Raw genomic sequence first — 91,515 nt, 5'->3', positions numbered from 1 at the left:
CGCCCTACTCTTGCTGGCGGGGTGTGAAACCTTGCCGCCGATGACTGACCTAAGCCCAATCACAGTCACGGATGCGCGCCAAGCAACCGCTTGGGAATTACAGGGAAAACTGGCGATAAAAACCCCCGACGATAAGCTCAGCGCTAATATCTACTGGCGCCACAGTGAAGATCGCGACGAACTGACACTCACCACAATGCTAGGTACGACTGTGTTGACGCTTAACTCAACCCCGAACTCGGCCCATTTGCATATCGATGGCAAAGACTTTCGCGACGATAATGCCCAACGTTTACTCGAGCGTGTCAGCGGTTGGTCCATCCCCTTGGCCGATTTACCTTTGTGGATCACAGGCCAAGTTGGCCCCAATGATCAGGTCATCGTACGCGATAGCCAAGGCAAACCTAAACAGCTAACCAATACTCAAACCCCGCCACCTTGGCAGGTCGCATTTTTAAGTTGGCAATCCCAGAGCGGCGCCAGTGTGCCCCATCAATTAAAGCTTGAACGTGGTGATTTACAACTCAAACTACAACTGAATCAATGGCAAGCTCTTGGCAAGCCCGCGATCTTAGTCGGAGAACAACCTTAACATGCCCGCTGCAATTTCCCGCAATTGGCCTGCGCCAGCCAAGCTCAACTTGTTTTTACACATTAATGGCCGCCGCGCCGACGGTTACCACGAACTGCAAACCTTGTTTCAGTTTATCGATTGCTGCGACATGCTCGATTTTAAGGTCACTGAAACCCCTGAACTGATTTTGCACTCCAATATGTCGGGCGTTGTCGCTGACAGCGATAACTTAATTCTGCGAGCCGCAAAATCATTACAGCAAACCACGGGCTTTAACGGTGGCGCTGAGATCTGGCTGGATAAACGGCTACCCATGGGCGGCGGTTTAGGCGGCGGCTCGTCCGATGCTGCGACCACATTAGTGGCATTGAACAAGTTATGGCATACCCAATTATCGACCGAAGAATTGGCTAAAATCGGCCTTAAATTGGGTGCCGATATTCCTGTTTTTATTCATGGTTTCGCCGCTTTTGCCGAAGGTGTGGGTGAACGCTTACAAGCAGTAAATCCGAGTGAGCCTTGGTACTTAGTCATAGCACCCGATGCCCATGTTTCCACCGCCGACGTATTCCAAGATCCACTTTTACCGCGTGATACCCCGAAACTGGCCATAGATACCTTAATGAGCCAACCTTGGGCAAATGATTGTCAAAAACTAGTCGTTTCTAAATACCCTCAAGTTGCCAAGGCATTAGGCTGGCTGCTAGAATATGCGCCGTCGAGAATGACAGGAACAGGCGCATGCGTGTTCGGGGAATTCACACAACAGCAACAAGCTCTCGCAGCCTTGGCGAAATTACCGTCTGAAATGCAAGGATTTGTTGCACAAGGGATGAATCTTTCGCCGCTCATCACGCGACTCAGTCACCCTTAAACTACTTTCTTCTAGGGTAACCACTTAACGATAACGCCTCGGGTTCCTCCCGTCCCTATATCGTCGTTACTCTAGCCACTAAAATATAAAGCAAACGCCTGAGGTTCATACAGTGCCCGACATCAAGCTCTTTGCTGGGAACGCCACCCCCAGTCTCGCTAAAAAGATAGCCGATCGTCTATTTTGCAAACTCGGAGACGCAGTGGTTGGTCGTTTCAGCGATGGTGAAATCAGTGTCCAAATTAACGAAAATGTACGTGGTGCCGATGTGTTCATCATCCAATCCACTTGCGCGCCGACAAACGACAACCTGATGGAACTCATCGTGATGGTTGACGCGCTGCGCCGTGCATCTGCTGGCCGTATCACAGCCGTTATTCCTTACTTTGGTTATGCTCGTCAAGACCGTCGCGTTCGTAGCGCCCGTGTACCGATTACTGCAAAAGTCGTTGCCGATTTCCTGTCTAGCGTGGGTGTTGACCGCGTTCTGACCTGTGACCTGCACGCTGAGCAAATCCAAGGTTTCTTCGACGTTCCCGTTGATAACGTATTCGGTAGCCCAGTGCTGCTAGAAGATATGTTAGCGAAGAACTTAGATAATCCAGTCGTTGTTTCTCCAGACATCGGTGGTGTTGTTCGCGCTCGCGCAGTAGCAAAACTGTTGGATGATTCTGATTTAGCGATCATTGATAAACGTCGCCCACAAGCAAACGTTGCTCAAGTTATGCACATCATTGGTGATGTTCAAGGTCGTGACTGCATTATCGTTGACGATATGATCGACACAGGCGGCACTCTGTGTAAAGCGGCTGAAGCCTTAAAAGAACATGGTGCGAACCGCGTATTTGCTTACGCAACTCACCCAGTGTTCTCTGGCAAAGCGGCTGAAAATATCGCTAACTCAGTGATTGATGAAGTGATTGTGACTGACACTGTTCCTTTAAGCCCAGAAATGTTGAAAGTGGCTAAAGTGACTCAGTTAACTATGTCTGCGGTACTGGCCGAGGCAATTCGTCGCGTAAGCAACGAAGAGTCTATTTCTGCCATGTTCCGTCACTAATAGTTCTGTCACTTATCATAGTCACTGAACGTTCTGACTAATCTGAGTGGTTCCAATGCACAGTGTGCTGTTTTAACGAATCACTAAGCTTGCAGAGCTAATCACTCAGACATAAAAACGCACTCCTCGGAGTGCGTTTTTGTTAGTGTATTTTCTAAGCTAGCTTCTGCTCATTAGATTAGAGTTGGCTTTTAAATATTAGATTTTAAAATTACTGACCGCACGGAATAAGAATTCAGCCTGCGCTTTCAGCTCATCCGATGCCGACGCATTGGCATCTGCCGCATGGGAGGATTCTTCGGCGATATCGCGGATCACCACCACGTTCTTGTTCACTTCGGCCGCCACCATGCTTTGCTCTTCAATCGCCGCGGCAATTTGAGTACTCATGTCCATGATGTTACGCACATCGGTATTAATAAGCTTGAGTAACGCACCAGCACTAGCAGCCTGCTCCGCACTCTCAACGCCTTGTTTTTGGCTCGATTCCATCAATTGCACAATCGAGCGAGTACGCGTCTGTAAGGTCTGAATAATGTTCGCAATCTCTTGAGTTGACGATTGAGTCCGCATCGCTAAGTTACGCACTTCATCGGCAACCACGGCAAAACCACGGCCCTGCTCACCCGCACGCGCCGCTTCAATCGCCGCATTCAAGGCCAAGAGGTTGGTCTGCTCAGCAATACCGCGGATCACATCTAACACGCTACCGATTGTCTCGCTGTCACGTTCCAGCTCATTAACGACCGCAGCAGAGCTATTGAGCTGCTCAGCAAGTGACTGGATTTTATGAATCGTTTGCTCGACTTCTAATTGGCCACTTTGCGCATTATCGTGGGTCTGGCCAGCTTTTGATGCCGCTAACTCAGTTGTTTTAGCAATTTCGTCAATGGTTGCGCCCATTTCAGTGATCGCCGTTGCAACCATGTCAGTCTCATTGAGCTGTTGACCTACGCCTTCAGAGGCAAGCATGGCATTTTCGGATACGCGCTTACAGGAGGTGTTAATTGTCGCGACCGACTCAATCACTTGCTCAATCAGTTGCTGGAAGCTACTCACCATACTATTGAAGTGCTGTGCAATTTCGCCAAGTTCATCTTGCGTGGACGCATCGCATCTCAAAGTCAGATCTTTACTCACTTCGATGCGAGCAATGATCTGCGTGATACGCTCAACCGGCGCGATGATACTGCGGATAATCAGATAGGTGATGAAAGATAGCAGCAACGTGATAAAGATAAACACAGCAATACCTACATTAACGCTGCTGCTCTCAGCATCATCAATCGCCTTAAGCGCTAGGTTATGTAAGTCATTCGCGCTGCTTTCAATTTGTAGGTTGGCCGCGACAAGACGCGCCATAGTGCCATCTTTCTCGGTCAAACCGAGTTGCTGCTCTTTATTGGTTAAGCTTTTAAAATCTTTCTGATACTGAGTAATAAGCTCTGCAATTTTATTTTGAGTATCAGCATCTAAGCTCGAAGAACGCAGCTTGTCATTGAACTTGCCAATATTGGCATCGAAGGTTTCAACATAACTTAGCTCACGGCGCAGCATAAAATCTTTTTCATTACGTCTCAGTTGCAGCATAGCCACTTCGAGTTCGAGCTGATTATATTGCTTAAGCAGCGTTTCAACATTGTGCACCGCCGAACGCAATGTGCCGTACAACCCCGTTTTGGGTGTTAAGCCAATCTCCTGCTGTAGCTGCACCACTTCAGAGAAAGCAACTTGATACTGATTTAAATTACTGTCGAAACTTTCAAGCGATGCCTTGGACACGCCATATTCTTTAAAGACTTTCTCTAACTCGGGGACAATGCCGTCGATTGCCATGTGGCTTTGCTTATGTAGCTCTGCATATTTTAAATCCTTGCGAGCGAAGAAATCTTTTTCGTTTTTACGCAGAATTAAGACGTCACGCTCTAACTCAAGCACACTTTGAGCGGCATGGGAGAGCTCAGACTTAACCGAATTTGAATGGAGTTGTAATCCAAACATGGCAACTAATGCCGAAATAGACACAGCTGCACTGAGTAACAACTTTGAGCGGATAAACATAGAAAGTCCCCGAATAAATAATCTATCTTAAAAAGATAGCTGTAAATTAGGCCTTTAACAGCGCAAGTGTAGCAATACATGAAAAGTTCATATCCAATACCTAAGTAGCTTGTGAATTAAAGCTCACATATCGAAAGCACCTCATTATTTTTAGCTTAGTTCATCAAGATGATGCCGACATATTTTTCAAAGTAATGCGTGTTAATTTTGTTAAATATACCGTCTCAACGCCGATATAAACATCACCATACCAACTGGTATAAAATGAATAACTTCATCAGCTTAACTGTATATTTTCGGGCGGATTCTACTACAGATTACAAAAATGTTACGCTGGATAATGAATCTTAATAAAATATATTTTTTACAGTTCCAAACCTTTTGCTGCATTCAGTGCGTCAAAACTACAACACTTAATAATTATGGCAGGGAATGACAGTGACGGCAGGGATACTCCCACTCAATAGCGCAATGTCTGACTTTGAACTGGCCACCTTAGCCAGCCAAGGCAACAGAGCCGCATTTAAACTGCTGTATCAGAGCCATCACCAACGTATTTATGCCCTATCACTGCGCCTTTGCGGCCATAAAACTATGGCGGAAGAAATTACCCAAGAGTGTTTTATTTTAGTGTGGCAGAAGTTGCCGCAATTTCGAGGTGAGAGTCAGTTTTCGACTTGGTTACACAGCATTTGTGTCAATCAAGCCTTGAGCAGTATTCGTAAACAACAATCATTCTGGGCACGATTTATTCCGCTGGAAAATGAGACTGAACCTATGAGTTCAGATGAAAGTTATAGCGGATTAGATAAGTTGATTTTCAAACTGCCGCAGCGGGCACGCATGGTGTTCGTACTCTGCGCCATCGAAGGTTATCAACACGATGAAATCGCTGACTTACTTGGCATTGCCGTCGGCACTAGCAAGACCCAATACCACAGAGCTAAGCAACTACTACAGGAGATGCTGTAATGACATTAACGCCGCTTTCCCGTGAACAACAGCTTGAGCAACTGATCAATAGCGCTCCCAAAGAAATGTCGCCCACCCATGATCTGTGGCAAGGCATTGAAAAGCGTATGGACAAACCGCTGGTTTCCCAAACACGCCAATCCCAGAACGGCCGACAGTGGGCGATAGCAGCCTCTTTTATCATGCTAGTGGCATTGGGATATAGCCAATTGCCTTATTTCAATCAATTAACCACACAGCAGACAGAGCTTGCCCAAAACTCAGCTATGCCAGAGCAACAAGGGGATGCGGCCTTACAGTTACTGTTAACCCAAATCGCGGCATCGCACCAAGCGCAAGTGGATAACCTAGAGCAGACAACGAATGCGCTAGCTTGGCAGACCAGCAGTTTCAGCGCGCCCGTTGAGCAAGGTTTGACGGAACTAAGACGCGCGGCAACCCAGATTTACCAAGCTTTACAAGCAAATCCAACCGATAAACAACTTTGGCAACTCTGGCTTTGGGTGCAGCAACGTGAGCTCGACCTATTGCAACAGGGCCAAAAACTACCCATTAGAAACTCGACACAAGGAAACACCCTATGAGTAACCTCAATCTCACTAAAGCCAGTCTATTGGTTTCGACACTCTATTTAGGTTTGATGGGCAATGTGTTCGCAGCGCAAAGTGTTGATAAACAGCTTAATATTAGCAGCGACACCCAACTGCAGATCAAAGTCCAGCGCGGCGATGTGACGATTCAAACCTGGGATAAGAGTGAAGTCAGCGTCACAGGCACACTCGATGAATTGAGCGAAGGCTTTGTGTTTGAGCAACAGGGAAACAGTCTGAATATCGAAGACAAAATGCCCCGCCACTACAATGGCAGTAATGACAAAGGCACGCAGCTCACCATTAAAGTGCCAAAGACAGTAAAACTCAGTGCGGATACTATTTCAGCAAATCTGCAAGTCGCCGAAGCTCAAGGTGAACTCGATTTGAATACCGTCAGTGGCGATATCAAAGCTAACAACCTCAGTGGCAAACCTGAGTTGCACACAGTCTCAGGCGACATCATCACTCAAGCACTCGATGGTAAAGTGAAATTAGAGACAGTATCAGGCACGATTCAAGACACTGACAGTAAAGGAGAAATGAACTATCGCCTCGTAAGTGGTGACTTAAAAAGTCAAACTCAGGCCGAAAAAGTGATGGTTGAACAAGTTTCTGGCGAAGTGAATGCTAACTTTAGCCTCGCTAAGGAAATCCTACTCAGAACCGTCAGCGGTGACTCAAAAGTGTCACTGGCGAAAAACTTCAACAGAGCTAATTTAGAAAGTGTGAGTGGCGATATCATAGTGACTTTTGCCGATATGCCAGATGCCAGCTTTGACTTAGACGGCGGCCCAGGTGGCAAGATCAAAAATACCTTAACCCAAGATGAACCTAAAAAGCAGAAATACGTGCCACGCGCCGAGCTGTCATTCCAAACCGGTTCGGGTGCAGCCAGTGTAAAAATGAACACTATCAGCGGTGATTTGGTTTTAAAGAAGCAGTAATCAGTCAGATTTTATCGCACCAATAAAAATGCCGCCACGAGTCAAACTCGGGCGGCATTTCTGTAGATTCCTTGAGTTAAACTGATGCTATTTCTTCGGCGGTCAAATAACGCCATTCACCTAGCGCTAAGGCGGGATCTAATTCAATTTGGCCCACACTTTCACGGTGTAACCCTTGCACGTGGTTGCCCACAGCAGCAAACATACGTTTCACTTGATGGTACTTACCTTCAGTGATGGTGAGTCGCACTAATTGCGGCTCAATAATCTCCAGCAATGCAGGCTTAGTTAAGCCATCTTCACCGCGTAATTCAACGCCAGCGGCAAATATTGCAATCAAGCCGGCATCCACAGGATCGGCGAGTTGCACTAAATAGCGTTTACCGCATTCTTTCTTCGGTGAAGTGATTTTATGCGACCACAGGCCGTCGGTAGTGATCAGCACTAGCCCTGTGGTATCAGCATCTAAACGACCAGCAATGTGCAAGGTTTCAGGCTTGGGCACATCCACTAAGCTCAATACCGATGGATAGGTTTCATCAATCGTTGAACAAATGGTGTCGACCGGTTTGTTGAGCATTAAATAACGTACGCCCACTAAGGCAATAGGCTCGCCCTCGAGACAAACACGCATACCTTCAGTCACTTTAAAGCCCGAGTCTTTGACGACTATGCCATCGCAAGTGATGTCACCGCGATGCAGGGCTTTTTTCGCTAATGAGCGAGTCAGTGGGGTACTCTCACAGATAAATTTGTCTAAACGCACGTTAATACTCAACTTCAATAAAGAAAACTGCCATATTATGAGGCCGACCACTTCAAAGGGCAAAGAATTGCTGCTCAGCACGCGATGTGTTTCTATTTAGCCCTTACGCATTAACGACAGTCACCCTAGGGAAAGATGACATGACTGAATTCCAAAAGATGATCACTGGCCAAGAATATGATTGCCTTGCCAGCGAACTATTAAGTTTACGAGCTCAGCAGCAACGGCTGAATCGACAATTAAATCAAATAATTGACCAAGATACCCCAGAGTACAGCCAACTCTGCCAGCAGCTCATTCCCCATAAATCACCAGCCGCAACGATATCCACGCCGATTTTTATCAGTTATGGCGCCAACCTATCCCTTGCTGACAAAGTGTTTATCAATGTGAATGTCACCTTGCAGGATAATGCGCCTATTTCTATTGGTGAGCAGACTATGGTCGGCCCCAATGCACAGTTTTATACCTCGAGTCACCCACTCGATGCCGAGCTGCGTTGCTCAGGTATAGAAACCGCGAAAGCAATTAAGGTCGGTAAACGGGTATGGATTGGTGGCGGCGCTATCATAATGCCAGGCGTCACTATTGGTGACGACGCCATCATAGGCGCTGGCGCCGTAGTTACAAAAAATGTAGCCGCTAAAACCGTAGTCGCAGGTAATCCCGCGAAGCCGATCAGGCAGCTAATTTAATCGCGGGTAAAAAAGAGAAAGCTAAGTGCTCGCTTACCTGAAAAGGCTTGCATACGGTAACTTTGCCGCTAATGAGCTTAAGACTGTAACTGGTAACCTTTAGTTACATATGACTCAAGATAAATCCGCGATAAAAACTGTAATGACCTTGTTTAGATTCCTAGTAAGGCATTAACATAGTTCATTGCGCCTGAAGCAATCCCATTTTGCAAAAAATAACAGCCCCAATAATGGGCACAATAATAAACTCGAAGGAAACGACATGAGAAAAGTACTCATTGGGGGACTGTGTGCCTCACTTATCGCAGGCCTGACTGCCTGTAATGACAAGCCAGCCGACGTTAAAGCACCTGAAACCGCTAAAACAGCCACCGCAGTTGCTGTAACTCAAGTACTGGGTTCTGGTATTGAATTCGCTAATTTTGATAAAGCGGTTCGTCCACAGGACGATTTCTACAAATATGTTAACGGCACTTGGTTGAAAAACACTGAGATCCCAGCCGATCGCACTAGCATTGGCGCTTTCTACGATTTACGTGAAAAATCACGTGACGACGTAAAAGCCATTATCGAAGAAGTGGCAGCAACGCCCAATCTGGCCGTTGGCACAGACGAGCAAAAAGTGGCCGATTTATATCGTTCATTTATGGATACTGACACACTCAACAAACTGGGCGTGACACCAATCCAAGGTGAGTTCGATGCCATTAACGCCTTAAAAGATAAGAATGAATTAGTGAAGTACTTCGCCCACAGCCAAATCGCTGGCGCGGGTACGCCTATGGCATTTTATATCGATATCGATGCGAAAAACTCTAGCCGTTACGCGACTCATCTCTATCAATATGGCCTAAGCCTGCCAGAAAAAGACTACTATTTTAACGAGTCAGAACGTTTCGTTAATATCCGTAAAGCGTATGTCGCTCACATAGAAAAGATGTTTACTCTTGCGGGTCTTGCTAATCCTAAAGCCAGCGCTGAGTCTATCCTTGCCCTAGAAACAGCGATTGCCTCTAAGCATTGGGATGTGGTTGAAAACCGCGACAGCACGAAAACCTACAATCTATATCAAGTGAAAGATCTACCAACACTGGCACCGGATATCGATTGGACTGTCTACTTAACAGCGCTGGGCGCAGACAAGCAAACCGACATCATCATTAACCAGCCTAGCTATATCCAAGGTCTGAACGAGGTTTTAAAAACGACCGATTTAGCCACTTGGAAAACCTACATGCAATGGCAAGTACTGACGCATGCGGCGAACTATTTGAGTGAAGCGCTGGACAACGAAAACTTCGATTTCTTCTCTAAAACCTTAAACGGTCAAGAAGAGCAAGAACCGCGTTGGAAGCGTGGCGTAGCCTCTGTTAACGGCATGCTGGGTGAAGTTGTCGGCAAAGTGTACGTTAAACGTCACTTCACGCCTGAAGCCAAAGACCGCATGCAAGCACTGGTGGAAAATCTTCGTGGCGCTTACGGCGAGAGCATCAAAGATTTAACCTGGATGAGCGACAGCACTAAAGTGGCTGCGGCGGATAAGTTAGCAAAATTCAACCCGAAAATCGGTTACCCGAACAAGTGGGAAGATTACAGCAAGCTGAGCATCAAGGCTGACGACTTAATCGGTAACGCTATCCGTGCCAGCGAAGTTGAACATGCTAAGTCATTAGCCAAACTGGGCGCGCCAATCGACAAAGACGAATGGCACATGACCCCACAAACGGTTAATGCTTACTACAACCCAACCATGAACGAAATCGTCTTCCCTGCGGCAATTCTGCAACCGCCATTCTTCAATTTGGCGGCTGATGATGCAGTCAACTACGGTGGTATTGGTGCCGTTATCGGTCACGAAATGGGCCATGGTTTCGACGACCAAGGTGCTAAGTTCGATGGCGAAGGCAACATGCGTGACTGGTGGACTGAGCAAGACTTGAAAGAGTTCTCTGCCCGCGGCCAAGCGCTGATTGCACAATACGACGGTTACTTTGTGTTTGACGATTTGCACGTCAACGGTGGTTTAACGCTAGGTGAGAACATTGGTGACTTATCAGGTGTGACTATCGCATACCGCGCCTATAAGAAATCACTCAATGGTCAAGAAGCACCGGTCATCGATGGCTTAACGGGCGATCAACGTTTCTTCATCGGTTTCACTCAAATTTGGCGCGCGAAAGCCAAAGAAGAAGCGATGCGTAACCGCGTAGCGACCGATCCACACTCACCTGCTGAATTCCGTGCTCTGGGTGCTCTGTCTAACATGCCTGAGTTCTACACCACATATGATGTGAAACCCGGTGATGCGATGTATATCGCACCAGAAAAACGCGTAAAAATTTGGTAAGCCAGATTTAAATCGCCGCTCGGCTGCATAAGCTGAGCAACAACAATGGCGCTCACTGTCACAGGTGGCGCCATTTTTTTTGGCTAAACTCCTCAATCCCGAGTGATGAATGTGAACCCATGCGCAAGATGAACAAGTCTTAATGATTGATTCAGCTTTAATTAAGCAAAAGAAGCCTATGGTGGATGGGTGACCTGTACAACTCACCCATAAGGAAGTAGGCCGCATGACTAAGTTATTTCGTACCTTTTTTATTTTTCTACTCTTATTATCGAGCCGCGCTGGTGTAGCAAATTCTCTTGACGTCAGTGACACAAAAACAGAACGTGGTAATTACAGTGCAAGACAGGCACAAAGCCACGATCTACAAGGTCTATACGCACTCAGCAGTCAGACCTTTGATGCGCCTCGTCAAGCCTCGAATGACTTATCCGTTCTCCATCACCAAGCCTATGATGCTCAGGCTGAGCTGGCTCAGTTGCTTACCCGAATTGCCCATCATTCACAGACTCAAGTGATTATTCCTCCGGTGAAGAGTTATCAAAGAGCTGCCGATAAAGTGGCGACAAAATTTAACGGTGACGCCAGCCAAATTACCGACCTGGCAAGGGCAAGTATCGTGACTGACAGCATTCAAGATCTGATGCAGGCTTACCAAGCCTTGAACGAGCAGACCCAAGTGGTGAAACAAAAGAACCGCTTTGCCGAACCCAAAGCATCTGGCTATCGCGATCTCAACTTGCTGGTGCGTTTACCCCAATCGGGCATGATTGCCGAGGTGCAATTGCATTTGCAGGATATCGCCGATATCAAAAACGGCCCAGAGCACAAGGTATATGAAAAAGTGCAGAGGATTGAGGCCAATGCTCGTAAACAGCAAAGGTTACTCAGTGAGTTTGAACTCGCGCAGATTGCTAAATTACGCCAAGAATCACACAAGCTGTACCACAAAGCATGGCTTAACTATAAACGGGTCGATGAAGCCAGTTTATTAAGAGTCTCAGTCGCTTAACCCGCAATCGTTTCCACTGTTGCGCTGGTCTCCCGCAAAGGTGCCAGCGCTTTTTTTATATTTTACTGCGCCTGAAAAACCATATTAAAAATAAGCTGAAAAAAAGCACTCTCTCGCATCGAACGTCTTTTTAAGTCGATACCCAAGCAACCTGAAGATACGAGTTTCAGAGTGCCTAGGGTGCTTCAATTCAAGGCGCATCAATGACAGAATGTCGGCCACCTTTTGAATTGATGCAACACGGAAGTGAAGTGCCCTAGGCACTCCTTCCTGGCGAGCTTTAACGCACTTTATGCAGTGTTGACTATTTTTAACTTAGCCCGCTAGGTCTGCAAATAGCCGCCTTGCCTAAAGTGCGTTAAATTCTCGCTGAATCCTGCATCTTCAGGTTGTTTGGGTATATAATCCCGCGCCATAGCCCTATCAGCAGGAAACGCCATGCACGACATCATTGAGCAACTCCAAGAACGCAGCGAAACTGTTCCTGTACCACTCGAATTACCCACATTTGAGCAGCTCGTCGAAGTCGAAGAGCAAATCCTGATTTCATTGCCGCGGGAGCTAAAAGAATACCTGCTGTATGCCAGTGATGTGATTTACGGCACGATAGAGCCAGTAACTGCATCGGATCCCTACTCACACACCTATCTGCCTGAAGTCACTTGTTATGCTTGGTCTATCGGCATGCCAAGGGACATGATTGCCATTTGTCAGCAGGGCGATGCCTTTTACTGTATCGACCAAGATGGCCAAGTGCATTTCTGGAAAAACGGCGGCTTTACCGATATCTATTGGGAGTCGTTCTGGGAATGGGTTGAGGAAATCTGGCTAAAGATTAAATACTAATTTTACTTTCATTGCATTGAGAACACGATTATGTCTAAAAACATTGGCTTGAATGCCATCGAAATGAGCTACTTACGCCAATCATTGAGCTTAAGTGCGGCTCAAGTTGGCACGCTAACTAACCATAGCGAAGCCGATGTATTAGCCTGGGAAAGTGGCGAACAAGCGGCACCTGAGCTGGCGCAAAAGAAACTGCTCGATATTGATGACATCATTGAGATGCAAGTACTTAACACCTGCGATGGCATTGAAGAATTATTTAAAAAAGAACCTAAGCGTCATTTAGCTTTCGTGGTGTACCCCACTCAAGCCACTTACACTCAATACAACCCCGAATTTTTAAGTTCATTGCCTTTTACTGAGCTGTACAACACGGCAGCTTGGCGCATCAAGAAAGAGTGCAAACTGGTCCTAGAAGTCGACGTCAGCTTAGTCGCACTGGACGTGGAAGCCTATAAAGCCTTCCGTGAACCGACCAAAATGAGCGAAAGCCGTGAAAGCCGTGCTAAATGGGCCGCGACTCAGCTATAAGCGTGTAAATCCAGAAGCTTAGTACTCGCATTAACAGCAAGGGCAGATATCACTATCTGCCCTTTTTATATTCTCATAATGATTTTCAGATAATGGTGGGAATGCACCTGAATCATTCAAGGCTAAAATAATCAGCTACTCTGCCTGATTAACCCTTAGCAGCCACCACAGCATCCATCTTCTGCAAAGCCGATTGACGCGACGGCAGCGCAGACAACCTATCGCGATAAGCGGCGAGTTTAGGTGGAATGGCTTGTTCAAACAATGTGCCCCACATTAAGGTATGGGCCAATAAAATATCCGCCACCGAAACGTCATCACCGAGCAAAAAATCACTTTCAGGCAACATGGCTTCGGCCAATGCAGCCGCCTTATCAAACTCCCATACCGCACAAGGCATGATCTGCGGATGACGCTGCTCCTCCGGTAAAGCAAACTTATGCTTACCCAAAGTCCAAAGCGGCTGCTCAAGCTCAGTAATGATGAAGCTCACCCATTGATGGTGCAAACCCGATGCGTTACTCCCCGCGGGTGGCAACAACTTACCCCCGCCATACTTTTCTGCTAGATAAAGGCAAATCGCCGCAGATTCGGATAACACTAGCTCATCATCAGTTAGCACAGGCACTTTACCGCAGGGGTTTATCGCTAAAAATGCCGCGCTGCGATGCGCACCTTTGGTCATATCCACAAAGGAAAAATCCCAATCAACGCCCAACTCTTCCAACACCCAAGCAACTCGTAATGCGCGACTGCGCGGTGTGCCATATAAAGTGATCATTGCAACGTCCTTTTAGTCCGGTTAATTCGTGTCCTAACGAAGATACACTGAGTTTGCGTTAGTGCAAATCTGCCCATAAAAAACGGCGCTTAATGCGCCGTTTCGATTTCACTACACTTTGATATAAAGCACGTAGGCTTAATATTAGAAGTTCATAGTGAGTTTAGTGTAGATGTAGCGACCCATAGGGTTATGTACTGAAATAACATAGCCGTAAAGGTCGGTATCACCGTCACCGATCGCAAATGGTGGCTCTTCGTCAAATACGTTGTTTACACCCAATGTCAGTTTGAACATTTCATTGAAGCGATAAGTACCTGACATGTCGACTAAGATTTGAGCATCAACCATACGAGACTTGTTGCTTTCGAAGTCGAGGACGCCATCAAAATTGATATCTGGTGTATCTTCAAACTCGCCGATATAACTCAGATTAATGTTGGCGGCAAAGTTATCCATAGTCCAGTTAGTAGTAAGTAACCAGCGATGTTGAGGGAACTTGTACTCACCGGTGTAATCTAGGCCATCTTTTTCGAAACTATGTAAATAACTGTACTCAAGTCCAAATTTCAGATCACCATAGCTATCCAACTCAACGCCATAATGACTCGAAACATCCATCCCTTGCACATCTTGTGAGCTTAGGTTGATAAAGCTTGAATGGATGATACTGATTGGACCTAAAGTCTGACCCACCTGTGGAGCTAAACGCTCACATACAGTGCTGTTTTGATCATTACAATTTGCGGTATAGATATCGCCTAACGGCTGTTTATCGATTTTGTTATCTTGTGTAATGCTATAGATATCAAAACCAACATCGAATTTCTGGCTTGGCGCCCAAATCATACCGACGTTCCAAGTTTCGGATTCCTCAGCATCCAGCTCCGAGTTGCCTTCAAATTCAGTGTTGTAATCTAAAGCTTCACAATCAACACTATCAGCAGCGCAGCGGTAAGTATCAATGAAGAAACTACTTTCACGCGATGGACCAAGACCTATTTGTGCTAAAGAAGGTGCACGGAAACCCGTAGACCAAGAAGCACGCGCCGTTATCTCGTCAGTCACTCCCCATTGGAAGGCAACTTTAGGGTTAGTCGTTGAACCAAAATCACTATAGTGATCATAACGACCAGCAAGTTGTAGCTCGAAGTTATCCGTTACCGGAATAGATAATTCAACATAAGCTGCATATTGCTCACGTGATGCCGCCGCAGAGACTGCTTCAGTACCAAAAATCAATCCACGTTGGAACTGTTCATCGGGCACATCGCTGACATCTTCTTCACGATATTCAGCTCCAGCCGCCATCATAATATCGCGACCAGCAAGGGTAAATGCTTGACCTGAAATGTTAGCTGCATAGGAAGTCATGTTTGACAAACCTTGGCGCACTAAACTAGTGGTAATGTCATCAATGACATCTTGGGAGTTCATGGTGCCACCGAAAGGATTATAGCGACCCGCATCGATTTCACGTTGTAAATAATCGGTTCTGACCCAACCTTGGCTGCGATCCCCCGTTTGAGTGGACTCACTGCGACCTTTTTGCACCGAAGCTTCCCAGTCCCAATCTTTAACTACGCCACGCAAACCTGCGACTAAACGAAGAGTATCAGACTCGATATCCCAACGACGCGCACCCGCATCAACGGTGCGGAAGCGACCAATTTCAATATCTTTCCCCCAAGGGTTATTTGGGTGAGTTCCTGGTACGGTTAAGCCTGCATCCTCATCAAGAGGTGTTGGTGCACCGCCCGCTTCCGACGTGTTGTGCTGGGCAGCTAATTCAAGGAAAGCAGTTAAATCATCATTGAAATGATATTCGAATTGCCCAATAGCTCCCACTCGTTCTGCAGAAGGAATAACAAGGTTATATGGCCCATAATCAAATACACAGCTGCCGCTTGGCGTCGCCCGATCAGGTGGACAGGCTGGATCTATGGTTTTCACCCCATCAACATAAAAATAACCAGGAAAACCACGGGAAGAACGGAAATCCTCACCGCCATAAGGAGTCTGATCTGCACTGCCGAAACGGCCTAAATCAGTCGCAGCTAAGGTACCATTTTTAAAATAATCGAGAATAACGGAGGCACTGCCCTTATCAGACTTCATCCCCCAAACCATGTTCGCAGTGGTTTCATCGTAACCCGTACCTGAAGCATCACCGTAGCCGAGATTGACTTCAATACCCTCAATGTCTTTCTTCAGGATAATGTTGACCACACCGGCAATCGCATCAGAGCCATAAATAGCCGATGCACCGTCCTTGAGTATGTCGATACGTTCGATCGCTGAAACAGGGATATTATTGATATCAACGAAAGAATTAGTAATACCTTCAGCAAAAGCACTCGCAGCAACCCGACGACCGTTAATCAACACTAAGGTCGCATCAGGACCTAAACCACGCAAACTGATAGACGCGCCACCGTTGGCAGTTGAATCTTGGCTATTACCACGGGTAGAAAACGCACCAGCACCGTTCGCAGGCATACGTTCGAGCAATTGCTGTAGGTTATCGAATCCCATATTAGCAATATCGTCTTTGCTGATCGATTGGATCGGGGAAGGGCCTTCGATATCTGTACGTTTAATACGAGAACCCGTCACTTCAATACGTTCAACTTTTTCTGCGCCTTTATCGGCAGCATGGGCTATTGTTGGCGCAAATGCTAAAGCAATCGCGATGGCACAAGCACTGGGTAGAATCTGAGGTCTGTTCATACATATCCCTTGTTTTATCTATTTTATTAAAATTATATTAACCATTAGAAAACCATAAATTAACAATACACAAGGTAATGAGTTACAAACCAAAGTCAATGGGATCATAATGAAAGTTAAACTTTTGTTACATGTTGAGACAATATGCTTTCCTTCTGCGAGAATCAAAAAGGTCTAGGCACTAGAAAATTCAACTAACGAGACAAATCGTGGTACTTGAATATCAGAATTTAAGGAAGAAACATGGAAGACAAGATCATTCATCAAGCAGAGTTTGAGTCCAATCTAGGTTTGTATTGGTTGCTTTCAGGGGCCGCCTATTTCAGCCTCAGCATAGTCGGCATTCCCTTGTTATTGCTTTGGTTTCCAATCGGGCTGTGGGGAACTCGCCGCTATATTCGTAATATGAGTGCCGAGCTCACCAGTAATAAGTTGATTGTGCGCCGCGGAATATTAACTCGTACCGAAAATACAGTGCCTTTGGACAAAATTACCGATATGGCATTGATCCAAGGCCCAATTATGCGCCTATTTGGTCTGCATAAACTCACGGTAGAAACCGCAGGGCAATCGGGCGCAGGCGCCTTGATAAGCTTAGTCGGCATAGTTGATGCGCCTCAATTTAGAACCCGCGTATTAGAACAAAAAGAACGTCTTACTCAGCGCCCACATCCAGCGAGTCCATCTGTACAACCTGATGATGCGTTATTACAAAACGTAGTCGAGATGGTAGCAAGCCTAAAACGAATTGAAGCCTTGCTCAGCCAAAAATTAAATAGATAAATTGAATAAAACGACTTTCAGTTCAATCACTTTCCCTTTAATGTTGAGCCACTCACTTAGCGTTAGCACAGCTTTAGCATGAGCGCAGCCTTAACATAAGGGCTTGTTCGATTCCCCAGATTAATTTTCAACAGGTACTTTTAATAACGACATGACAGAATCCTCGACAACCTCCCCTTCATCCTCTTGGATAACACACCTGACGCTTGGCATTAAAGCTATGGGGCCCGGTGTGCTTATGGCCGCAGCGGCGATTGGCGCATCGCATTTAGTCGCCTCGACTCGAGCGGGCGCCGAATTTGGCTGGCAATTGGCTTGGGTCATTTTAGGGGTGAATTTACTTAAGTATCCCTTCTTTGCCGCTGGCGCACGCTACACCGCCGCCACTGGGGAGAGTTTACTGCACGGTTACCTCAAACAGGGCCGAGGTTATTTGCTGCTATTTACTGGACTGAATGTGATCGCCGCCTTCGCCAGCACTGCGGGTGTTTGCATGCTCACCGCCGCTATGTTGACCCAATTTATTCCGCTTCCCATCGATTGGTTAGCCCTGCTGGTATTGCTGAGTTCATTGGCTTTGCTGATCTTAGGCCATTATCAACTACTCGATAGACTCACTAAGATCATCATGTTCGCCCTAACCCTAACCACCTTAATTGCCGTGACCTTAGCTTGGGATCATGCTCAGCCATTAGCGAGCAATTTTGTTTCTCCCTCACCTTGGCAATGGGCCCATGTGGGATTTCTGGTCGCCATGATGGGCTGGATGCCGGCACCGATTGAAGTCAGCGCTTGGAATTCCCTCTGGTTGCTCGAAAAACAAAAAAGCCAGACGGTCACGAAAGCGCAGGCGCTGCTCGACTTTAACTTAGGCTACATCATCACCGCGATCCTCGCGATCGTGTTTCTGTCCTTGGGCGCCTTAGTGATGCACGGCAGTGGTGAGCACTTTTCCGATTCAGGCGCGCAATTTGCTAATCAATTGATCAACCTTTACAGCCAAGTCATGGGCGGCGAGAGTCGTTATCTTATTGGTGTTGTGGCTTTTCTCTGTATTTTTAGCACCACAGTAACCGTTATCGATGGCTACAGCCGCACCTTAGATATGGGCTGGCAATTACTCACCTCAAAGGCCAGTTCAGACAAACGCCTCACTGGGATCATGCTCGCCATCAGTGCCTTTGGCTTATTGCTGATCCTCTTCTTTAAAGGCGCACTGTTGCCGCTACTCGAGTTTGTGATGATTTTGGCCTTTATGACCACAGTCATTTTTGCTTGGTTAAACTACCGCTTAATGACCAGCAAACAGCTCCCCGAAGCCGATAGATATGGCACTAAGATGAAGCTACTCTCTTGGTTTGGCCTGAGTTATCTGCTGATTTTCGCGGCACTGTTTATCTATTGGTACAACGTCATTAAAGGTTGATTGCTAAGATGGCATGACAGCTATTTATGCCAAAGTCATAAATAGCATTCGCTACGCTGCGTTAAATTCCTGCTAAATTCTGCTTTTGAGGCGGTTTGGGTATATAATACCGCCTCTTAAACCAGACAGCGCAGCCGCGCCAAGAGATGACCATGATTAATAATGATATTTTGCGCCGTTTGCGCTTCGTGTTTGATTTCAACAATGCCAAAATGATTAAAATTTTTGCCAAAGCTGGAAGAGAAGTGCCAACAGAAGAGATCATTGCTCTGCTGCACAAAGAAGAGGAAGAAGGTTACAAAGCCTGTAATGACACCACTCTATGTCAGTTCCTAGACGGCCTTATCATCGAAAAGCGTGGCCTACGTGAAGGTGCAGAAATCCCAGCGCCAGTATCGCGTTTAAACAATAACTTAATCTTCAAAAAACTCAGAGTTGCCCTCGAAATGCGTGAAGAAGACATAGTTGCAGCCTTGGCTCTAGCCGAAGTGCAAATGTCAAAATCAGAACTGAGCGCGCTGTTCCGCAATCCGGATCATAAGAATTTTAAAGAGTGTGGCGATCAAATCCTGCGTAACTTTATTCGCGGCTTATCACTTAAGTATCGCGGTGAATAACGCAAAACATAAGTTTGTCACATCAAACGCAGCTTAGGCTGCGTTTTTTTATATCCAATTTAAGCTATACCTAAAGTTGCTTAGGCATAAGCAACAGCATAACAATTCCATCTGAAGTACCTCATAAATCCTGTTTAAAACAGCTGACTTTTTTACTGCTGCAAAAAAAACCACAAATACCTCGTTCCACGGACAACAAAGATCACATTTCATGATAACCTTACGTGACTTACAGCACGTATTGACCACTTAAACAATAACTCAAAAGGTTACCCATGGACGATAATAAACGCCCCCTCTATCTTCCGTTTGCAGGACCTGCCATTCTTGAAGCCCCGCTGATTAACAAGGGCAGTGCATTTTCTGAAGAAGAGCGTATTTTCTTTAACCTCGAAGGCTTAGTTCCCTATGCCATTGAAACGATTGAGGAGCAGGCTTCCCGCGCCTACGATCAATTTAGAAGTTTCAACAACGACTTAGACAAGCATATTTACCTACGTAATATCCAAGACACTAACGAGACCTTATTTTATCGTTTAGTACAAAATAACATCAGCGAGATGATGCCGATCATCTATACGCCGACGGTAGGTTTGGCTTGTGAACGTTTCTCGAAAAACTATCGCCGCAACCGTGGTTTGTTTATCTCTTATCCGAATAAAGATAGGATCGATGACATTCTCAATAACTCGACTCGCCAAAAAGTTAAAATCATCGTTGTTACCGACGGTGAACGTATTTTAGGCCTTGGCGATCAAGGTATTGGCGGCATGGGGATCCCTATCGGTAAGTTATCACTCTACACTAGCTGTGGTGGCATCAGTCCGGCTTATACTCTGCCTATCACTTTAGACGTAGGCACAGATAATCCGCAGTTGTTAGAAGATCCTATGTATATGGGCTGGCGCCATCCGCGCATCGGTGGCGAAGAATACGCCGAGTTTATCGAAGCCTTTATGCAAGCTGTACATGTGCGTTGGCCAGACACTTTGATCCAGTTCGAAGACTTTGCCCAAAAGAACGCCATGCCTATCTTAGAGCGTTATAAAGATCGCTATTGCTGCTTTAACGATGATATTCAAGGTACCGCTGCCGTTGCTGTCGGTTCATTGCTGGCCGCTTGTAAAGCTGCAGGTACTGAATTAAATCAACAACGTATTGCCTTCCTTGGTGCGGGTAGCGCGGGTTGCGGTATCGCCGAAGCTATCGTGGCGCAAATGGTGTCCGAAGGGATCAGCGACGAGCAAGCTCGCACTCAAGTGTGCATGGTTGACCGTTGGGGCTTATTGTTAGACAACATGCCTAACCTGTTGCCATTCCAGCAAAAATTGGCGCAGAAATGCACCAATATCCAAAACTGGAGTAATTTCAGCGACAATATTTCGCTATTGGATGTGGTTAACAACACTAAGCCGACCGTGCTGATTGGCGTGTCTGGCGTACCGGGTCTATTCACCGAAGAAATTATTCGCGCTATGCACAGCCATTGTGCCCGCCCGATTATTTTCCCACTGTCTAACCCAACCAGCCGTGTTGAAGCGACACCAAAAGACATTTTGCATTGGACTTCAGGTCAAGCATTAGTCGCTACGGGTAGCCCGTTCGAGCCAGTTGTGGTCGATGGTGAAACCTATGAGATTGCCCAGTGTAACAACAGCTTTATCTTCCCAGGTATTGGCTTAGGTGTTTTAGCCTCAGGTGCCCGACACGTTTCCGATGCCATGTTAATGGCATCAAGCCGCGCACTCGCGGAATGCTCACCACTGGCGATCGACGGTAGCGGCCCATTATTACCGAAACTGGAAGATATCCACGCGGTCAGTAAACACATCGCTTTCGCTGTGGGTAAAGTTGCAGTTGAACAAGGGTTAACGCTACCAATGAGCGATGAAATCTTACAACAGTCAATTGAAGGCAATTTCTGGAGTCCAGAATATCGCCGCTACAAACGCACTTCGTTCTAAGCATAGCGTTGCCGCGACTTGAGTCGTGGCAAAGCAGCTTTAGCTAAGCGTTTGTGCCAACAAAAAGCCCGTCACTGCAAAGTGACGGGCTTTTTGATTTTCAGACTCAGCGCTTATTTCAATAAAAACTAAGGCGCCATCACCTGTTTAAAGCTATTGAGCATAGAGCGATCGGTACGTGCCTTTTTCAATTTACGTAGACTTTCTTTGAGCGACTCATCGGCTAAACGGGTAAAGATACCGTTATATTCTTGCTCTTGGATCTCACCATCGGTATCGGCCTGCTCAGAAATCTCTTGGGCAACACGACTCAACTGCAACCAAGCATTCGCAATATAAAAACCATGGAATGCAGCTTGTTCCATGAGATTACGCGCGCTAGCTGGCAAGGATGCCCAAGCTTGGCTAAATTTGCCCTCTCTGTCTTCCAACAGTTCGGCGCACAGGCTTTGATATGCGGCTAATAATCCGTCAGGTAGTTTTGCCATTGGCAGCACTTTATTCGCGACATTGTAAGAAATCTGCTCGGCAGTTTCACGGTAAACAGCTGATAATTCACTCATAAAAAATCTCGATTAACATTCATTCAAAAAATAAACTTAAAACTGACCACTCACATATAAACCATAAACGCCGTTACCCGCTATCGGTGTGACAGTAATACCTTCATAGGGTTGAGTAAAATACCAACCCGCTAGCGCGCCAATTGCAGCACCCGCTAAAACATCCTCTAGGTAATGTTGATCGCTCGCCACTCGGGTATAGCCAACATACGATGCAGCGACATAGGCGGGTAAACCATATTGCCAGCCATAACGTTGCTGAATAAACGTCGCCGCCATAAAGCTATCTGAAGTATGACCTGATGGGAACGAATCGTCGCCACTACCGTCGGGTCTGTCTTTGCTCACACCATATTTTAGGCCTTCAACAATTAATCGACTCGATACTGCCGCCTGAATTAACTGCCAGCTGCCGTCGTAACCGTCTTCATAGAATAATGTCGCGCCCATTGCCGTTGCGGGGAGCAATAGATGCAATACATCGCCCGAGGTTTCTAAATCTGAGCCCGCCCAGCTCGCGCCGCTCATCATGAGTAGGGCAGCACAAAGTAATTTTTTCAAGGGTGATTCCTTTTTAGGATGATTTCCAAGGCGAAGTTTATACCTTGATAGCTAGCTGAATGCAAAATTGCTATGCATCTATATTCAAAATGAACAAACAAGTTATGCTAAGCTCATTATTAGCTATTGATTTCAATGCGAACAGGAAACCATTTTTGCTACGTCCACTTATATCTTTATCACTTACCTTTTGGCTGCTTTTACTGCCGCTCAGTCATGCTATGGCTGAAGAAAAGACTCAGGTTGATAAAATATTTGAAAGATTTGAAAGCGGTGAGACCATGACCCGCGAAGCAATTAAGAGTGATCTTGCGCTATTGAGTAAACTGATTGCAACCGATGATGTCGCCCGCAATGAAAAGCTGCAGCTACTGAAATGTTGGGATCAAAGTGCCGAAACGGATACTGACATAGCGCTGGCAGTTAAGAATACGAGTCAAACACTGACCAATATTCCGCCAACCGCCTCTCCGCATTTCATCACCGACCTCATGCTTTGTCATTCTTGGTTTTTGCAGTTAAATGGTGATGTAGATAGCGCGATGGAAGGTTATAACCTCAGCGTTAAGCGTGCCTATGAGCATGAAGATCTTAAACTCATTGCCGACTCACGTAGCCTTCGCGGCGCCCTGTATTCCTATATTGGCGATTTTTCTGCCGCATTAGACGACCTCATAACAGCGCAAGATCTCTACGAGTCACTGAATTTAACCGGCTGGGCTAACATCAATCTTGCCGATATGGCCACCAGCTTTAGACGTTATGGCGATCCCCAAAGTGCGATCCGTTATTACACTAAACTTAAAGCACTCTATTTAAAGAACAATAACAAAGAACAGGCAATGTATGTCACCTCAGAGATAGGCCTTGCCTTAGATGAACTGGGTGAACATCAACAGGCCATAGATAACTTCTTGCTAAGCTACCAATACTTTAAGGAACATCAGCTGGAAAAAGCGGCCGCCACTATGGCGACAAATATTGCATACAGCTTAATCAAACTTAATCGTCTTAACGAGGCGGAAAAATATTTAACTGAAGCCGCTGCTGTGATTAACGAAAAAGATCTCGCCGATTACAGCTTCATGAAACTCTTTATGGGCAATATCAAGTTTCAACAAGCACACTATGAAGAAGCGCTTACCGAGCTCGAACAAGGGGAAAAAGCCTTTCGTACTCTGCAAAATGATCGGGGACTCACCCAACTATTACAGCTAAAAAGTGACGTCTATGCGGCAATGAATAATTTACCTGCGGCCTATGGCGCATTGCTGGAATTTGTCGCCCTCACCAAAAAGATCGACGACAACTCCTTCTCACATCAAACCACAGAATTAAAAGTGAAGTTTGATACCAGTCGGATTGAATCTGAAAATCAACGTTTGATTGAAAACCAAAACCTTAAAGAACAAGAACTCGCGCTACTCGAGAAGAATAAATCATTACAACACATTATTTTATTATTGACGGGCTTTATCCTGACAATAGTGTCGATATTTGCGTATAAACAAGTACAGAGAAATCGCCAACTGCAGGTCATCGCCCTCACAGATTACCTCACCAAACTCCCTAATCGTCGGCATATTTATGCCCAAGCCGCGCAATATTTTCAGCAAGCCTTAAAACAACAAAGCCCTTTTTCGGTGATAATCTTTGATGCGGACCACTTCAAGAAAATTAACGATAACTTCGGCCATGAACTGGGCGATCGCGCCTTACTGACGATCGCAAGCGCAGGTAAAGCCCTAACGGGTAATAAAGATCTTATTGGCCGTATCGGTGGTGAAGAGTTTTTAATTCTCTTACCCAACACGGATGCTGAACGTGCTTGTGAACTTGCCCATCAGTTGCAAGCTCATATTAGCCGCCTAGGCGCAGAAGATTTACCCACTGAACTCAAATTGACCGTTAGCGCAGGAGTCGCAACCTTAGCGCCACAAACAAATACTGAAAATACCTATCAAGACAAAGACTTTGCCAGCCTACTGAAACGTGCCGACGACGCCCTTTATGAGGCTAAAAATGCGGGAAGGAATTGTGTTAAAGCTGCCAAAAATGAGGCTACGTGCGAGAATTAAACGCTTTTATGCCAAAACACTTGATGCTGTAAGGGCGGTGGCAAAGCGCCAAACCATGTCTGATATAAACGACTAAACTCCCCTGAGTCTTTCATTTTTTCAAGCTCTGTTTGCCAACTCGTGACCGTGGCCGCCGACGTCCCTTTAGAAAAGGCTAAATACAGATTAATCTCAGATACGACATACACTTGGCGTATATCTGCCTCACTTGCGCCCACTTCTTCAAGTATCTGCTTAACCGCAAGATCCGCTTGGCACCAGAAACGAATTCGAGAGAACAGTAATTGCTTAGCCGATTGCTGCGGAAAACTCGCCACCAGCAAGTTATCCACACTGGCTTGTTGTAACAGCTGCGCCCCAGCAGATTCTCGATAAACCCCCACAATATCTTTAGATTGAAGTTCGGCAAGTTGATCGAGTGCAATGGGATCTGCAGCCCTCGCATACAAAGCAATTTTGCTGGTTGCAATCGGGCCGATAAAATCGAAATGATCTTCACGCTCGTCATTAATAGACGTCGCAAAAAGTAAGACATTCGCCGAAGTATTGGCAATCGAATACGCCCGTGCCCAAGGTAACACATCAATTTTTTCACTCTGGCCCAGTCTCGATTGCAGGGTATTGACTAAGTCCACCGCAAAACCTTGGGGAACGCCATCTTGCTCGTAACTCATTGGAGGCCAAGCTTCGGTCACCAATTTCAACTTGTCAGGCACCGCAAAAACAAGATTAGGCATCAGGCCTAATAAGCTCATCGCAAGAAAACACGCCCTAAGGGGAAACGCACTCAGCATACGGATACCAAACGGGAAACATTAAACCTAATCATAGACTCAATCCCTGCTGCAAATAAACATATGCCCCAAAGAAAATAACCTCTCATTCACGATCACAGAGTAAACTCGTCCGTAACAAGTGAAAACTTGCTATCATATTGCCACCTAGCCAAGAGCCTCACTGCAATGAATCCATGTCGACTTTAGCCAATCAAATCCCCAACCAATCCTATGCCAGCACACTGTCGCGGCTCGCGCTGCAAATAAAAACGTGGGGAAAAGCACTCGGATTTGCACAAGTTGGTATTTGCGATACAGATTTAACGGCCGAAGAAGCCAAACTCCAAGCATGGCTAGACAAAGGGTTTCATGGCGAAATGGCATATATGGCCACCCACGGGATGATGCGCGCTCGCCCGCAAGAATTGCATCCGGGCACAGTGCGAGTGATATCCGTACGGATGGACTATTTACCACCCGAAGCAGGCTTTGCCACAAATCTCACCGATCCCAACTTAGGTTATATCTCCCGTTATGCAGGGGGCCGCGACTACCACAAGTTGATCCGCGCTCGGCTTAAAAAGCTGGGGGATCAAATCAGTACAGAGTTAGTTGCGCTCGGTTTCGATGCCGCCGATTTCCGTCCCTTCGTCGACTCAGCGCCCGTACTCGAGCGCCCATTAGCCGAAAAAGCCGGTATAGGTTGGACAGGTAAACACTCACTCATACTCAACCATGAGGCGGGTAGTTGGTTCTTTTTAGGTGAGCTACTGATCAATTTGCCTCTGCCTGTGGATATTCCAATCCAAGAAGGCTGTAACAGTTGCGTCGCCTGCATCACCTCCTGCCCAACAGGTGCAATCGTAGAACCTTATGTGGTCGATGGCAGACGCTGTATTTCCTATCTCACCATCGAGCTGCAAGGCGCTATTCCTGAAGAATTTAGGCCACTTATGGGCAATCGCATCTATGGCTGCGATGATTGTCAGCTCGTGTGCCCCATCAATCGCCAAGCGCCACTCACAGCCGAAACCGACTTCCATATTCGTCCCCAGTTAAAACAGCCCGACCTTCTCAGCCTTTTTGCTTGGAGCGAGGCCGAATTTCTAAAGCAAACCGAAGGCAGCGCCATTCGCCGAATTGGTCATAAACGCTGGCTACGTAATATCGCAGTCGCGCTGGGTAACGCCCCCGCAAGCCCAAGCATTATTGCCGCACTTAACGCCCGCAATGACAGTGACGATATCGATGAGATAGTGCGTGAACATATCGAATGGGCGCTCAATGCTCAGCAATCGCGCCTTGCCGACACCGCCGCAACTGAACAACAAAAAGCGCGACGCAAAACCCAACGCATGGTGCGTATTATCGAAAAGGGTTTACCGCGAGATGCTTAATTTTTCCCCAATAATTATCTATGTTATTGAATAGCTGAGAATCGCTATTAGCCCATCACTGCGATTAAACATTAATATTGAACATTACCAATCGACCTTCGCGTTTGCCTAATTTGCAAATGAAACAAGACAACGGATGCATCAGCATCCGTTGTCTTTTTACTCACTAAGCTCAGTTTAAAACTCTCACTCAAGCATAAATATTAGCCAAGGCGGCTGAGCCGCGCCGAGAAAAATTAGCAGTAAAGACTAGGTAATTGAGCAGTTTCCTACATGCTCAATTACCTAGTCTTTTAGGTGGCTGAAATAATAAATGCCAGCAACTGCTCATATCGTATGCCGTATCTATCCCCTTTAGCAGTCTCTAATATCTGCTCGAATACTGGTTCAGCCATCACTGTTGACTGATTGGTTACTTTTTTCATAACTGGCACTTTTTTAACTTTTAGCTTTCCATCCTCGTCTAATCCATCAGGCACTTCTATTATTTTTTGGCGTATAACCTCTTTTGATACAGACTTATACTCTTCTTCGCCTTTTTCATTAATTATTAACTCTAGATACTCTTCAATCACAGTTTCAAACTCTGGCTCGTCAACAATCTCTGTTAGCTCTATTGTTTCACCCTTATTGATTTGCTCTGTGACGTATTGATCATCCCAGCTATCATGGCAAAATAACGCGTAATGATGCGGGTCAAGCCCATGATCGTAAAAAACTTGTCCTACTTCTTGGGCATTAACTCCAAAATGTATTCTGGCGCCAGCCCCTTTTTCCTTAATAGACTCATTGAACTTGAACTTTCTAATCATTGTTTTTAGTTTTATAGCGACATCTTTTTCGGCTTGTTCTATCTCTAAAAATGATTTTAATCGTTCATCTGATGTACTAATCGCGTTTGTTCCCGCGTGAATTACAGACCAACGCCTGATACCTTGTCCGTTTGGTTGCGTGTTGTCTGTTGCTGGAGAAAATGCACGTGATTTTGCGATAACATCCCAATACCCGAGCAATGTTGCGTTAGCAATAAATGACACACGGTTATCGCCAGATACTGCGACAAATGCGCCGTTCGAGTCGTCTGAAGATAAACTCGCTATTACTGCACTACCGAGTTCAGCTGAGTTCAGACTAAATGCCCCATCACCTGGCAACACACCGCCAAAACCTGCTTTGCCTTTTTGATGCATCATTCCAAAACTATTCGTATAGAAACTATATCCATTAGCGTCTTGTGCAGAAAAATATGAGACTGGTTTTACGTTTACGCAAGAACCATTGCGTACATGAATTCCGATATTTTCATTTAATGACCCTTTCGGATTGATATCAATACCGCGATTACTTTCAACGACTGCTGTTGTCGTTTCAATAGCTCTAATTTGCAACCCTACTCGTTTCTGTATTGTTCCCGCCCCTGTCGCGGTGGGCCACATTATCATGCCCCATGAGTTCTCTAGAATCCCGTCTCCTTGATACTGAACTCTATCTTGATATGCTGCAACGTGATTATGGGTATTATCTCCGCGCAGAATCGTTGTAGCATCAAATGCTCCATATCCACCGTAATCTGAAGCGTTATCGATAATTGTTTTGTCAGAAAAAGCGTGGCAGTCTGTCGGCTCATTAACTAACTTGCGACTTACAGTTGTCGCATCTCTTAAACCTACAGTACTTGGCCAGTCACCGCCCGACTGACCAATTGGGTTGTCACCGATTATTACACCCCCGTAGTGAGCGGTAGATGTGATACCATTTGCTTTAACTTTACCGCTAAAATCAGCCCCAGTAAGCCTTGCAAGACCATCTATAACATTTTTTAGGTTTGTATCAGTTTCTGGATCAAAAACTATCCCACTAGTACTTAGTATATTAAGAAACTCAGCAATCACATGGTTAAACCAATCCGCACCTGGATAACTTGGACGATTAGCATCACCCGATTCAGTAAACCATCCAGCTAAACCAGTTAATGGCTTTGCTGCTGGGCGTTCTGTTGCTTGTGAACCATTGCGTAACGGATGCATGTTAACTCTCCTAATCTAAATTCATTTAAACGCCGTTTAAAGCGGTTTTGTTGATGCTAAAAATGCCTAAACGGCGTAATAAAACTCGTAAAATAATCCGCCCACTTTGTAACGCTGCAATGTGCATTCAAGCACTCGTGCATCAGACGTTAGCAGTGGGGTTAATACATCATCTAAACAGGTCATGTACGCACCTGGTATGCCGTAAACATTTACCCTTAAGATGTAGCGGTATTTCTGTTCCCACAGAGGGTAGGTGCATGAGCGCAAGCAGTGGTGCGGGAACGTCTCATCAACCTCGACTGTGAAGCCCAAATCGGTAGCTAATTTCTGGATGTTCCAAGCTTGCAGACCACCTTTGCGGTGATACTTCTCAACTACGGCATAACGACGATATTCAATATTGGATACAGGCTCTGCCACACACTCAGGTAGGCCCAAGTACTGTTCCCAGTCATCCAATAGCGCTAATGTGGTTTCAGGGCGCATCTCAAGCAGCAAGTTATCGGCGCTTTGCTCGGCGCGTTCTAGCCTTGGTGCATAGCCTTGGGTGTACTTATACAAATCAAGCGAGGTCGCTCGCTGCCATAACACCCCACGCGGCATTTGTGCTAATAATGCATTAGTCCACTGTGCTACGGAGTGCCCCATGTAATGGCTCCTAATGCATGCAGTTCGGTGGCTATTGCTGTGACATCAGCGCTTAAATCCAGCTCGTAATCGTTTATGCCCACAGTGGAACCAATCGCTGTTCGTACAGCACTTAATAACAGTGTTGAACCTGGGTTTAAGGTTTTAAAATAGCCTTTAATACTCGCGGTAACGCTATCGCGCAGGTCGGCATTATCTGGATTGATTGTGATTGCTAAATTGGTGGTTTTAAGCGTAAGCGGAATGTAAACCGCCTCGATACCACCTGGGCGGCCAACGTCAGCGCCTGTGGCTGGATCTTTATGGCGATAGATATAATCAGCCATTGCGACTTGGTCTAAATAGATGGGTAAAATATCTGGGCGTGAGTCAAATACAAAGGCATAACCAACAGTGGCTGGCCCTTGGTAATTGTCTACTGCCCACGCACGATCAACGCCTGCCACTTCACGGCACCAACCCACATAATCGTGTACAGCACCGCCCATTGGCGGATTGCGCTTACGGAACAATAAACGCTCAAGCACTTTAAGTGGAGCTTCAAGATCTGCACCACCCGTAATACCGCCAGATATACCATTGGGTTGAATGCCTGGCACAGTTGAAATAAGGGTTAGCGTTTCACCAGCTAACAAATTACCTGCAATGCCTGCGGCCTCTGCTTCAACTTGCACTACTACATTGCCACCGGAGGGCGCATTCGATAGCGTCACTCTATATAAGCGGCCATCTAAATGCGTCATCACAGTGTCAATTGGTAGCGCGGTATTACCTGCAAATGTCACAGGGCCGCTTGCGCTAGTTGCCAGTTTTTGAATGATCCCTTCATAGCGAGCGGTGTCGATAATCGTTTGATCTTCTGACTCAGATGAGGGGATTACCTGGCGCACTATCCAGCTTTGATAATCATATAAATCGCGTAGGCTACCGCTTACCGCAGAGTTAAGCGCTTGCTCGATACCAAACTTGGGCAGAATGGTATCTAACGAGGCTTCAATGTCGATTAAACCGCTTTCAATCAGTGTTCTAAGCGTGGGTACATTAAACGGCACTTTGTGTCTCCCATCGTTTTGATACAGTAAAAGAAATCACTGAGTTATCGGGTTTAGTGATCACAATATTTAAGGCTAGGGTTTGAAACTTGGGGATAGAACCTGTCACCACCACACTCTTTGCTGTCACGCCATAACCGTCATCACGCAGCATCCACGCTAACGCATCATCTGCGTATTTAACGGCTTTATTGCGCACTTCGGTGGTCATCTTTTCACGGTATAACAACCACAACTTGCTACCCCAAGGTTGAATCGAAAAGGTATCGCCAGGCCAGCCGCGTAGGTCGTCAGAATTATCAGGTAAGGTATCGGAATCATCAGCGCGGGCATCGGTAAACAGTGAGATCAAAACGAGGGTGGATATATCATTATTGATACCATCACCCTCGCTGTTATTGAACTCAATCAGCAAACCTGTATTTTTCATCATGTCGAACACGATGGCGCTCATAACTAACTCACTCTGGTGGTGTAGTCGGTCTGCTCTCAGCGTCTTGGTGGATGTGCCCAAGGTAACTAATACTGTTCGCGCTTAAATCAGAACCAGTGATAACACTGTCTGAAGTAATGCCGCTTACCGCATAAATACCGAGGTCTGTTGATATGCCACCAGTGACGTGTAGAGGACCTTGAATTAAAGACTCTGGTGAGATAATAGTGAATGAGTTGGAGGCATTGAAAATAACGTCGGTTGCTCCAATCGTGAAGCTGTTTTGTATTTCAAAAATAACATCAGTAGCAGTAAGAATAATCTTACCGTCTTTGGTTAAGCGGATTTTGTGACCTTCAAGATGGTATAGAAAAACATCGCCAAGTTCACCCTGTGGCCGTACTTTTTTATCTTCAACTGCAATAGCCACTAAGCCAGATAGCGAGCCACCCAGCGCCGCCACAATCGCCTCAGCGCCTTCTGGTGGATACGAACTCATACCGTAATTTTGGAAGCGTTCAATGTTATCTGCTGACTCATCAGCATGCATTTTCACTTGTAAGTTTTGACGCTGCAAATCTTCAACAATCCCCGTTACAACAGCGCGGGTTAACATACCCGTAATACGGCGGCGAAGAGGAGCAAGTAAGCGATCAATATAACGTTCAGTTACCATTTACCACCGCCTAACTTAGTATCTTTAACCACCTCAGCAGGGATATCCATCGTTTCGGGTCTTACCACGCTAATCACAGCTAGACGGCCCGCATCGTCTTCGCTAAACATCACTGATAAAACCAACATTTCTTCATCAAGCCCTAGTATTTGGTCAACAACAGGTACGAGGGTATTGATGTTCCACAGCTTGCCCGTTTGCGGAATGCGCCATCCAGTTACTGTGTATTCAGCCGTATTGGATTTACCTATGCTGCGTTGGCGTTCCCACTGGCCGCGCTTAGCCGCACCTTCTGCGGTAGTGATTTCTTCATTGACAATTATCAATGGGCGATAGCGGCTGATTTGAGGATCTTTAATATCAGCTTTGATACCCCCCACCGCAGAAATAGGAGCAGAATCCCAATTACCATGGGCCGCACCTGCGGCTTTAATGGTGAAATTACTGTAGCGCTGGCGCCAGCTAAAACGCCCCCGAGCCGCTTTTACGTTCTCGCCTAATATCAACGACACACCCGCTTTAACTTTACTAGCACGGGTGATCACTAAGTTGCCAAAAGTATCACTGGTTAGCAGCACGCCACGCTGTTTAGCCAGGCGCGATAACAACTCATGCGGCGTTTCGCCTTGCTCAATTTGAATACGTTGGAACGGTTCACCCACAGCGGTATTAACGATAACTTTAATGCCGAATGGCTTACACACTGCCTCAGCAATTTGCGAAATCGTTTGATTGTTAAACTGGCCGCTGGGGTAGTCGATAGAGCAATCAACTAGGTCGGCGGTTTTATCGCGACCACTCACGCTAATCGTTACCGTTGACTCGTCATAGCTTGGTACCCAATCATCAACGTAGCCGGTAATAATACGCTCACCGCCAATGTCTACAGTACAGGCTTGGCCCTGCGTTATGGGAATAACAAATTTGCGGTATTGCTCTTCATTATTTTGCCACCGCCACGTTAGCTCTAAATCAAACGCTCCTGACATCGCATCAAGCGAGCGTGTCACGCTGATCTTGGTCCAGCCTTCATAAATATTGCCACCCGCTTTTAATACAATTGCCTCACTCATTAGCTAATCACCTCAACAGTATCGGTAGGTAAAATAAAAGCGGGGTTAGCAAAGCCATTGCGTTGCACTATGCTGTCGCGGCGCTCGGTATTACCCGTTTGCTGCCATGCGACTAACGCAACCGGCACGCTTTCTTTAGCTTGATACAAGCTCACTTGCGGTAATAATTCAGCACGGGCACGAGTATCGGCCAACACGGCTTGGCGCAATACGCGCATCTGCCGCCATACCGCTGAACTGCCAGACTCAACCGCAGCTGCTGCATATAATGCCAGTTGATCCGCAACACCATAACCAAGGTCTTTTAATTGTTGCCCTGTTAATATTGCGTTGCGTTCGGCACCCGATAAGCTCTCAATGACTTGCGCTTCATCATTGAGTTTATTCACTATCTGGGCTTCACCTAGGGCGGCACATTGAGCCACTACAGCACTGTTTAATGTTAGGTTTTTAAAGGCTTCAGCATTGGCAAGGATCGCCGCATTTTTAGAAGGGTTAGCAAACTTAGGTACTGAGCCAGCCATACCGCCTTCACTTGATATATTGCGTGACAAACCACCCGTTGCCCCCAGCTCTGCACGCATACCGTCCCAACGGTTTTGTACATTGGCATAAACATCGAGGGCGCGGATCGGGTCTTTAACCACGCCTTTAATGTCTTCAAGCAAGCCCATAGCCTCACGCGCTAAATCACCAGGATAAGCAAGCAACTTACCTACGCTATCTTTGGTGCGCATTAAGCGATCCGTCCATTGGCGTAGGTCATCGGGGAGTGATGGTAAGCCGCGGGTCAGTTCATCTAAATCATCCAAAAATGTATCTACCATATCGCCCATACCATCAAGCGTGCTGATATCAAAATCGCTTGCAAACTTATCATTCACTGCGTCTTTGGTTTTATCCGCTTCGGCTTTAACTTGGTTAGCAGTATCAGATTTAGCATTGGGGAATAAATTTTCACCCACTTCAAATACTTCAAAGTTAATGGTCGCCGTGCCATCAACTCGATTAATTAACTTGTGGCTAACCTTGCCAACTTGAACTTTTTTAATCCCAAACCAAGGGTGAATTAGTTCGCCTGGGCCTTGTTTGTTTAATGCTTCAAGAATCGCTTTAAGCTGTTCAAAATAATCCGCGCCAACCACACGGCCACTTATGCGCTCTTGGGTTAATACCTTGCCGTTGTCTTCCGTGTAACCCAGTTCTTTTTTTGGGTACGCATGGGGTATCGCGCGGCGACCACTTTCGCCATCAGACTCTTCAAGTAAAAATTCAACGCCCCGAAACGAGGCGGTTAAACGGTCTTCAAATGCCATTTAAAACTCCTTTACGTGGGGTTAGTTAATGCCAGTATCTGAATCAACGGTGATGCCAGGAGGCGCTTTAGAGACAGTCAGCTTTGACCGCTCATCCGTTAAGTGCAGCTTAAGATCAATGCTACCTTCAAGCGCTCTGCTATAGCTGTTGATATCTGTTTGAGTTTTTGAATCAAAACTCGCGCTAGGTTTGGCGACATCTTTAATTTTTTCTTCACCAAAGATACTTGGAAAAACATCTGATAGTGTGGTGGCCTTAGCCCATTTACCAAAGTCTGTATCACCAATAATGGCATCAGCTATTGAATCAATTATCGGGTACATTACTAAAGCTGCGGCACCAGTTTTTGCAGCAGAGCCGACTTTGCTCCATTTGCTTTTATTGGCTTTATTATTGCCACCCATGGCATCAGTAATGTCAGCCCCCATAGCACCACCCATACCGCCCGCACCCATGTTGACTACATACACAGGCATCACGCCCATGTCAGCAATACCACCCGCACCACCTTTACCATCTTTACCTTTCCCGCCGAAAGCATTCTTCCCCCATGAATAAACATCGGCGGCTTTCTTGGCAGCAACGACAGTCCCAACAGCGACTGCAGCTACCGAAGCCCATTTAAGCCAGTTATCAATAGTATCTTGATCAATTCCATTAATAGCATCTGCTATTTCTTTGAATGGTCCAGCAGCGGCACTATTACCAGCTCTTTCGACTTCATTATTAATTCGCTGAAAACTAGACGCTAAATCCGTTGCCGCAATTTCAGCATCTTTTAATGTTGCGGAACCATCTCCGGTTATTACCATAAACTTATCGAAAACGTTCGCATCACCCGATTGTTTATAAGCTGCTATTAGTGGATTTAATGCCCGTTTAGCTTCATCCGTTAAATTGATTTGAGCAATATTTGTAGAAAGTCCTTTCGACTTAACAGTTATTTCTGTCATTAACTGACTAAGCGGGCGCATTTGTTCAACTCCGGATTTTAATTTTTCCGGATCAAACACATCAATATTTCCCAACTCTTTTAATTTTTTAACTCTATCTGGATTTGTTATATCTCGAATTATTGAAGTAAAAGCGGTAACTGCCTCTGCATCTGACCCTGAACCTTCTCTAATTACCTGTAGAGCAGCCCCCAACTCTGTAACCGCCTCTGTACCTTGTCTACCAGTTGCGGCATAAGCCGCAAAAATCTGGGGGCCATAATTAGCTAATGAAGCCAAGGTAAACGCACCGCTTTTACCTTGTTTATTTAAAGTATCAATCGACTTCATCGCATCTTCAGAAGAGGATATACCTAGTTTTTTCAGCTCAGTAAAAATACCACCAATATTCTGGCCTGATGCACCAGTGGCCTGAATAACCGCTGACATGTTTGGTAAGTTTTTAATCGCAAATTCAAGGTCGCCTGTCTTGGTAAGAATTTCCTCTACCGCACTCAGCGCTTCCTTTGGATCAATCCTAATACCTTTCTCGTTACTAACTTGACGAATTTGCTCATAAAGCTCTTTTGCTTTATCAGTTGTGATATCAGCTGAAATGGCTAGACGACTTAAACGCCTATCTATTGTGGCAAATTGATGAGCAGCAGCACCTGTAGCCATAGCAGCAACAGCACCCACATAGCGATTACCTAGGGTATCAATACCTCTGCCAGCAGCAGATACAGAACGTCTTACCATCATCATTGCCGTGTCATTCTTTTTGGCAAAGTCACTCATCGATGTGCCGTACTGACGCGCTTTAGCGGCAAGGTTGCCAGCAAGGTTTAATACAATATCGGTTTTAAGTTGCTGGCCCATGGATTAACTCTCTTAACTTTCGGTAGGTACGAACAAGGCGGCGCAAAGACATAGTAGAAGTGACGCTAAGCGGAATGCGAGAACTCATAGCAAGCTGCAAGTCCTCGCAAATATCGGCTAGCGCCTTAAGCTCGCCCCCGTGCCTCAAGCTCCTGCGCGATTAACTGGTCAAGTTCTGAGGCTTTAACTTGTAACAAAGTAAAGTCCTCTTGGTGCAGCTTGCGCAGTTCCTTAACATCAATAGGCCCTTGCACTTTGCCGATGTATTCCACTTGTCGCACCAGCAGCTGCAAGCCGTACATCACGTCAGACGTATAGGCAATGGCCTTACCGTCTTGCACAATCACTTTCTCCGCCGCGATTTGGGCATCAATATAATCACCCGATGTTAGCTCACGCAGCCCCACCTCAAGGTGGATGTTATCGCCCACTTTGAGGCCATGCTCTAGTTCAAACGTCATGACGGCCATTAGATACGTTCCACCTTATTACCTTGGAACGTGCCAGTAACATCGCCACTATCGGAGATAGTAAACGGGGCCTGCGGTGCGGCATCGGTCATCATATAGTCAACACCATTGTCGCCTTCCCATGTCAATGTCGCATTGGTCATTGCGTTAATGGCTAACACATCTACGTCTTCATCTGCGGCGATCACTACCGCAATGGTTGGCACTGTGTACTCATTTGACTGGCCCCACACGCGACCAGGGCCAACGTGTGGAGTACGGGTGTAACCGCCTGGGTTTAATGTAGATCCCTTTTTCGTTTTCAGCTGTTTACTGTTGGCACGAATAACCACTTCACCTAGGATTTGTCCCATGTGCTTATGCTCCTGTTAGAGTTTGAACTGCATCAACGCAGCAAAGATACGGAACTGGTTAACGATGTCAGGCTTGAACACACAGTTCAGGCGGTTCTTGTCGCTGCTATCACGGTACACTTCGAGCGTCTCTTTAAAACCGTCGAAGTCTTCCATCAAACCTTTTGGTACCCAGTCGTTATTAGCGAGTTCAAGCATGGCGTTACGCATGATCTTCGGTGTGACTACGGGCTGACCTGGATCAAGTCGCGCTAATACATCGTCACCAGCTAACTTGTGGCGCGGGAAGCGGTTAGTTACCATTACGCGCAGTGAATAACGCAAGTAGCCCAAGGTTGCTGGGGTGGTGATATCCAAGTAGCTTGGGTCAGGGTCGCCGTAGCTGTTCTCACGATACATTGACACTTCGCGCTCAATCGCCACTTCACCGCTTGGCGTCACCATATAAGTGGCAATGCCATCACCAAGTAAAAGGTTACGCTCGGTTGGGTCCCACTGGATTTCTTTAGCCGGTGGCAACAGGCTAGTCATCACCAGCGTTTGCAGTGGGCGCGCGGGATCAATACCCAGTGAGTAAGAGGCTTGGCCTGCGTAAGCCGCTGCCCATTCCCATGGCGAGTGGGGCGATTTATTGGTACCCATGCAAGTAAACAGGTAATCATTACGGGCTACACCAAACACACCAGACTCAGCAAAGGTGCCACGAAACGCGGTGTAAGCAATGCCTTCAATCATCTTGAGTGGGCCCCAACGATTCACTAGCTCATCGCGCAGCTTGTTCATGCTTTGGGTGTCGTTGTACGGCATCACGATATGGTTGTACCACTCGTTAGGCACAACGGCGATAACGTCATCCATATCCGGTGTACCGGCGCCGCCTGTCATGGCAACTAAGGTTAGGGTAACGCCCGTTGGCAGCTGCTCGCCATCGTAGTAATTGAAACGCACATCGATGTCGTTAGTGGTTTGGCCTTTCCATTTAGCCGTTAACTCTACCGTTTCCGTGGTGGCGGCCTTAAGCGCGGCGGTAACGGGCAGGTTAGTGTTAGCGTTGATCTTAGCAATCATTGCTGTCGCAATAGTTGCCCCAGTCGCGGCTTCATCCACGCCCACTTGCACCGACTCACCCGCGATTAATAAGGCAATCACACCCGCTTTGGCCGTAGTCGCAGCGATAGTGATCTCGCCTTTGGCCGCACTGCCTGCGCTTAAGTCAGCAACACCCAAGGCGTATACATCGGTATAGCCATTAGACTTGCGGAACTTCTTCAACGATTGCGCCAGCATTGAGCCTTTGCCATACAGCGCATCCATTTGGCTTTCGCTGTTGGTAATACGGTTTAAGGTCAGTGCTGTAGCAGTACCTGCGGCCAGCTGCTGACCGATCACTAATACTTTTTGCGCAAGTGCAGGCGTACCCGATAGCGCGTTAGAGTTGTCGATCTCGATATAAACGAGAGGGACCTTAATATCATTGGGGATGCTACCGAGTGACATGGTTATGCTCCTGCTTTCGCTTTGTTGGCTGTTGTTTTAACTTCGATTACATCGCCATCGTTTAGGCGACGCACCCAAAATGATGAACGCTCAACCTTTTCGCCGTTGGCCTTAAGGTATTCGCCGTTCGGCTTGCGCACGGGCACCGCAGCTTTAGCGGGTTTAATCTGGATCAACATGGCTATGTTCCTGTTGTTAATAAAATTATTTGTCGTTAGCACTGCAGGCGTTACTGCGGTAATTCCACTAAACCTTCAAGTGGTGGCGCACCGTCTGCTAATTCGGCCTTAATACCAAAGCGTTCAAAATTGTCGAGTGTGCTTAGGTCGAGCTCTTCATCTAAATACCATTGCTGAGTCCAGCTAACCGACCACACTGCAAGGCCAAGCTCGTCTACTTGCGCGCTATAAAGATTGTCACCGCGCACCGCTTCGGCCTTACTGTAAGCGGTTGGCATGGCACCACGGCGCAGCAATAACCCTGCTAACTTGCCCGCAATCACTTCGGCGCGTTCGTCCTTTTGGTAGCCGAACTGGTCAGTGGTAAATACGTAAGCGACAAAATTCACAGTACCTATGATGCGATTGCCAATGCTCTCGTACTGCGGCACACGCAGCGCAGCGACACGAACGCCGCCATCGCGATTCGCTATCCAGCGTTTGATATCCGCTGGCGTATCAAACTTGCCTATGTGGCGTTCGACGGTTTGCACCCGATCAAGCTGCTTATCTGTGCCTTCAAGCTCGGGCTTGAGATAGTTAACCACTTGCTGGCATGCCCATACTGTTGAGCCTACAACGCTAAACGCGGGTCTGGTTGTCATTGGATCAGTCCTTCCCAAAAGCTACCAAGCACGGCATACACTTCGTTTTGGTTGTCTGTGCTTAAGCCTAAAAATTCACGCTGCGGGATATTCATTAGCCGGCTAAAAGCACCGACTGATTGATACACCGGGAACGCCAACGCCTTGCCGAATGCTTGTGTAATAAGGCGCGTATGCGCATCCACTTGAACCGCACCGCTAAAGCCGTCTTGATGCACTGCGGCGTAAGGTAGTGGGGAACCAATGCGCACTTGATTTTTTTCCACCACGTACTGGATTGAATCGAGTAAATCTCCTCCTCCCTGTAGCAAGCTCTGATTACCGTGGCGAGTCTTGCCATACGCAGAATTCCACTCAGCCCAAGGCTTACCATCAGGAGATGATTTCTCATCGGCGATTCGTCTCCGAGTTTGGCTTTCAACAATGCCACCAAGGGCGTCTAACAATTCCGTTTTGTGCTTAGGATCTCCAAGGGTTTGCATGAGCTGCTGATAACGTTGCAGCTCATTAGTCCCTGTAACCTGCACGCTCAGCGACATTACAGAACGCCCCGTAAGCTATCGCGGGTGAAGATGCGCTCATTGCTTTGCACTAACTCCACTTTGCCCAGACTAGTTTCAGTGGGCTTATCGGTCACGGGCAAACCTAAGTCGCGTTTGCCTGAGCCGATTTCGCGCAATGTAGTGAGGGCATTTTTATAACGTTCTTCAAGTAAGTTCGTCGCCTGCTGGTCACGATCCGCTAACCAATAGAATGCGATAGTGATGGCGAGCTTATTCAACATGCTTGGCACAACGGCCAAGGGCAGCACGTAGCGCGTCATAAATGAGTTAATCTCATCATCCGCTTGCTCCAACGCTTGATTGATAAACGTATCGCTTAGCTCGCCTGTGGTGCGGTCAATCGCAAAGTTCCACAGCATCGACTCATCACGATCAATCAAGTCTTGCTTAGTTGCATACACTGCCATCACTGCCGCCTTTACTCTGCTATTACACTGGCTGGATCGATAAGGGTTTCAAGGTCAACGTCTTCCACAACCAAGTTCGGTTCACTGTGAACACGCTGAGCCTTTTCACGAGTGAGACACACAACCTGTTCTGCATCATGCTCAAGCGTAGATATATCGTTCTGGCCGACATGATCTCCATCAACCACGAGCACCAATGTTTCTGTGAGACGATGGAACTGCACACCCGAGCGCCAAAATCCAGCGTCCGATTTAGCGCGTACTGTAAAGGCGCCAAGGATGTGCAGAGCATTACCGTTAGCGCCATTAGTGACATCATTAGCTTTTGATACATCACCTTCATTTGAACCTTCCTGATTTGCTAGGTTGAGTTTGGCTTGTTCTTCCGCTTTGGCTTTAGCCTCAGCTTCGGCTTTAGCCTGTTCTTCTGCTTGCTGTTTCGCCTTGGCTTCTTCCTCAGCCTTGGCTAACGCGTCTGCTTCTGCCTTAGTTTTTGCTTCTGCATCAACTTTGGCCTTAGCTTCATCACCACTTACTGCCGCGTTCTGTTCGGTTTGCGGCGCATTGATGGCAGTACCCGTTGCCACTGTTGCTGCTGTTGAAGCGCCATCGGCCTTAACGGTTTTGGCTTTACCCACTTGGGCTTTGGTTGTTTGTCCACTCACGTTGAACTCCTTTTAAGCATGGCGGTGTCGCAACATCGCCATGCTTAATCACAATGGCTTACGCAGTAATTAAGGGGGAAACAACAATCTCAACATCGTTGTAATAGATGTTGGTATTGCCGCCATCCACAAGCATCATCGAGATCAACGCCTTCGCAGCGGCTTCATTGTCAGGCCCCACAACTAACTTAGTGGGACGAACACCGATTGGCGTGCCATCAACCTTTTTCATCTTCTGCAATTGTTTCTTTGCGGCTTCATAGTTAGCTTTCGTCAATGCTGCTTTAGAGCCAATCGCGAGTTGCGGGAAAGAGAAACCGACGTTACAACGGCCATCAACACCGGCTGCGTACTTGTTATTAAACCAAGTGTATTCTTCGTTCGGATTCATGTTTTTAAACACAAATGGGCGACGGTTCTGGAACACGATAGGCTTAAGCACTTTAGTGTCATCAATCAAGAACCAAGGCTCACCAACATCCGTTAAAGGATTACCGACTACGTTTGAAAAAGTGCTCGGCACTGTGGTCGCTAATGGATGATCAGTATCAAAGTAGTTCTGCCCATCAAAACACAGCGTCGTAAATCCAGCGGCCAGAATTGGATAACATAAGGTGTCAGGGAAGTAGGCCACTTGATCGCCGTAGTTCTGAGCAATCACGCCATAGTGACCGATTAGATCATCGTCTACGTTATCGCGAGATACTGAGATAGAGCTTTCAAAGGTTTTGTTTTCAATTGAATAGCCATGCTTACCCATGTCGGCCAGCTGACGTGCACCCGTCCACTCAACAATGCCAGGTAAATCTTTTAGCCAGCCGTAAAAGTTGGCGGCACCTGAGCTTGGTACTTCGGTAGCAATCATTGACCATTGCGGTTTTGCCGCAGATAAACCCTTGGTATAGGCCGCTGACATCGTGGCCTGTAGTGCTGTTAACACTTGTGCTTCAGTAGCCATTAGTTAGCTCCTACGTTCATTTGTTTTTTTGCCGCTAGGAAATCTTCTTTAGAGACGCCCATCTTGCGACACATTGCGATTTCATGTTCTTCAAGCACAGCCGCGCCATTAGTATCAACAGACAGCTTCTTTTGTGCGTTGGTGGCAATTGCTGGAGCGGTGCCCACAAACGTTTTGAACTGCTCAATGCCGCCTTCCGCGCGGCACATGCCAATAAACATATCTTTATTAGCCGGTGCGACCTTGCCCGCATCAATCGCGGTTTGTACCAGTGCATCAATCTCTTTATCTGCAATGGCGTTAAGTGCCGTCTCGGCTGTGGCAGCACGGTTAAGCGCAACTTGGTGCGTCTCAATCGGAATGAACTTGTTTAAGTCCGGCGCATTACTACGGTTAAGCGCAATCTGTTCAGCTTGCTTAATGGCATTAATAGCAACGGCGGCTTGTTCCGCGCTGGCATCTTCACCAAGGCCAAGCAGGTCAGTTAAAAGCTTTGGCAGCTTCATGGGGTCATCCTCTTTTCTGTTAAGGGCGGGTACATCTAAATTTGGGCTGTTAGTGAGTCCAGCGCTTGCTAGGCTGTAGACAATGCCTGTCGCTGGATCATGTGAAAAACCTGGTGAGTAGAAGGCATACTTCTTCTCATCAATCATTTCGCGGCCATCGCTATTCCATTCGACGTAACCCCAAATCTCACCAGCACGGTTTTCAAGCTTGGTAATCCAACCGTAAGCTGGGGCAGGCTCGCCATTGGGCGCTTTGAGATGGGTAGCGTGTTCAACGTCGAACGGACGTTTTTTGGTAAAGCTGGCGACAACAGCATCAGGATTAGGGTTCATCCATGAACGGCCATCAATCCCTGTAAAGTTTCCTGCGGGTATCATCGGCAGCCAAATGCCTGGCGCATTGGCTTCGAGTGCCATCATGTTGAAACAAAGCGCGGTTAGGGCAGTGACTGTCATGGGTGAGAACTCCGTTAAGAATTACATAGCAACCTCCTAAGCGTGGTTGGTATGGATAATCTGCAATTGATTAACAACGGAGTTCAGCATGCAAAAAAAAAGCAACTGACGATAAATAACGTCAATTGCTCAATATTGGGGTGGTGTGCAAATAAAAAAGGCGGGCACTACGGATTTACTATGGGGCGTTGAGCGTTTAAAGATTACCCTAAAAAATCAGGTTGGCAAGCGTGCAACGACAAGCCAACCCAAAACATCAAGTCAAACCATGTTTAAACCCTGTTTAAATCGCGTCAGGCTTGTTTAAATTTTTTTGCGAGTAACTTTGTAGCCAATCGCAAGTTAAGCGTCACCAGTGAGCGTTTGACGCATCCGCGCTTCTTTAATCGCTAGGTCATCTAGAAGCATATTTTCACGGCCTTTGCCTGGGTTATAGTTCCATCCTGGTTCTATGCCTTCTGGCAGAACTTCTACTTCGCCGGTGCGCTTATTTACCCACTGCTTATTTTTACTCGCGGGGGAAGTAGTGGACACTTTACCCGAGGCGATCAGCTTGTCGGCTTCATACTGTGTTACCTGCCTTATCCAACACTTGCAGCCCCAGCCGTTGGGCGTCATGTGCGTGTCCCACCAAGGGTCATCCGCTGGCAGTAAAGTATTATTCCACTTTACGTGCTCGATACGGTGTTGCTCACTTGGCCCCAGTTGATAAAGCAAATAAGGCAAGGTGCGCTTATTACGCTGAATGCGTTCCCACTGGCCTGCGCTTCTGGCGGTACGCATATTGGTTTTATAAATAGTCTTTATACGGCCTTCGCTACCCAGTTGCACCAGCTTTGATTGTTGTGTTAATGGATCCTCCATCGTCTGCACACCCCACCAACCCGACTTAACCAACAGCGGTTTAAGGATATCGCGGAACTGCTCGAACGTCTGGCCGCTGGCAATGGCATCTTCAACAATTTGTTTTACGTCAACCAGTAGATCCGCGTTCATCATCTTAGCGACAGTAAAAGCATTGGCTTGTTCTTCCTTCCATACATCACGAAAGTCAAAGCCTGGCTTAATGCCTTTGCGCTTGAACCATGCCAGTGCTTCTTTTGGTACCAGCGTATCAGCCATCTTGGTTATCCCCTAAGCCGCGTAGCTGAAACATGTACTGCGCCATCTGCGCAATAAACTGCTCCGCGCCGAGCTGCTCTTGCAGTGCAGGTAAACCTGCCGCGAACTGTTCATAGCTGGCTGACTTGTTAGCGAGCTCAATAATCGGGTTCATAAACTCTTCGGCCACTTGTACCCACTCACCAATAGCCTCGTTAGTTAGCACATCTATCTCAGCATCAGCTGTGTTCATTACGCGGTTAATGGCTATGCGCTGCGCATGCTGGCGATTAGTTGCAATTGGCATATCAAGCATACCGCCCGACTGTAGTGGCATGAGGGTTTCTTCACCTTCTTTCACTATGCTTAGGCCAAACTTATCCGATATGTCAGAGGTTAATACCTTTAGGCCACGGTCAACAAATGGCGTGATGCTTTCGACAAACATCTTTAAGTCTTCTGGCTCAGGCACCTTGATCCGCACTTTCGGATAACGTAACTGCACACCCCAGTTAAGGATGATGTATGGCTTGATCAAGTACTCATTGATTGACGACTCAAGTTGTCGCGCATCCCACTTGGCAATATCAATACGCACTTCGTTATGCACAGTTGCTTGCGATTGCGAGCTGCCGTTATCGGCGGTCATGGTTTGGCCGAGTACCGCTTTTGATACTTGCTCATCACACCAGCGCGCCATGTTCTCAAACAGCGTATTACCGCCATTACCCTTGGCCGTTTCAACCAGTTCAATTTTCATCGACTCGGGGATAACGGCGCCGGCATCACTGGCAATACGGCCTATGGCATTAATCAAGGTATCAATGTCATCTGTGCTGGCGTTCGCGCCGTACTTACCAATGCGCACGGGTATGCCGAACACCTCAGCGAACGCCCACCAATCGCGAATCGTGAACGACTTAAGCATGTACATCACAGCCACAAGCCGCGCTAGGCCATTACGCCAAACACTACCCGATTTAGATCGCGGGGTATGGATAATAAATTTATAGGGCTCAAGTGCCGCGCCCAATGGTGCATCTTCACTAATCAGTAATATCTGTTCAAAGGTAGTTTGGTCTTGGCGTAAGTAACGCGGGTCTACCCATTTGTAATCTTGCGGTTTCCACGGCGTGGACTGGGTATCCCATAAAATTTGCACCACAGCTAAGCCTTTGCCTAAGCCATCGAGCAAGTCGAAAAACAACTCGGGGATGGCATCATCGTCCATGATCTCCCGCACCCGCTCAGCCATCAGCACATCAATGGCATCATCACTGGCAGCTTCGACGGTTGGCGCTATTGCAGCCACGGCAAGTTTGCGCGTTCGCAGCTGCGCCGAGTAATGCAAGTCGCGCTCTTCAATTTCTTCGGCCAGTGTCATATAGGCTTCGGGGTCGTTACCGTCGATAACACTGCGCAGCACCGCCGCCAAACGGTGCGGCGTTAAGGTTGAGGCTACGGGGTTAGCGCGGGGGTTGCGCACCCCAGTGGTATAGGCACGGGCAATGTCTTCACTCATTACCTGTTTGTCTGCTTTAAAAGGCTTGCCCGTTGACGGGTCTAAAATGCTGCTCATAGTCTTATCCCTTTGCCGCGCAAGTCTTGCTGCGACGTATCGTCAAATCGGTTGTTATCGGCGGCTGTGCCAAAGAACTTGCGGTGTTGCTCATTTTGTTCGGCTTTAATGGTGTGCAGTTCATAACGGGTAATGTCAGCTTTTGATGCCAAGATCCCTAAGAAGATAGCGACCGCGCTATCGCCGTGGCGCTTGTTGCCATCACTGCCCGTGGTGCGGCTATCATCAATGCCTGGCACACCACGATAGATTTGGATCTGGCCTAAGTCGGTAATCACATCCTCATGCTTAGGCAGCATGATCTCATCATCTTCAAACAAGGCTTTAAAGCGCGGCATGTTCTCGCGATAAAACGCCACCGACAGCATCACCTCAACCACCTCAGCACCGTATTTATAACGGGCTTGTTCGGCTAGATACTGGCCGTTACCACGGGCATCGAGATAGATACCATCACGCCTTGGCAGGCGATCACAGATGTAATACAGCGCTTGCTCTTGCTGCTTAAACGGCACGTTTTTTAACTCAACTAAAAACGGCACAGTGCGCTTAGTGTTTTCTTCAACTGTGATAGGCGCGAACACGGTTAAGTCGCCACTGCGCGCAAAGTCTTCACCCAGTGCATGGCGTAGGTTTACAGGCAAATCTTTAAGCACAGGCTCAACGGATTGCTCTAACCACTCTTGCATCTCACCCTTTCGGGCATGTTCGCTGGCTTGGTTAAACAAGGTTGAGCCGGTAAAGCGCAGCACTGGCGCATCGAGTATCGCGGCGCGTTCACGCAGGCCACGGCTAATGTAAGCACCGCCGCCGTTCTTAGGTACACAGTAGTATTCTTCTTGGGCGTCTTCTTCGGTAGCAGTGGCTTTGATCAAGCCTGCTTTCCATTCATCCTCAGCCGCTTGACTCCACTCTTTACCGCGTACCTGACAGATGCGTTTGTATAGGCCATCGGCACAAGCATCATCAAGGGTGATGCGGTGCACTGAGTAATCTTTTTTACCCGCACGGGAATCATTAATCAGGGTATTGAATAGGTTATCAGTGCCGTTATGGGTTGAGATCAAGCGTATCTTTGCGCCCCACATGGTAAGCGCTACTGCAGCTTTAAGCACTTCAGCTAGCTTCTCGTGAAACGCGGCTTCATCTATCGTTACGTTACCTTGCATACCGCGCAGGTTTGACGGGTTAGACGACAAGGCTTGTATTTTAAAACCGGATGCAAAGTAAATGGCAAAGGTCAGGATCTCTTTACCGTCCTGACCATCGTCAATAAATAGCTCTTCTTGTATTTCACCCGCAGCTTTATTGAATACCTTGGCCCACATAGCCGCAGCATCAATAAACTCCCGCGCCATTTCCTTGTTGGAACCCACATAGAAATGATTGGTCCCACCTTGGCCGCGTGCCGCACTGGCAGACAGTGAGGCATCACATGCCTCAGCCCAAGTTAGCCCAGTTCGCCGCGACTTCTCGCCAATCTTTAATGGTGCTTCATCAGCTATCCAATCTTTTTGGTAGCCAAGCAATACAGCGGTAGGGTCAAAGCGACTGAGTACTGAGGCTTCATAGGCAGGATCAAAGGTACTGGCTGAACTGCCAAGTGCCAGCGCAACACCAGCAGCGGCACCTAATACCTTTTGCTTAATGCTCATTATGCGATCCCCAAGATTTCACGTTTGAATAGCTCAACCGCTTCTTTACTTAAGCCTGCTGCCTTGGCGACCTTCTCGGCTTTGTCTGCGGCTTCAACTGCAAAGGCACTGCGGATCTCTTTCTCAACTTTAATGCTCGACATCGCGGCCGCTTCAACACGTTGTATGACTAATGCCAACTGCCCTAGGGCTTTTGGGTCAATGGGTTTTGCATCTTCTTCATCGGATGCGTCCATCATTTTCATGCTGGTTTCAAAGGCCATAGTGCGCACAAACTCTTGCAGCAATTTACCCACGTCAGAGGTGGGTGCTTGGCCTAGTTTGGCGGTCCATACCTCGGCGACTTCGCGGCTTTGGCGAATACGTTCACCAATGGTTTCAAACTTTTTCGCAAAGCGGTTAAAGCCGGTGCGCGATAGCTTGGCATCTTCGGGCAAACCTGCTTCATCAATCATTTGATTAACGGCTTCAAGAATATCTTTTTGATGCATGGTGCCACTGCGCAGCAGTGCATGCAGTTGATCGCGGATTTCCTGTGGCAGTAAATTTACTTTCGACTTACGGCTACTCTTTGCATTGCTGAGATTAGACATACCGCCCCCTTATGCCCGTGGGCGCTTAACACCTGGCACAGTGGCTTGGCCTGTGGCGGCATCTTCGCCACGGCCAGTAAGACGGGCAATGTGGCACTCTTGCATGGTACGCAAAGTAATCAAACCTTGTTCTTCAAGCCATGCTAAATGGCTGCGTACTTGATCGCGGCTAATATTGTGGCCGTATGCTTCAAGGCACGAATCCACAATAGATTCGTTAGCCTCGTAACCTTGCATATCAAGCAGCGAACGCAGGATCACAAGGCGTTGGTCTTCGGTTAATAATGTTTTAAATGACATATGATCCCCTATTTATCATCCTTTAAACGCTGTTCTAATAGCAGTCTTGCTAAGTGTTCCACGGGCTGAATGTTCGCTCTGAGTTCTTTAATCTCACCGCGCGTGTTTGCCAGCTCAAGCATCAATTCTGTGATTTGCTTTTGAGTCGGCAAGCTATCGACATGTACCTTTAAGTCATCCACTTTCTTTTCAACCTTAGCGAGGTCTTCATGCTTAGCGTATGTCTTAGATAACAGTGCAAGAATGACTACGCCTGCGGTACTTAATGCTGCCCAAACCATCGGCCAGTAGGCTTTTAGCCAAATCTCCATTAGCGTTCCTTAGCCGTTTGACAATCAATGCAACGCACTGCATTAGGGTTAGCGGCTAAGCGAGGCAACGGGATTGGCTCACAGCAAGCAATACAAAAACGGCTACCGTGCTTATCAACTAATGGCGATTCAACGGGGTGATCTAACTGCCGGGCAATGGCGTTATCTCTAAACGCCTGCTCGACTGCTTGAGCGCGATCAAAAGGGTCAGTCATTAACGCACCTTTATAATGTTGGCAATGGCACCGACAACTTTCTGACCGCTACTTTTGGGGTGCGGTGCAAAGCCATCGAGGGTACGTAAGCCTAAGTAAGCCCACGCGGGGCTCGATAGCAGCGCAGCAACTGACACATCAATGCCCACGCCATAACCAAAGGCATGTAAACCTTCCATCAAAAAGCAATAGAGGATAGTTGCCCACATAGACTGACGAGCCATTAATGGCCGCGTGGTACGGATGTAAGGATCTTCGGCTTTGTCGCCACTGCGAATGGTCTCTTGGGTTTCGTGCTGCTCGGCTTGCTTATCGTTAAGCGCAAGCTCTTGGCGGCGGGTGATTTCCTTTTCCATTTCCACTTTAATGCGCTCAAGTTCCACCAAGCTTTCGGGCGGTAGTTTTTGCAGTTGGTTGGCAAGTTCCAGCTGTGCGCCCGCTTTGTTATCGCCAAACACACTGTCAACCGACTGCACCATATCGGCCACTTTGTTAGCTGTGTCGCTGCCACCGAACAAGGATGAAATACCACGGATAGCGGTAGGGCCAACTTCCATAGCAAGTTTGGCAGCGCCAAGTATTAGAGAGAGTGACATGCTCGTAAGCTCCTAAGTTTTGATAATTTGTCAGTGCCACTAGGCACAATGGTTTGGTCGAGATGAATGCGGATATCGCATTGAGAAACGCTATGCCAAGCATGTTCAAAAAATGCTTGCATAGTGCCGCAATGGCTAAAGAGCGGCGGCTGAGGTACAGGCTCGCTTGTGTGGTAAAAACGCAGTTCAGCATTAAGGCGCATCTCGCGCCCCTTAAATTTTGAGTAGTCCCAGTTCTTACCCATTACTGAAGCTCCCATGCCGCATTGGTCAGGCTGACTAAGCGGTTATGCCAGCCCTCAATAAATCGACCTTGGGTAATATTCTTTATGATGATACGGGCATAAAAACGCGCACGGCGCAGGCCGTAACGGGCACACAGGTATTCGGTATCGCAGCCATTAACAGCGGCGCGAGTCGCGGGGCCAACCTTGCCATCGGCTTTGGTGCCAGCGATTTCTTGCAGCATCAACAGCGCATTAGTCACGCCATGCTGCACGGCTGCATCGAAGGTATACAGCGCAACAGGGCCAGACCACTGCGCACAATAGGCAGGTTTCCAATAATGAGTGTGATAAATAGAAACTATTTTATCTAAGGTGAGCGCGGCAATATCAAGGCTTGGGAAAGCGCGTTTACTAATGCCGCCTTTGGTTTCCCCGCCCGCATCTTTAGGGTCGTTGACATAGCCAAGGTTAGGCTTGGGTGTACCGTCTTGATTGAGTGCGCCTTCTTCAATCAGTACAAAGCGCACCGCATGAATAAACTCAGGTGAGTATCCCGCAATTGAAAAAGCATAATGAGATAACGGAGAAGGTGAAAACATAAAAGCACAACCTGATTAAAATAGCCTAATCGGATTGTGCTTTTTATAGTGAAGGGGGATTAACTAACGAGAATTATTCACTTACTGAAACTGGTAAAAAATAACTATCATGCATAGTTGCATTTATTTTGCAAAAATCAAGGCTCTCTTGTTTCCCTGCCACAAGAAACCCATTAATACCATTATCGTCACCACCAACATATATCCAGTGTGTATGGCCGCTTCTATCATCTTTTATTTTAAACTCAATATCATAAGTCCAACCGTATTTTTCTGATCGGTATCCAAGCATACCAGCTTCTTTAATAGGCTTAGTTAGATCTAGTTCCTCATCACCCCAACTACCTGTTTTGTTTTTAGATTCATATCCAATAACGACATCGCTCTGATATGAAGCATTTACACTGTTCGCCTTCTTTACTGGAGGACAAAGCTGAGATAAAACTGAACCAGCATCTTTAATTATCTCTGAATGTTCAATGTCACGTTGATTAATTTCAAAGGAAAAATCATCATCTGAATTACTACATCCAAAAACAAATACTGTGGAAATTAAAAATAATAGCGGTATTTTCTTCATAACCCTGTCCCTTAAAACAATTCTGGTTGTCGGTTCTTCACTTCGCGTTTGCGCATCTTAGCAATAACCCGATAGATATGCTGCATACTCTTATCGTATTTGCGCGACAGCTCCTCAACGTTATCGCCTTTGAACTCATGCCAAATAGATAGGTTTTGGATCTCGGACTCTAACTGGCGACCACGGGGCAAGTACAATTGCACGCCGCCAAACTCACGACAAATACGATTCAGCAGGGCAATAGCAATTTTAGTATCAACATCGTGCGCACCTAACTCATGCTTGAACATGGCATAGATTTGCCGCATCGCTTCAGGCCAACGCTGCGATTCTTCATCTTCGGCAATACGCTCAACATCATCTAGGCTGATATTGTCGTAACCAAAAAAGTCGCCGTTCTCTTCGTTCGCGGCATTGGCTGTACGATTTGTTGATTGATTCATGCTGTCACCTTCTGCCAGATAGAAAAACACCCCGCATGGCGAGGTGTGTTAAGTATACGGCATGGGAGATCCCATCTTCATGGGATTAGGTTAGTACCCACTCATGCAATAAATCGTTTTGCTTATCTTCTGATAGACGACCATCAACATAAATTTCACGAGTAAACCCTGTTGAACTTACCAATTTTCTTAAGACATATCTAATGACTTCAAACCCGTGGCCGAGGATTTCTTGTTGAACCTCGAAGTAATCAGGTGAGCATCCGATATCTTTTACTGTTATAGAAACTCTTTTATTGTGAAGGGGCCCACCCAAAAACAAAAACTCAGCATTATTTATTCCCACAATAAAACTCCTCATAGTGTGCGGCTAACTTTTCATAGCCTGCGGGGCCTGTCAATTTATCATTGGGCGGAACGCGGCCACCACGGACGATAATCGCATCAGCCATACCGCGATAATGCCACTTCTTTAATGCCTCCAATACCACTACAGCCTGCATTGGCTTTAACCATTCTATGCGGTCAATGCCTTGGCCGTTGCCGGCTTTGGTCATGCGCTTAACGTAGGTGTTAAGCGCGACTTCTGTTCGACTGCGCACAAAGCCTTGGTCATACATGGTTAACCAAATGGCGCGAATTTTCGGCACCTCAGCCGCCCGCGCTTGTGCCTTCGGCTTGGGCTTAAAGCCGCGCAGTTTCATGGCATCCACCACCGCATTGAGCTGCGACTCACTCAAACCTTTGGCGCTACGTGCGCCGGTGATCTGCTCTAACAAATTGCGGTACATATCATCGTCAAGTTGCAGATCTCGTTTACCGATTTGCACCAGCTTAAGGGCGTTAGACATGGTTAACTCCTTAAGAAATTATCTGCGTTATTTCGATAATTTGCTGACCAGCCATCAGCTCCACTGCTGCTAAAAATTCATGTGGGGATGATTGCAAAAACATTGGCTCAAAATTAATTGAACGTACATTAATATTTCCTCCCCCATATTTAGCATCACGTGACATCTTTATTGCACTCGGCGACGCCTTCTTGAAATTAGCAATAACTTTACTTGCAGTGGCAGATTCAACCATAAACGCTCTTTGAATATGAGCTCGACGAATCACCCCATGCACCATTAAAACTGACTCTATAAAACGAAACATCGCAATTTTTTTGAGGTTATATGCTATTGATTTATCAGTAACTTGATTCGTAATTTTTACGCGTTCACGAACAAAGCCAAGTCTAATTAAAGCATTACGTAAACCTGTAACACTTATACCAAACTCTTTTGCTGCACCAGATATAGAGATGGATATGTTGTTATTCATATAAAGTTCAATAGCCTTGTTTAAATTGTCATCATTTTCAACAAAATCATCCACTTGAATATTTTTCTCATATAAAGATTTTTTTAATCTTTGACCAGAAATACGAGCTTTTGATGCCGCTGCTGAGATGGACATCCCATCAAGATAATACTGGATTCCTTCTTCAAGTTTTCCTTGAGACAACTTTGTTTTATCTACTGCAAGCCCTCTAATTTTTATGTGTTTTTTTAATGATTGAACTGAAATGTTATTCTGATTTGCAATTGAAACAATGGTTAAGCTTTTATCATCTTCGTAAAGCTGTATTGCACGCTCTAATCTGATAAAGAATTCTTTATTTATTTTACGCATTAATCCCCCTATGCCGCTTTACGACTTTCGTTACGTTGCATTCGTTCGCTGCGGTGCTCTGACTGACACGCTTTACAGTGACATTGCAGGCCATCCGCTTCGCGTGACGAGGTAGACCAAAACAGCGTATCTTGCGGCCAGAACTCTTGGCAGCGGGGGCACAACTTTAGTAAACCAAGTTCGTCGTCAACCAAAGCCGTACCGCGCTCCATCCTGCGAGCGATTAGCATAGGCTTCATCAATGGCGTGTATTCACCGAACATAGTCACTTACCCCTTTGGCTGCTCATCAGTGCTCGGCAACCACGCCGAACAGACAAGCAAGGCATACAGCGCCTTGCTTGTTTCGCTTATTCAACTGAATACAGGTTCGTTTTTTAGACATGCGGCTTTAGTAAGTTCTAAGCCTTCAAGCTTTTTAAACTGGCGGCACAGCACTGAGGCTTTAGAGAAGTAAGGGCAAAGCCAAATTATCTTGCCGTGTAGTTCTGGGTATTCTTTTTTAGCTAGACGCTTACCCCAAACCTTTTCAATTTGTGTAATCATTTTTTGTTTGTATTTAGCGATCGTTCTCTGGCTCCAAACATCAGGAATAATCTTAGGGGCATCTTCTGGTAAGTTTTTTATTTGGCACATCCAAGCGCCTTTGATTACGGTATCTATGTAAACGCTTAAACAGGTCGTTGCTTCATCCTTACGTTCACGCTGAACATGGATCTCATGGCCTTTATAGCCGAACTTAACATTGACAAAGCTACCCGCCATTTCGGTTTCAATCTGCTGCCATTGTTCCTTACTGATTAAGCTAACTGGCTTAGGTGTGCGTGGTTTAGCAACAGCACGTTTAACGGCTGGCTTAGTGGTTTTTGCTACTGTGCTTGTTGTGGCTTTATTCATCGTCCCATTCCTTTTCTTCGTTCTGTTTCACTACAATGCGTTTGGCCTTTACTGCGCTGCGTGTACGCCAGTCGTTACCAAACTCTTTTATTGCCCATGCCTCAGCCAGTTCTTTGGTTTTAAACCTGCCATAAGCCATGATGTTTTTAATGATGTCGTCATGGCGTTTGCTCATGCTCACCGCCAGTGCTTAACGCTTCACTCTTAGCTTTAACCTCAGCGCAAAGCGCCTCGTATTCTTCGCGCACGTTGGATGCTTCATTGCCCAGTACAAAGTTAAGGGCGGCGATATAACCATCCTCAAAGGTAGAATCAGGGAACGCCGTGCCGGTGCGTTCGCTTTCCATCACGGCTTCGGCCATTACGATTTCACGCTCTAATTCACCTTTGCTGTACTGTGCGGTGAACAGCCATTTAAGATCATTCATCATCGGTTTCACTCCTTCGCGTTTTGTCATACACGGTGACAATGTTGCGGTTAGTGATAAGAAAGTAGGCACACTCGCATTCCAATATTCGTTTGGGTTGCCAGCCTGAACGCTTCCTTATTCGCCGCAGCTGCTGTTTAGTGGGGCGGTGAGCGGTGGTTATTGCCTCAACCATTTGCCGCCAGTTGCGCCCCGTGCGTTGTCGCCAGCGGATTACCGCGTGGCGACTTACGTTTACTTCTCCGTAGCGGGTCAGTAGTAGATATTGCATAGCTACAACTTGGCGATATCGAGCGAGATTTGCTTATACACGCCATCGTCTTGGCGCTCATAAACGCGCAAATACGGCGTACTGCCCATCACTTGGATAGAGTCTGCTATCGCGTCCATCGCCTCACGCCAATCGGTGTCATCGATGTTTAACTGGCGTAGGCTTAGCACTTGGTTAACGTCGATATAACCTTGTTTATTTACCTTGAATGACAACTCCACCAAGGCTTTGATTTGGTCGCTTGAACCGATTGACCAACGCTGAATGCATTCATCAATCTTTACCTTGGCCGCTTGTATCCGTTCATCAAAAACACGGTGTTCGCCTATGCTGCGCTGGACTTTGTATTTGCCGTCGAATGACATCAACGAGACATTGCCCTTAGTGCCGCCAAACTTAACGCCAAACTCGCTGGCGCTGAGGTCGATAAAGTCGGCAACCGTTGCCATTGAGGTGGCTTTATATGTCGCCATGTGGCCTTGCATTTCTTTGGCGGCTTCAACGATTTTCAGCACGACTTCATCACGCAGTTTGTCGATATCTTTCACTTGGCTTTCTGGTACTGCATGGCCGAGTGCGTTTAAGCGAAAGCCCTGTGGGGCAGTTTGGTTAGTCATTTGTTTTCTCCACGATATTGAAAGAAAAGTTTTCACCATCTTGAACAACTTCTACCTGTTCAAAATCGAGTTCTTCCAAGTCATCAATCGCATAATCTAAGGTGGCGTAATTTTGTTTTGCCGCATCAACTTGGCTTTTGTAATTCGCTAATTGCTGCTTTAAAATTTCCATGTACTTCGCTTTGGATATCAATTTTTTATCTGTCATTTCAGTTCTCACTTCTTAAAAATTCTTCGGCCACACGCTGATTAACTCAGGTGAATATTGGTTTAGGGTTTGGCAAATCTGCTCGGGTAAATCCATGCCATCATCTACCCAGCGCACTAGGCAACCGCTGTAACTGGCAACACAGATTTGATTGACCATGCCGTACAACACTTCGGTAATGCGATGCGCTTTTGAACGCAGTTTGAACGGCGGTTTATCTACGTCGATCACCGGCGTTAAGTGCTGGCTGTTAATGCTGAGCACTGTGCAACCATGCAGCTTTAAACGACCAACGGCGGTAAGTGCTTGCGCTTGTTTTTCGAGTTGAGTTTTCATGTCACACCTCCTTCACTTCGCGGTAGATAAGCCCAGGTGCCAAGATGACTTCATCATCACGCATCTGGTCTAAACAGAACCCGCCACGGGTATTGGCAGCCACGCGATCAAACTCAAACTTTTTACCGTGGCGGTTAGTGATAATGCGGTTAGCTTCAATAGGCTTACCTTTGATCACTGCGATAATTGTCTCTTGGCTTTTGCTTGTTAATTCCATCACTCACCATCCTTTGTTGTGTCACGTAGTTTTCCACCACAAAATGGGCAGTAGTTAAACACCAAACCTTCCGCTAAATGTTCACCTTGCTTAATCTTCACAAGGGTTCCTTTTGAGGTGCCTTCGATAAAATTTACTATTGTGTGTTTGTAGATCCCCTTTGATTTTTTAGTAGGAAATACATCCGCAATTGCTGCTATGTGCTGACATAAACTGGCAGCGTAGCCACCTTCTTTTTCAGAGCACTTTTCCATATTCCCCACCTTGTTAACATCCAAAACAAACACCACCAAAAAGACTGAATATCCATTCAACTAGGTTGAATACGCTGTACCCGACACACCCAATGACAACAACCCAAAACAGTTGAACTACTAGCGCTAGCGTTTCCATACCTACCTCAATCGTTAGTTTCGAGTTCAGCAAATGCAGTGCGTAGCAATTGCTCAGTGATGCCCGTACCTTTGGCAAACATCGCCGCCAGCTTTAGGGTTTTACTCAGTAAGCGCAGCCCACCTGGACGCTCGCTAATTTGGATCATTAAACCCAGTTCAGCGCCTTCTGATACATTCCATGCTTTAGCAATGGCACGAACGTCAGCTTGCTTGGCTTTGTGGATGCCACGCTTTTTAGCAATGCGCGAGAACAGACGAGCAAAGTCTTCGTTACGGCGTCCACCAGTTAACTGGCTATACACTTTGTTGTTACCTACCAGTGCCATGCCGATGCCTGTTTCTTCTTGTAGGATGCGCAGCTCTTCAAGCGTGGGGTAATCAAGGTGATCCGCTTCATCAATAATGATTAAGCCTTCACTGCCTTTAAGGCGTTGGCGAATAACACGGGATAGCGAACCTTTACGGCGAGGGGCATCGTCCATGCCAAGCTCCATCGCTATCTCGTATAAGCATTCACTCAGGCTTGAACGGCTGGGGCTGGCAGTCACTTTCCACACGTTGTTATTAGTGCGTTTGTATTCGTCTAGTGTTTTGCTTTTACCTACCCCTGACGCGCCGTAAACCACCACAATAGATTCGGTTATTTGGGCATAGGTTAGGTCGTCCATAATCAACTTGGCGGTGGGCGTTAAAACAAAGCCAGGGTCCATATTTGGGTTAGCTTCACGTTGGTCACGCATCCGCAGCCACTTGGTTAACTTTTCAATAATCTTCACTGGATCGGCTTTGTATTGGCCGTTCAACACTTGGCTTAATGTGGACGGGGCGACACTGATCTCTTGCGCCACTTGGCCTGACGTCACGCTTTGGGCGTTAATCAACGTTGCTACGCGCATGATGATGTCTGTTTGTTTACTTTCGGCCTTCGCTAGGCTGTGTACGTTAGTCATATTCATTCCTTTTATTGCTGATTTAACTTGGGTTTAACGCTGGTTTCGAGAGTGTTTAAAGACGGTTTTTACTTTTCAGCTCACGCAAATAGGCAACGCTTTCGCTAAAGTTAGCGGCGCACTCGGCTTGGTGGTCTGAGTCGATATCATGGTCGTAAGCAATGGCGGCAGCGGTGTTACCCATTGACGTTGGGCGCACCATCATTACCACTTTGGTTTCGGGGATAACTTCTTCGGCAGCTGGGCGCATCATTGCGGCCAGTTCCAGTTGGTCTACGCTGATTTTTGCAGCTGCGGCCAGCTTGTTGTTTTTGGTAAACTGGGTGCGTTTACGCTTGGTTTCACGCGCTGATTGAGTATCACCAAAAGCATCTTTTTCAAGACATTGCGCAGTGCAAAGATGCACACCATTTAGGGCGTAGATCTCTAATGAGTCATGCAGCTTTAACGGGTCAAAACGAGCGACCAATTTTTGGCCGACATAGTTCATCATCGTCTCGTTGAAGTAGCGGTTCTTACGGCCTTTGATACTGCCGCCAGCATCGAGCACTATGGTGCCGTGCTTAGATACCCGTACCGCTTCGGCTTGCAGCATCATCAGTTGCAGCTGTGCCTTAGTCGCTTTGCGTATTTCAGCGTTTTGGTAGCTGACATCAAATGCCCGATCAAAGCTCATAAAGCCTTTACAGATTTCGGTATTGCGGTTTTCTTTGGCGTTGTACATTTCAACACCCTTAGCAATGGCTTTTAAAAAGTCCTCTGCCGCAATAGCTTTACTACCGTAGTTATCCGGCTTTGCCATTGGGTTAGCGCCTGTGTAGGCACCACGACATAGCGGGTGTTTATCTATGTATTCCTCAAGCCCACCCACACCGAACATACGTTCAACAGGTTTTGCTTGGCCGTGGCCTTTACCGAGGATCACACTTGACCAATGCAGCTTGATCCCAAGCATGGGGATGATGCCTAACGGGTCATCTTCTTTAACTTTAAAGCGGTAGCGGTTAGCCACGCCTCCGGTCATCCATTTGTTGGCCGCTGCGCGGGTGTTATCGATAGTGATTTCTTTTGGCACACCGTACTTTTCGCACACGTCCATAAGTGACAAACGAATGCTGTCGGTGTTTTCGCTGATATCACAACGCCAACCGATGATCTTACGACTGTAAATATCCTGCCAAAACCACGTTTTAGGACGCAGCACCTCACCGTTAAACCACTTAACGAATACGTTATGTAAGTAACCGTCACCGTTGATCCACTCAAGCGCATGTAAGCCTTCAACGCTGCGTTCTTGTGGTGGGTACAGTTGGTGCAAGGCATGCTCACCTTCACGCAGTAGCACTAATTGCTGTGCGGGTATTTCATGGGCGATACGGCGTGCAAGGCTTTTTAAACTGGGTAACACCCAATCTTTACCTTTACTGGTATCTTTTAGGCGCTCATAACACACTGTCATTGCGGGTTGTTCTAAGCACAGATAATCCGCTTTAAAGGCTTCCCATGCTTCGGGCGACACAAAAGCAAACTGGTTTTTCTTCTTCGCCTGTGAGGCTTCAAAGTGTTTAGGTAATAAGGCAGGTGCCCAGTCAGATTCATCTATCCCTTTGACCATGGCGCAATGACGACGCAGCGTGCTAAGTGCGACTTGGTACTCAGCACAAACGGAGTCATACGCATCCATTAACGCTATGCCATTACGCTTTAACGCAAACACAGCTTGCACAGTACGTAACGCAAATTGCGCTTTAGCCTGGGCGGCATGATTGGTTTTATTCCAACGGCCCCAAAGTGCATCGCGGCAATAGCTATCTGATTGTGCTTTCTTCTTCGGTAATTTCAGCAGTTGATCGCCAACTTTGATTTGGCCTTCACGCTTATATAAAGCGGTTTGGACAGGTAAAGGCAGGATACTAATAGGGTATTCAAAGGCCTTTGTTCCTTGTCGCTTGCTTCTTTCTATGCCATTGGATTCAGCTAAGCTCTCAACTAATTTGCGAATACCACGTTCTGTGGTCGGCAAACCAGAAAGCCCAACAATCTCGCTAATAACAAACCGTTCCATATGATTACCCCGCTTTCGGCAGTTCTGCGTAGCGGCTTGGCCATACTTCAGCCGGAGTCAAACCAATGGCATTGGCTATAATTCTTTCGCCTTTCGGCCATGGTCTCTCTAAAGCATTTGCAAGAGTTGTAGAAGCAAGTCCGTTTTCACGGCTTAGCGCACTCATGGAAATGCCCTTCTTCTTTAGTGCAGCAATAATGTCTGCTCGATGTAAATCTGTGCGTTCCATTCCCATCCCTCTCATTTTCTGTAATGATTGGTAGTTAGTTAACCATCTAAACTAACTAACTTAGTTAATCTAGGAACAGTATTGATCAACAATAGGAACAGGTCAATGTGTTTTTGTTCCTTTTTAAGAATTGATGTTCCTATATTTAAACTTTAAAAAGGCAGAAACAAACAATGACTTACGATGAAAAGGAACATGAAAACCTAAAAAGGAACTCAGATCCTTTTGAGGAACATGCAAAAGGATCTTCTTTTTCAGAAAGACTAGGGTCGGTATTAGGTAATAAAAGCGGACGTGCTTTCTCTAAAGAGATAGGAATTTCATACAGCACTTTGCATAACTATCTATCTGGTGTTAGCTCGCCAACGCTGGACAACCTGATAACTCTTGCTGATAAAACAGGGGTATCAATAGAATGGTTAGCGACGGGTAGAGGTGATGAGATCAGAGAGGTAAAAGCTTTATATAATGCAGGCTTAGATATAGAAGAGTTTGCATTGATACCCGGATATAGAATCCAAGTATCAGCGGGGCATGGTGCATTAAATCCTGATCAACTTCAACCAAGTAGATTTTTAGCATTCAGGCGTAAGTGGCTGAAGTTTAGAGGCTTCAACGAATCTGAGTTAGCCATAGTATGGGCGAAAGGCGATAGCATGGAGCCCACCATCCACAGCAACGATACGCTAGTGGTTCATCTTGGGCGTAACAATCCAGCAGATGGGCACATCTATATTTTTAGGGATGGTGACAACCTGTTTGTAAAGCGGTTCCAGAATATGCTTGGGACTTGGCGCTTGATAAGTGACAACAGTTTTTATCGTGACCTAGATGTTCCTAAACTGGAACAGCATCAGTTTGAAGTCGTTGGGCAGGTAGTTCATATAGCCAAAGATATCGGCGACTGATTTAAATGTTTAAACGGGTTTTAAACTGAGTTCTAACATAATCAGCTAGTGCTCAATCTACTAGGCTAAATCAGCATGTTTTAAAAGGAGTGCTCAAACCACTAGATTTTTAGATGGCAATAAAAAAGGGCGCTATTAGCGCCCTATGTCATTCCATTAGATCCCGTATCCGCTCAAGCAATAATGACTTCTTATATTCTAGTTCACCAAGCTCTTGGTACAGCGATGCTAACTCACCGCCAGCAACTGAGGCTTTAACCGTTGCATTAAAAGAACCCGCCATATCAAGCACACCATCCTTTCTCTTTAATGCCTGCTCATACCGCGCCACCGCAGTCCTGCTGGTCTTTACGCCTCTCTGTTGAAGCCAGTCAGCGATAGCAGTGCTATTGCCATAGGCCTCCTTTCTAATCATACTATCAAGCTGTTCTTTCAGTTCATCCGACAGATTCAAAACAAAGTTTCTAGCTCGCGACATCTCAACACCTCCTGTTCAATTAATCCCACTATATCCCACTTGGGCTTGATTGGGAAATCCCAGTTGTTCCGCGTTGATCCAATGTGATCCCTAGCCAATGTTTCTGTTCATCTCTCTAGTCCCTATACAGCGGCGACGCAGTTCGCGGGTAGCATCGACCATGTTTTTCAATGCAGGTTCGACTTCATCCCAAGTGCGGGTTTTTAGGCCACAATCTGGGTTGACCCACAGTTGACGCACGGGTACTTTCTGCGCGGCTTTCTCAATTAAGTGCACCATTGCCTCCACACTTGGGGTGTTTGGTGAATGAATGTCATATACACCGGGGCCAATTTCATTTGGATATTCAAAATCTTCAAAGGCGTTGAGTAACTCCATCCGCGAACGCGACGTCTCGATTGTGATCACATCAGCATCCATGGCAGCAATCGCGGCAATCGTGTCGTTAAACTCGCTGTAACACATGTGGGTGTGGATTTGAGTCTCATCAGTCACGCCAGCAGCGCTGAGTTTAAAGGCATTCACCGCCCAATCTAAATAGGTTTGCCACTCACTTTGTTTCAATGGCAAACCTTCACGGAAGGCAGGTTCATCAATTTGAATAATGCCAATCCCCGCATTTTGTAAATCGACCACTTCATCACGAATCGCCAGCGCCAGTTGTGTCGCAATCGCATCGCGGCTGATATCTTCACGGGCGAATGACCAATGCAGAATTGTCACAGGCCCCGTCAACATGCCTTTTACGGGCTTGTCGGTAAGACTCTGGGCAAACTCAGCCCACTCGACTGTCATAGCTTTTGGACGACTCACATCGCCGTAAATCAAGGGTGGCTTAACACAACGTGAGCCATAACTTTGTACCCAGCCATTTTTACTAAAACCAACGCCAGCTAACTGCTCGCCAAAGTATTCCACCATGTCGTTACGTTCGGCTTCACCGTGCACGAGTACGTCGATACCCAGTTTTAGTTGGCGTTCGATAGTATCGCGGGTCACTTGTTGTAACTGCTCAGTATACTGAGCATCACTTATCTCGCCCTTACGCCAGCGGCTGCGTAATCCTCGAATAGCGGGTGTTTGCGGGAACGAACCTATGGTCGTAGTGGGTAACAGGGGTAAACGGTATTTTTGCTGCTGCCCCCTTTGGCGTACGCTGAAATCACTGACACGCTCGTAATCCGCAGTGGTTAATGCCGCAACACGCTCAATCACTTGCTTATCCGCAGCCTGTGCTTTGGCTTGACGACGAGCGATACAAAAAGCACTGATTTTTTGTGCTTCATCCGAATTAGGCGCCAACAATAATTGGCGAATTTTGCTCAATTCCAACAGTTTCTGCTTAGCAAAGGCTAACTGCTTACGCAGCACAGGTAATAGTTTGACTTCAACATCTAAATCGACTGGGCTGTGCAGCAATGAACATGATGTGCCAATCCACAGACGATCGCCTAAATCACGCGCCACAGCGCCAATACGCTCGGCGATCAAATCGATATCCGCCGCCCACACGTTACGACCATTGACCACACCCGCCGACAAAACTTGCTCACTGCGCAACGCATTTGCAAAAACAGCCAGTTGTTCTGGCGCTGTAACTAAATCTAAGTGCAAACCGGCAACTGGCAAGGCAGATACGAGGGCTTGGTGATGCGCAATACCACCGTAATAACTTGCCAAGAGAACCTTGACGTTCGCAGTACTTAACGCTTGATAAGTCTCAGTCATCGCCGCTTGCCAATCTGTATCTAATTCTAATGCCAACACAGGCTCATCTAACTGTACCCATTCCACACCTTGGGCGGCGAAACGCGCCAAAATGTCAGCATAAGCAGTGAATAATTTTGGTAATAAACTCAGCTTATCAAACTCTTGACCAACGGTTTTAGCAAGGTATAAGTAACTGACTGGACCGAGTAGCACGGGTTTGGCTTTATAGCCTAGCGCTTGGGCTTCGCTGACTTCATCAAAAAACTGCTCGTAAGCAATCGAAAAATCTTGGTTTTGCGTCAGCTCTGGCACCAGATAGTGATAGTTAGTATTGAAATACTTGGTCATTTCAGAAGCTGGCGCATCTTGGCCCGTTGGCGCTCTGCCGCGGGCAACACGGAATAGAGTATCGAGATCGATAGCGCCTTCGCCGCGGTGGCGATCAGGGATGGCATTTAAGGTCGCACTCAAGGTTAATACTTGATCGTAAAAGGCAAAATCCCCCACGGGCACTTGCTCGATGCCCGCTGCGGTTTGCCACTGCCAATGGGTACGGCGCAGTTCGCTCGCCACTTCACGCAGTTCAGCTTGAGTGATCTCACCACGCCAGTATTTTTCTAAGGCAAATTTCAATTCACGACGACGCCCGATACGGGGAAACCCAAGACTATTTAATTGCATACCCTATCTTCCTTTATTTGAGATAAGCCAAATTCGGCACTTGCACCCACCAGATTGTTTTCTCTTGGCACTTTTCAGCATTTCCGCCTTGATAAATAACAATGGGCGTCTGGACGTCTAGAAGTTTATTGTGTTAGTCTCTATTCCAGCAACCGAATTGATTTCAAGCACAACATGAGCGAATTTCACCTGGAGTGAACATGATCGAACTAAGACATCTGCGAACCTTAATGGCCCTGAAGGAAAGTGGCAGTTTGGCGGGCGCAGCCAAAAAACGTTTTGTCACTCAATCCGCACTCTCCCACCAAATTAAGGAGTTGGAGCAAAGGATTAACTCGCCTATTTTTGTGCGTAAGAGTAAGCCGCTGTCATTCACCCAAGAAGGTGCACGCCTGCTTCATCTCGCGGAAGAGATTTTGCCTAAGGTGTTAGAAACCGAGACAGATCTTAAGAATGGCCTTGAAACCGAAACCAATCAGTTGCGGGTAGGCATTGAGTGCCACAGCTGTTTTCGCTGGTTAATGCCTGTGATGGAGCAATTTAGACAAGACTATCCCCAAGCGGAGTTAGATCTGTCGAGCCGTCACTTGTTCGACTCGCTCAATGCCTTGGAAATGGGTGAACTGGATATAGTGCTGACCTCAGATCCTGTACCTGGGCATTCACTCGCTTATCAGCATTTGTTTGATTTTGAAGTGAAGTTAGTGGTTGCTAAAGATCATCCTCTAGCAAAAGAAGCCTATGTCACCCCTAAGCAATTAGCGCATTTACCGATCATCAGCTATCCCGTACCACTGACGCGTTTAGACATCTATCGCCACTTTTTAGAGCCCGCAGGCATAGAAGCGGGTGAGCAAAAAACCTGTGATTTAACCATGATGTTACTGCAACGCATCGCCTGTAAAGACGGTATAGCCGCGCTGCCAAATTGGTCGATAAATGAAGGGCATGGCCTAAGCCTTACCACAGTGAAGCTTGGGCAAGAAGGCTTGAAACGCCCTTTGTTTGGCGCCTATCGCCGCCATAGCGCCAACTCAGCCTTGATCCAAAATTGGTTACAACTGGTGGCGAGTGAAGGTTTATCTCGCCAGCAGAAGACAAATTAATGCGGGTAAAATTGAGTAAAAAAGCCTGCGGATGCAGGCTTTTTGTTGAATCTAATGATTATTTCATAGGATAAAACAGCAATTTATTGCATCGAAATATTACAGCGGATTCATCAACAAACCACGCATAGACAATACGCGTCGCAAGATTAAACCAGGGGAATTAGAATTGCGGGTCTGACGCAAATTATGGGCAATCATAAACTCTTGGCGTAAGTCCTGATCTAAATCTAACGCTTCGAATGATTCTATGGTCAAAGTCTGCTGTTGATTATCAATCAATGACTTAATCACGCTTAAAGGGAATGATTGTTCGGCATTAGCATTTAAATAGGCAAATGCCGTGAGCGCGATAATTTGGCCGAACACACTGAACAGGGCCAAGGTTTGCACTTCATCAGCATCAACCTCGACGCCTTCCATCTCCGCTAAACTATCCACCGCATCAGTTGCAATATCTTCAGTCAACTTCCAATAACCTTGGACTAACTTTTTATAGGGCTGCGGTAGCTCATCGAGGCGTTCTTGCAGATAAAACGTAAAGGCATAGCGATAGATATTCACTTGACCTAAGCGGACCAAAGCTTCTTTCAACGAGCGAGTCTTAGGGTTAATCACCCCAGATGCCTGCGCGGAATTGCTGCGCATTAGCATGTGCGCCGCCAATGCGGGGTCACTCGAGATGATGTCGATCACGTTACGAATGTCGCCTTCAGCGAGGATCGCTTTTTTGAGTGGAATTAAAATCCCTCGGCGGCCAATCACTTGCTCTTCATTCGCTATGATAGCTCTAACTTGAGTAAAAACCTGTTGCTCAAGATCTGTCATAAGACACTTTGCACCTGTTTATTAGCAATAAGATGATTCGGTTACTCTTCACATCATACCCAAAATTTAAAGAATTTCAGCCACAAACAGCAGAGTAAAACATAAATTATTCCTGTTTAGTTATTGCTGCCCGCTAACCACTAAAGATAACGACAATTTAGTCACTCTACTGAAACGATATTCAAGACTATACCTATTTTAAGATTTATTCTTTGAACTCAGCGTAAAAAATAAAAAGCCAGACTGAGTCTGGCTTTATCGAAATTGAGCGAATCAATGCCTAGAAGCGATAACCAAGGGTTAAACGAATATCGCGACCACGGCCAGAGTAATAACTATCCCCCCAAAGGCCACCGTAATAGCCTGCGCTGACATAGTCTTTATCAAATAGGTTATCGATACGCAGGCTGGCAAGCCAAGCATCACGATTATAATTCAAGGCTAAATTACCGAGCACGTAACTGGCCAGCTTATCGCCTTCGTTACCGTTATCGCCTTCGATAAAGCGGTTACCAGTATAAATTGCTTCGGCAAAGACCTGGAAATGCTCGGCAAAATCCATGCTGACATAACCGCGCCCCGTGTGTTTTGCCACCCAAGACAACTCCTTGCCATCATTGATACCGTCAGTAAATTCAGCATCGATATAGTTATACTCTAACCCGAGTTGCATTGCTTGAGTCACCTGCCAATCCCAATCGGCACTCGCGCCATAACGACGAGAAGCGTCGGCATTAACGTTCGCACCTTGGAAACTGCCAAGTTCAGGTTTTTCCGCACTTGGGTCGAAGACAATTTCATCTTCCAAATCGAGACGGTATAGGCTTACTCGTAAAGTTTGGCTCGCAAGAGTCCAATCCCAACCCGCTTCGTAGGAGCGGCCCGTCTGCGGCTTTAAGCCAAACACATTTTTAGAGGTATAAGCTTGCTCATCCACTTTCGCAAAACGGAAGTTTTCATCGCCACGTAGATAGAATCTGTGCTCTGTACTAGGACGGTAGTTCAGGCCAAACTCGAATGCTGTCGCATCTTCATCTAAATCCATGCCATTAGGATAGACATTACCATCGACTAACTCGTCGGTCACCCGCGCATAACGACCACCCACAACATAACTTAGGGTATGGCTTAATGGCACAGTGGCTTGTAGATAGGCGCTTTGCATTTGTTGTACATTACTACGCGCCATAGTGTCAAAATCAGCCTTACCACGGCTGATGTCTAAACCTGTGACTAGGTTTAGCTCACCTTGACGCGTACTGTAGTTCGCTAACGCTTTAGGGCTAAACATCAACAGTGAGCGCGTGTTATGGCTGTTCGCCCCCCAATTAAAAGAAGACACTAAGGTATCGCTATAATCTAAATCCGCTGCTAAAGCCCAATTTTGATTAAGCTGATGCTGATAACCCGTGCGCGCCGCAGTGGTCATCTCATGGACATATTCGCTGCTCTTGAAAGATTGGCGTGGGTCTTTATTGAACTGTTCTTCTGTCAATGAGCCAGGATTTTCACGGTCATCGTCGTAATAGCTGGTTTCAATAAAGAACGAATCTGTGGCCGTTTTATATTGAATGCGACCTAAAATCGACCCTGTTTCATTGGCATTATGCTTGCGGTAGTTGTCACCTTGGTTATAGCTACCAGTGAAAAAGTAACGCCAATCCTTGTTGATCGCGCCAGACACATCACCGCGACCTTCATAGGTATCAAAGCTGCCGCCGGATAACTGCACGCTACCACCAGTATTTTCAGGAGATTTAGTGACAATATTGATCACGCCGCCTACCGCTTGATCGCCATAGAGCACACCCGCACTACCCGATAAAATTTCGATGCGCTCGACTTGGTTAAGCGGTATGGCATTAAGACTAGGAGCAGCGATATCGATATTATTGAGGCGACGACCATCAAGTAAAATCAGCGTGTTATTAACGGCAGTGCTGGCGCTAAAGCCACGCATCGCAAAACTAGTACCGATGTTATTATCCGAAATTTGAATACCGCTTTGACCGCGTAAAACGTCAGTCACGCTAGTGGCACCGCTCATTTCAATCGCCGCAGCGTCAATCACATTCACATTCGCGGCAATATTTAACGGGGTATTGTCAGAGCGGCCGATCACGACAAGATGCTCGTCGACTTTCGCTGTGCTGGTATCGTCTGCCGCCATAGCGGGCGCGATAACGGAAAAACTGCAAAAGCTACCGATCAGCAGCGCGATTTTTGTTGGATTTGTTCCCATTTTACCTTTAACTCCTGCAAGGAAAACGGGGCATTAGCGCCACGATACTGTTCATTCAGTAAAAGATACTGACAGTGACTATCGCATTTTGAGATCTGCCCACCGAAATCTCAAAAACACCTTTAGGGCCGGTCTCCGGACTTAGGCTATGTTAATCCCTTAAAAATTGGATTAACGCGAGACTGACCTTTTACATTCTGACTATCGGGTTCGGTCTTGAACTCACCAATCAAACGCGGTCTTCTCTCACCTTTTACCGTTGCGGGGGCAGTGCCAGAATTCCACTGGCTTCCCGATTATCTCGCGGCTTTCGCACGCAAGCACCTCAGAAGGTTGACTAAAAATTTGATTCATAGGGTACAGCCATCAATAAAGACTGCTATCGCCCCTTAAGGCTCAGCACATTATAGAGCCTGAGCGCGCGCATTATAGACGTCTATACGGATGAAAGTCCATCAAACTCAAGCGAGCGTCTACAGCCTACTTCAAGGAGAATGGGACTAAAGTGGAAATAAAATCTTGGCTATTATCCGCCTGCAGCGGCGGTTTATCGGCAGAAAAAACGGCACCTCGCATCGACTTATGCAACAGATACAAATCTTTATTGCCACTAACAACCGTATAGTAGCCAATTTCCCCTTGAGGAGTTGAAGCATAGGCTTTGGGATTCAGTGGCGTCACACCGTGCATATTGGGCATGGCTGTACAGCCTAGAATCGCATGAAATCCAGCGTGTCCATCGACTTCGGTGTCACCGAGCTTCTGGTACACCACTTCGCCGTCACAGGTCGATTTATAGGTCTCGGCCATCGCATCTAAGAAGCGCTCAGGGCTAATACTCTCGGCCATATCCTTAAAACCCTGCACGCAAAATAGCGCACTCCACTGGGTTAATGCTTCCTGCTCTGGCACAAACTCTGCCATAAACATGCCTGCTTGCTCCTCATGATAAGCCTGTTTCCAGCCCGCAGGCAGATTGAACCCTAATTGCTGACCAAATACGGGCAATACATGGGTATGAGCAGCGCCGCTTTCGCTCCGGGGCATATCTAATGTGGCTTGAACAGGCTCTGAGCCAATTAAGCTGCAGAGTAACAACACACTGGCACCTTGAAATAATCCAATAGGTGAACACAATGCTAATTTCATACTTATCATCCTTGTATCGCACTTATAACTAATACTAATTAATACGACATCATGAAATTGAACAGAAAACACCCAGCATTCTAGCGAATAACCCAGATTGAAAACAGTCAAAAGCCTAGATTAACTGCCACTTTAAAAGAAATAATCACTGTCACGGCGTAAATAACAGAGAAATACTCCGTTTATCTGCGCCGTGATGGTAAAAGAGGTGAATGCTATTCGCTAAACAACCACATTTTTACTTCAGGTTTAGGCCTTTCCTGACTCAGAATCGCCTGCCGTTGCTCTGGCGTTTCGCATTGGGCAACAGGGGCAAAATCCAGCGGCTTAATCACCAACGAATCGGCTGGCTGCAGCGGAGATTTGGCGAGCATCTCGTTATTCATCGACCAAGAGACCCATTCCTCCTTTTCACTGATCCCGACATAACCCTCACCCGCCCTCGCTAACCAAGTTAATCGCGGGATGCGTTCTATGAGCTTCTCGACATTTTCTAGGTTAGCCCTATAGCCTACTGGCACGACTTTGCCGTCAGGACGGGTGAATACAAATGATACTGAACTTATGGTGATTTTGCTTCCCTTCTGCCAATATCGATTGAGGATCTCTTGGGCATAGTGAAAACCATATAGATAGGCGTAGTCACTGTCATCGACGAGGATTTGCGGTACGGCATTGTCACGCAGCAACAGAAATCCCGTGCCGACACTGACAATACTGTTCACGCCTTTAATATCTGTTTGTTTGAGCCAATCGATACCGCAGTTCGTTTCATTGCCCCAAAAGTGCGCTTCTCCCGCTGGACTTAAGATTGCAAAAGCACAGCTATTTGACGTAATACTCACGACATCCTGAAGTGCACTACGAATCGGATAAATATCGCTACTTTACCCCCATGCCGTCTTTGTCTTAAGTGCCGTAAAACTTCGTCCTTCGGCAAAGATATCGCCAGTTTATTCTGCAAATGCAGCCTATTGCCCCCTTCGGGACCGTAACCCCAAGTGTGCACTTTTCCACTGGCATTGAGCGCTATTATGGTTTGATGGTTTACATAGAGCTTGAAAATCTGTCATGCGACTATCTAATGATTAACCGAATTAATCACTCCATTCGGTTAATTCATGCTGGAGAGGATCACCTGCGTGGCATCAAAACAGGCAAAACATGGTTCGCCGACAGCCAACGCCTGCATTTGGGTAAGTGGCATCACTGAATAGATGACATCTTTGCCATCAATATCTATGGTTAATTCGGCCTTATCACCAAGTTCAGTCACGCTCAGCAAACGACCACTGAGGCAATTTTGCCCATCCACTTCGCAGGCATGAGTCATAGCCAGTACTGCGGGGGCTTTAAACAGTAACAATACGGATTTATCTAAGGCTAACTGCAAGCGCTCGCGGCTCGAATGGGTCACTGAAATCTGAATCTGTTGCCCGCCCGCTAAGGTCACGCTGATTTCGTCATTTAATCCAAATGAATCAATGCCATTGATACGAGCCGTTAACTGATTGCGGGCGCTAGTATTGAGGGAGAAATGCGCCATCACATCTAATAAACTGTGCATGTCGACGGACTCATCGAGCAAGGCGGCCAAGGCCATTTCTTGTACTTGGGAGGTGATGGAATACACCTTAAGCAAACGCTCGCCAAATTCGGTGAGTTTAGCGCCACCACCACCTTTGCCGCCTTTTTCGCTGCACACTACGGGTTCGGGCATGGCGGTGTTCATCTCATTGATCGCGTCCCACGCCGCTTTATAACTGATCCCCGCAAGCTTGGCGCCTTGGCTTATCGAGCCTGTGCTGGCGACCTGCTCGAGCAGGCTTATCCGCCTAGGATTGGCGAAGGGCTTATCCCCGAGGGAAAGCGTAAGTAATGCATGTAAATCCATCGTTTATCCCGCACCCAAGTCTGACTTGAGCCCTATTGTCCTCCATCACCTTGAGGATACCAATAAGATTGCCGAGATATTTCAGCGGATTAATGCCATTAATCCACAAGAAACCGCACACAGATCACTAATTGATTGCTTAGGGCTTGAATGATCGTTATATAGATTGGTATATAACGATTACTTTTTATCACGGAGGAACACAATGAAATCCATTCACCTTAAGCAATTACTGCGTTTTACCACAGCTTCATTATTCACAATGGTACTGACATCTAGCCCAATTTTTGCGGCAGACAATGAGCAAGTGACTGTTTTTGCAGCGGCATCGCTCACCAATGCACTTAACGAAATCGGCCAGCAATATGAAAAAGAACACAATACTAAGGTGATATTCTCCTTCGCCTCTTCCTCAACACTGGCAAAACAAGTGGCCAATGGTGCACCCGCCGATCTGTTTATCTCGGCCAATCAAAAGTGGATGGATTATCTGGTCGATGCTAAAGCGGTCGATGTTAACAGCCGAAAAACCTTGTTAAAAAATACCTTAGTCTTGATTGCCGAGAAAAATAGCCCCATCACAGAGGTGGTGCTCAATGGCGATTGGGATATCAAAACCGTATTAAAAGGCAGCCGTATGGCAGTTGGCGATCCTGATCATGTGCCCGCAGGACAATATGCCAAGCAAGCCCTCGAAAATCTCAAGCTGTGGCAAGCTGCTGAGCCATTACTCGCCCGCGCTAACAATGTCCGCGCCGCCCTCGCCTTAGTTGAACAGGGCGAAGCGCCGCTAGGCATAGTGTATTCAACCGATGCGAAAGTCGCCCAGAAGATCAAAATCGTGGCCACCTTCCCAGAGACGAGCTACAGCCCAATTGAATACCCTATCGCCTTAGTCAAACAAGAATCGACGGCAAGCGCCAAAGCGTTCAATGAGTATCTGCAAGGCCCAAGCGCAAAAAATGTGTTTGAAAAATATGGCTTTGGAGTGAATTAGGGTGCTGAGTGGTTCTCTACTAAGCGGCTCTCTTTTAAGCGACTATGAAATTGCCGCACTGCTGCTCAGCTTAAAGGTGTCATCCGTTGCCGTTATCGCCAGTTTACCCTTGGGCATTTTATGCGCTTGGGTGCTGGCCAGAGTCGAGTTTCCTGGCAAGGCTATATTCGACAGTGTGCTCCATCTACCACTGGTGTTACCGCCCGTTGTAGTGGGTTACCTCCTGCTGATTAGCATGGGCCGCCAAGGTTTTATCGGCCAGTGGCTATTTAATTGGTTTGGCATCAGTTTTAGCTTTAGTTGGCGCGGTGCGGCCCTCGCGGCGGCGATAGTGTCATTCCCTCTGATGGTCAGAGCCATACGCCAATCCTTTGAAACCGTTGATATTCGACTCGAGCAGGCCGCACGCACTTTAGGTAGCAGTCGATGGCGGGTATTTCTCACCATCACACTGCCGCTCACCTCTCCAGGGATAGTGTCGGGGATGATTATCGCCTTTGCCCGCAGCCTAGGGGAATTTGGCTCGACCATTACCTTCGTCTCCAATATCCCCGGTGAAACCCGTACGATTCCGCTCGCCATGTACTCTTTTATTGAAACCCCTGGGGCTGAATATCAGGCCATGCGCCTGTGCATTATCTCGATAGTGATCGCACTCGCGTCTTTACTCGCTTCCCAATGGCTGAGTAAAAAAGCCCTGCAGAGGACAGCAAGCGTATGCTAAGGATTAATATTGAAAAACGACTCGGACAACTGCAACTGAAAGTCGATACCCAATTGCCATTGCAAGGCGTGACCGCCGTTTTTGGCCGCTCGGGTGCGGGTAAAACCTCGCTCGTGAACCTGCTCGGCGGGCTTTCGACCCCAGATAGCGGTGAAATCCGCCTCGGTGACAAACTGCTTTATCAGCAAGGCAAAGTAAACCTTCCCCCAGAAAAGCGCCATATTGGCTATGTATTTCAAGAGGCACGGCTGTTTCCACACTATAGCGTGAAGGGCAATCTCAACTACGGTGTGCATAAAGCCAACCCAGTGTTATTCGATAAAATTGTGCAGTTACTGGGAATTGAAAAACTGCTCAGTCGCTATCCCAGCACACTATCGGGCGGAGAAAAACAACGGGTTGCCATTGGCCGTGCTCTGCTAACATCGCCCGATATGCTGTTGATGGATGAACCGCTGGCGTCACTCGACTTACCCCGTAAACGCGAGTTACTGCCCTACCTGCAAACCTTATCGCAGGAACTAAAACTGCCGATAGTGTATGTGAGCCACAGCTTAGATGAGATCTTACAACTGGCGGATTATATGCTGGTGCTGCATCAGGGAAAATTGATCGCCCAAGGGGCCTTAAGTGAAGTGTGGAATAGCGAGCAAATGCGCCCTTGGGTGCCATTGCAGGAACTCAGCTCACTCCTCAGTGCTAAGGTTGCCGACAGACATCCCGACTACCCCATGACGCGACTCGTGATGGATGATGGTAACCATCTATGGGTAAACGGTTATCTGGCTGAAACGACAAAAAAACTCAAAGTGCGTATTCAGGCAAACCATGTCTCGGTTTGCACTGAGGTCCCCAAAGGATCGAGTATCCGTAACCTATTGAAGGGAGAAATTAAAGAGTTATACCCCAGCGATAATGGCGAGCAAATCCAATTAAAAATCGCCCTAGGCCGCGATGAACTTTGGGCCAACATCACCCCTTGGGCCTGCGATGAACTGCAACTCACCCATGGCAAAGCGATTTATGCACAAATCAAAGGCGTGACCATGACACAAATGGATATCGCCGAATCCCACTAAATCGACCTACTGCCAAATTTCAGGTACAAAAAAACCGACGCTAGGTCGGTTTAGTTCCTTCAGCAGAAGGATTTGGTACCAGTGGCCAGACTCGAACTGGCACGCTTTTAAGGGCGCGGGATTTTGAATCCCGTGTGTCTACCGATTTCACCACACTGGCATATCAAATATGCACTTAGAAGCAATCAAAACAACTGCCTGTCTCTAAGTGCTGGGAATTATACCTTTGCCCATGACAATGGCAAGTCTTTTGCCGCGACTTTAATACAAATTGCATTTAACCGCTCAAAAATCATGCTCTTGGGGTTATTCTGCGCCATGGGATAACAAAAAGGCGGTATATTCTTTATCACTTTTTTGGATATGGTTAACCAACCAAGCCTTCAAGAAAGTCATTAATTCGTCGGCAACATCTTCCCCTTTTACAACCCGCTTTTGAAAATCAAGTACTTGCCCGACTAACTTGCCGTGCTTTTCCTTATGACTGTCGGTTTGTGGGTAGCCAAAACGGGCAAAGAGCTCTTCTTCATAGGCAAAGTGATTGGCGGTGTAATCCACCAGCCCTTGCACGATACGTTTGATGGCTTCGAGTCCATACTCTTCGTTTAATGTGCGATGCAGTTCATTGATCAGCGACACTAATCGTTGATGTTGACGATTGATCTCTGGCATTCCTATGTCTAACTCAGGCCCCCATTTCACAAAAAGTTTATTTTGCGCCTGAGTCGAATTAAAGAATGCCGCATTCACATGGAATCGGTGCAGCAAGGAGCCGATTTCCTGCGACATGTTATACACTTTCAAACTCGATAAGTTAGTGTTGTTGGTGTGGGACGCATTACTCAGGGCGAGCTCTGCCATCACAGTGATATTTTTATTAATTTCTTCAGCAACTGTGTGTTGTTGCCCCGATGCCGTGGCGATTTGATGGGACATATCGGTAATGGTCTCTACCTGCGTGACGATTTGTCCGAGCGCGCTGTGGGCTTGATTCACCATCTCAGCAGTTTCGTCGGCAATGACCACGTTTTTCAACATGACTTCAACGCCATGTTGTGCACCTTTTTGTAATGCGGCGATTTGTTGTTGGATCTCAACCGTGGCTTCGGATGTCCGTTTCGCAAGATTACGCACTTCATCGGCGACAACGGCAAAGCCGCGACCATGCTCACCGGCTCTCGCACTTTCAATGGCGGCGTTTAAGGCGAGTAAGTTGGTTTGCTCAGCCACCTGCGAAATCGTTTCGATAATGCTACTGATATTGTTGCTGTCGGCGGCCAAGTGTTCAATTACAGTTCGAGTGTCATGGATCTGTGCTGACATAGCGCCAATTTTAGTCACTATGCCATTCATGATTTGGTCGCCATGCTTGGCAGAACTTTGGGCAATATCGGCAGCCTTGGCCGCACTCACGGCATTTTGCGATACTGCTTGCACGCTTGATACCATTTGCGTCATCGCACTGGCGGCCAGTTCCGTTTGATGCTCTTGCTCTAACACCCCTTGTTTTGCCTGTTCACTGATGACCTTGATATCCGAGGCCACTTTTTTCATCCCTTCGCAGGTATCAGACAAAGATAAAATCGTGCGGCTGACATCCTCGCCCATGCGGTTGATGCTATGCACGACCTTAATGAACACGCCCGCATCTTTCTCTTCTAATTGATAGCTTAAATCTCCCTCGCCTAAATGATGGGCGGCACGTTCAAGCTGTCTTAAATTGCGAATTAATTTATTGATGTTGAACATTAAAATGCCGGCGAGCGCGCTTAAACACAGGATGGCGACAAAGTGCCCTGTGATCACTAAACAATAGAGTGGATAAATCAGCAACAGCAGTGGCGCAAAGATAGAATTATATCCCATTGAATCCTTGCGACTTTTATTAGAATCCATTTTTTACTCCTTTAAAAAACTGATATCACAGCATTCATCTAAAAAAACAAGAACAAATAAATAGCATGGTGCGATAACAAAATATCGATCTGGTTAAGTAGATTAATCCTAGACGCTAACTGAAGAACAAACAAAGCTAAATTATTTGAACTCATCCCAGTTAAACATCGACAGGAATATGACCAAGATCACAGAGTTAACTAAGGGTTATGACTTTGTATTCCTATGTCGATTCTTTATTGATCGAGATCAGTATTTTAGCTATCGAATACCGCTAATTTGGACAGGACTTCACAGGAAAGAGGATTTCAGTCATGGCATTTTGGTTAGATCTAATGTTTGGTAACCCCATAGGCTTACTTTCAATGATCGTTATCTTTAGCACAATAGGGATAGTGTCTTATATCACTTGGATGTTCATTGTGAAGTCGGCACCGAAACAATAGTTTTTGCTCCAGTTGTTCTTCATGTTCTTGTATAAATGCAAAATCTAGGGGGTTTTTATCACCCCCATTTTTTGTTGTCTCGCTTTTCAGAATACTGCAACTCATCTAAAGCCAGCACTCATCCGAGCGAGACAAAACACACCTATGCAGCGTGTTTTCTGTTTTGTACTAGACCATTTAAAAATTGCGGACGCGCTTTAATCAACGACTGCATCTCTTCTTGGCTCGGCTCACCCGCAGGCAAACGCAGCACATCGCGGTTGAGATACATGCGGGCTTTCATGGCAATCTTATAATCGGCTGTCGGTCCCTGAATCGCATAATGGCGCTCGTTACCGAGTTTTTCTAAGATGCAGGCATTCAATAAACTTTTCACTGCGGTTTCATTTTGCGGCAGAGTCAAAATTGTGGCGCCCTGAAGAAAGAACTCTCTGACTAACGCTCGCTCTGCGGGATCAAGCAGGTTCACTTTAGCTTCAATCGTCTCAATAACGCGCTTATCACTTAAATGACGAATTGATTCATCTAAGCCTAAGTTAATCAACTGGCTCAAAAAATAGGCGATAGATATGATTAGGCCTAAGCCAACAAACTGTGCATGTTCCGGCACAAATTTATCGAGCGCCAGCACTGCCAACACGTTCGGGGGAATAAGGAGTAAGACAGTACAACTCACCATTAGCCACAGCATGACCCTGAACATCATTTTCTTTGGACTAACAAACTTAACTGAATCCAGCTTGAGTTTAAACATAGTGCTATCCCAGTGACAAAAAATTGAACTTATCGGCTAACAAGCAAATTTAATGCCATAAATGAAGAGATATTTCGTTGATTTTATTCGCAAGAAAATGCACTTTCTGGATCTGTAGGTCTATGCTTATAAGCATCTCAAGCCGCTATTGCATAAAGAAAATTTAAGATGCTGACATTCTTTAGCCAACTTATCAAAAGTCCCATAGGCAGGCACCTTACCTTGTCTATTGTACTTTTTAGCTCTGTTATCACCTTAATCACCACTGCCTATCAGTTGATCAGTGATTATCGCAATGACGTTGTGCGCATCGACAGAGTGTTTTCCAATATGGAAAAGGTGAACTTAGATGTGCTCGCCGCCAGTATTTGGGTGATTGACGAGCGGCTCATTAACACTCAGCTCAATGGCTTAATTCAGTTGCCCGATATTAACTACATTTCGATTAAAGATGACAGCGGCCAAGCGTGGAATGCGGGCGTGCAAAAGCAAGAACACTCCTTAGATAAAACCTTTCCTTTAGTTTATAAATCCCCGACCGAGAGTATTAATGTCGGCACACTCGAGATACAAGTCGATGTCGATGCCATCTATCAGCGCTTGTATGATAAAGCCATTATCATTTTGCTCTCTAACGGAATAAAAACCTTCTTAGTTGCTGGATTTATTCTATTTTTAGTATGGTTCAATATCACCAAACACTTAGATAAACTCAGCCAATACTGTAAAAATATCGACCTCGATCAAGAATACGAGCCACTGCAATTTGCCCGCCAAGAAAAAATTGATGAGTTCAAACAAGTCGCCGACTCCATCAACAGCATGCAAGTGCAACTGAGAAGCTCCTTTGGCGCCTTAAAGAAATCTAAGACTGAACTGCAAACGGCCCTGGAAGACAGAGAGCGGCTACTCAAACTCGAACGTAGTTATAAAGAAGAACTCGCCAGACAAGTTAAAGAAAGAACCATAGAATTAGAGCAATCCCTTAGTGCGCTAAAACGGGCGCAGCAGGTGTTGGTTGAGCAAGAAAAAATGGCGGCCTTGGGTGGACTGGTGTCAGGGGTTGCCCACGAGATAAACACGCCGATTGGCATTTGTTTGACGGCGGCGAGTGCGCAGCTCAGCCATATTGAAGAACTGATCGACCTGATCCACAGCGATCAAGCCACCTTAGATGAAATCAATGAGATCCTTAATGAGTATCAAGAAAGCTGTGAACTCATTGTCCGCAATATCACCAAAGCCAGTAGTTTGATCCAAAAATTCAAAACGATCGCCATCGATCGCAGTCATGAAGAACACCAACCTTGTAACTTAAGTCAGCAACTCCACGAGATTTTAGAGTCGACATTAATTATGCATCCGCATGTCAACGCCGTCACTGAAATCAGCGTAGAGCCCACACTCAATATTCAAACCAATATCAGCTTATTGAATCAGATCGTCAGCAATATTCTGTCGAACGCCTTTACCCATGCTTTCCAAGGACGTGAAGATAATCTCATCCACATCAGCGCCACAGTGGACGAAGAGTCGATTCTAATTAGCATTCAAAATAATGGCTTAGAAATTCCAGCCGATGTCGCTGAACACATGTTCGAGCCATTTTTCACTACGAATCGTAATAAAGGCGGCACGGGCTTAGGATTATCAGCGGCCTTTAATGCCGCGACGCTGTTGAAAGGCACTATGAGTTATCGCGCAGACTCAAAACTTGGCGGCCCGCAATTTGATATCAAATTTCCGTACACTCAATGTGAGCCTACGGTCCTCAATGGCCAACAAGATTTTTATATCTAGATATAACGCAGTGGAATGACACAATATTGCAGTGATACTCACCGCTCATACGAGCGGTGAAATCATCAGTAGAAAAACGTTAACCCTTTAAAGCGTTTCTTGAGCCTGCAGCGCTAAGCGCGCTAATACTCGGCTTGCCGCCACAAAACCAAATGTCCCTGTGACCATAGTGACAGCGCCAAAACCTGACGCACAATCCATTCTCATGCTGCCATCGGCCGCCGCTTTAGTACCACAAACAGAGCCATCGGCTTGCGGATAAACTAACTGCTCACTGGAAAAAACCGCATCTATCGCAAATCGGCGTTGCACGTTTTTAGAGAAGTTATATTCGCGGCGCAAAATATTGCGCACTTTGGCTAACAAAGGATCTTGGTACGTTTTAGCGAGATCGGTTAACTGAATTTGAGTCGGATCTGTCTGCCCACCCGCACCGCCTACCGTAACAATCTTGATTTTTTGACGTTTACACCAGGCAATTAACGCGGCCTTTTGCTTAACGGCATCAATACAGTCAATAACATAATCAATATTGCCGCCCTCTTTAGCCCCGAGCAAATACTCGCCTAGATTATCCAATGTAATAAAATCTTCAATTTCATTCACTTGGCAATCAGGATTAATTTCACGAATCCGCTGCGCCATCACAGCGACTTTAGAACTGCCAATAGTGGAACTGAGCGCGTGAATTTGACGGTTAGTGTTAGTGACACAGATATCGTCTAAATCCATCAAGCTTATCTGTCCGATGCCGCTTCGCGCTAAGGCCTCTGCCGCCCAAGTACCTACGCCACCAATACCAATCACCACCACGTGGGATGTGGCAAATTTAGCCAGAGCCTTTTGTCCATACAAACGGCCAATTCCGCCAAATCGATTTAGATAGGCCTCAGTCATAAATACTTACCTTATATTACCCAATAACAGCAGGAGCGCTTGCCCTAGCATCGAATGGATGCCAACAGGGGGCAGCTTAGTAGCAACACCAGAAATGTGCGGTGGATTCTAAACGATCTGGACATAAATCGAAATCAGATCCGCAGACACATAACGCCAGATGCAAAGAGATACGATTGCCAAGCAAGCGTAATAAATGCAAAGACTCATAATGCATGACCGAACAACTCGGTAATCAACATAATGAAAACCTGTATTTCACTTGTAAAACAATATGTTAAATAAACCACTCTTTATATAAAACTTGATCCAGATCACACTTTATTGCTGACAGTCTGTGCAGACTTTGCCACACAAAAGCTCAACAGCATGCATAGATACTTAAGTTATCCATGCATATAACAGCGATAAGCACAGGAAAATGAAGATGAAAAAGACTCTGCTGACTACGGCTATTATTTCTAGCCTCACACTCTATTCATTCACAGCACTCGCCGATGGCCCTGAATTCTATGGTCATGCTGATCTTGCTATTACCAACTCAGACACAGGTTACGCAACTCAGAACCAAAAGGACGGCACTGTCCTTGAAAACAACTTCTCATGGTTAGGCGTAAAAGGTTCTGAAGCTGTAAGCCCCTATTTTGACATCATTTATCAAATGGAATTTGGCGTCGAAAACTTTGATAACTCAAACAAGACGTTCAACGCCCGTAATACTTTCCTTGGTATCAGAAGTGCGGCTGGTACTGCCTTAGTGGGCCGTAACGACACAGTATTTAAAGCAGCAGAAGGTAGCTTCGATCTTTTCGGTAATACCAATGCTGATATCGACTTGTTAGTTGCAGGCCAAACACGCTCCGCCGATGGCATTTCTTACTATTCACCTAAAATTGCCGATCTGGTGACGCTTAATGCCACCTATCTGATGAGCGATAACTATGATCAAGTGGATAGCAATGGCGACGAGGTGTACAGCAAAGATCACATGTATGCTCTGAGCGCCACCTTAGGGGATAAAGCCTTTAAAGCACAAAACTACTACGTCGCTGCCGCCTATAGTGATGGTATTGATAATGTCGAAGCCTACCGTGGTGTGGCCCAAGCTAAATTCGGTGATGTTATCTTAGGTGCCTTATATCAACACAGCGAACATGTGGATGATAAGTTTGCCAACCTCTCAGGTGATACTTACTTCGTCAACGCGGCTTACTTAATTGGCGACTTGAAATTGAAGATGATGTACGGCAAAGATGACTCAGGTTTAGGTAAATACGTTAGCCGTTATGTCGGTGACCAAAACAACAGCGGTTTGGAACAGGTTCGCGATGTTGACCTGCAACAGTTCAGTGTGGGTGCGGATTACCGTCTGAGCACTAAGACTATGGTCTATGGTCACTACACGCGCTTCGATGGTGATCTTATGTTGGCCGATGTGAAGCAAGACCTTAATGACAACATCTTTACTGTTGGTTTACGCGTTGATTTTTAAATAGATTAATAAACTAACCACAAGGTTATTTCTTGATAAAAAAGCGGCTTCGGCCGCTTTTTCTGCTTAGATATCGTCCCCAAACACATATCCATAGCCGATATGACAGACTTGCTACAGTATTAGTATATGCTACAGTTACCCTCGCCGACCCACTGTCTAAGGCAATCCGCCTTACCTACCACTTAAGTAGTAAGTGAAAAATACAGTTTTGCACCTTTCAGGTAAATTTGCAGTCAAGGTATAAGGAAATATCCTAGAAATAGCCCGAATATGGACAAGGAGAGCCAAAAACATGATCTGCACCACAGCCTGCGAGTCGTAAAACTGTAAAAATCGGCTGCAACTTTGTTACCGACTCAGGTGACAAATGCGTTAAACCACACAAAAACCATGAAAAATGGAAAAGAACTTAGGTTCGAGGGAGCACAAAACATGAAAAAGACATTCATCTCTGCATCAGTTGCATCAGTATTGGCATTGGCTTCATTCGGTGCGCTAGCCGAAGGCCCAAGCTTCTATGGTCGTTTAGAGCTTGCTTTAACCCATACTGACACTGGTGCTACCCTACAAGGCGGAACTAACGGCTTAAATGCAAACTATGCCGATGAAAACAATGCTGGCACTTATTTAGAAAACAACTTTTCTCTGTTAGGTGTAAAGGGTTCAGAAAAGATTGCTGATGGCTTTGAAGCTATCTATCAAATGGAATTCCAAGTTGAAAATACATCAACAACTGGTGATGTATTTAAAGCGCGTAATACTTATTTAGGTTTAAAAACTAACGCAGGTACTGTGTTAGTGGGTCGTAACGACACAGTATTCAAACAAGCTGAAGGCGGTGTGGATATTTTCGGTAACACCAACGCCGATATCGACCGTTTAATTAGCGCTCAAACTCGTAGCGCTGACGGTGTTTGGTATTACTCACCAAAAATCGCTGGCTTAGTGACGCTAAATGCTAACTACCAATTTGATGATAACGACACAACGGCTAAGACTTCTGAAAGCTTATATGCATTAAGCGCGACTTTAGGCGATAAAGCGTTTAAAGATCAAAACTACTATGCCGCAGTAGCCTATAACAAAGGTATTGCTGGTGTTGATGCGTACCGTTTAGTTGGTCAAGCAAAATTCGGTCAATTCAAAGTCGGTGGTTTATTCCAACAATCTGAAGATGTTGTGAATAGCGATATCGATGGCAATACTTACTTCGTGAACGTTTCTTATGATCTGAACGGCGTAAACCTGAAAGCTGAATACGGTGTTGACGAAGCAGGCTTTGGTAATTACTACAAAAACGTAAACACCATAGGTAAAGATGCTAACGGTAAAGCTATTATTGCTAAAGGCACTGATATCAACGTACAGAACTTCAACGTAGGTGCTGACTACCGTTTAGCTAAATCAACTATGGTATACGGCCAATACGCTATGTACCGCGGTGACCATGTTGTTGCTGGTAACAAAGTTGATCTACAAGATGACAACGTATTCTCTGTAGGCGTACGTTACGACTTCTAATCTCTTAACCCAGAGATAATTAAAAACCTACTGTAGCGATACAGTAGGTTTTTTTATGTCTCTAATCGAATAAAAGGTCGAGACTCAGGCGATAAAAACAAAAAAGCCACCCAAGTAAACTCAGGTGGCTTTCATTTATATCTTTAATGCTTCAAAACCTTGAGTCCATCAAGGCATTAGATGCTCGGTAATGGCTCGCCGCCGTCACCTAATTCAACACTATCGACACGTTGTAAGCCTCTAGGCAACTTAGCGCCACGACGACCACGTTCACCACGATAATGCTCAAGATCGCTAGGCTTAAGTGTGAGCTTACGCTTACCCGCCCACAAGGTGACTGGCGTGTCACTCGGCACTAATTGTAAGTGCGTCATCAGCTCTTCACGATTCTTGGCTCTTTCCGTAGGAATGCCGATAATCTTGTTACCTTTTCCCTTAGATAATTGCGGTAGGGCTTCTAGCGAGAACAACAACATTCGACCTTCGTTCGTGATCGCTAAGAGCGACATTTCCTTAGTGCGATCAATCAACTTAGGCGTTAATGACTTAGCGTTTGTCGGCAAACTCAGCAAGGCCTTACCCGCCTTATTACGCGACACCATATCATTGTACGAGCAAATAAAACCGTAACCCGCGTCAGTTGCCAGCAGGTAACACTGGTCTTCCTCACCCATCAATACATGCTGCATGGTTTCGCCAGGCGCCATATTGAAGCGAGTCGTAATAGGCTCACCTTGGCTACGGGCCGATGGCAAAGTATGACTGTCGGTCGCAAATGCCCGCCCAGACGAATCAATAAACACCGCCGCCTGATTACTGCGCCCGATGGCGCTGCACAAGTATTGGTCGCCAGACTTATAGGAGAGCGATAACGGATCGATATCGTGGCCCTTAGCACAACGCACCCAGCCTTTTTCAGACAAGACCACTGTCACAGCCTCAGTAGGCGTTAACTCTTGTTCAGTTAAGGCGCGAGACTCGTTGCGCAGCACTATTGGAGAGCGACGATCATCACCGTAGGTTTCGGCATCTTGAATTAATTCTCTCTTGATCAAGGTCTTCAAGCGACGCTCTGAGCCCAATAACTGCTCGAGTTTCTCGCGCTCGGCTTCAAGCTCATTCTGCTCGGCCGTGATCTTAAATTCTTCTAACTTAGCTAAATGACGTAACTTTAACTCGAGGATCGATTCAGCTTGTTTATCACTGAGTGAGAAACGGGCCATTAACTCGGCTTTAGGCTCATCGTGAAAACGAATAATCTCAATCACTTCATCAATGTTGAGGAAAGCGATCATCAAAGCTTCGAGTATGTGTAACCGCGACACGACTTTATCTAAACGGTATTCCAAACGACGTTTAACCGTATCAACGCGGAACTCTAACCACTCAGTTAATAAGGTTTTTAGCCCTTTAACCCGTGGACGGCCATCAAGACCCAACACGTTTAAGTTAACTCTAAAGCTCTTTTCTAAATCCGTGGTAGCAAACAAATGCGCCATTAACTGATCGCAATCGACACGATTTGAGCGCGGCACGACCACCAGCCGCACTGGGTTTTCATGATCCGACTCATCGCGTAAATCGGCCACCATAGGCAATTTCTTCGCCTGCATTTGACCGGCAATTTGCTCTAAAATTTTCCCGCTACTGGCTTGATGCGGCAGCGCAGTAATGATTATTTCACCACCATCGACTGTGTAAACCGCGCGCGCTCTTAATGACCCACGGCCCGATTCATAAATCTTTGCAATATCGGCAGACGGGGTAATGATCTCGGCTTCGGTCGGATAATCAGGCCCAGGTACAAAGGCCATCAATTGCTCGAGTTCAAGCTTAGGATCATCAAGCAATGCCACGCAAGCGGAGACTAATTCCCTGACGTTATGCGGCGGAATATCCGTCGCCATGCCCACGGCAATACCGGTAATGCCATTGAGTAAAATATGCGGTAAACGTGCCGGCAGTACTTTGGGCTCTTTTAACGTGCCATCAAAGTTAGCGCCCCACTCTACCGTGCCTTGCCCCAGCTCGCTGAGCAGCACTTCGGAGAATTTAGATAAACGCGCTTCGGTGTAACGCATGGCCGCAAATGACTTAGGATCATCGGGCGCCCCCCAGTTACCTTGACCATCGACTAACGGATAGCGATAGGAGAATGGCTGCGCCATCAATACCATAGCCTCATAACAGGCGCTATCGCCGTGGGGATGGTATTTACCTAATACGTCACCGACCGTACGTGCCGACTTTTTATGCTTAGATTGAGCCGATAAACCTAACTCACTCATCGCATAGATAATTCGACGCTGTACCGGTTTAAGCCCATCACCAATGTGTGGCAGGGCTCGGTCCATAATGACGTACATGGAATAGTTCAGATAAGCCTCTTCGGTAAAGCGCCGTAATGGCATTTGCTCTACCCCATCGAGACTTAACTTGATAGCGTCACTCATTTTCTTCTAGTTCCTGTGGTTCTTCAGTACTATCGCCCTTGTAGAACAAGCGATACACGTTACCTTTTAAATCATCTGAGATGTACATAGCTCCGTCGGCTGCCGATAACAGCGCAAAGGGACGAGCGACGGGAAATTCACCGTCAAGGAAACTGACAACCGTTTCACGACTCACCACTTTTTGATCTTCAATCTTAAGCATAACCACTTGGTAACCGACTTTACTCGAACGATTCCACGAGCCATTTTCGGCGACAAACAACTGATTATGGTAAATATTTGGAAACTGACTGCCACGATAAAAGGCGAGCCCCGTGGGTGCAACATGGGCTGGCAGTTCATATACTGGCAGCGTAATTTTTAGATTTTTTGGCTTTTCATAGGCAGGCTCAACCACAGTACTGGCATGTAAGTAAGGGAAGCCATAATGACTCCCTATCACATCAACGCGGTTAATCTCATCGGGTGGTAGGTTATCTCCCATCCAATCACGGCCTTGATCGGCAAACCATAATTTTCCGTCTATTGGTGACCAATCAAATCCACTCGCATCACGCACACCGGCCGCAATCTGCTCACTCGCGCCAGTATCGATATTGATGGCTATGATACTGCTGTAAGGCACTGGCGCTTCACAGACGTTACAAGGTGCACCAATAGACACGTATAAGCGGCCATCTGGGCCAAAATTAATTGACCGAGAACTTTTCTTCTCAGAGTAAGGCAAGTCACTGTAGATTTCTTTGGGTCGACTCGGGCGGCGCAACCTTTGCTCAATATCAACAAAGCGCACGATCTGATTTTCAGTGGCGACATATAAGTCGCCATTGTGAAATGCAATCGCATCAGGTGATTCAAGCCCTTTGGCTATCACGTAGCGCTTATCGACACGACCATCTTGATTGCTATCGACCAAGGCATGAATAGTGCCGCTCTTATGGGAGCCAACAAATAAAGTGCCATTCGCGCCCATCGCCATTTGCTTAGCATCGCCAATATCCGAGGCATACAGCGATAAGCCAAACCCCTTAGCGACGGTAATCATGATCGATTGGGACCCCGCAAAGGCGCTATTGCAGAACAATAACGTTACACTCGCTAGGAGCGTAAAACCGGCAGAAAACACCTTTAAGCAATTATAATTATTAGTTTTAATACACAACATTGTAATTTTCTTTATGCCTATGTTTTATTGTTATCGGCAATATAGTGCACAACATTAAAGTAAAGCCATGTCACCCTTATCTTCAAGCCAGTTTTTACGGTCCGGCGAACGCTTCTTAGCGAGCAACATATCCATCAAAGCATCAGTCTCTTCAATATCATCTATGGTCAACTGTACTAAACGACGGGTGTTCGGATCCATCGTTGTTTCACGAAGTTGTAAAGGATTCATCTCACCCAAGCCTTTAAAGCGGGTGACTTGTACCTTACCCTTTTTATTCTCAGCGGCAATGCGATCTAAAATCCCCGCTCTTTCGGCCTCATCTAAGGCGTAATACACCTCTTTGCCGATATCGATACGGAACAACGGCGGCATGGCAATATACACATGGCCCTGTTCAACTAAGATACGGTAATGCTTCAAAAAAAGCGCGCATAACAAGGTAGCAATGTGCAGTCCGTCCGAGTCGGCATCCGCAAGGATACAAATCTTGCCATAACGTAATTCAGAGATATCACTGCTATCGGGATCGCAACCAATTGCGACCGAAATATCATGGACTTCCTGCGAAGCTAATACTTGGGAAGCATCAACTTCCCAAGTGTTTAAGATTTTCCCACGCAGCGGCATGATGGCTTGAAACTCACGATCGCGAGCCTGTTTAGCGCTACCGCCAGCAGAATCCCCTTCCACGAGGAATAACTCTCCGCGCATTGGATCTTGGCCACTACAGTCCGTTAGCTTACCCGGCAGTGCAGGCCCTGAAGTCACCTTTTTACGGGCAACTTTTTTGGCGGCCTTTAACCGACTCTGGGCATTATTAATGCACATTTCGGCTAACGATTCAGCGAGTTCGGTATTTGAGTTCAACCAGAGTGAAAAAGCATCACGCACTACGCCAGACACAAACGCGGCGCATTGACGGCTCGAAAGCTTTTCCTTAGTTTGGCCAGCAAACTGCGGTTCTTGCATCTTCACCGACAAAATAAATGCGGCGCGATCCCAAATGTCTTCGGGTGAAAGTTTAATGCCGCGGGGAATTAAGTTTCTGAACTCACAAAATTCGCGCATTGACTCCAATAAGCCTTGGCGGAAACCATTCACATGGGTGCCACCGAGCGGAGTCGGAATTAAGTTAACATAACTTTCGCCAATGGATTCGCCGCCTTCTGGCAGCCAAGTAATTGCCCAATCAGCGGCTTCTAGCTGGCCCTTAAAACAGCCGACAAACGGCTCATCTGGCAACCTTAAATTGTCGCCAATCGCTGCCTTCAAATAATCGGTTAGGCCGCTTTCATAGAACCATTCATGGACTTCATTTGTCTGTTTGTTGGTGAATTTAATCCGTAAGCCTGGGCACAGTACCGCTTTAGCCCGCAGCAGATAAATCAGTTTTGAATTAGAAAAGTTAGCCGAATCAAAATAGCTGGCGTCGGGCCAAAAATGCACTCGTGTTCCGGTATTGCGACGACCACAAGTTCCCGTTGGGCGTAACTCTTCAACCTTAAAGCCATTTTCAAATGCAATATCATACACTTGGCCATCACGGCGAACTGTCACTTCAACACGGCGCGACAGCGCGTTAACGACTGAAATCCCCACACCATGCAAACCGCCAGAGAACTGGTAGTTTTTATTCGAAAATTTACCGCCGGCATGCAATTTGGTCAGGATTAACTCGACCCCAGGAATGCCTTCTTCAGGGTGGATATCCACCGGCATACCACGGCCATCATCGGTGACTTCGAGGGAGTTATCTGTATGTAGAACAACTTCAATTTTGGTCGCGTGGCCCGCTAATGCTTCATCGACACTGTTGTCTATGACCTCTTGGCCCAAATGGTTCGGTCTGGAGGTGTCGGTATACATACCTGGACGGCGTTTAACAGGATCGAGTCCGTTGAGAACTTCAATGGCGTCAGAGGTGTATTGATTCGTCATAGGGCACGCTATAGGTTGTTATATCCGGCCATGTTGCGGCTCGGCATGTCTGTTTGTCAAGGTAAGTGTAAAAATTGGCTTACAGTTTGCAGATGCGATTCGTAGCCAACAAAACTGTGATCGCCTCCCGCTTCAATTCGCAATTGGCAGTGATGGTACTTATTGACCGCTTCGCGATAATCCAGCACTTCATCACCCGTCTGCAATAATACCAAAAAACGATCCGGATTGCGGATAACAGCTGTATTAAATTCAGCAACTTCCCGCTTATGCTCGGGCATGACAAGATAATGCTGTTCGGTATAGGGATTAAATTGCGGCCCCATAAACTCATCAAACAATTCAAAGGGTTTTACCGCTGGATTGACTAACACAGCTTTGCCGCCATAGGTTTCGGCTAAATAGCTGGCAAAATATCCGCCTAACGATGAGCCTATGTAAGCTAATGGCTCTTTGGCATCGATAGCCGCCTCAACATAAGTGGTTAACAGCACCATGGCAGCCTTGGGTGTATTGGGCAATTGCGGCTGATGAAAGGTCACACTCGGGTGATGCTGCGCCATGTACTTAGCCGTCATCACAGCTTTATCTGAAAAGGGTGAGCTATTAAATCCGTGAATATAAAGCAGCATATTTCCTCAGGCTGCGGTTATTCGCGTTAATAACCGCTAGAGTTGTTGTCGGGGGAAAAATGGTTACCCGGTACGCGATACACTTTAGTGTTGATGCTACCATCGGCTTTCAACTCCAGCAAACGATAACCCGGTTGGACGCTATCCAAGGCAAAATAAGGCGATAACGGCTTAAATTGAATACAAGTGGAAGGTGTCGCCATTAGCTGCATGCTGCCATGGGGGCCATTATGATGGGTATCGATACATTGATGCACATGGCCCCAGAGCAATCCTTTGACCTGCGGATACTTTGCCACTCGCGCGATAAACTCAGCGCCATTGTCCATGCAATGCTGATCCAGCCAAGTACAATTCACAACGATGGGATTGTGGTGCATCACCAATAAAGTGTGGCATTCGGGATGTGCGGCAATGGCTTCATCAATTAATTCAAACTGAGTCTCGGCCATATTGCCGCCGGGCTTTCCCCGCACGGTTGAATCCAACATGAGGATTTGCCAGTTTCCCGCCAGAATACGCTGCTGCCCAAAAATCTGTTCACCCTGCATGTGCAGATACATGATCCGCGGATCATCATGATTTCCAGGAAGATAATGGCAAGGTAAACCAACAGGCGTGACGGCTTTCACGAATTGCTGATAGGACTCAGCCGAGTAGTCTTGACTTAAGTCACCCGTGGCAAGCATCAAATGAGCGGGATAGTCCACAGCTCTAATTGTATTTAATACGGCATCAAAACTCTTGCCAGTATTGACTCCTAATAGCTGAGCTTCAGGATCAGCAAAAAGATGCGGATCTGTGACTTGCACGATACGCACGCTTTCCCCTTCAGCTATGGAGTAAGAGACAGCCTCTTTCAGCACATTGAATACCCAATTCTAAGACTGGCACACGACACTATGGTGGTAACCAATCTTTAATAACTCTTCCAGGAATGCATTCACCTGGTACTTTTCATCACTTTGATACATACGGACATTGGGATAATCATACACTGGGCGTAATTGGTAAATCTGTTGACCAGTTAACACTTCTGCTAATTTAGCATCGTGATAAATTCTCACTAACACCTTGGGAGTATTGACAAACTCCTTGATTGCGATGGGACGAGATATCTCAACTAATTGAGTATATTTGGTATTTTCTAAAATTCGTACTACTAATATACCAAACTCACCTTCGAGTCGCCATGACTCACCGATAGCTATCTCTAACGGTAACCATTTCAACATGTAACCATAATTTCGCCCGCACAGTGCTAGAAAATCACTGACGTTAGGTTTATAGCGCTGTTTTAGACTCGAAGTAGCCAAATTCATCCCAACTTAAACCAGTTGTTGATAGTTTAATTGTAACCATTGTAATCCAATGACGGTCGACGCATTATCGATCTCGCCCGCAACCACACTATTATAAGCTTGCTCGCGGCTCATGACATGCAATCGAATATCTTCGTGCTCTTCTGCTAATCCATGCAATCCACGGGCGTCGTTCGAATCAACATCGGCCCAATAGAAATAGAAACGTTCTGTGCTGCCACCAGGGCTGGCAAGATAACTATTCACGCAGTGCATTTGCTTAGCAACTAAGCCTGTTTCTTCCATTAATTCGCGGTGCGCAACGTCCAGAGGCGTTTCTTCGGGCGCAATCATACCCGCGACCAACTCGAGAAGCCAAGGAGATTTAGTGGTTGCTAATGCAGGAAAACGCACCTGTTCGATGAGTACCACTTTATCTTGTCTGGCATCATAGGGCAGAACGACCACGGCATGACCCCGTTCAAACACTTCGCGAGTGACAGGTTTGCTCCAGCCGCCAGCAAATAATTTATGTTTGAAAGTGTATTCGTCCATTGAGAAAAATCCTTGGTATAGGGATTTTTTTTCTAAGATCTCAATATCCGTTTGCGAAAAAACAGGGGGTTTCATACTCTATCCTTAAAAGTTGAATTTGCGCTTATAATCAAGGCAATTTGAGCACATTTTTAAAATAAAATCTGTTACACTTCGAATTTGACTTGAAAGTGTCAGAGTTCTTAGACTCTAGGTCATTAAGTTTTAGCTGTATCGGGAAGCGTCGGGAAGCGCAAACCGCCTTGGTAAAGGCATTACTTAGTCTAAACGAAGTTAAAATATTCCTCCGTGGGGGGATTTTGTCTAATAAGGACAGCAAATGAAATTTAAGATCCATAATTTATGCGCAGCATTAACACTTGCGGCTTCCGCTTCAGCGGTGCAAGCAGATGATTTGTTGCAAATTTATCAACAAGCACTGACCAGCGACCCGCTCGTATTGCAAGCCCAAGCCCAGCGTAATGGTTTGTTTGAACAAATTGAACAAAACCGTGCACCGCTGTTGCCAACCATTAGTGCAAACGTCGGTTACGACAAAGCTTGGAATGATCCGAAGGATGATTCAAGCGGTCTAGTAGGTAGCCTGAAATTAAATCAAGTTATCTATGATCATAGTGCTTGGGTCGGTTTAAGCCTTGCTGAGAAAGCCGCTTCTCAAGCTGATTCTGCCTATGCTTCAGCATTACAAAACCTGATTACTCGTATCACTACAGCCTATTTCAACGTATTAACGGCGAAAGACAACTACGAGTTCCAAGGTGCAGAAAAACGCGCGATCGAACGTCAACTTGAACAAACTAAACAACGTTTTGCTGTGGGTTTAACCGCAATTACCGATGTGCATGAAGCCCAAGCTCAATATGACTTAGCCTCAGCCACTGAAATTTTAGCTGAAAACACACTCGCTAATAGCTATGAAGCCTTACGTGAAATCACTGGCATCGATCACAAGACGATTAATGTGCTAGATACCAACCGTTTCTCGGCCGTTACGCCAGCGCCAACATCTTCAAACGAATGGTTAAAGATTGCTGAAACCAATAGCGTCGATTTGATGACTCAACGTATCGGTAAAGATATCGCTCAAGAAACCATTAAGCTTTATCAAGCAGGCCACATGCCTTCTTTAAGTTTGAATGCAGGTTACAACAAAGGTCTTGAGCAAAAAACCGGAAATATCAATGAGCCTGACTTTGATAACGTCAGTGTCGGTGTCAACTTAAGTATTCCGATTTTCGAAGGCTTTAAAGTGAGCTCACAAGTTAATCAAGCGCAATTTCAATATGTTGAAGCGAGTGAAAAACTTGAGCAAGTTTACCGCGGTGTAGTGAAAAACGTCCGTAATAACTACAACAACGTAGGCGCTTCTATCAGCTCAATCAAAGCCTATGAGCAATCGGTTATTTCATCAGAAAGTGCACTGAAAGCCACTCAAGCGGGTTTCGAAGTCGGTACGCGTACTATCGTTGACGTATTGAACCGTACTCGTGACTTGTACGACTCAAAACGTAAGCTATCAGATGCACGTTATAGCTACATCAACTCGGTCATTGCCTTGAAGCAAGCAGCGGGCACATTGAATGAAGATGACGTGATTGCCATCAACAATGGCTTAATTGCAGAGTAATCTCACTCTCGGTTCTCAGCTATATAAAGTTGTCAGATAAAAAAACCGCCGATAGGCGG

Annotated in this window: 94 protein-coding genes, 1 tRNA gene, 1 other RNA gene, 1 pseudogene and 1 riboswitch; of the genes and pseudogenes, 27 read left to right on the top strand and 70 right to left on the bottom strand. The window is 46.5% G+C overall.

Annotation, left to right across the window (positions count from 1 at the left end):
• From lolB to BM607_RS09625, 3 genes are all read left to right on the top strand, one after another.
• Nucleotides 1–592 (top strand): lipoprotein insertase outer membrane protein LolB (lolB, locus tag BM607_RS09635; RefSeq protein ID WP_249269577.1); only part of this gene is annotated, 592 nt, incomplete at its 5' end.
• Between the two features lies 1 nt (nt 593).
• Nucleotides 594–1,448, top strand: a complete 855-nt coding sequence (gene ispE, locus BM607_RS09630; protein WP_006080256.1) for a 4-(cytidine 5'-diphospho)-2-C-methyl-D-erythritol kinase — start codon at nt 594–596, stop codon at nt 1,446–1,448.
• Between the two features lie 112 nt (nt 1,449–1,560).
• Complete coding sequence (locus BM607_RS09625) at nt 1,561–2,508, top strand: ribose-phosphate pyrophosphokinase (protein WP_006080255.1); 948 nt, start codon at nt 1,561–1,563, stop codon at nt 2,506–2,508.
• Between the two features lie 198 nt (nt 2,509–2,706).
• On the opposite strand, the gene BM607_RS09620 is transcribed toward BM607_RS09625, so the two are convergent.
• Nucleotides 2,707–4,569 carry a methyl-accepting chemotaxis protein gene (locus BM607_RS09620; RefSeq protein ID WP_014615394.1) on the bottom strand — a complete coding sequence of 621 codons (1,863 nt, stop codon included), beginning with the start codon at nt 4,567–4,569 and terminating at the stop codon, nt 2,707–2,709.
• Between the two features lie 438 nt (nt 4,570–5,007).
• Between BM607_RS09620 and BM607_RS09615 the strand changes: the two genes are divergently transcribed.
• Genes BM607_RS09615 through BM607_RS09605 form a run of 3 tightly spaced genes read left to right on the top strand, consistent with a single transcriptional unit; the run spans nt 5,008 to nt 7,078 of the window.
• On the top strand, nt 5,008–5,541 hold the full coding sequence (locus tag BM607_RS09615) for an RNA polymerase sigma factor (protein ID WP_071938775.1): 534 nt from the start codon (nt 5,008–5,010) through the stop codon (nt 5,539–5,541).
• A complete protein-coding gene (locus BM607_RS09610) occupies nt 5,541–6,125 on the top strand; it encodes an anti-sigma factor (RefSeq protein ID WP_071938558.1) in 585 nt (194 codons plus the stop codon). Before BM607_RS09615 ends, BM607_RS09610 begins: the two co-directional genes overlap by 1 nt.
• A complete protein-coding gene (locus tag BM607_RS09605; protein ID WP_071938559.1) occupies nt 6,122–7,078 on the top strand; it encodes a DUF4097 family beta strand repeat-containing protein in 957 nt (318 codons plus the stop codon). The genes BM607_RS09610 and BM607_RS09605 overlap by 4 nt, the downstream gene beginning before the upstream one ends.
• Before the next feature lie 76 nt (nt 7,079–7,154).
• Here BM607_RS09605 and rsuA read toward each other — a convergent pair whose 3' ends face one another.
• Complete coding sequence (gene rsuA, locus BM607_RS09600) at nt 7,155–7,907, bottom strand: 16S rRNA pseudouridine(516) synthase RsuA (protein ID WP_071938776.1); 753 nt, start codon at nt 7,905–7,907, stop codon at nt 7,155–7,157.
• 77 nt (nt 7,908–7,984) lie between these two features.
• Between rsuA and BM607_RS09595 the strand changes: the two genes are divergently transcribed.
• The 5 genes from BM607_RS09595 to BM607_RS09570 all read left to right on the top strand — a co-directional run bounded on the left by BM607_RS09595 (nt 7,985) and on the right by BM607_RS09570 (nt 13,275).
• Nucleotides 7,985–8,539 carry a sugar O-acetyltransferase gene (locus BM607_RS09595; RefSeq protein ID WP_071938560.1) on the top strand — a complete coding sequence of 185 codons (555 nt, stop codon included), beginning with the start codon at nt 7,985–7,987 and terminating at the stop codon, nt 8,537–8,539.
• A 262-nt stretch (nt 8,540–8,801) separates the two neighbouring features.
• Nucleotides 8,802–10,886: a M13-type metalloendopeptidase gene (locus tag BM607_RS09590; protein ID WP_071938561.1), complete on the top strand. Its 2,085-nt coding sequence runs from the start codon at nt 8,802–8,804 to the stop codon at nt 10,884–10,886.
• A gap of 226 nt (nt 10,887–11,112) precedes the next feature.
• Nucleotides 11,113–11,898 carry a RelA/SpoT domain-containing protein gene (locus BM607_RS09585; protein ID WP_071938562.1) on the top strand — a complete coding sequence of 262 codons (786 nt, stop codon included), beginning with the start codon at nt 11,113–11,115 and terminating at the stop codon, nt 11,896–11,898.
• A gap of 438 nt (nt 11,899–12,336) precedes the next feature.
• Nucleotides 12,337–12,744, top strand: a complete 408-nt coding sequence (locus BM607_RS09575; protein ID WP_011845817.1) for an SMI1/KNR4 family protein — start codon at nt 12,337–12,339, stop codon at nt 12,742–12,744.
• A 30-nt stretch (nt 12,745–12,774) separates the two neighbouring features.
• Nucleotides 12,775–13,275 (top strand): DUF4447 family protein, encoded by a 501-nt coding sequence (locus BM607_RS09570; RefSeq protein ID WP_006084089.1) that lies wholly within the window; start codon nt 12,775–12,777, stop codon nt 13,273–13,275.
• A gap of 148 nt (nt 13,276–13,423) precedes the next feature.
• Here the strand turns inward: BM607_RS09570 and BM607_RS09565 are convergent, their stop codons facing one another.
• A complete protein-coding gene (locus BM607_RS09565; protein ID WP_006084090.1) occupies nt 13,424–14,056 on the bottom strand; it encodes a glutathione S-transferase family protein in 633 nt (210 codons plus the stop codon).
• 144 nt (nt 14,057–14,200) lie between these two features.
• Nucleotides 14,201–16,786: a TonB-dependent receptor gene (locus tag BM607_RS09560; protein ID WP_006084091.1), complete on the bottom strand. Its 2,586-nt coding sequence runs from the start codon at nt 16,784–16,786 to the stop codon at nt 14,201–14,203.
• A 243-nt stretch (nt 16,787–17,029) separates the two neighbouring features.
• On the opposite strand from BM607_RS09560, the gene BM607_RS09555 reads away from it, so the two are divergent.
• The 4 genes from BM607_RS09555 (at nt 17,030) to BM607_RS09540 (ending at nt 21,576) form a co-directional block, all read left to right on the top strand.
• Entirely contained in the window at nt 17,030–17,569 is a 540-nt protein-coding gene (locus tag BM607_RS09555) for a PH domain-containing protein (RefSeq protein WP_006084092.1), read from the top strand.
• 151 nt (nt 17,570–17,720) lie between these two features.
• A complete protein-coding gene (locus BM607_RS09550; protein ID WP_071938563.1) occupies nt 17,721–18,995 on the top strand; it encodes an Nramp family divalent metal transporter in 1,275 nt (424 codons plus the stop codon).
• A 152-nt stretch (nt 18,996–19,147) separates the two neighbouring features.
• Nucleotides 19,148–19,612 (top strand): DUF1456 family protein, encoded by a 465-nt coding sequence (locus BM607_RS09545; protein WP_006080239.1) that lies wholly within the window; start codon nt 19,148–19,150, stop codon nt 19,610–19,612.
• 275 nt (nt 19,613–19,887) lie between these two features.
• Nucleotides 19,888–21,576 (top strand): NAD-dependent malic enzyme, encoded by a 1,689-nt coding sequence (locus BM607_RS09540; RefSeq protein WP_011845811.1) that lies wholly within the window; start codon nt 19,888–19,890, stop codon nt 21,574–21,576.
• A gap of 128 nt (nt 21,577–21,704) precedes the next feature.
• Here the strand turns inward: BM607_RS09540 and BM607_RS09535 are convergent, their stop codons facing one another.
• Complete coding sequence (locus tag BM607_RS09535; RefSeq protein ID WP_006084096.1) at nt 21,705–22,139, bottom strand: DUF3069 domain-containing protein; 435 nt, start codon at nt 22,137–22,139, stop codon at nt 21,705–21,707.
• A 36-nt stretch (nt 22,140–22,175) separates the two neighbouring features.
• A complete protein-coding gene (locus BM607_RS09530) occupies nt 22,176–22,700 on the bottom strand; it encodes a phosphatase PAP2 family protein (protein ID WP_011845810.1) in 525 nt (174 codons plus the stop codon).
• Between the two features lie 155 nt (nt 22,701–22,855).
• Here BM607_RS09530 and BM607_RS09525 point away from each other — a divergent pair, with 155 nt between their 5' ends.
• Nucleotides 22,856–24,778, top strand: coding sequence for a GGDEF domain-containing protein (locus BM607_RS09525; protein ID WP_071938777.1), 1,923 nt, complete (start codon nt 22,856–22,858; stop codon nt 24,776–24,778).
• On the opposite strand, the gene BM607_RS09520 is transcribed toward BM607_RS09525, so the two are convergent.
• Nucleotides 24,775–25,572 carry a transporter substrate-binding domain-containing protein gene (locus tag BM607_RS09520; RefSeq protein WP_071938564.1) on the bottom strand — a complete coding sequence of 266 codons (798 nt, stop codon included), beginning with the start codon at nt 25,570–25,572 and terminating at the stop codon, nt 24,775–24,777. The two genes, BM607_RS09525 and BM607_RS09520, sit on opposite strands and share 4 nt — an antisense overlap.
• 176 nt (nt 25,573–25,748) lie before the next feature.
• On the opposite strand from BM607_RS09520, the gene queG reads away from it, so the two are divergent.
• Nucleotides 25,749–26,951, top strand: a complete 1,203-nt coding sequence (queG, locus tag BM607_RS09515; protein ID WP_071938565.1) for a tRNA epoxyqueuosine(34) reductase QueG — start codon at nt 25,749–25,751, stop codon at nt 26,949–26,951.
• Between the two features lie 293 nt (nt 26,952–27,244).
• Here the strand turns inward: queG and BM607_RS21995 are convergent, their stop codons facing one another.
• From BM607_RS21995 to BM607_RS09280, 45 genes are all read right to left on the bottom strand, one after another.
• Entirely contained in the window at nt 27,245–28,978 is a 1,734-nt protein-coding gene (locus BM607_RS21995) for a tail fiber domain-containing protein (RefSeq protein WP_212669158.1), read from the bottom strand.
• A 66-nt stretch (nt 28,979–29,044) separates the two neighbouring features.
• A complete protein-coding gene (locus BM607_RS09505) occupies nt 29,045–29,629 on the bottom strand; it encodes a YmfQ family protein (RefSeq protein ID WP_071938566.1) in 585 nt (194 codons plus the stop codon).
• A complete protein-coding gene (locus tag BM607_RS09500) occupies nt 29,614–30,681 on the bottom strand; it encodes a baseplate J/gp47 family protein (RefSeq protein WP_071938567.1) in 1,068 nt (355 codons plus the stop codon). The genes BM607_RS09505 and BM607_RS09500 overlap by 16 nt, the downstream gene beginning before the upstream one ends.
• A complete protein-coding gene (locus BM607_RS09495; protein ID WP_071938568.1) occupies nt 30,671–31,135 on the bottom strand; it encodes a phage GP46 family protein in 465 nt (154 codons plus the stop codon). Before BM607_RS09495 ends, BM607_RS09500 begins: the two co-directional genes overlap by 11 nt.
• A 7-nt stretch (nt 31,136–31,142) precedes the next feature.
• Complete coding sequence (locus tag BM607_RS09490; RefSeq protein WP_071938569.1) at nt 31,143–31,790, bottom strand: phage baseplate assembly protein V; 648 nt, start codon at nt 31,788–31,790, stop codon at nt 31,143–31,145.
• Complete coding sequence (locus BM607_RS09485; RefSeq protein ID WP_071938570.1) at nt 31,784–32,863, bottom strand: phage baseplate assembly protein; 1,080 nt, start codon at nt 32,861–32,863, stop codon at nt 31,784–31,786. Before BM607_RS09485 ends, BM607_RS09490 begins: the two co-directional genes overlap by 7 nt.
• Nucleotides 32,863–34,179: a DNA circularization N-terminal domain-containing protein gene (locus tag BM607_RS09480; protein WP_071938571.1), complete on the bottom strand. Its 1,317-nt coding sequence runs from the start codon at nt 34,177–34,179 to the stop codon at nt 32,863–32,865. The genes BM607_RS09485 and BM607_RS09480 overlap by 1 nt, the downstream gene beginning before the upstream one ends.
• Before the next feature lie 21 nt (nt 34,180–34,200).
• Entirely contained in the window at nt 34,201–35,991 is a 1,791-nt protein-coding gene (locus BM607_RS09475) for a hypothetical protein (RefSeq protein ID WP_071938572.1), read from the bottom strand.
• A 125-nt stretch (nt 35,992–36,116) separates the two neighbouring features.
• Nucleotides 36,117–36,461 carry a phage tail assembly protein gene (locus BM607_RS09470; protein WP_071938573.1) on the bottom strand — a complete coding sequence of 115 codons (345 nt, stop codon included), beginning with the start codon at nt 36,459–36,461 and terminating at the stop codon, nt 36,117–36,119.
• Complete coding sequence (locus BM607_RS09465) at nt 36,461–36,814, bottom strand: phage tail tube protein (RefSeq protein WP_071938574.1); 354 nt, start codon at nt 36,812–36,814, stop codon at nt 36,461–36,463. The genes BM607_RS09470 and BM607_RS09465 overlap by 1 nt, the downstream gene beginning before the upstream one ends.
• A gap of 15 nt (nt 36,815–36,829) precedes the next feature.
• A complete protein-coding gene (locus BM607_RS09460; protein WP_071938575.1) occupies nt 36,830–38,311 on the bottom strand; it encodes a phage tail sheath subtilisin-like domain-containing protein in 1,482 nt (493 codons plus the stop codon).
• Nucleotides 38,312–38,313: 2 nt separating this feature from the next.
• Nucleotides 38,314–38,490 carry a DUF2635 domain-containing protein gene (locus BM607_RS09455; protein WP_071938576.1) on the bottom strand — a complete coding sequence of 59 codons (177 nt, stop codon included), beginning with the start codon at nt 38,488–38,490 and terminating at the stop codon, nt 38,314–38,316.
• 50 nt (nt 38,491–38,540) lie between these two features.
• A complete protein-coding gene (locus tag BM607_RS09450) occupies nt 38,541–39,134 on the bottom strand; it encodes a hypothetical protein (protein WP_071938577.1) in 594 nt (197 codons plus the stop codon).
• Nucleotides 39,131–39,673 (bottom strand): phage virion morphogenesis protein, encoded by a 543-nt coding sequence (locus tag BM607_RS09445; RefSeq protein WP_071938578.1) that lies wholly within the window; start codon nt 39,671–39,673, stop codon nt 39,131–39,133. Before BM607_RS09445 ends, BM607_RS09450 begins: the two co-directional genes overlap by 4 nt.
• The gene (locus BM607_RS09440) at nt 39,673–40,104 is read right to left on the bottom strand and encodes a DUF1320 domain-containing protein (RefSeq protein ID WP_071938579.1); all 432 of its coding nucleotides are present in this window, start codon (nt 40,102–40,104) and stop codon (nt 39,673–39,675) included. The genes BM607_RS09445 and BM607_RS09440 overlap by 1 nt, the downstream gene beginning before the upstream one ends.
• Before the next feature lie 11 nt (nt 40,105–40,115).
• A complete protein-coding gene (locus tag BM607_RS21990; RefSeq protein ID WP_083548574.1) occupies nt 40,116–40,769 on the bottom strand; it encodes a hypothetical protein in 654 nt (217 codons plus the stop codon).
• Nucleotides 40,770–40,827: 58 nt separating this feature from the next.
• On the bottom strand, nt 40,828–41,727 hold the full coding sequence (locus tag BM607_RS09430; RefSeq protein WP_071938580.1) for a Mu-like prophage major head subunit gpT family protein: 900 nt from the start codon (nt 41,725–41,727) through the stop codon (nt 40,828–40,830).
• Nucleotides 41,727–42,689, bottom strand: a complete 963-nt coding sequence (locus tag BM607_RS09425) for a phage protease (protein WP_071938581.1) — start codon at nt 42,687–42,689, stop codon at nt 41,727–41,729. The genes BM607_RS09430 and BM607_RS09425 overlap by 1 nt, the downstream gene beginning before the upstream one ends.
• Before the next feature lie 342 nt (nt 42,690–43,031).
• Nucleotides 43,032–43,811 carry a phage minor head protein gene (locus tag BM607_RS09420; protein ID WP_071938582.1) on the bottom strand — a complete coding sequence of 260 codons (780 nt, stop codon included), beginning with the start codon at nt 43,809–43,811 and terminating at the stop codon, nt 43,032–43,034.
• The gene (locus BM607_RS09415) at nt 43,804–45,369 is read right to left on the bottom strand and encodes a DUF935 domain-containing protein (protein WP_071938583.1); all 1,566 of its coding nucleotides are present in this window, start codon (nt 45,367–45,369) and stop codon (nt 43,804–43,806) included. The genes BM607_RS09420 and BM607_RS09415 overlap by 8 nt, the downstream gene beginning before the upstream one ends.
• Nucleotides 45,366–47,024, bottom strand: a complete 1,659-nt coding sequence (locus tag BM607_RS09410; protein WP_170927463.1) for a terminase family protein — start codon at nt 47,022–47,024, stop codon at nt 45,366–45,368. The genes BM607_RS09415 and BM607_RS09410 overlap by 4 nt, the downstream gene beginning before the upstream one ends.
• The gene (locus tag BM607_RS09405) at nt 47,024–47,617 is read right to left on the bottom strand and encodes a DUF3486 family protein (protein ID WP_071938584.1); all 594 of its coding nucleotides are present in this window, start codon (nt 47,615–47,617) and stop codon (nt 47,024–47,026) included. Before BM607_RS09405 ends, BM607_RS09410 begins: the two co-directional genes overlap by 1 nt.
• A gap of 9 nt (nt 47,618–47,626) precedes the next feature.
• A complete protein-coding gene (locus BM607_RS09400) occupies nt 47,627–47,917 on the bottom strand; it encodes a hypothetical protein (protein WP_071938585.1) in 291 nt (96 codons plus the stop codon).
• Between the two features lie 8 nt (nt 47,918–47,925).
• Nucleotides 47,926–48,228, bottom strand: a complete 303-nt coding sequence (locus BM607_RS09395) for a DUF2730 family protein (RefSeq protein ID WP_071938586.1) — start codon at nt 48,226–48,228, stop codon at nt 47,926–47,928.
• On the bottom strand, nt 48,228–48,443 hold the full coding sequence (locus tag BM607_RS09390; RefSeq protein WP_071938587.1) for a TraR/DksA family transcriptional regulator: 216 nt from the start codon (nt 48,441–48,443) through the stop codon (nt 48,228–48,230). Before BM607_RS09390 ends, BM607_RS09395 begins: the two co-directional genes overlap by 1 nt.
• Nucleotides 48,443–49,039: a hypothetical protein gene (locus BM607_RS09385; RefSeq protein ID WP_071938588.1), complete on the bottom strand. Its 597-nt coding sequence runs from the start codon at nt 49,037–49,039 to the stop codon at nt 48,443–48,445. The genes BM607_RS09390 and BM607_RS09385 overlap by 1 nt, the downstream gene beginning before the upstream one ends.
• A 244-nt stretch (nt 49,040–49,283) precedes the next feature.
• Nucleotides 49,284–49,865: an N-acetylmuramidase gene (locus BM607_RS09375; RefSeq protein ID WP_071938590.1), complete on the bottom strand. Its 582-nt coding sequence runs from the start codon at nt 49,863–49,865 to the stop codon at nt 49,284–49,286.
• Between the two features lie 73 nt (nt 49,866–49,938).
• Nucleotides 49,939–50,445 carry a hypothetical protein gene (locus BM607_RS09370; protein ID WP_071938591.1) on the bottom strand — a complete coding sequence of 169 codons (507 nt, stop codon included), beginning with the start codon at nt 50,443–50,445 and terminating at the stop codon, nt 49,939–49,941.
• A gap of 11 nt (nt 50,446–50,456) precedes the next feature.
• The gene (locus BM607_RS09365; RefSeq protein WP_071938592.1) at nt 50,457–50,888 is read right to left on the bottom strand and encodes a Mor transcription activator family protein; all 432 of its coding nucleotides are present in this window, start codon (nt 50,886–50,888) and stop codon (nt 50,457–50,459) included.
• Between the two features lie 85 nt (nt 50,889–50,973).
• Nucleotides 50,974–51,234 (bottom strand): hypothetical protein, encoded by a 261-nt coding sequence (locus BM607_RS09360; protein WP_071938593.1) that lies wholly within the window; start codon nt 51,232–51,234, stop codon nt 50,974–50,976.
• A complete protein-coding gene (locus tag BM607_RS09355; RefSeq protein WP_071938594.1) occupies nt 51,221–51,739 on the bottom strand; it encodes a regulatory protein GemA in 519 nt (172 codons plus the stop codon). Before BM607_RS09355 ends, BM607_RS09360 begins: the two co-directional genes overlap by 14 nt.
• A gap of 10 nt (nt 51,740–51,749) precedes the next feature.
• A complete protein-coding gene (locus BM607_RS09350; protein WP_071938595.1) occupies nt 51,750–52,565 on the bottom strand; it encodes a hypothetical protein in 816 nt (271 codons plus the stop codon).
• 8 nt (nt 52,566–52,573) lie between these two features.
• Nucleotides 52,574–52,828: a hypothetical protein gene (locus BM607_RS09345; protein ID WP_071938596.1), complete on the bottom strand. Its 255-nt coding sequence runs from the start codon at nt 52,826–52,828 to the stop codon at nt 52,574–52,576.
• A 12-nt stretch (nt 52,829–52,840) separates the two neighbouring features.
• An RNA gene (locus tag BM607_RS09340) (hammerhead ribozyme type II) lies at nt 52,841–52,916 on the bottom strand.
• A gap of 2 nt (nt 52,917–52,918) precedes the next feature.
• Nucleotides 52,919–53,461, bottom strand: coding sequence for a hypothetical protein (locus BM607_RS09335; RefSeq protein WP_249269576.1), 543 nt, complete (start codon nt 53,459–53,461; stop codon nt 52,919–52,921).
• A complete protein-coding gene (locus BM607_RS09330; protein ID WP_071938597.1) occupies nt 53,454–53,636 on the bottom strand; it encodes a hypothetical protein in 183 nt (60 codons plus the stop codon). The genes BM607_RS09335 and BM607_RS09330 overlap by 8 nt, the downstream gene beginning before the upstream one ends.
• The gene (locus BM607_RS09325) at nt 53,620–53,892 is read right to left on the bottom strand and encodes a hypothetical protein (protein ID WP_071938598.1); all 273 of its coding nucleotides are present in this window, start codon (nt 53,890–53,892) and stop codon (nt 53,620–53,622) included. The genes BM607_RS09330 and BM607_RS09325 overlap by 17 nt, the downstream gene beginning before the upstream one ends.
• A gap of 270 nt (nt 53,893–54,162) precedes the next feature.
• A complete protein-coding gene (locus BM607_RS09315) occupies nt 54,163–54,777 on the bottom strand; it encodes a DUF3164 family protein (protein WP_071938600.1) in 615 nt (204 codons plus the stop codon).
• On the bottom strand, nt 54,770–54,985 hold the full coding sequence (locus tag BM607_RS09310) for a hypothetical protein (RefSeq protein ID WP_140393424.1): 216 nt from the start codon (nt 54,983–54,985) through the stop codon (nt 54,770–54,772). Before BM607_RS09310 ends, BM607_RS09315 begins: the two co-directional genes overlap by 8 nt.
• Before the next feature lie 15 nt (nt 54,986–55,000).
• Complete coding sequence (locus BM607_RS09305) at nt 55,001–55,321, bottom strand: hypothetical protein (protein ID WP_071938602.1); 321 nt, start codon at nt 55,319–55,321, stop codon at nt 55,001–55,003.
• 1 nt (nt 55,322) lies between these two features.
• Nucleotides 55,323–55,538 (bottom strand): hypothetical protein, encoded by a 216-nt coding sequence (locus BM607_RS09300; protein WP_071938603.1) that lies wholly within the window; start codon nt 55,536–55,538, stop codon nt 55,323–55,325.
• Complete coding sequence (locus BM607_RS09295; protein WP_071938604.1) at nt 55,538–55,792, bottom strand: hypothetical protein; 255 nt, start codon at nt 55,790–55,792, stop codon at nt 55,538–55,540. The genes BM607_RS09300 and BM607_RS09295 overlap by 1 nt, the downstream gene beginning before the upstream one ends.
• A 146-nt stretch (nt 55,793–55,938) precedes the next feature.
• On the bottom strand, nt 55,939–56,883 hold the full coding sequence (locus BM607_RS09290) for an AAA family ATPase (RefSeq protein ID WP_071938605.1): 945 nt from the start codon (nt 56,881–56,883) through the stop codon (nt 55,939–55,941).
• Between the two features lie 55 nt (nt 56,884–56,938).
• Nucleotides 56,939–58,948 (bottom strand): transposase domain-containing protein, encoded by a 2,010-nt coding sequence (locus tag BM607_RS09285; protein WP_071938606.1) that lies wholly within the window; start codon nt 58,946–58,948, stop codon nt 56,939–56,941.
• A gap of 4 nt (nt 58,949–58,952) precedes the next feature.
• A complete protein-coding gene (locus BM607_RS09280) occupies nt 58,953–59,177 on the bottom strand; it encodes a helix-turn-helix transcriptional regulator (protein ID WP_071938781.1) in 225 nt (74 codons plus the stop codon).
• Nucleotides 59,178–59,350: 173 nt separating this feature from the next.
• Here BM607_RS09280 and BM607_RS09275 point away from each other — a divergent pair, with 173 nt between their 5' ends.
• Nucleotides 59,351–60,085, top strand: coding sequence for a helix-turn-helix transcriptional regulator (locus BM607_RS09275; protein ID WP_071938607.1), 735 nt, complete (start codon nt 59,351–59,353; stop codon nt 60,083–60,085).
• Nucleotides 60,086–60,233: 148 nt separating this feature from the next.
• Here the strand turns inward: BM607_RS09275 and BM607_RS09270 are convergent, their stop codons facing one another.
• The gene (locus BM607_RS09270) at nt 60,234–60,563 is read right to left on the bottom strand and encodes a phage protein Gp27 family protein (protein ID WP_071938608.1); all 330 of its coding nucleotides are present in this window, start codon (nt 60,561–60,563) and stop codon (nt 60,234–60,236) included.
• Between the two features lie 90 nt (nt 60,564–60,653).
• Nucleotides 60,654–62,954 (bottom strand): 5-methyltetrahydropteroyltriglutamate--homocysteine S-methyltransferase, encoded by a 2,301-nt coding sequence (gene metE, locus BM607_RS09265; protein ID WP_071938609.1) that lies wholly within the window; start codon nt 62,952–62,954, stop codon nt 60,654–60,656.
• A gap of 200 nt (nt 62,955–63,154) precedes the next feature.
• Between metE and BM607_RS09260 the strand changes: the two genes are divergently transcribed.
• The gene (locus BM607_RS09260) at nt 63,155–64,060 is read left to right on the top strand and encodes a LysR family transcriptional regulator (RefSeq protein WP_006080231.1); all 906 of its coding nucleotides are present in this window, start codon (nt 63,155–63,157) and stop codon (nt 64,058–64,060) included.
• 99 nt (nt 64,061–64,159) lie between these two features.
• Here BM607_RS09260 and BM607_RS09255 read toward each other — a convergent pair whose 3' ends face one another.
• The 5 genes and pseudogenes from BM607_RS09255 to BM607_RS09235 all read right to left on the bottom strand — a co-directional run bounded on the left by BM607_RS09255 (nt 64,160) and on the right by BM607_RS09235 (nt 70,173).
• Nucleotides 64,160–64,888 (bottom strand): HDOD domain-containing protein, encoded by a 729-nt coding sequence (locus tag BM607_RS09255; RefSeq protein ID WP_006080230.1) that lies wholly within the window; start codon nt 64,886–64,888, stop codon nt 64,160–64,162.
• Nucleotides 64,889–65,168: 280 nt separating this feature from the next.
• Entirely contained in the window at nt 65,169–67,130 is a 1,962-nt protein-coding gene (locus BM607_RS09250; protein ID WP_071938610.1) for a TonB-dependent receptor, read from the bottom strand.
• A 108-nt stretch (nt 67,131–67,238) separates the two neighbouring features.
• Nucleotides 67,239–67,473: riboswitch (cobalamin riboswitch) on the bottom strand.
• Nucleotides 67,474–67,610: 137 nt separating this feature from the next.
• Entirely contained in the window at nt 67,611–68,279 is a 669-nt protein-coding gene (locus BM607_RS09245; protein WP_006080228.1) for a hypothetical protein, read from the bottom strand.
• A 215-nt stretch (nt 68,280–68,494) separates the two neighbouring features.
• A pseudogene (locus BM607_RS09240) lies at nt 68,495–69,345 on the bottom strand (hypothetical protein); the annotation flags it as partial.
• A 48-nt stretch (nt 69,346–69,393) separates the two neighbouring features.
• Nucleotides 69,394–70,173, bottom strand: coding sequence for a TOBE domain-containing protein (locus BM607_RS09235; RefSeq protein ID WP_071938611.1), 780 nt, complete (start codon nt 70,171–70,173; stop codon nt 69,394–69,396).
• Nucleotides 70,174–70,378: 205 nt separating this feature from the next.
• Between BM607_RS09235 and modA the strand changes: the two genes are divergently transcribed.
• The 3 genes from modA to modC are packed head-to-tail and all read left to right on the top strand — an operon-like array spanning nt 70,379 to nt 72,973.
• Complete coding sequence (gene modA, locus BM607_RS09230) at nt 70,379–71,170, top strand: molybdate ABC transporter substrate-binding protein (RefSeq protein WP_071938612.1); 792 nt, start codon at nt 70,379–70,381, stop codon at nt 71,168–71,170.
• A 1-nt stretch (nt 71,171) separates the two neighbouring features.
• Entirely contained in the window at nt 71,172–71,894 is a 723-nt protein-coding gene (modB, locus tag BM607_RS09225; protein WP_071938613.1) for a molybdate ABC transporter permease subunit, read from the top strand.
• Nucleotides 71,888–72,973, top strand: a complete 1,086-nt coding sequence (gene modC / locus BM607_RS09220; RefSeq protein ID WP_071938614.1) for a molybdenum ABC transporter ATP-binding protein ModC — start codon at nt 71,888–71,890, stop codon at nt 72,971–72,973. The genes modB and modC overlap by 7 nt, the downstream gene beginning before the upstream one ends.
• 73 nt (nt 72,974–73,046) lie before the next feature.
• Here modC and BM607_RS09215 read toward each other — a convergent pair.
• A tRNA-Leu gene (locus BM607_RS09215) sits at nt 73,047–73,133 on the bottom strand.
• 146 nt (nt 73,134–73,279) lie between these two features.
• On the bottom strand, nt 73,280–74,869 hold the full coding sequence (locus BM607_RS09210) for a bacteriohemerythrin (RefSeq protein WP_071938615.1): 1,590 nt from the start codon (nt 74,867–74,869) through the stop codon (nt 73,280–73,282).
• A gap of 314 nt (nt 74,870–75,183) precedes the next feature.
• Between BM607_RS09210 and BM607_RS09205 the strand changes: the two genes are divergently transcribed.
• The gene (locus tag BM607_RS09205) at nt 75,184–75,315 is read left to right on the top strand and encodes a DUF3149 domain-containing protein (protein ID WP_006083014.1); all 132 of its coding nucleotides are present in this window, start codon (nt 75,184–75,186) and stop codon (nt 75,313–75,315) included.
• Nucleotides 75,316–75,457: 142 nt separating this feature from the next.
• Here the strand turns inward: BM607_RS09205 and BM607_RS09200 are convergent, their stop codons facing one another.
• The gene (locus BM607_RS09200; RefSeq protein ID WP_006083015.1) at nt 75,458–76,069 is read right to left on the bottom strand and encodes a superinfection exclusion B family protein; all 612 of its coding nucleotides are present in this window, start codon (nt 76,067–76,069) and stop codon (nt 75,458–75,460) included.
• A gap of 168 nt (nt 76,070–76,237) precedes the next feature.
• On the opposite strand from BM607_RS09200, the gene BM607_RS09195 reads away from it, so the two are divergent.
• On the top strand, nt 76,238–77,869 hold the full coding sequence (locus BM607_RS09195) for an ATP-binding protein (protein ID WP_071938616.1): 1,632 nt from the start codon (nt 76,238–76,240) through the stop codon (nt 77,867–77,869).
• Between the two features lie 87 nt (nt 77,870–77,956).
• Here BM607_RS09195 and tcdA read toward each other — a convergent pair whose 3' ends face one another.
• On the bottom strand, nt 77,957–78,766 hold the full coding sequence (gene tcdA / locus BM607_RS09190; RefSeq protein ID WP_006083017.1) for a tRNA cyclic N6-threonylcarbamoyladenosine(37) synthase TcdA: 810 nt from the start codon (nt 78,764–78,766) through the stop codon (nt 77,957–77,959).
• Between the two features lie 427 nt (nt 78,767–79,193).
• On the opposite strand from tcdA, the gene BM607_RS09185 reads away from it, so the two are divergent.
• Together BM607_RS09185 and BM607_RS09180 are read left to right on the top strand one after the other, a co-directional pair.
• Nucleotides 79,194–80,258: a porin gene (locus tag BM607_RS09185; protein WP_071938617.1), complete on the top strand. Its 1,065-nt coding sequence runs from the start codon at nt 79,194–79,196 to the stop codon at nt 80,256–80,258.
• Between the two features lie 435 nt (nt 80,259–80,693).
• Entirely contained in the window at nt 80,694–81,782 is a 1,089-nt protein-coding gene (locus BM607_RS09180; RefSeq protein ID WP_071938618.1) for a porin, read from the top strand.
• Between the two features lie 176 nt (nt 81,783–81,958).
• On the opposite strand, the gene parC is transcribed toward BM607_RS09180, so the two are convergent.
• From parC to nudF, 7 genes are read right to left on the bottom strand one after another with little or no spacing between them, the layout of a single operon-like run.
• Nucleotides 81,959–84,235, bottom strand: coding sequence for a DNA topoisomerase IV subunit A (gene parC / locus BM607_RS09175; protein ID WP_071938619.1), 2,277 nt, complete (start codon nt 84,233–84,235; stop codon nt 81,959–81,961).
• Nucleotides 84,228–85,400, bottom strand: a complete 1,173-nt coding sequence (locus tag BM607_RS09170) for a PQQ-dependent sugar dehydrogenase (protein ID WP_006086041.1) — start codon at nt 85,398–85,400, stop codon at nt 84,228–84,230. The genes parC and BM607_RS09170 overlap by 8 nt, the downstream gene beginning before the upstream one ends.
• A gap of 54 nt (nt 85,401–85,454) precedes the next feature.
• Nucleotides 85,455–87,341 carry a DNA topoisomerase IV subunit B gene (parE, locus tag BM607_RS09165; RefSeq protein ID WP_006083022.1) on the bottom strand — a complete coding sequence of 629 codons (1,887 nt, stop codon included), beginning with the start codon at nt 87,339–87,341 and terminating at the stop codon, nt 85,455–85,457.
• Nucleotides 87,342–87,397: 56 nt separating this feature from the next.
• Nucleotides 87,398–87,973, bottom strand: a complete 576-nt coding sequence (locus tag BM607_RS09160) for a YqiA/YcfP family alpha/beta fold hydrolase (RefSeq protein WP_071938620.1) — start codon at nt 87,971–87,973, stop codon at nt 87,398–87,400.
• A 26-nt stretch (nt 87,974–87,999) separates the two neighbouring features.
• Nucleotides 88,000–88,839, bottom strand: a complete 840-nt coding sequence (gene cpdA, locus BM607_RS09155; RefSeq protein ID WP_006083024.1) for a 3',5'-cyclic-AMP phosphodiesterase — start codon at nt 88,837–88,839, stop codon at nt 88,000–88,002.
• A 15-nt stretch (nt 88,840–88,854) separates the two neighbouring features.
• Nucleotides 88,855–89,295 (bottom strand): DUF1249 domain-containing protein, encoded by a 441-nt coding sequence (locus BM607_RS09150; protein WP_006083025.1) that lies wholly within the window; start codon nt 89,293–89,295, stop codon nt 88,855–88,857.
• Between the two features lie 6 nt (nt 89,296–89,301).
• Complete coding sequence (nudF, locus tag BM607_RS09145; protein WP_071938621.1) at nt 89,302–89,904, bottom strand: ADP-ribose diphosphatase; 603 nt, start codon at nt 89,902–89,904, stop codon at nt 89,302–89,304.
• 244 nt (nt 89,905–90,148) lie between these two features.
• Between nudF and tolC the strand changes: the two genes are divergently transcribed.
• Nucleotides 90,149–91,456 carry an outer membrane channel protein TolC gene (gene tolC / locus BM607_RS09140; RefSeq protein ID WP_006086047.1) on the top strand — a complete coding sequence of 436 codons (1,308 nt, stop codon included), beginning with the start codon at nt 90,149–90,151 and terminating at the stop codon, nt 91,454–91,456.
• Nucleotides 91,457–91,515: the final 59 nt, after the last annotated feature.

Origin of the sequence: Shewanella sp. SACH (assembly GCF_001887095.2) — a bacterium.
GTDB lineage: Bacteria > Pseudomonadota > Gammaproteobacteria > Enterobacterales > Shewanellaceae > Shewanella > Shewanella baltica.
The sequence above is the reverse complement of the archived record's forward strand: the minus strand, read 5'-3'. Positions and strand labels throughout refer to the sequence as shown.

Coding starts and splice junctions, on each gene's coding strand:
- BM607_RS09575 (WP_011845817.1), top strand. CDS start 12,337: ATGCACGACATCATTGAGCAACTCCAAGAACGCAGCGAAACTGTTCCT.
- BM607_RS09185 (WP_071938617.1), top strand. CDS start 79,194: ATGAAAAAGACTCTGCTGACTACGGCTATTATTTCTAGCCTCACACTC.
- BM607_RS09295 (WP_071938604.1), bottom strand. CDS start 55,792: ATGGAAAAGTGCTCTGAAAAAGAAGGTGGCTACGCTGCCAGTTTATGT.
- BM607_RS09620 (WP_014615394.1), bottom strand. CDS start 4,569: ATGTTTATCCGCTCAAAGTTGTTACTCAGTGCAGCTGTGTCTATTTCG.
- parC (WP_071938619.1), bottom strand. CDS start 84,235: ATGAGTGACGCTATCAAGTTAAGTCTCGATGGGGTAGAGCAAATGCCA.
- BM607_RS09480 (WP_071938571.1), bottom strand. CDS start 34,179: ATGGCATTTGAAGACCGTTTAACCGCCTCGTTTCGGGGCGTTGAATTT.
- BM607_RS09455 (WP_071938576.1), bottom strand. CDS start 38,490: ATGTTGATCCAGATTAAACCCGCTAAAGCTGCGGTGCCCGTGCGCAAG.
- BM607_RS09315 (WP_071938600.1), bottom strand. CDS start 54,777: ATGACTAACCAAACTGCCCCACAGGGCTTTCGCTTAAACGCACTCGGC.
- BM607_RS09325 (WP_071938598.1), bottom strand. CDS start 53,892: ATGATGAATGATCTTAAATGGCTGTTCACCGCACAGTACAGCAAAGGT.
- BM607_RS09595 (WP_071938560.1), top strand. CDS start 7,985: ATGACTGAATTCCAAAAGATGATCACTGGCCAAGAATATGATTGCCTT.
- BM607_RS09425 (WP_071938581.1), bottom strand. CDS start 42,689: ATGACAGTCACTGCCCTAACCGCGCTTTGTTTCAACATGATGGCACTC.
- BM607_RS09550 (WP_071938563.1), top strand. CDS start 17,721: ATGACAGAATCCTCGACAACCTCCCCTTCATCCTCTTGGATAACACAC.
- BM607_RS09415 (WP_071938583.1), bottom strand. CDS start 45,369: ATGAGCAGCATTTTAGACCCGTCAACGGGCAAGCCTTTTAAAGCAGAC.
- BM607_RS09375 (WP_071938590.1), bottom strand. CDS start 49,865: ATGTTTTCACCTTCTCCGTTATCTCATTATGCTTTTTCAATTGCGGGA.
- nudF (WP_071938621.1), bottom strand. CDS start 89,904: ATGAAACCCCCTGTTTTTTCGCAAACGGATATTGAGATCTTAGAAAAA.
- tcdA (WP_006083017.1), bottom strand. CDS start 78,766: ATGACTGAGGCCTATCTAAATCGATTTGGCGGAATTGGCCGTTTGTAT.
- modA (WP_071938612.1), top strand. CDS start 70,379: ATGAAATCCATTCACCTTAAGCAATTACTGCGTTTTACCACAGCTTCA.
- BM607_RS09205 (WP_006083014.1), top strand. CDS start 75,184: ATGGCATTTTGGTTAGATCTAATGTTTGGTAACCCCATAGGCTTACTT.
- BM607_RS09430 (WP_071938580.1), bottom strand. CDS start 41,727: ATGGCTACTGAAGCACAAGTGTTAACAGCACTACAGGCCACGATGTCA.
- BM607_RS09465 (WP_071938574.1), bottom strand. CDS start 36,814: ATGGGACAAATCCTAGGTGAAGTGGTTATTCGTGCCAACAGTAAACAG.
- BM607_RS09285 (WP_071938606.1), bottom strand. CDS start 58,948: ATGGAACGGTTTGTTATTAGCGAGATTGTTGGGCTTTCTGGTTTGCCG.
- BM607_RS09310 (WP_140393424.1), bottom strand. CDS start 54,985: ATGACAGATAAAAAATTGATATCCAAAGCGAAGTACATGGAAATTTTA.
- BM607_RS09370 (WP_071938591.1), bottom strand. CDS start 50,445: ATGAAGAAAATACCGCTATTATTTTTAATTTCCACAGTATTTGTTTTT.
- BM607_RS09195 (WP_071938616.1), top strand. CDS start 76,238: ATGCTGACATTCTTTAGCCAACTTATCAAAAGTCCCATAGGCAGGCAC.
- BM607_RS09280 (WP_071938781.1), bottom strand. CDS start 59,177: ATGGAACGCACAGATTTACATCGAGCAGACATTATTGCTGCACTAAAG.
- BM607_RS09400 (WP_071938585.1), bottom strand. CDS start 47,917: ATGTCATTTAAAACATTATTAACCGAAGACCAACGCCTTGTGATCCTG.
- BM607_RS09470 (WP_071938573.1), bottom strand. CDS start 36,461: ATGGCCGTCATGACGTTTGAACTAGAGCATGGCCTCAAAGTGGGCGAT.
- BM607_RS09245 (WP_006080228.1), bottom strand. CDS start 68,279: ATGAAATTAGCATTGTGTTCACCTATTGGATTATTTCAAGGTGCCAGT.
- BM607_RS09345 (WP_071938596.1), bottom strand. CDS start 52,828: ATGTTCGGTGAATACACGCCATTGATGAAGCCTATGCTAATCGCTCGC.
- BM607_RS09440 (WP_071938579.1), bottom strand. CDS start 40,104: ATGGCAGTGTATGCAACTAAGCAAGACTTGATTGATCGTGATGAGTCG.
- BM607_RS09590 (WP_071938561.1), top strand. CDS start 8,802: ATGAGAAAAGTACTCATTGGGGGACTGTGTGCCTCACTTATCGCAGGC.
- BM607_RS09290 (WP_071938605.1), bottom strand. CDS start 56,883: ATGACTAACGTACACAGCCTAGCGAAGGCCGAAAGTAAACAAACAGAC.
- BM607_RS09330 (WP_071938597.1), bottom strand. CDS start 53,636: ATGAGCAAACGCCATGACGACATCATTAAAAACATCATGGCTTATGGC.
- BM607_RS09260 (WP_006080231.1), top strand. CDS start 63,155: ATGATCGAACTAAGACATCTGCGAACCTTAATGGCCCTGAAGGAAAGT.
- BM607_RS21995 (WP_212669158.1), bottom strand. CDS start 28,978: ATGCATCCGTTACGCAATGGTTCACAAGCAACAGAACGCCCAGCAGCA.
- BM607_RS09300 (WP_071938603.1), bottom strand. CDS start 55,538: ATGGAATTAACAAGCAAAAGCCAAGAGACAATTATCGCAGTGATCAAA.
- BM607_RS09200 (WP_006083015.1), bottom strand. CDS start 76,069: ATGTTTAAACTCAAGCTGGATTCAGTTAAGTTTGTTAGTCCAAAGAAA.
- BM607_RS09150 (WP_006083025.1), bottom strand. CDS start 89,295: ATGAATTTGGCTACTTCGAGTCTAAAACAGCGCTATAAACCTAACGTC.
- BM607_RS09495 (WP_071938568.1), bottom strand. CDS start 31,135: ATGAGCGCCATCGTGTTCGACATGATGAAAAATACAGGTTTGCTGATT.
- BM607_RS09610 (WP_071938558.1), top strand. CDS start 5,541: ATGACATTAACGCCGCTTTCCCGTGAACAACAGCTTGAGCAACTGATC.
- BM607_RS09545 (WP_006080239.1), top strand. CDS start 19,148: ATGATTAATAATGATATTTTGCGCCGTTTGCGCTTCGTGTTTGATTTC.
- BM607_RS09355 (WP_071938594.1), bottom strand. CDS start 51,739: ATGTCTAACGCCCTTAAGCTGGTGCAAATCGGTAAACGAGATCTGCAA.
- queG (WP_071938565.1), top strand. CDS start 25,749: ATGTCGACTTTAGCCAATCAAATCCCCAACCAATCCTATGCCAGCACA.
- BM607_RS09170 (WP_006086041.1), bottom strand. CDS start 85,400: ATGTTGTGTATTAAAACTAATAATTATAATTGCTTAAAGGTGTTTTCT.
- BM607_RS09570 (WP_006084089.1), top strand. CDS start 12,775: ATGTCTAAAAACATTGGCTTGAATGCCATCGAAATGAGCTACTTACGC.
- BM607_RS09505 (WP_071938566.1), bottom strand. CDS start 29,629: ATGGGGCACTCCGTAGCACAGTGGACTAATGCATTATTAGCACAAATG.
- BM607_RS09235 (WP_071938611.1), bottom strand. CDS start 70,173: ATGGATTTACATGCATTACTTACGCTTTCCCTCGGGGATAAGCCCTTC.
- BM607_RS09565 (WP_006084090.1), bottom strand. CDS start 14,056: ATGATCACTTTATATGGCACACCGCGCAGTCGCGCATTACGAGTTGCT.
- BM607_RS09275 (WP_071938607.1), top strand. CDS start 59,351: ATGACTTACGATGAAAAGGAACATGAAAACCTAAAAAGGAACTCAGAT.
- BM607_RS09395 (WP_071938586.1), bottom strand. CDS start 48,228: ATGGAGATTTGGCTAAAAGCCTACTGGCCGATGGTTTGGGCAGCATTA.
- BM607_RS09160 (WP_071938620.1), bottom strand. CDS start 87,973: ATGCTGCTTTATATTCACGGATTTAATAGCTCACCCTTTTCAGATAAA.
- BM607_RS09335 (WP_249269576.1), bottom strand. CDS start 53,461: ATGAATAAAGCCACAACAAGCACAGTAGCAAAAACCACTAAGCCAGCC.
- metE (WP_071938609.1), bottom strand. CDS start 62,954: ATGCAATTAAATAGTCTTGGGTTTCCCCGTATCGGGCGTCGTCGTGAA.
- BM607_RS09485 (WP_071938570.1), bottom strand. CDS start 32,863: ATGAGTGAGGCAATTGTATTAAAAGCGGGTGGCAATATTTATGAAGGC.
- ispE (WP_006080256.1), top strand. CDS start 594: ATGCCCGCTGCAATTTCCCGCAATTGGCCTGCGCCAGCCAAGCTCAAC.
- BM607_RS09390 (WP_071938587.1), bottom strand. CDS start 48,443: ATGACTGACCCTTTTGATCGCGCTCAAGCAGTCGAGCAGGCGTTTAGA.
- BM607_RS09535 (WP_006084096.1), bottom strand. CDS start 22,139: ATGAGTGAATTATCAGCTGTTTACCGTGAAACTGCCGAGCAGATTTCT.
- BM607_RS09540 (WP_011845811.1), top strand. CDS start 19,888: ATGGACGATAATAAACGCCCCCTCTATCTTCCGTTTGCAGGACCTGCC.
- BM607_RS09445 (WP_071938578.1), bottom strand. CDS start 39,673: ATGTCGCTGAGCGTGCAGGTTACAGGGACTAATGAGCTGCAACGTTAT.
- BM607_RS09250 (WP_071938610.1), bottom strand. CDS start 67,130: ATGGGAACAAATCCAACAAAAATCGCGCTGCTGATCGGTAGCTTTTGC.
- BM607_RS09585 (WP_071938562.1), top strand. CDS start 11,113: ATGACTAAGTTATTTCGTACCTTTTTTATTTTTCTACTCTTATTATCG.
- BM607_RS09560 (WP_006084091.1), bottom strand. CDS start 16,786: ATGAACAGACCTCAGATTCTACCCAGTGCTTGTGCCATCGCGATTGCT.
- modC (WP_071938614.1), top strand. CDS start 71,888: ATGCTAAGGATTAATATTGAAAAACGACTCGGACAACTGCAACTGAAA.
- BM607_RS09420 (WP_071938582.1), bottom strand. CDS start 43,811: ATGGCTGATACGCTGGTACCAAAAGAAGCACTGGCATGGTTCAAGCGC.
- BM607_RS09385 (WP_071938588.1), bottom strand. CDS start 49,039: ATGTCACTCTCTCTAATACTTGGCGCTGCCAAACTTGCTATGGAAGTT.
- BM607_RS09210 (WP_071938615.1), bottom strand. CDS start 74,869: ATGGATTCTAATAAAAGTCGCAAGGATTCAATGGGATATAATTCTATC.
- BM607_RS09520 (WP_071938564.1), bottom strand. CDS start 25,572: ATGCTGAGTGCGTTTCCCCTTAGGGCGTGTTTTCTTGCGATGAGCTTA.
- BM607_RS09490 (WP_071938569.1), bottom strand. CDS start 31,790: ATGGTAACTGAACGTTATATTGATCGCTTACTTGCTCCTCTTCGCCGC.
- BM607_RS09270 (WP_071938608.1), bottom strand. CDS start 60,563: ATGTCGCGAGCTAGAAACTTTGTTTTGAATCTGTCGGATGAACTGAAA.
- BM607_RS09605 (WP_071938559.1), top strand. CDS start 6,122: ATGAGTAACCTCAATCTCACTAAAGCCAGTCTATTGGTTTCGACACTC.
- BM607_RS09255 (WP_006080230.1), bottom strand. CDS start 64,888: ATGACAGATCTTGAGCAACAGGTTTTTACTCAAGTTAGAGCTATCATA.
- BM607_RS09305 (WP_071938602.1), bottom strand. CDS start 55,321: ATGAAAACTCAACTCGAAAAACAAGCGCAAGCACTTACCGCCGTTGGT.
- BM607_RS09350 (WP_071938595.1), bottom strand. CDS start 52,565: ATGCGTAAAATAAATAAAGAATTCTTTATCAGATTAGAGCGTGCAATA.
- BM607_RS09555 (WP_006084092.1), top strand. CDS start 17,030: ATGGAAGACAAGATCATTCATCAAGCAGAGTTTGAGTCCAATCTAGGT.
- BM607_RS09405 (WP_071938584.1), bottom strand. CDS start 47,617: ATGTCTAATCTCAGCAATGCAAAGAGTAGCCGTAAGTCGAAAGTAAAT.
- parE (WP_006083022.1), bottom strand. CDS start 87,341: ATGACGAATCAATACACCTCTGACGCCATTGAAGTTCTCAACGGACTC.
- BM607_RS09475 (WP_071938572.1), bottom strand. CDS start 35,991: ATGGGCCAGCAACTTAAAACCGATATTGTATTAAACCTTGCTGGCAAC.
- BM607_RS09410 (WP_170927463.1), bottom strand. CDS start 47,024: ATGAGCATTAAGCAAAAGGTATTAGGTGCCGCTGCTGGTGTTGCGCTG.
- BM607_RS09450 (WP_071938577.1), bottom strand. CDS start 39,134: ATGACAACCAGACCCGCGTTTAGCGTTGTAGGCTCAACAGTATGGGCA.
- BM607_RS09460 (WP_071938575.1), bottom strand. CDS start 38,311: ATGTCACTCGGTAGCATCCCCAATGATATTAAGGTCCCTCTCGTTTAT.
- BM607_RS09180 (WP_071938618.1), top strand. CDS start 80,694: ATGAAAAAGACATTCATCTCTGCATCAGTTGCATCAGTATTGGCATTG.
- tolC (WP_006086047.1), top strand. CDS start 90,149: ATGAAATTTAAGATCCATAATTTATGCGCAGCATTAACACTTGCGGCT.
- BM607_RS09365 (WP_071938592.1), bottom strand. CDS start 50,888: ATGAATCAATCAACAAATCGTACAGCCAATGCCGCGAACGAAGAGAAC.